Genomic DNA, 115,343 nt, shown 5'->3' with positions numbered 1-115,343 from the left:
TTGACGGAAGCGTAGTTTTTGGATCTCCCAAGATAAAACAGGCTGTTCGGACATGGTCGGCTATAATTCTGATAGAGGTATCGGTTTTTTCGTTATCGCCGTATTTTACGCCGCTTATGTCTTCGATAGATTTAATAATTGAAGTAAAGGCTTCCGTATTATAAACGGAAGACTTTCCTTGAAGCATGGCGACTGTTCGCTCGACACCCATTCCCGTATCTACGCATTTTCTTTCCAATGGAGAGTATGATCCGTCCATGTTTTTATGATATTGCATAAAAACATTGTTCCATATTTCTACATATTTACCGCAGTTACAGCCGGGGCGGCAATTTGAACCGCAGGCAGGTTTCCCCGTATCTATAAAAATTTCGGTATCGGGACCGCATGGGCCTGTTTCACCGGCAGGGCCCCACCAGTTATCTTCTTTCGGTAAAAAGAAAATTCTATCTTTAGAGACACCCAGACTTTCCCAAATAGAAGCCGATTCTTCATCACGGGGAGCATCTTCATTTCCTTCAAAGACCGTAAAGGAAAGTTTATCTATAGGAATCCCTAAATATTTTTCGTCGGTTAAAAATTCGAAGCTATAGGCAATTGATTCTTTTTTAAAATAATCTCCCAAAGACCAGTTTCCCAGCATTTCAAAAAAAGTCAGGTGAGAAGCATCCCCTACATCATCTATATCGCCCGTACGCACACATTTTTGCACATCGGTTAAACGGGTTCCCGCAGGATGAGGCTCCCCCATTAAATAAGGGACCAGCGGGTGCATACCGGCAGTTGTAAATAAAACCGTGGGGTCATTTTCAGGGATAAGAGACCTCCCCGAAATTTCCACATGTCCCTTGCTTTTAAAAAAGTCTATATATTTTGAACGCAGTTCATCAATCGTAATATTTTTATTCATAGGGAAACTATTTTAAGGAATAAAAAAGAAATTGTCAATTACCCTGCATTGGCTTATTAACGTCCACATAAAGGCCTTAATACCTCTCAATTCTTGTTTCAGTATACCCGGAACTTTTTACCCTATCCTTCAAACTATTACCGTCAGCCCCTCTGGGAATACGTACTTTTTTACAGTATAAACCATTTGAATTTCCAAAGGCGGCTGTACCAACTGAATTTACCTTACCCGGCAAGGTTATGACAGCTTCCGTACAAGATTTAAATGCCTGCACCCCGATAGTAGTTAAGTCGGCACATGACGATAGATCAACTGCAGCAATTTTTTTACAGTTTTCAAATGCAGATGATTTAATTTCACTGATAGTTTTCGGCAACTCTAAACCGCTTATTAAACCGCACCCTTGAAACAGTTTTTCATCAATAATTTTAAGGTCTAAACATGAGGATAAATCTACCATCCCTTCAAGTTCAACACACTGACAAAAAGCAGAGCTTCCGATTGATTTAAGGCTGTTCGGGAATTTTACTCCGGTAATTTTTTTACAGTTATAAAATGCAGATTTCCCTATAGATTGCATTGAAGTACACTGAGATAAATCTATCATTGTGTTTATGCCATTACAACCGTTAAATGCCGACTCTCCGAGTGTTTGTAAGCTTGCAGGGAATTGCACGCCGGTTATTCCATAGCATGAATTAAAGGCTTGATTACCGATAGCGGTCAATTCCCTACAGTTGCCTAAATTTAAAGTGCCTTCAATGCCGATACAACCCGAAAACGCAGAAGCCCCGATTCCTGTAACACCTTCACCTAAAATAAGCGTTTTAATTTTTTGACGCGAAGCCGGGAAGGCATCTGAACACTTAAAATTTATATTACCTTTTAAAACAGTTAATTTAGTTATATCTTTGTCATTATAAAACGAAGCATCGTTTCCGGTTGCTATTAAAATATCGCTGTTTCCAAATTCGACTGAAGCTAAGGCAGTACATTCTCCAAATGCTTTATTCCCAATTTTTGTAAGACTTTCCGGAAGTTTAATTTCCGTCAAACCGGAACATTTTAAAAATGCCGAGTCAGCTATTTCGGTAATATTGGGTGGGAATTTTACTGTTTGTATTTTTTTATCGGAAGAAAATATCGAATTTTCGATTTTTTGCAATTCCGTACAACCTGACATATCAATCGAGCCTTTTATATTGTAACAATTTGCAAAACAAGATGATCCGATAGTTTTAATGTTTTTTGGAAATCTAATGCCGCTTATATTAGAGCAGCCGTAAAAGGCGGAAGAGCCGAGCGACACTAACTTGTTACAAGCGGACATATCTAAAACACCTGATAAACCTATACAGCTTGAAAATGCTGAACTGTCGATTTTGGTAAGGTTTTTCGGTAACCGGACTCCAAGTAGTTTTGAGCAGCCGTAAAATGCCAAATAACCTATTGATGTTAATTTATCGCATTGCGACAAATCCAAAACGCCTTTTATACCGAGACACTCAGTAAAAGCTGTAGAACCAATTTCGGTAACATCCTCCCCGAAAACAACAGAGGAAATCGTTTTATATGAATCGGCAAGCATATCTTTTACCTTAAAAGTTACTTTGCCTGAAAGAATTGTCAGCTCCTTAATACTTTTGCACTTAAGAAAAGAATCGCTAGTACCAGTTGTATGGGTGATTGCACCGTTTCCAAGAACAACTTTTTTTAAAGCTATGCAGTTTGCAAAACTCTTATCCTTGAGCGTTTGCAACGAAGCGGGCAGTTTGATTTCCGTAATCGCCGAACAGTCTAAAAAGGCTGAACCTCCAATTTCGGTAAGATTTGTACATGCCAGCATGTCAAGTGCACCTCTTATACCGCGGCATTTTTCAAATGCATTATCTTGTATTGTTCTCAATTTTTGACCGAAAGTAATGCCGGTAATTGCCGAACAATTATAAAAAGCACTCCTACCTATTTCTAAAAGGTTATTCGGCAACTGCACAGCCGTCAGTGCACTACAGTCACTAAATGAATAGTTTCCGATTCGCTTAAGATTATTCGGCAACTGCACAGCCGTCAATGCATAACAGTTACTAAATGCATAGTTCCCGATTTGCTCAAGATTTTTCGGAAACTGTACTGCCATCAAAGCATAACAGTTATTAAATGCAGAGTTTCCAATTCGCTCAAGATTATCCGGGAAGGTAATGCTCCGCAGTGCTGAACATCCGGAGAACACACTGTTTTCAATTTTGGTAAGTTTTGAATATGGCGATAAATCTACTTGTTCTATCTGATAACAACCATAAAAAGCTCTATTTTCAATAGTTTCTATTGACTTAGGTAACTGAACCGTTTTTAAGTTTGAACAATTTTCAAAACATGACGACTTTATGCTTTTCAAGTTTTCACAATGGGCAATATTCAACTCGGCAATACCGCTGCAAGATAAAAACGCAGAATTATCGATAAATTCAAGCGAAGCTGGTAATTTAAGGACTTCCAAACTTGTACAATTACTAAAAGCAGAAGCATGTACTGACGTCAGTTTTTTACAGTGTGAAATATCCAAACCTGTAAGTTGTGTACAGCCGGAAAAGGCATTAGGACATATTGAAGTAACTTCTTCACCTAAATATAGCTGCGAAATTTTGTTTCCAAGTATGGATGAACACGGAAATGTTATATCGCCGCTCAATATACGCAACTCCGTAATTTGGTTACAGTCGTAAAATGCATTATCGCCGATAGTAACAGAACCTTTTTTGAATTCTACCGTCTTAATGCTTTTACAATTTGCAAAAGCATTTGTACCGATATCAGTAACAGTAGCCGATATGGTAATTTTAGTTATATCTGCAAGGTTATAAAATGCATAACCTTCGATTTTTGTAACACCTTCACATAATACAATTTCAGAAATATGCAGCTGAGACGTACTTTGAAACGCATAGCGGAAGTTGTACTTTACCACACCGCCCAAGATTGTAACTTTTGCCAATTTTTTGCATTGATCAAAAGTATTATAGACACATTGTGTTCCCCCATCTGCAAATTCAACTGCTTGAAGTTCCGCACAATTTTTAAAAGCATTTTGTTGTACGCTAATTAGCGTCTTTGGGAAAGAAACGCTTTTTATTGCATTACAGTCGGCAAATACATTCTGGCTTATTGTTGTAATGGTTTTTCCGCCGATTTGCTCTGGTATAACAAGATGTGCCGGTAAGTTTTTAGGCAGACAAGTATATCCGATAATCGCCCCGCTGCTATCCAGCTTAAAAATTCCTGTGTCAAATGCTTTAACAAAGACGGTACTATCAGAGGCAAAACAATAGTTATCCGTTATACTCGTACCATTTTCATCACCAAGCAGCCAGCTGATACTCAAATCGTTTTTAACGCTTATGCAATCTTTAATTTTAGGTTTTACTTCAGACAAAAGCGACCCACAGTGAATAGTAAGACTTGCTGTGTTTACCGTAACTTTGTCATTTCCTGCAATACGGACGGTGACAGTTTTTCGCTTGGACACGGCAAAAACAGTTACATCTTCCGTGAATGAGGTTTCGTTTGTTATTTCGATTCCTGTCGCACCGGTCAGTTTCCATTGCACAAATTCGTAATACTGTTTACATACCGCACACGATGCAACAGCGGTTTTTATACCGGTCCAGACGGAATTCTTTTTTACCTTTATACTATCTTTTTTTACTTCGATACCGTCATCACCTTGAACGGTTATGGTAATCATTTCGGCCGGAGGAACAGGAATTTTTTTTTCTTCAGCAAACAGTTTTGTGTCTGCTGTAAACTCATGGTCGTCGGTTAAAACCGCACCGCTTTGATTGTCGATTTTCCAAGCTATACACTCATAGCCATCAGCACATTCTATACTATCAGTTGCTGCCTGTTTAACCTCAGACCACTTTGTGCCTTTTTCAACCGTCAGCGTTTGCCGCTTTACTGTTATATTACTATCGCCGAATATACTCAAAGTAAACTTTTCTAATTGCGGTGAGCCTTGCTGTCTAACAACCGGAAAAATATCCGTATTGCTTTCAAAGGTATATGAATCATTGATAAAAACACTGTCCTCTGTGCGAAGTTTCCAACCGATAAGCTCATACCCTGGGTCAACAGTAAGACGCTTGATTGCTGTTTCTTTGATGCTGAGCCAAGATGACCTTGACCCAACGGGAAACTCAGGCTCCGATACTGTTGTATGCTCAATCTGCTTGATTCTAATCGTAATATTGGTATTTTGCGGCTCGTCTATTTTTTTTGCAACCGCAAAGAGAACTGAATCGTCGGTAAATTTTTCCTTATCGCTTATATCCGCACCGTTTTGTTGATTCAATTTCCATGAAGCAAGTTCATAGCCAAAAGTAAAAGTAATCAGTTTTTCAGCTTCTTTTTTTACCTCAGAACCTACAGCTCCTTTTTCAACCCAAAACGAAACTTTTTCTTTTTTTAAATGCTCACCAATTACCAGTATTTTAATCCGATTTGCATTGGTATTTACCTCATACGGTTCTTTAACAACTGTTACTGTTTGCTTACAGCTCATACAAAAACTGCTCAGCAAAACAGCAAAAATCACAGTTCTAATAACAACAAAAGTAAAAAGCTTCTTCATAAATGACACATCCTTTTTTATTCTATGAATGCAGTATAGGCCTTCATCCATTTTTTGTCAATTATCCGCCACAGAAATCATTTTTTTATATAAAAATACCTGAGTAAAGATTTTTTACGGCAATGCCGAAAACTTTTTAAAATTTAAGTTTTCTTTAGGCTAGATTTTAATCTTACTATCTGTTAAAATGCCCTCGCTTGAGAGGGCTTTTTTAATGGATAGTGTAAAAAATTTAAAAAACAAGCTTCCGCCTCACAATATGGAAGCAGAAAAGGCTGTTTTGGGAGCTATTTTAATAGATCCTGATGTCTTTACCTTTGTAAGACCGATTTTAGATGCAGCAGCTTTTTATTCTCCTCAGCACCAAAAGATATATAAGGCTATTTCGGAATTAGACACCCAGTCTCAAAAGGCGGATATTTTAATATTAACAGACTATCTTCGCTCGGCAAATGAATTGGATTCAGTCGGAGGAGCAAGCTACATAGCATCGCTTACGGATGAGGTTCCAAGCTCTGCAAACTACGAATTTTATGCAAAAATCGTGTTGGAAGCCGCTATAAGAAGAAATTTGCTAAAAGTTTCCAATAAAATTTCTGCAGATGTATTTGATGACAGCATATCGAGCCGAACAGTCTTGGAAGAAGCTCAAAAAAGCATCTTTGACCTTACGGAAGCCGGTAATTCGGCGACTTTTAAGTCTTTGGCTGAGGTCATAATGCCTACTTTGGAGGTTCTCCAAAAACTACACGAACGCAAAGGAGCATACACCGGTGTCCCCTCAGGTTTCGGTAATTTGGATAATATGACCTATGGATTTCAGGACTCGGAATTTATAATAATAGGAGCCCGTCCCTCCGTAGGAAAAACAGCCCTAGCCATGACCATGGCAGCCCACATCGCTATTGACGAAAAAATTCCGACAGCCTTTTTTTCTCTTGAAATGTCCGATATGCAGTTGGTACAGCGTTTGATAGCTTCGAGAGCAAAAATAAATTCAAACAGAATAAGGTCTGCAAACCTAACGGCCAGAGATTTCGGCAAGGTCTCAGAAACCTGCGGTACCCTCTATGAAGCCCCTTTTTACCTTGTGGATATGCCTAATATGAAGCTTTTGGACTTAAGAGCCATAGCCCGCCAGCTTTGTAGTCCGCCCTATAACGTAAAAATCATTTTTATAGACTATATAACCCTTATTACAGGCGAAAATGCAAGCATACCGCGTCATGAACAGATTGCAGAAATTTCAAGGTCTCTAAAAAGCCTGGCAAGAGAACTGAATATTCCCGTAGTTGCCCTATCTCAGCTGACAAGGGATGCCGAAGGAAAAAAACCGGGGCTTGCCGATATAAGGGAATCGGGTTCTCTTGAACAGGATGCCGATGTGGTCATGTTTTTACACCGTGAAAGAGCCGACACAAGCGAAGATGAAGCAAAACCTATTCCTACCGAACTCATTTTAGCAAAACAAAGAAACGGCCCCATAGGTACGGTCCCGCTTTTGTTTTTATCCCAATATACAACCTTTGTTACCGAAGCTAAAGAAAAATAAGAAAATCTTCTTGACTATTGGCAGAAAAAGAAGGATAATATACTTAAGATTATTATTTTAAGGAGGTTTCTTTGAAAAAAGTAAGAGTATTACTTTTGCTATTGTCTGTTCTTTTTATTTTTTCATGTAAGTCTGCTCCCAAACAGAAAGAAGAAAAGCCGGCTGAACCTGAAAAAACTCAAGAACAAGAAGTAGTAAAGGAAGAAACAGATAAGAAAGCGGAAGAAAAAAATATGCCCGATGATTATTACACGGTATATTTTGCACCGCAATCTTATCAAATCGATCAGTTTACCGCACAAATACTAAAAGAAATAGGCGAAGATCTAAAGGCAAAAAATGTAGAGAAAATCGTCATTTACGGTCACAGTGCAAAACTGGATTCACAAAAAGATGAAGATCGTATTGCATTACAACGGGCAATTGCTGTTGCAAGCTATTTTCAAAAAATGAAGCTGTTTGATGCTAACAATATAATCGTCGAAGGTAAAGGAGCACGTGAACCTGCCCGAAACCATTCAGAGATTACTGACCGCTTCAAAAACCGAAGAGTCGAAATTCACAGTGTTAAATAAACACTATGAAATTTTAAAAAATCATTTTGGAGGTAACTAATGATTAAAAAAATTTTTTTTGCAGCCTTATGTTCACTTTTAGTTGTTTCAGCTTGGGCACAGGCTCCCTCTATTGTAGGAACAGACTATGTCCGCCCCGCAATTCACTATGTTGAAGAAGGCACCAACTATGTAAACAGTGATGTCTTTTTTAAACTAAGATCAGCCGATAAAGAAACCGGTCTTGACTTTGTAGAATTTGCCTTAAATGGTGCAGCCTTTATGAGATACAAGAACCCCTTCCAACTTCTCGAAGAAGGGAAATATGATATTTCATACAGAGGATTTGATAACAGCGGAAATCTGGAATTGCCCAAAACTTTGTCGGTAATCGTAGACAATACGGCTCCTGATACAATGATCAAGACAACAGCACCTTTGTACAATGACGGTGTAGTAGTTTATTGCTCAGCCGATACAAAGTGGTATGTTTCTGCAGCCGACATAGTCGGAGGATCAGGTGTAGCAGCCGGTTATATGGGAACGGATCTTAACTCTCTTAAAATGTCCGGAAACGGAAAAGAATCGGAGCAGACCTATGTTTCTTTAGATGGTGAAGGACCTGTAAACCTTTATTACACAGCTATTGACAATGTAGGAAACCTTGCTCCTATTAAGTTACTCGCAGTTACTATCGACAGAACAGCACCCGTTGTAAGCATTGCAAATTCAAACCGTCTTATCAACAAGGACGAGAAGTACATGGTATTCCCCAGCGATACTGTTGTAGATGAAGAAGGCAGAGTTATAGTTTCTACAAGTGAAACCGTTTCATTTGCAGCAAAAGATAACCTTTCAGGCGTTGACGCAATTTATGTAAAAGTAAATGACGGAGAATATACCAAGTATGTAGAACCGATCAGATTTACACAAAATGCAGTTTACAACATCGAAGTTAAGGCTATCGATAATGTAGGCAATGTTTCTGAGCCTGTTATGTACACATTCTATGTTGATCAGATTACACCTAATTCGGATGTTGATATAATCGACAGGTCCGGGAATCTTATTCCGGCCACAACCCCCGCAAATGCCCAGTAAAAAAATTGAGGCATCACCGATCAATCGGCTTCCGATATAACGATTAATCGGTTTCCGATATAATCGGTAATATAAAAAAGCCGAAGTAAACGGGATATCCCTGCTTCGGCTTTTTTGTTTTGTAAAAATATAAAGTATGAAGTTAAAAAAAATATGTTTTTGTATTTTAATTCTCATAAATTTTTCATATGTTTTTGGAAATACCGATCTAAACAAAGCAAAAACGGAAATTGAAACAGAGTTAAGCTATCCTTTAAATTTTAATATTTCTATATCGCATTTTTTAAGGTCTTACAAGGAAAATTCTAATTCAAAATATACGGAACTGGAGTTTAAAGCCTCATTGAAGCCTGCAAATATTTTGGGGTGTTTAAATGTAAAAATAGTTTATCTGCCTTTTATCAACTTCTTCTCCGGAACTACAATAAGTACAGGCTGGGCCTATCCTAGCCTAAATTTTTATGGACTTGCCGAAAATAAAAATGTCAATAACTTACAGGTTATCAAACCGCTATATTTTTCAAAATTCTTTATTGATCTCAATGCAGGCCTAGAACTTTATTTTGATTTAAACTCAAAAATAAAAAATGAATGGTCAGGTCTAATTTTAAAAACAAGGCATATTATAAGTTACAAAGACATTGTTCCTCAAACAACTGAGGATTTTTTCTTTTTCGACAATGATGATGGTGAAAACAGAAACGGAGCCCGTTATACCGGAACATACTCGATAGAATACAATATGCCTCTTTACTTAAACACAATAAGAGTAGAGCTTATAAGCCATAAAAACCTATATAAGCCTCTCCCTTTTACTAAAAATAAAGCCGAACGATTATGGACTTTTGAATTAAAGAATGAACTATTTTTTAAAGCCTCCGAAAAAACACGCATAAAACTTCAAGCTGTATGGAAGACAGCTCCAATCTATTATAATTACAAAGATGAAGCTCATTTTACACAAAAAATAATCAATTCAAAAAAGAATATCGGTATGTTTTTTGAGTCCGTTGCAATCAGTCTTATATTTAAACTATAGGGCATCTCTAAAAACTCGGTTAGTTTTTAGAGATGCCCGACGAGTATTTTTTATAAATTGTTATACTATAATAATTTATAAAAAATACGTCGCAAATAAATCTAAGGAAAACCTCTAAAAACGGAAGTTTTTAGAGGTTCCCTATAGCTTTAGCTCCCGGGTTGAAAAAAGCCTTTATCCGTAATTATGCCTGCGCAAAGTTCATAAGGCGTTATATCAAAGGCAGGATAAAGCCCTGAGATTAAACCGTTCTTATGTTCAGGGCTAAAATCATCCGGTAAAATTGCAGTTCTTTTTCCCATAGCATAAAGAGCTTCTTCGGGATTTCTATATTCAATTTTTACTTCTTTTGCAGAAACATAATTTTTATCGGGAAAGCCTATTGCATAATAAGGAATACCAAAGTAACTTGCAGCTATAGCAATTTGAAGGGTTCCTATCTTGTTTATGATAGAACCATCAAGGCTTATAACATCGGAAGCTGAAACACAAAAGTTAATCTTTTTTTCGCTCATTAAAAGGGCTATCATATTGTCGGTAATGACGGTAGTGTCAAAGCCCATGTCATAGGCCAAAGAAGCGGTCAATCGGGCTCCTTGAAAATATGGACGGGTTTCGGCACAAAAAACCTTGATATTTTTATCGGTTTCTTTAAACCTGCGTAAATATCCTCCGACTGTAGTCTCTCCGAAACATTGGGTTAAAATTGAAGAGCCGTCAGGAACCAAATCGGCAAAAAAAGAGCCGGCTGCCGCATTTTTTTTATACCTGACATTGTTTTGTTCCACCGCATTTTGTTTTAAGGAGGTAATAATTTCATTTGAAGATGCTCCGCTTTGGATGAGTCTTTCAAAGAGGCTCAATGATTCGGCTGTAAGAAGCTCCATCGCCTTGCTTGTGGTAGGGCGGGCATGGGATAGAGCATAGGCTGCCTCTTTCATAAACTCAAGGTATGCCGTTTTTGAAAGATTTTTTCCTTGATAGGCAGCAAGAGCCATACCCATAGCAGCCGCTGAAAATGGCCCGCCGCTTTGGGTTACCATGTCGGCAATAGCCTTTGCAACTTCCTCATATATTTTACATATACAAAATTCTTTTTTTTCGGGATAAATACGCCTGTCTAAAATACGCACTTCTCCACATTCTTCATCAAACCAAGCAACATTTTCATATTGCAAAATAAAGCCTAAGTTATAATCTTCTCTCGGCTGTTTTTTAATATCGCTCATAATAATACTATAATCATTTTGGGCATTTTTGTCATCTTTTTTAGCTCAAACTATTGACAAAAATATAAAAAAAGAATATACTCCTCCGTGTGAACAAGACTTTTAGATGACTTGCTCATAAAATTTCAATACTTGACATTTTTTGGGTTTATGTATATTATACACACGCTCACTGTTAAGCGAGAGTGGTGGAATTGGCAGACACGCTAGACTTAGGATCTAGTGCTTCGGCGTGAGGGTTCAAGTCCCTCCTCTCGCACAATTCCACAAAACAAAAAGTGGAGTAGAATTGCGGGAATAGCTCAGTGGTAGAGCGCCACCTTGCCAAGGTGGATGTCGCGAGTTCAATCCTCGTTTCCCGCTTCTAAAGCGATTCGGTGAACGGATCGCTTTTTTTTATACCCTTTTATATAAAGGGCAGTCTTAAAATCAACTCTAAGGAAGGAAAAATGGACTACGAAAAGAACGTAACTCTTAAAGAAAAATCACATGCGGAACTTTCAGTAAAAATCAAAAAAGCTGATGTTCAAGAAAGCTATAAAAAATTGCTCAACAAATATTCAAAAGAGCTTCAAATACCGGGATTTAGAAAAGGAAAGGTTCCCGTATCCGTACTTGAAACAAAATACGGCGATGCTATCAAGGGAGACCTTGCAGGAGACCTAATCGAAGAGTCCTTAAAAGAAATCTTTGAATCTCTTGATGAATATGAAAGACCTCTCCCCTACTCTTATCCCGAACTGAACGAAAAGCCCGAATTAAAAGTTGAAGAAGACTTTTCCTTTACAGTCCATTATGATGTCTTCCCCAAGGTAGAAATTAAAAAAACGGAAGGCTTTACTATCGAAGTGCCGGAAGCAAGCGTTTCTGAAAAAGACATCAAAAAAGAACTTGAAAGACTTCAAGAGCGGAATGCCCTTGTTACAGCCTGCAAAGAAGGAGCTTCAGCAGAAAAAGATCACATTGCAACAATCGATTATTGCGAACTTGACGATAAAGGAAAAACAATCGAAGGCACTGAAAGAAAAGACTTTGTATTTACAATGGGTTCAGGATTAAATATCTATAAGATTGATGATGATATAGTCGGCATGAAAAAAGGTGAATCTAAGGAAATCACAAAGACCTTCCCCGAGGACGATTCAAACGAAGAACTTGCCGGAAAAACAAAGAAAATAAAGGTAACTCTTACAGCTCTTAAATACAAGGATTTACCGGCACTTGATGATGACTTTGCTCAAGACATAAATGAAAAGTATAAGAACTTGGACGAACTAAAGGCCGATATCAAGAAAAAGTTTGAAATAAGTGTAGAAGAAAAAATCAAATCTTTACAAAAAAATGCTTTAACCGAACAAATGGTAAAAGAACATACAATAGACCTTCCTGAATCTATGGTAAGAGCAGAGCTTGAATCCAGATGGATGATGATGGCTAATCAATTTAGAACTACACCTGAAGAACTTGAAAAAATGTTCGGTAAAGGCCCGCAATCAAAAGCAGCTCTTTTAGAAGGCTGGAGAGAAGATTCCGAGAAGACCTTAAAAGAAAGAGTTTTAATTGAAACCCTTCTTAAAGAAAAAAATATTGAAGTAAGCGATGACGAGATTGAAGCCGAATATGTCCGCTTATCCGAAAGAATGGATATCACTCTCGATGAGCTGAAAAAATATTATTCCAACCCTCGCGAAAAAGAATATTTAAGCGAAGGCTTAAAAGAAGAAAAACTTTTTAAAGCTCTTTATGAAAAATCGACAATCAAAAAAGGCAAGAAAATTACCTTTGAAGAACTTTTAAAAGATTAAATTTTGCTGTTTTAAGGAAAAAAAATGAGTACACTTGTACCTTATGTAATTGAACAAACCGGAAACGGAGAACGCAGCTATGATATTTTCTCGCGTCTTTTAAAGGATAGGATTATCTTTGTAGACGGAGAAATAACCGATATGTCTGCCGATTTGGTTGTAGCCCAGCTTTTATTTTTAGAGGCCCAAAATCCCGACAAGGATATCAGCCTCTATATAAACAGTCCCGGAGGCTCTGTAACGGCAGGTCTTGCGATTTACGATACTATGCAGCACATTCGTCCCGATGTACAAACAATTTGTTTGGGTCAATGTGCCAGTATGGGCGCAGTCCTTTTAGCCGGAGGAGCAAAAAACAAACGCTATGCCCTCCCCTCATCCCGTGTTATGATTCACCAACCATGGGGCGGAGTTCAAGGACAGGCGGTAGATATCAATATCCAAGCTAAAGAAATTGTAAGATTAAAAAAACTTACCATTAAATACTTTGCGGAAAATACCGGCAAGACGGAAAAACAGGTAGCCGCCGATATGGAAAGAGATTTCTTTATGTCGGCCGAAGAAGCCTTAGCCTACGGTATTATCGATACCGTTATGAATAGGAGAAAAGATGGCTAGAAATAGAATGGGCGGGGCTTTAATATGCTCTTTTTGTAATAAACCTGAAAGTTCTGAACGCTTTGTAGTTCCGGGGCCCGGAGGTATTGCCATCTGCGATAGATGTGTAGATCTTTGCGGAAGCTATATAAAATCGTATAAGACTGTCAGACCTGTAGACCGTTCAGGCCCTATTCCCACACCTCAAGAGCTCAAAGACTATCTTGATGAATATGTAATAGGCCAAGAACAGGCAAAGAGAGTTCTATCTGTAGCTGTTTATAACCACTATAAGCGGATAATGAATCCTCCTTTAAAAGATGATGTAGTCATAGAAAAGTCAAATGTACTTTTACTAGGTCCTACAGGATCCGGTAAAACTCTTTTAGCAAAAACCCTTGCACAAAAAATGCAGGTTCCCTTTGCCATAGCCGATGCAACAACCTTGACTGAAGCAGGTTATGTAGGCGAAGATGTCGAAAATATCCTCCTTAAGCTTATTCAAAATGCAAACGGAGATATAAAAGAAGCCGAAAGAGGTATCATTTTTATCGATGAAATCGATAAGATTTCCAGAAAAAGCGAAAATGTTTCCATTACCCGCGATGTATCGGGCGAAGGTGTTCAACAAGCTCTTTTAAAAATAATCGAAGGAACTTCAGCCTCCGTTCCACCTCAGGGCGGAAGAAAGCATCCTAATCAGGATATGCTTAAAATAGATACAACAAATATCCTCTTTATCTGCGGAGGAGCATTTGTAGGCTTGGATAAAATAGTGGAAGCCCGTATCTCTACAAAACCTATAGGCTTCGGTGCCGAGGTTAAAAAACTGAGTGAAAAAAATCTTACCGAGTTGTATGATCAGGTTTCACCCGATGATTTGGTAAAATTCGGTCTTATCCCGGAACTGATAGGACGAATCCCGATAAAGGTTGCCTTAAATGAGCTTACAAAGGAAGACCTAACACGCATATTGGTTGAACCCAAAAATGCCATAATAAAGCAGTTTCAGGCAACCTTTAAACTTGATAATGTCGATCTTCACTTTGACAAAGATGCTATTACGGCCATTGCTCAGCAGGCTATAGACCAAAATACGGGAGCCAGAGGTTTACGTTCCATTGTAGAAAAACTTATGCTGGATGCAATGTTTGAAGCCCCATCCTTAAAGGGTAGAAAAGAGCTTATAATAAATAAAAAAATGATAGGAAGCAACTCGTCAAAACCTAAGATAAAACTTCTTGGCGAAAAAACGGCTTAAAACTTATCGATAAAAACACCGATTTAAACTAAAAAAGACTGTTCCAATAAGGAGATTATGGGCAGTCTTTTTTTTAAACATTTCCTTTTGCAACTACTACAAGGAAAGAAAAAAGAACAGCCGATATTATCGATAAAAACAATAAAAGTATATCCGTAAGGAATTTTATAATATCAATTTCTTTATAACGTATCATAAAAAAAATTCTAACGGCAATTGCTGCAAACGTAAAAATTATAAGTAAGACACAAAGACTCATCAATACATTTAATATTATAAATAAGCTGGAGTCTAAAAAATCTTGGGAACTGCTTAAAACATAAAAAATAATAAAAGCAATGATAGAAGCACTCAAAAATCTTATTGAGCGGTCTAAAAAGCGAATAGTAAAACGTTTATATTTGGGCTGGGGGTTTATATCTTTACTATCCATATGGGTTTAAATTTAAATATGCGGATAAAATATCCGCATATTTTTAAAGTCTTAGTTTTCCGATTCCGAATTTTGAACTTCTTCAGTAGCGGAATTTTCTTCTGCTGAAACTTGTTCCTCAGAAGCTTCTTCGTCCCTGCGAGGTCTTCGTCCTTTTTTCTCGGAAGGCTTAACAGGCTTTTCTTCAGCAATCTGAGCCTCAACGGTAAAAGAAATCTCTGCAGAGGTATTTTCATAAAGCTTTACAAGGGCCTTATGCACACCTGTGCTCTTAACGGTTTGACCGGGGATTTCAATACGTTTTCTTTCAATATCGAAATCAAGTTTTTGCAGCTCATCAAAAAGAGTTTGAGTTGTAACGGCACCGTATAGTTTTCCGTTAGGTCCTGCAGGCATAAGAATCTTAATTGAAAGAGCCTCAAGTCTTTCTTTAAGACTTGCAGCATCTTGGCGTTTTGCAGCCTTTTTAGCCTCAATTTCTTCTTTGCGTGATTCAAAATGAGCCAGAGTAAACTCATTACAAGGAACAGCTAAGTTTCTGGGGAAGAGGTAGTTTCGGGCATATCCCTTGGCTACGTTCTTAATATCTCCTTCTTCTCCGAGATACTTAACATCTTCATTTAAAATAACCTTCATATACAAGCTCCTAAAAAAAAATATCCGCCCAATTCCGGGAGTCGGAAAGGGCTTAATAGTGTTATTTTAATGTAAGCAACATACCCTAAAGTAAAGAGGCTTGAGGCAGCTTGCTTACACTAAAAATTCTACTCGTTCATAACGAAAGGAAGCAAAGCAACAGCTCTTGCACGCTTAATTTCAACGGCAAGTTTTCGCTGATGTTTTGCACAAGTGCCGGTAATTCTTCTGGGAAGAATCTTACCGCGTTCGGTTATAAAGCGGCGTAAAGCATCCGGTTCTTTATAATCGATCTTTAACTTTTGTGCACAAAAGCGGCAAACCTTTTTGCGGTAAAAAGATCTACCCTTTCTTTTGTCTTCGCCTTCGCGAATATTTTCCTGCATGTTAGCTTCCATGTCTACATCATTCATTGTTTCGTCTGACATTTAAATCTCCTTAAAATGGAATATTATCCAAATCTGAATTTCCCATATCCGGCTGGTAATCGTCATAAGAAGGCTCCTGTCTTCTTTGATAAGCAGAAGGTGCCTGATTTCCATCATTATACTGATTATTTCCGCTGCCCTGATATGATCCTTGGCGTTGAGGTGCGGCCTGTGATTGTCCGCCCTGACCTGCCGAGCCGCCGACAAGCTGAATATTGTTAGCAACAATTTCCACCTTGCTGCGGGTTTGCCCGTCTTGCTCCCAGCGGTTTTGCCTAAGCTCACCGTCAATAGCAACCTGTTTACCTTTTACAAGGTATTGGTTTAGGGCTTCACCCTGCCGGCCCCAAAGAACCACGTCAAAAAAACTTGCTTCCTCGCTCCAGTCATCGCCTGTTTTCCGTCTTCTGTTGACCGCTATAGCAAAATTACAAACCGCAATACCGGAAGACGTATATTTAAGCTCAGCATCTCTAGTTAAGCGGCCTACCAATACTACATGGTTTATATCTGCCATAAAGTCTCCTTTTTAGTCCTCTAAACGAACAAAAAGATAGGTCAACATCTGAGTGATCAGCTTAAAACGCTTGTCCAATTCAATCATTTTTGCAGGATCTGCTTCAATGTTGAAAAGCACATAACGTCCCTTTGTCTTCTTTTTGATTTCATAAGCTAAATCCCGATCGCCGAAAGGCTCTTCAGACTTGATCTGAACACCGAAATCCGCCAGAATTGAATGTAGAGCATCTATTCCCGGTTTATAGAGATCCTCTTCAACCGGAAAAACCGTCATAAGTTCATAGTTTCTCATGTTCCCTCCTATGGACACATTTCTGAGGCCCGCATTTTCTGCGAGCCGGAGTTTTCATAGAATATCAAAAAATACTATCTTAGTCAATACCCGGCATAAAACCGATTAATGCCTAGCATTTCATCATGCCGCATACTGTAGGCTTTAGCATTTCATCATCCCGGCATACCGTATGCTTTAGCACTTCATCATCCCAAAGACCATTACGAAAAGAGCAACGGTTTCGCAAAGACCTACGATAGTAATGTACTGTACAAAGCCCTTTCCTGTTTCGGCCATAGCATCGGAACCTGAAGCAGAAGCTTTACCTTGAGCAATAGCAGATGCTGCGATAGAAACACCGCAAACAAGGCCTAAGCCCAATAAAAACCAATCGCTCTGAGATGATGTAAGCATCCTGTTCATAAGCAAGAAACCGTAAAGAGTCTGCGTAAGAGGAGCACCTGCAAAGGCGACCAAACTAAAGGGAGCAGGCTTGTTATTTAAATAACAGCGCTTCCATGCACCGATTGTTGACTGACCTGCAATTGCAAGACCGATTGCAGAACCGATAGCTGAAATACCTAACGCAGCAGCAGCACCAAAAAAACCAAAAGTCATATCCTTCCTCCAAATTTATTCGTTAAAGGGTTCATATTTAAAGCCCGACCAAGTCAAGCCTACATGATTAGAGAATTCCAAGGTATTCAACCGAACACCGTGGACTATAACGGAAAGCACGTTCATAATATAGTTAAGACCGTGTCCGAACAATAAAAGTAAGACTCCTGCAAAGATTATAAAACCTCCTAAGGCAGGGCCTGCCATCTCGTTTACGGTTGCACTTATAGCGCCTCCTGCAAGACCTACAGCCCAAAGTCTTATGTAGCTCATAATATCTGCAAATACGTTTACTACGCCCAAAAGCATATTGATAATGTTTTTTAAGCTTTCAACAATAGCCTGCCCTATCCCTGTAGAATAGTTTACAAAGATAAAGTTTAAAGCAAAACCTGCACCTATCGCAAGGAGCACGGTATTATTTATTGCATACTTTTGGGAATCTACAACAAGGTTTAAAACCACAAAATACATTCCGCCAAGCATCGAAAGAGAGCCTACATCGGCAAGGAATTTGGGAGACTTAATGTTCCTAAATAAACTTACTACATGGGCTATCATCAGCTGGGTTAAGCCTAGGGTAAAGCAAAGCAAAATCTGGTTTTGATTGCGTACATCCTCAGGGGTAAAGTTTGCAATAGCCGGAACCGCCAATTTTTTAAGAAAAGGCGGTACAATCTCGGTAGACATACCGAACCAGTTACAGACCAAGGTACCCCAGATAACGGTCATAAGTCCTAAATAGCCGAACATATAAAAAGCCGTAGGCACTTTTTGTTTTTTTGCCTTTGTTTTTAATATCAAAATAATTGAAATTACAAACAAAACAGCACCGTAACCGGCATCCCCGAATATCATTGCAAAGAAAATTCCGAAAAAGAGCAGAAACCAAAGAGATATATCCGGCTCAGTATAACCGGGAACAGTACCTAAAAAGTCGATTAAGGGAGAAATCAGATTTACAATCTTATTTCGCTTTATCTTTGTAGGTACAGGATCTTCTTCTTCGGGATCTTGAGAAATATAGGCCCAAGACTTTTCTTTTGCTAGGGAAGAAAGTTTAGTTTCATCTTCGCATGGAATATAACCTGTAAGCCAAACAAGCTGAACTCTCTCTGCATCATCTTGATCGCCGAAATCTATCGTCTGCATACCCTCATGCACAATCTCAAATTGAAGCTTCTTGGTAACAATCTCGTCCAAGGCACGGAGGGAGTTTAAGTAGGCAGACATCTTTGTCATTTCCTGCTTGTAAGAAGAAATCTTAGCCGTTAAACTCTTAAGTTTTTCTTTTAAGGCCTTAACGGAAGTTTCAGGCAATTTTAAAGGAATAATATCCTGAGGTAAATCAGCCGGAAGAGCATTTGTTTTACTCCAGATTAAAAACCTTACTCCCGTTTTCCCCTGCCCCACTAAAATAGTCCTAATATCTTCGGAAAGGGAAGAATAAGTTTTTAATGAGGTAGTTGCAGGAAAAAGATAGATACCTTTTTCTTCCAAGAAATTAAAATCGGCAGTATTTATTTCTCCCCACTCTGCATAAGATGCTATTTCACCTGAAAGCCTTGCAGATTCTTCCATATTGCTCTTATAAGAAGCTGTTAAGGACAAGACGGAATCTACAAAGGTAAGGGTATCTTCTTCACTTAAAAGAGAGGGCGGCGTTACTCCTTTTTTCTCTTTTTTGGGAAGATATTCCGTTAAAAGGCTCATAGCAAGAGTTATATCGTTTTTTTCGGATCTTAGCTCGTTTATCAAGGTACCGTTTGCAGGACGGTCTTCAATATGTAAGAGCCCTAATTTTCTTAAATCTTTTAAGGCATGACGCTGCTCATTTTTTAAGACTAAAAGAGTTACTTTTTTCATAGGTACAATCATAGAGCTTCATCCTTATGATGAACCTTTTCAAGGTTCTTTTTTGAAATCTTACCGCGAACAACAGCTGCAACCTGCTGATCGCCCAAATAAACCGTAATCTTCTTTATGTTTGCCCTAGTTTCGGGTATTTTAACCTTTTCAAAGAGGTTTACGCGCTGAGTGGTCGTTCTAAGCTCCGTATTCAATAGGCGGACTTGTTCGTCAAGTACCTTTGCCTCAAGGTCTAAGCTCAAAACTTCCTGTAATTTCTCAGCTGCCGTATCAACCCAAAGAGGAGTCTTATAAAGATCATACTTAGAGCGTTCAAATTCAGCACCGGAAAAAACAGGGATACTCACTCCGGCAATATTTCCGGTTGAAGTTAAAAGCTCTTTTATCTTAACCATCGAGGGCTGAAAAACATTTTGCTCGCCGAATACCGCTACCCAGTCTTCGAATTCCCGATTAAGGGCATCCCTGTGAAGCCTTACTTCTTTAGCCCGGGCCTCGATGGTGCGGATTTCGGTTTGAAGCTGCTGTTTTTTGAGCTGAAGAGTCGGCAAGTATCTTCTGTACATTTTTAAAGATTCTTTTTGATTCTTTAGCTCATTTTTTGTCAGTTTTATCGCCATAGCCTACCCTTTAGTTTGCCGGCCAGTACTTATTTACCAACTCGGATTTAATACCTGTTTCTTCACGGGTAAAACATTCGGCAAGAATTTTCCAGCCTAGGTTGAGAGCATCTTCAAGCGGAATGTTTACGGACAAGTCCATCATTCCCGATTCGAATTTTGCACCGTATTTTAGGAGCTTTTCGTCCCATTCGCTCATCATAAAGCCCATGGACTTCTTTTCCAAGGTATCTTTATATGAGGCGTAAAGCTTAATCATATTGTCCATCAATGCACGGTGGTCATCCCTTGTTTTACCATTTACGTTTTGCTTTAATCGTGAAAGACTTCCGAAGGGCTCAATTCGTCCGTTTTTAAGGTAGAACTGACCTTCGGTAATATAACCGGTGTTATCGGGAACCGGATGAGTTACGTCATCGCCCGGCATTGTGGTAACGGCCAAGACCGTAACGGAACCTGCGTCAGCAAAGTCTACAGCCTTTTCATAGCGGGCTGCAAGCTGACTGTAAAGGTCTCCGGGATAACCTCGGTTTGAAGGAACCTGTTCCTGAATAATGGCTATTTCTTTCATTGCATCTGCAAAGTTTGTCATATCGGTTAAAAGAACCAAAACGTTCTTACCTGCAATGGCAAATTTCTCTGCAACTGCAAGACACATATCCGGAATCATAAGGCACTCAACCGTCGGATCTGCTGCCGTATGAACGAACATAGCTGTTCGGCTCAAAGCACCGGCTTCTTCAAGAGTGTCCTTAAAATAAAGATAATCGTCATATTTTAAGCCCATTCCGCCCAAGATAATTACATCAACCTCGGCCTGCATAGCTATTCGGGCTAAAAGCTCGTTATAAGGCTCACCTGAGATTGAAAATATGGGCAGCTTTTGAGAAACAACAAGGGTGTTAAATACGTCAATCATCGGAATACCGGTTCTAATCATTCTGTTTGCAAGAATACGCTTTGAGGGGTTTACCGAAGGGCCTCCTATAGGAATCATGTTATCCTTTAAGGCAGGGCCTGAATCCCTCGGATCGCCTGAACCGTTAAAAATGCGGCCGAGCAAGTCCTCGGAATAACTTACCTGCATTTCCTTGCCTAAAAAGCGTACCTCATCTCCGGTTGAAACACCTCGGCCGCCTGCAAAAACCTGCAAGGAAACCAAATCGCCATCAAGCTTATTGACTTCGGCAAGAGAGGCTCCGAAACGGGTTTGAACTTCAGCCAATTCTCCGTATGATACGCCGTCGGCCTTAACCGTAATAACCGAACCGTTAATCGATTCTATTTTACTATATACCTTTTTCATCTTACACCGCCTGCTTCAATAATTTTTTTGCACTCTCATCTAAGCTATCCGCTTTTTCGGCGATGTGCTTTTTAATTCCGTCTTCATGGGATTTAAATGCATCCGAGCCCCAAGGCGAGTAGTTATAGTCGATGAACATAAGTTTAAGTTTGCTGAAATAAGAGCGGGCTTCATCCTTTGAAACAAATTTAAATGAAGTGCCTAAAATTTCAATCAAAATATGATATATGTGCTGCTGGCGCTCAACCGAAACTGCATCATCTACCTTATCAAAGGAGTTTTGCTGCAAGTAAACGGCATCGAGTAAGTCGCCTTTTAAGTAAACGATAAAGTCCTCGATACTTGTTCCTTCTTCACCTACAACCTTCATCATCTGTTCAACCTCGGTACCTCGGCGTAAAAAGCTTCTTCCGTATTTAACTTGTTCTAAAGGAAGAACGCTGGGATATTTTGACCAAGAATCGAGGGGATGAATTGCCGGATACTTTCGGGCATCGGATCTTTCTCGTGAAAGGCCGTGGAAGGCTCCTACTACCTTTAGCGTGGCCTGAGTTACGGGCTCTTCAAAGTTACCGCCCGCAGGAGATACTGTTCCTCCGATTGTAACGGAACCCTTTGAACCGTCGCTTAGGCGGACAATACCTGCCCTTTCGTAGAAGGCTGCGATGTAGGATTCAAGATAGGCAGGGAAGGCTTCTTCACCGGGGATTTCTTCCAAGCGGCCCGACATTTCTCGAAGAGCCTGAGCCCATCGGCTGGTAGAGTCTGCAAGAAGAAGAACGTCCAAGCCCATTTGGCGGTAGTATTCTGCAAGAGTTACGCCTGTATAAACCGAAGCTTCACGGGCAGCAACCGGCATCGAAGATGTATTACAGATAATTATTGTACGCTCCATGAGGGTTCGGCCCGTTTTGGGGTCTTTAAGTTCAGGGAATTCGGTAAGAGTTTCTACAACTTCACCGGCACGCTCACCGCAGGCTGCAATAATAACGATGTCGACATCGGCATTTCGGCTGGTTGCATGCTGCAAAACGGTTTTTCCTGCACCGAAGGGACCGGGAATACAATAGGTTCCGCCCTTTGCAACGGGGAAAAATGTATCCATTGTTCTCATCTTTGTAACCAAGGTTTCCGTCGGCTTTAAGCGTTCTGCATAACAGTCGATTGCACGTTTTACAGGCCACTTAAAACTCATGGTAAGAGGTATTACGTTTCCTCTTTCGTCCGTAACCTCAGCTATTGTATCGTCTACGGTATAATCGCCTTCAGATTTTATAGATTTTAATTTATAAGTTCCATACATGTTAAAAGGAATCATGATGCGATGGGTAAAGCTGCCTTCAGGTACGGTTCCCAGCAAGTCTGCACGCTTAAGGGTATCTCCTTCTTTGGCAGAGGGAGTAAAGTGCCATTTTGCCGTTCGGGAAAGGGCGTTTAAGTAGATACCTCTTTCCAAAAAATAACCGGCTTGTTCAGCGAGCTCAGGCAAGGGATTTTGAAGTCCGTCATAAACTTGACCTAAAAGACCGGGGCCTAACTCTACCGAAAGAAGATCTTCGGTAAACTCGACAGGGTCACCGACCTTTATTCCCTTTGTAATTTCAAATACTTGAAGCTGAGCTACTTCTCCCCGAATACGGATTACCTCGCTTTTTAGTTTTTTTGAACCAACCTCAACATAGCCTACCTCGTTAAGGGTAACCAAGCCTTCAAAAGCAACGCTTATCATGTTACCGTTAATACCGACTACTTTTCCTTTTGTTTTAGTCATATCATAACTCCAAATACGTATAATAAAGCATAAATCCTAAGTTTAAACGTTACTTTGTAAAAATTTACGAAGTAACTTTTAGATTTTATCATATAAATGAAAAATATGCAATAAAAAAATCAAAAATCTTAAAAATAGAGTTAAATTTTTTCGCTGTCATATTCTATAAGAGTTTTTACAGGCAAATTCCCCAGAACCTTGCTATAATTTAAAAAGGGTAAGCCCACAACTCCGCAAAAACCTACAACCTTTGCCCCTCCCTCTTCTAAGATACTTCGGGCGGCATTTAAAGTTCCTCCTGTGGCAATCAGGTCATCTAAAAGAAGGACATTTTGACCTTTTACTACATCTGTTTTGTGAACCTCAACAGAGGCTTGTCCGTACTCAAGGTCATACGAAGCAGAGTAAGTTTCTCCCGGGAGTTTTCCTTTCTTTCTGATTAAAATAAGAGGTATTCCCATTTTATAGGCAAATGGGGCAGCAAAGATAAAGCCTCTGGCTTCAATGGCAGCAACAGCATCTATCTTTTTATCCTTGTACATTTCCGTCATCTTATCAAGGCAATAACTAAAAACTTCCGGATTGACCAAAATACCGGTAATATCATAAAAAAGGATTCCCTTTTTAGGGAAGTCCGGAACGCGCCTAATCGCAGCATCTATTATTTTATCTTTCATAAGAAACAGTCTACACCTTATTTTTGCAATGGTCAATAGGAAGATAATATTTTATCAGTCTTACTCCGTATACATTTTGCAGATATCTCTTCCGCTTTCTTTAGCCTTATAAAGAGCAGAATCTGCAAAGGAAAGCATAGTTTCATATGAAAGCTCATTAGTAGGAACGGAAGTATAGGCACCTAAGCTAATAGTTAAGATCTTATCCTTTGCAGCCGAATGCTCAATGTTTAAATTTTTAATTTCAATACGGAGTTTTTCGGATATCTTCATTGTTTCGGAAACAGAGCTATTATAAAGCAGAACCAAGAATTCTTCTCCTCCATATCTTCCTACAAAATCATGTTTTGCTCTCAGATTTTTTTGTAAGGTTTGAGCAACAGTTCTAAGAACATTATCTCCGGCCTGATGTCCATACAGGTCATTGTATTGTTTAAATAAATCTATATCTATCATTATTAACGATATCGGCTGTTTATTATCCAATCCCCTGCGCCAAAGATCTTTACCCACCATGTCCAACTGTCTTCTGTTTCCTACACCTGTTAATTCGTCAACTGTAGATAAAACCGTAAGCTGTTCATTTGCAGATATAAGGTCTTTTTGTTCTTGTTGAAGTTTTTTATTTGCAACCTTATATTGAAAAAGCTGACGAAGCCTGCAAATTAAAAAAGTCATGCCTGCAAAAATTAAAATATATGCGGCTATCATCGGCAACGAGAGCCAAAAAGGTTTTTCTATAATAAAGGTAAAAGATGCAGGTTCAGGATATGGATTTGAAATATCTTTTACTTTAAACGTATATTGTCCCGATTTAAGGTTAGTATATTGCACATAGTTTTTCATATTGGCATTAATCCAATTTTTATCAAAACCCTCAAGCATAAAAACATAAGAAGGTCTTGAAAGAGGAGATAAATCCATCGATGAAAACTCAAAACTTATATTATTTTCGGAATACTTATATTTATAAGTTTTTTGAAGATCTATTTTAAATGCCGGAGTCTGATTTCCGTTTATGCCTATTGTTCTTATTTTTACGGGAACCTCTTGTTTTTTAAACGATAAAAGATAGTTAATATCCACGCCTAAAACACCTTCTTGTGTTCCCACAAAGCATTGATTTCCAATTGTAACAGGAACTGTTGTAAACCGTCTTTCATGATTATAAAAAGTATAGCTGTATATAATTTCAGCATTTTGATTAAATATTGTCATACCCTTTATTGCAGCAACACATATGGAGTTATTATCCATATCGGTCATACCGGTAATAAAGTTTGCGGGGAGTCCCTCATTTGCAGTATAATTCAAAGCCTCTTTTTTTTCGATATCGAATATATTAACGCCTCCGTCACCGGTTCCTATCCACAATTTACCGGAAACATCCTGAAATAATGAGGTTATTCTGTCTGAAGAAATACCTTTTCTGTTATTTACATTATATCTGTATATCGTGAATTCATCGGTTGAAGGCTTATACTCGGCAAGACCTTTATTGGTGCCTACCCAAAGTCTTTTACAGGAATCTATAAGCAGACTAAAAATAAGATTACTGCATAAACTATTGGGATTTTTAGGATCATTTTTATATCTGTTAAGAATTCCGGATGAAGGTGAAAATTTAATGAGTCCTCCATCATATGTACCTATCCATAAAAATCCGTTATCATCGCTTATAATGCTGTATATGACTCTTTCACCGTCTTCAATTATATTCTCATTGTATAGGCTAACTCCAACAAAGGCATCCTTTTTTTTATCATATTTACATAATCCAATATCCGTACCAACCCATATATCCTCATTTTTATCTATGTGAAATTGAAATACGGAATTGGAAATAATTTTCGATTCGGAACAAAGATAATATTTCTTTTTCCCTGTGCTTAAATCATAATAGGTTATACCGTTATTTAAAAGGCTTATCCACAAGTTTCCTTTGTTATCCTTAGTCAAACCTGAAACCGAATTTTCTCTGCTGCTGATTTTATTTTCATGTAACAATATAAGTTTTGACCACATACGTTTAGTGTCATATATGTTTACTCCGCCTCCGTTTGTGCCGACCCATAATGAACCGTAAGTATCTACGTATATCGAAAAAATAAAATCGTTTGAAAGATTATATGAACGCTGTTTTGAAGTATATTCGGTATAAGAATATGTATTTTTATCAAAACTTATTAAGCCGCCGCCCCCGGTTCCTATCAATAGCACATTATCAGAAAATTCGTTTGATAGGCATGTTATTTTATTGTTTGAAAATGTAAACAGATTTCTTTTTCCGTTTTTTGGATCAATTCGAAATAGGCCTGTATTCCAAACGGATACCCAATATATTCCGTCTTCTTCAAAAATATTATTAACAATTGATTCCGTAACCGTCCTATCTTTTTCAAAAAGCCTTGAGCGTCGAAATCTTTTATTGGGCTCATCATACTCCCATAATCCCCCATGTGTACAGGCATATATCCGCCCTTCTGAGTCTTCATAAATATTGGATATTTCGTTGTTCCCTATGTAAAATTCGGAAGTTTGAGAAAATTCAATAACGGAACCGTCATCTTCATTTAATATATACAAGCCGTCCAGGGTTCCGACCCATAAGCGGTCATGAGAATCCCTTAAAAAACCGAAAACGATCGAATTCGTCATATCAAAGTGGGTAAATGTTTCGGTATCGATATTAAACCTTTCAACTCCGTAAAAGGTACCTATCCAAAACACATCGCTTCCGTTTTCAGCCTTTATCGGGTCCTTATACAAACATTGAATTTGTGAAGACTGAATGGAATCTTTTGAAAAAGGAATATATTCATAGTTTTTATATTTAATACCGTCATAATATGCCAAACCTTCTTTAGTACCGAACCAAATCCGGCCATATGAATCCTGCAAAATACCTGTAACAAATTTGGACACAATGGATGAAGGCTGAGAATAAAAAACAAAAACATCCTCATCAGCGAATAAATTAAATGCATACAAAATAAGAAAGAAAAGAATTAGTTTTTTATGTACATTACACATTTTAAATCCTTTATATCAAACGTCAGCTGTCTTAAAAATTTTAAAACATTAAATAGAAAAAGTCAACCGTATCTTTTTTATATCTTCTAAAAAAGACGGATAACTTATATCGAAATACTCGGCGTTTTTTAGGGTAAATACAGCCTCGGCTTTATCATCGATACCAAAACCTATAACGGTAAGCATCATAGCTATGCGGTGATCTTTATGAGAATCAACCGAGGCAGGTCTTAGGTTTTTACCTGCGTTTCCTATTATACGTAAAAAATCCCTTCCCTCCGTAATATCGGCTCCAATTTTTTTTAACTCTGAGGCAATTACTGAAAGTCTGTCACATTCTTTGTAACGGCAGATTTCTATATTTTTTAAAAGGGTTTCGCCTTTTGCAAAACAAGCTATTGCGGAAAGAGCCGGAACAGCATCGGGAATATCGGAACAGTCAAAGGTTCCGCCCTTTAAACTTGAAGGAAAAATTTTAAGAGTTTGCGATTCCTCCTCAAAACGGATATCCGCATTCATCTCTTTTAAGACTTTTACAATCCTCGCATCTCCTTGAACATCATTTATATCCATATTCTTTATGCTGATACTTGAAGCCGTAATCAGGGCTAAGGCAATGGGAAAGCCGGCACTCGACCAGTCGGCCGGAATACTTGCCGAAAAGCCGGGTTTAAAATTAGCGTCTAAAATATCGCCGTTAATTTTAAAAGTTTTAAAATCGTCCGAAACATCAAATTTAATGCCGCAAGTTTTAAGCCAATGAAGGGTTATTTTTAAATAGGGAAGCTCCCCTGCTCTTTTTAAATTTATTTGTAAAGGAAAATCGAGTAAACCGGCTCCAAGCAGGAGACCGCTTACAACCTGTGAAAAATCCCCCTCAAGACAGAGTGTTTTTTCTTTAAGGACTTTAGTTGAAGAAGCTTTTCCAAAAACACGTATGGGAGCTTTTTCATAGCTGCCAAGAAATTCGTATTTTAAGCCGAGCTCCTCATAAATTTCGATTAAAGGCTTTACCGGACGCTTTAAAATCGATGAATCTCCGGTTAAAATAAAATCGGAAGACATTAAAGAAAGAATGGAACCTAAAAAGTAAAAAAGAGTGCCGGAATTTCCTGCATCGATTTTTATCGATTTTTGGTTTTCGATTCTTTTTTTTAAGCCTTCTTTCGGGGGAAAAACAATTATATCGGCAGAAGATATTGCTTTTTGTTCTATTTTAAATTTTACACCTAAGGATTCAAATACCGATATGGCCGTTTTAGTGTCTCCGCTCACAAGAAGGTTTTTTATTTGGGAAGAACCTTCTGCAAAGGAAGCCAAAACAAGAGCCCTCATCGAATGGCTCTTTGAAGGCGGAACCTCTATTGATGAGGGAGATACAGGTTTTGATTTTTTTATCTTTAAAATCATTTTTTTAAAAGAGCTTTAAGTTCCTTTAGGCGTTCTTGATCTTCACAACCTGTTAAGAGCTTTATCGTTTCCTTAGCTTTTTCTTTACGGTTTGTTTGAATATAAAGGTTTGTAAGATCGAATAAAAGCTCCTCGCTTTCGCCGAATTCTTCGATTGCCTGTCTTAAACTGACTTCTGCACGGGCGTGGTCGCCTTTTTTTACTGCAAGAAGAGCAATAAGCCTGTATATTCTTTCCGTAGGCTCTATATCCATTGCCTTAACCAAAAGGCCGTCGGCATCATTTAGGTAACCTATCTGTATTGAGTTTTCAGCCTTATCCGTTAAAAGAACGGGATCAACGGGTTTAAGCTTTAATGCCTTTTGATACCAAATATCGGCTTCATCATATTGCTCGTCAAAGAACAAGGCATTTGCATAAATATGGAATGCCTCTACCCTATTTCTTTCAGCTGCCAAATCGGCGGTTCCTGCCTCGATGTCAAAAAGAGGTGCACATTCTTTTAAACGGCCTTGAAGACGCATAACTTCTACATAGTTTTCCAAAATAACTATCTCATCGGGGAGCATCTTTCGGGCTTTTTCAATTTCGATTTGTGCATCAAAAAAGGCATCTTCATCAATTGCACAAAGAGCTTTTAAATTAAAAACCCAACCATTGTCAGGTTCAAGGGCTTCAGCCTCTAAAAGAGGAACAGAACAGTCCTCTCCTATTAAATACAAGGACTCCGCCAAGCGGAAATGATAAAGGCCGTGTTCGGGGCCTAGCTTACAAGCCTTTTTAAAGAATTTAATAGCTTCTTCAGGATTTTCATCATGAATAAGAAGGCCGTACAAATACCATATTGTAGAGTCACTTGTCTTTGCATCACATAGTTTTTTAAAATTAAGCTTAGCTTCCCATTTATTATCTACAGCATAATAGAATTTACCGCTTAAAGCCCAGGTACGCTCATCCTCAGGAGCAATACGTTCAAGGGCATTTATTACATCGGCCATTTCGTTATATTCTTCGGAAGCCAAAAAGAGTTTTCCGGCTTCTACATAAGAGTCGACGGCCTCAGCTTTTTTTCCGGCAAGATTCAGCTCGTTTGCTTCATTGTATTTTAATAAGCCCTGATCCGGTTTTAGCTCAAAGGCCCTTGCATAAAAGGCGGCCGATTTTTCATGTTTTCCTTGTGAATTTAAAAAATGCCCCTTTAAAGAGCAAAGCAAGACCGACTTTTCAATTTCGTCATCCGGAATACTTTTTAGAATATCTCCCAATTTTTTCATATTGCCGGATTGATAGTAAAGGCCGGCAAGTTCGGCCATTATTTCATAATTATCGTGTTCAATATCAAGAGCCGATAAAAATTCTTTTTCAGCCTCCTCATTTAAACGCTGGGCAAAATATATTCTTCCGGCTAAAATATGATCTTGAATAGTGGGTTCACGGAGTTTCCATGCCTGTTTTATTTGGTAGACGGCTGCAACATATTGCCCCATAGCATAATAGGTTGAAGCAAGGTTAATATAGGCTTCAGGAGAAATTGCATCCGGATTATTTGCGGCAGAATCGGTATTTTCTACAAGAAGCGACTGAGAAATAATTTTAAACTCGTTTAAATAAAATTTTACCTTAGGATAGGATTCCCAGTTTTGCCCTGCAAAGCCGATTTTTCCGGCAGCCTGAACAATATCGGAATCGAATTTACCTAACCAAGTATTGTTTACAAGAACCGTTATATTTGTTCCCGCACAGATTAATTTTATTTTAAATTTTGAACTATCGGCATCGGTTAAGGGCTTTGTCCAGCCTAGGATGGGCATAGGAGTAGAATTAACAACAGCCTCAAGTCTTATCCATCCCTTGTCGGAAATAAGAAGCGAATAAAAGGCCTTATCGCTTATGTGCCTAAAGACAAAGCCTGCAGCACAATAGCCCGCACTTGTATTTTCTTCAGGAAAGAAATTATCGGTAAAAACAGGAAGCTCAATTTCGGCATCAAGCACAAAGTCCTTATATCTAAACAATGGGTTTAGTGCCCAAGCATAAAGATGTTTACGCTTTAGCTCCAAAGAATAGGAATGTTTACCGTCAAGGTTTTCTTCAAACAAGGATTGATACCCGTCTCCTGTTTCTTCGATAAAACGAGCTTTTTCCTTTTTAGAAAAATCGGCTTCCCATATTTCTTCTTTGATTTCTTCCGTGTCTATTACCGACTGAGTTTTTTTACTCTCATACTTTTTTAGAATCTTGTTCTTAAAATAAGAAAAATATAATTTAAGTCTTTCCATAATATTTTAAAAGATTACAAAAAAAACGCATTTTAGTCTAGCAGGTAATTACAATTCAATACTTGCAATTTTATTTTCTGCATATATTCCATAGGGCTTAATCAAAACCGCAAAGACAGCGGCAGGTATACCGCAAAAATATATTAAAATAAGCCAAAGATAGGAATTCATGCTGAAAAATACTACAACAGCAGAGAGAGCCAAAATAATCATATTAAAAAACATAATAAAAAGCACATTTGTATTTTGCTTCATAGCTGCAACAGGATTATCCCAATGAAGTTTAGGATGGGCCGTATCCAAAAATAAAGAAACAAGGTTTACAAGGGCCGAAAAGCAAAGAGCTACCAAAGACGATAAAACTATATGAAGAAGGCCGAATTTAAATATAAAGCCTGCAAAACCCACACCTATTACTATGGCAAAAAGAGCAAAAATCATAGCATGGGCTAATTTAGCATACATATAAACTGCAATATCAACCGGTAAACTCTTTATAAACGGAATAAATTTAGCATCTCTTGAAAGAGCCGTATCTGCGATATTGGTCATTGAACCTAAAAAGCCTGCTGCAAGGCCTGTAATTACAAAGCCTGCATTTCCCTGCATAAAATCGATTATATTGGGAGGAATATTATTTAAGTTTAATCCCTTTGCAATACTTATAACAATCAACAAGATAGGCATAAAGATAATGGAAAATGGACCGTTTAAAAGATACACAGGAGTACGGTTCATCATTTTAAATTCTCTTTTTACATAGGCCATAAAGGGAGAAGATTTTTTTATGTTTTTATGTAAAAAACTTGAAACCTGTTTTGCTTCCAGCTTTTTTATGCTTTTTTCGTTAAAACCTATTAAGCTGTCAGTATAAAGTTTTGACATAAATCCTATAATCAAGGCCGGAATAACTGCACAAAAAGCCGCCAACAATAGGATATATAAAAAACTTAAAATTGAAACGGGATTACTTAAAATATAACCCACAAGTTTTACCGGCGGATAATATGAACCGTAAGTTTGAAAGGCGGAAGCATTTGATTCAACCATTTTATAAAGAGCCTCAGGATCGGAACCCGAAGACGATTGAATTATATAATTAAAACCTAAGGCAAGAGCCATACCTAAAATTCCGTTTACGGCCATTATAACGTTTTTATTTTTAAAAACTCGAGTAAAACGCATAATAAGGATATTAAAAAAATAACATACGGAAATCATAGGCAGAGGAATTACAAGGGCACAGATGAGGGCAGATATATAAAACATAAAGGGCGGAGATTCCATATACCCGTAAATTCCCATTAAAACTGCAAAAAAGGCAACAGACGTAATGAGTGAATTAAGGCTGTTTGCAAAAAACTTTGATGCAAACAAGGTACGAGGTTTAATTGGCATAGACAAAAACTGTTCTTCAATTTCGCCTATGTAGTAGGTAGAAATAGTAAGCATGAACCCGAATAAAAGACTCATAAACGAGATCAGGGCTGCCGTTACTTCAAAAAGAATGCTTATATTGTTTACGGCCTTTGCCGTTCCGTATAGACCGAAAATCAAAAAGCCGAAAATAAATAAAAATTCCGCAAAAACCAATAAAAAGAGGATTGCCATTCCAAATATTTTCACCTTGGAATTTTTTGTTACGGTTTGATCCCCCCTCTTTTTTCTTTTTTTAATTTGGGCCTTAAAATTTTTAAAGTTAAAAACGGAAGCCAAATAAATTTTAACCAATCTAAAAAAAACTTTCATAATTTTTTAACTCTCTTTAAGCTTCCCCGTTTCCCAAATTAAAAGAAGGCTTATCGTCAACAAGTTCCAAAAAGAGTTTTTCAAGAGAAGCATTTTCTCCTCTTTTTTCACGTAATTCCTGTAAAGAACCTTCAAACATAATTTTACCGGCATTTATAATTGCAAGCCTATCGCAAAGTTTTTCGGCGACCTCCATAACATGGGTAGAAAAGAAAACAACCTTTCCAGCATCGGCTCTTTCTCTCATAATTTCTTTTAAGGAAAAGGCGGATTTAGGATCCAAGCCGACCATGGGCTCATCCAAAATCCAAACAGGAGGGTCTGATAAGAGGCTTCCGGTAACCAAGAGTTTTTGCTTCATTCCGTGAGAAAAACTTCCTATGCTCCCGTTCAAGGCTTCATTTATTCCGAAAACTTTAGTGTACCTCTCTATTCTTTCTTGTCTTACATCGGCAGGAACGCCATAAACGTCCCCTATAAAATTTAAATATTCAGCGGCCTTTAACTGAGAAAAAAGCTCGGGATTATCTGTAACATAGCCTATTCTGCGCTTTGCTTCCATAGGATCTTCGGCTATATTTACTCCGTCAACGATTATTGCTCCTGAATCCGGATTAAGGACTCCGGTTATCATCTTAATTGTAGTTGTTTTTCCGGCTCCGTTCGGCCCCAAAAAACCGAAGATTTCGCCGTTTTTTACGTTTACCGAAATACCGTCTACAGCCTTTGTTTTAGAAGAGCCGTAGGCCTTTGAAACATTTGAAATTTCAATCATAAATTCTCCAAACCCCATTATCTTGCATTGCGCATTTTCTTTACGCTTTCTTCGAGATAACCGCACTCAACCAAATATTGCCTGCGGGAAACTACCAAGGCCATAAGTTCCTTGTACATTTCAAAATTAACATCCAAAGCTATAGGAAAAATATAAAGCTCGGTTTCATTGCAATAGCGTTCGATAAATTCGGAATCAGTTACAAAGCCTAAACTTATCATATTGCTTATTCTGTCGGCACATTTTAAAATTTTAGCCTTTTCCGATCCATTTTTTATTATATTTTTTAAGTACTCAGTTTTTTCTTGACCTTTTTTCTTTGTAACTTCCAAAACAAGTTCATAAACCTGTCCAGATTCGGAATCAATACTTAAAATTTCGTTTACATTAAAATCTTCGATATCTTCGATAACATCATGGATTAAAGAAGCCTTTAAAAGAACACTGTCGATGTATCCGTAGTCTATGAGAATAGCCATAGTATCTACCTGATGCCGGAACATATTGCCTCCTGCATGACGGGCCTTTCCGATTAAGGCGGTAGCAACCTGCATGTAAGGAGCAAGATAAATTCCTTTTAATACTCCTAAATCTCTTGTCAAAGCAAACTCCTTATCGCTATCATTTTGATAGCACGCTATCCTTTTGATAGCACTTACCATGATGGCTTTGGATTATACTAAAATAAAAAGTTTAGTGTCAAGAAGGGGGAAAAGTATTTGAAGTTAATAGTAAAATCTAAAAAAAAAGTAAATTTTATTTATTATTTAATCGCAGCGGATGCAAAGCGTTGAGCTCACGCTAAACTTTGCAAAGGAAATTTTTAAAACTGCATAAATTATAAAAATCTTTTTATAATTTACTATTTTTTTCAAATATTTTCTATAAGTATAATGGGCAGGGGGAATAGTAAATTAATGGGAGAAAAAAATGGTAAAAAGATTTGAAGATTTAACACTACAAGATGACTTTATGTTCTGTAAAGTTATGCAAAATCCTGACTTATGCAAGGGACTGATTGAAATGATACTATCAGCTACAATAGGTAAGATTGCTTATATTTCGGTACAGCACAATATTAACGCCTACGAACAAGCTAAATCCGTAAGATTTGATGTTCTGGTACAGACAGAAAACGGTAAATTCTACGACGTTGAAATGCAGGTGAGCAACGAGAAGAATATACCTAAAAGAATGAGGTTTTACCAAGCAGCTATTGATATTTCCTTCTTGGATAAGGGGAATTTCTATAACAATTTAAATAACAGTTTTATAATTTTTATTTGCACTTTTGATGCTATCGGTAAAAACAAACCTATTTACACCTTTGAAAATATCTGTCTTGAAAATAAAAACATATCTTTACAAGATGGAGTAAAAAAGGTTATAATAAACGCAGAGGCATTTAAGAACACTAAAGACAAAGAATTAAAGGAATTTTTAGAATACCTTAAAACAGGTAAGGCAAAAAGTGACTTTACAAGGAGGATAGAAGAAATGATACAAACAGTAAAACAAAATGAACAAGCAAGACAAGAATATAGATTAATGTCAACCTTTGAGATGGACGCTAGGTATAAAGGTTTTTCGGAAGGGGCTTATAGTACTAAGAAAGAAACGGCTAAACTTATGAAAAACAGAGGTTATCCAATGTCCGAGATTTTGTTAATGACAGGACTTCCCGAATCCGAAATTGAAAAACTGTAATTTTATAGACATCCGACATTTGTATTTCACACTTTCTCATTCTCACTTTGTTTCATCGGGGTGGAGGCCGGGTTTTGCGTTGGCGAGAAGGAGTTTTAAACGGTTGAGTTGGTTTACTTCGCTGGCTCCCGGGTCAAAGTCGATGGCCGAGATATTTGCCTCGGGGTAACGGCGGCGCAATTCCTTTATCATACCCTTTCCGGTTACGTGATTGGGAAGACAGGCAAAGGGTTGTACGCAAGCAATGTTTGAAACACCCGAATGAATCAGCTCTATCATTTCGGCAGTTAAAAACCAGCCCTCTCCGGTAACATTTCCAAGCTGTAAAATTCCGTCAACCGAATCGGCCAATCTGTATATGCTCTCAGGAGAAGTAAAACGCTTACTCTTATTTAAAGCTTTTTTTATAGGTTTTCTATATCTTTCCATTACCCAGATACCAAGCTTTGCAATGAGACGTTTTTTAAACGAGTAATCGAGATAGGTATTTTGATAGATACCCGAAATTGAAGAATAAAGGAAAAAATCCAATAAGTCGGGAACAACGCATTCCGCCCCTTCCCTTTCAATGGTGCTGAAAATATCGTTATTTGCGGCAGGATGGAATTTAACCAATATTTCCCCTACTACACCTACACGCGGTTTTCTGATATTTTTTAAGGGTAGATTATCGAATTCTTTTACAATCCCCTTGACTATTTCCCTATATTTTCCGGCCGACATTTTTTTTAGAGCATCCTTGATAAGAACGGCATATTTTTTATATATTTCGTTTGCAGAACCGGGAACTTTTTCGTAGGGACGTGTACGGTAAAGCACCCTCATTAAAAGGTCGCCGAGACACATAGCTTGAGCAACCCTGTGCAAAACAGGAAGCTTTAATTTAAAGCCGGGGTTTTTTTCGATGGACTGGGCACTGATACCTATTACCGGAACAAAGCCCAAACCTGCATCTATGAGGGCACGCCTTATAAAGCCTATGTAGTTTGTGGCTCGGCAGCCTCCCCCTGTTTGGGTAATAGCCAGAGCTGTGGTGCGCAAATCATAACGGCCCGATTTTAAAGCAGCTATCATTTGACCTGCAACTATGATTGCAGGATAGCAAGCATCATTGTTTATATATTTTAAGCCGTATTCAACGGCAGTCTGATCTATATCGGTAAGGATCTCAAGGTTATAGCCGGAATGAGAAATAGCGGCCCCTATAAGGTCAAAATGAATGGGAGACATTTGAGGGGCTAAAATCGTATACCGCTTTTCCATCTCTTTTGAAAAAACTATCCTGTCATAGGCTGCCGATTTTTTGCTTAAAATAAGCCGGCTTCTTTTTCTTTCCTTTACGGCAGCCAAGAGGCTTCTTACCCTTATTCTTACTGCACCCAGATTAGAACCCTCATCTATTTTTATAAGGGTGTACATTTTTCCCTTGGATTCTATTATCTCCTGCACTTGATCGGCTGTTACCGCATCCAAGCCGCAGCCGAAACTGGTAAGCTGTATAAATTCCAAATCATCTTGAGTTGAGGCAAAATTCCCCGCCCTGTATAAGCGGTTGTGATAACTCCACTGGTCTACAACACGCAAGGGGCGTTCTATTTTTCCCAAGTGAGCCACAGAGTCCTCAGTCAAAACCGCAAGGCCTAGGCCGTTTAACATCTCAGGAATACCGTGGTTAATTTCAGGGTCAATATGATAGGGGCGGCCTGCAAGCACAATACCCTTAATATTTTTTTCCTTCATTAAACGCAAGGCTTCTTCGCCCTTCTCTTCCGTTTCTTTTTTAAAATTATTTTCTTCAGTCCAAGCAGCATTAACGGCATTCCTTATCTCTTCTAAACTTATCGAAAACTTTGTACCTAATTCTTCATAAAGGCGGTCAATTAAACGGTGTTTATCGTAATAGGGCAAAAAGGGATTTAGATAAATTATATTCGCATCCTGCCTGAGAACATCAATATTGTTTTTTAAAACTTCGGGATAGCTTGTAACAATGGGACAGTTATAATGATTTCCGGCACCCTCATCTTCTTTTTTTTCATAAGGGATACAGGGGTAGAAAATATTTTTTACTCCTAATCTTAAGAGGGCTTCGATATGCCCGTGGGCAATCTTCGCAGGATAACAAACCGATTCTGAAGGAATGGACTCAAGTCCCATCTCATAAGTTCCCCGTGTAGAGCGAGGAGAAATTCTAACCGAAAAACCAAGGTCCGTAAAAAAGGTAAACCAGAATGGATAGTTTTCGTACACGTTTAAAACCCTTGGAATTCCTATCTCGCCTCTGGGGGCATCATTTTTAGGAATGGGCTTATAGTTAAAAAGCCTCTTATACTTCCAGTCAAAGAGGTTGGGTATATCTTTTTTGTTTACTGTTTCGTGATCCTTAGCAGAAACTTGAGATGAACATTCTTCAAGTCCGCTGTCTTTTTCAAGCTCAGCCCCCCTTTCACACCTATTACCTGTGATAAAGCGGCGTTTTACTCCGGAGATGTCGAAGGTATTTACCGTCAAAAGACAGTTATTGGGGCATTTAGAGCAACGTAATAAGTCAAGCTTTACCTTAAAATTTTCCAAGCCTTCCATATCGGCAATATTCGATCTTATTTTTCCTTCGGAAAGATTTTCTTCTTGAAGGTCATGCCATTGGTCTTTTGCAATTAAGGCGGCTCCATAGGCCCCCATAAGCCCTGCAACATCCGGGCGGACAGCCTGCCTTCCAGAAACAAGTTCAAAGGCACGCAAAACCGCATCATTATTAAAGGTTCCGCCCTGCACTATTACCTTGCTTCCTACCTCGGAGGCATCGCGCAATTTAATAACCTTAAAGAGGGCATTTTTTATAACGGAATAAGAAAGGCCCGAAGAAATATCTCCTACAGAAGCACCTTCTTTTTGAGCCTGCTTAACACGGCTATTCATAAAGACAGTACACCTTGTACCTAGGTCTACGGGTTTTTCGGCAAGAAGGGCTTTGGTTGCAAACTCGCTTATGCTCATTCCGAGGGAGCGGGCAAAATTATCCAAAAAGCTTCCGCAGCCTGAGGAACAGGCCTCATTTAATTGAATAGAACTTATCGCTCCGTTTTTCATGCGGAGGCATTTCATATCCTGTCCGCCTATATCCAAAAGAAAATCCACTCCGGGCAAAAAGAATTCGGCGGCACGGTAGTGTGCTATCGTTTCAACTTCTCCGGCATCTACACCCAAAGCTGCCTGAAAAAGGCTTTCTCCATATCCGGTAGAAACAGATCGGGCTATAAAGGCCTTTGGAGGGAGGATTTTGTACAGGTCTTTTAAAACTCTTACAGCAAGCTCGACAGGGTTTCCTGCATTTACATCATAAAAACGCCATAGAATTTTTCCGTCCTCATCGATTAAAACGGCCTTGGTTGTAGTTGAGCCTGCATCAAGCCCTAAAAAAACAGGACCCGAAGCAGTAGAAATATCGGCTGAGGGAGCCATTTCCTTTGCGTGCCTTATTCTAAAACTTTCAAGTTCTTCTTCGTTTTTAAAAAGAGGAGGAAGGCGCTGAACCTCAGTCATCTCGGAAGATGCTATCTTATAAATATCTTTTTTAAATTGAGAAAGCTTTATAAAATGAGGTTTAGCCGCAGTCTCTTCTTCAAAAATAAGAGGTGCTTTGTTTTCTTCTTTTTTTAAGGATGTTTTAAATTGAGCCTTTTTTAGATCCAATGGAACTGCCTGCTTAAAGGGAGAGCTTGATACTGTAGACATATTAAGGCCTCCTGCAGCACTTAGGGCAGCCCCCATGGCTACAAAGAGCTCGGAATTTTCAGGCGTGATAATTTCGTCATCTTTAAGTTTTAAGGTTTCGATAAACCTGTGCCTTAGCTGATCTAAAAAGTGTAAGGGGCCTCCTAAAAAAGCCACTTTTCCGCGGATGGGTTTACCGCAGGCAAGACCCGAAATAGTCTGACTTACAACAGCTTGAAAGATACTCGCTGCTATATCCTCTCTTTTTGCGCCCTCGTTTATAAGGGGCTGAACATCGGTTTTAGCAAAGACCCCGCAGCGGGCGGCTATCGGATAGATGGTTTGAGCTTTTTTTGCAAGTTCGTTTAAACCAAGAGCATCGGTTTCCAAGAGAGCTGCCATCTGGTCTATAAAGGAGCCGGTACCGCCTGCACAGGTACCGTTCATTCTTTGCTCGATATTGGCGTGCTCAAAATATGTAATCTTAGCATCCTCGCCGCCGAGTTCTATTATAACATCGGTTTGAGGAATTATATTACGGACAGCGGCAGTTGAGGCTACGACCTCTTGAATAAATGGAATTTTGAGCCAGTGCGATACGGCAAGGCCTCCGGAACCTGTTACAATGAGAGAAAGCTCTACATCTTCACCGTATTTTTTTTCTACAGCTTCAACAGCAAGCTCACACACGGATATAATAGTCGTTCTTATATCGGCCCTGTGTCTTTGATATTTACTGAACAAAACCGTCCCGTCAGTTTCCAAAACAACTACCTTTACTGTAGTCGAGCCGACATCTATTCCGAATCGCAGCACACTCTCTCTATTCATAATACCAACCGATTTTAAATTATAATTTTATATCCATATCCTTATCCAATGGATATATGGGGCGCGGAGTTTGAGGATAGTCTAAAGTTTCCAAAACCTCGTTTGAACAGCCCTTAGATTCCGCCAATATTGCCCTCTTTGCTATTTTTTGAAAACAAGGCTCCAAATAGCCCAGCTTTACAATAACTATACAATAATCCTCTGCTTTTACATCTAGGGCAGGCAAAAGCTCTTCGTCCCCGAAGCCTATGTGATTTGAGGTTAAAACTATTCTTATATCTCCCATTTCGACAAAGGCTAAACGGGAATTATATACGCCGTAATTTTTTACAAGTTTTAAGACTTTCACGGCGCAAGGAATCTTTTTACCGTTAATTTTATCCCATGTTCCGCCTATAGTTATTTCCAGAGAAGCCCCCTCCCCTGCCTCAAAGCATTTTTCTACGGCAGCCTTATCGAAAAATCCCGAATAGAGCACCTTGGTGGGAAGAGCTTTTAAAGCTTCTTTTTGTTTTAAAAGAGCTTCGAAGCACTCTGTAGAATCTCCGGTAGAACCGGCTGTAGGATTATCCCCCGAATCCGAAACAAAAACAGGACCTTCTTTATTTTGCATTACCGATTCTATAGCGGTTTTTATTGAAGTAAAAGAATCGTAATGCTCTACCTTAAATTTAAAATTATGACGCTCGGCCCAAAATTCCTTAGCTATTTTTAAGGCAGCCCTATCTGCAAGGCATTGATCGTTTAAGGCCGTCGTTACTATGGTTACGCCATTATCCTTGCTGTCTGCCCATGGGAAGCCCAAAAGAACGGAGGCTGCAAGTAAGTCTTTTTCTTTTTCGGCCTCTACGCATGAAGCGATTAAGCTTTTCATAGGCTCTGCAGCGGTTTCGCTTTTTTCGCCTGCTACCAGCATTGGGATTTTTACCCTTCCTATACAAAGTTTATTGGACGGCTCCAAAGCCTTTTTTAAAAGCTCCGCTGCATGAACTCCCGTTTCATAACAGTCAATATGGGGGGCGGTTTTATAGCCTACAATGCCGTCACAATACCTAATCATCTCGTCGGTTACCGTAGCATGCATGTCGAGAGCTGTCGTTAAAGGAATATCGGGAAGCTTTTCACGGATCGCCTTTAAAAGATCGCCTTCTGCAGGCCCTATGTTTTGAACTTTTAATGAACCGTGAAGGCCCAGACAGATGCCGTCAATCGGAGCATCCAAAAGAGCCTTATCTATATAAGCTAAAAAATCTTTTTTAAGTTCGGTATATAGATTATAATCAACCAAGCCGTTAGGCACAGCCCTTGCAACTACGGCAGGTACTACCTCCCATCCCCATTTTTGAATGGTCTCAATAATTCCCGTAGAAGAATAATAGGGCTTTAAGCCCTCGGTTAAAACCTCTTCTCCTCTAAAAATAACAAAGTCTTCAATCCCCGTTATAATGGGGTTAAAGCTGTTCGACTCGTGATTTATGCATCCTACTAAAATTCGCTTCATTTTATACTCTTACCTTATTTCTTTTTTCCTTGATTTGCAACTGCATTTATTTTTGCATTGATTTTTTCTTGATCTCCAAGATAGCGTTTACTAAGAACCTTAAAATTCTTATCGAATTCGTAAACCAAGGGAACGCCTGTCGGAATATTTACCGAGATTATTTCTTCATCGCTTAAATTTTCAAAATATTTAACCAAAGCTCTGAGGGAATTACCGTGGGCAGTAATAAGAATCCTTTTTCCTTCAAGCATTTGAGGTTTTATAGTCTTTTCAAAAAAAGGAACGGCTCTGGCTATGGTATCTTTTAAGCTTTCGGTTAAGGGAAGCTCTGATTTTTCGATACCTCTGTATTGTTCCTGCAAATAGGGACATCGCTTATCTCCTTCTTCCAAAACGGGAGGGGCAATATCAAAGGAGCGGCGCCAAATTTTTACCTGATCTTCTCCGTATTTTTCGGCTGTTTCCGCCTTGTTTAGGCCCTGCAAGCCCCCGTAATGCCTTTCGTTCAGCTTCCAAGTTTTTATAACGGGAAGCCATTCCCTATCCATCTCGTTTAAAATATAATTGAGGGTATGAATTGCCCGTTTTAGATAGGAAGTATAGCAAATATCGAAGTCAAAACCTTCTTTTTTTAAATAGGCTCCGCCTTCTTTTGCTTCTTCTACACCTTTTTCGCTTAAATCGACATCCGTCCATCCGGTAAATAAATTAAGTTTATTCCATTCACTTTCACCATGCCTGACCAAAACCAATTTCATATAGTCCTCCAATTAAAGTTAATATTATACGATAGGTGTTATAGTGTCAAGAGAGGAAAAAATAAGCTTGGATAAAAAATAAAAAAAATATTTTCAAAAAGTACTATTGTTTTTAACTAAAAGCTATAATATAATGGAGGCAGGAGGAAAAATAAGTGATTTCCAATCGCTTCCATATTTTCTATGCATGGAAAAAATATTTTTTACAAGGAGAAATTTATGGTAAATTGGAAAAATTCAAATCACTTAATGGAAAGTGATGATTCTGTTTTCGGTCTCGGAACCGGAACAGTAGTAAAGTCTGCAAGAGGTTTAGGATTCAATTCGAATCACGATGATCCTCATGTTGTGCCCGAAGAAGGAAACGATGATTCCGGCACAGGACCAGCACCGTCCACACCTGATCCGGGAAACACAACTCAGGATCCGGTTAATTCGGGTACGAGTCCGGCTCCGTCTGAACCGGCACCTGTAGATGAAGGAACAAATCAGACTGATCTTTCAAATACAGAAGACGAAGCTGCGCCTCCTTCAAATAGCGGAAGCGGCGGCAGTGATGGCGGAAACGGAAATCAGGATCATGATGGTCAGGATTTGGAGCACAACAATTATTATTATGATGATGATGATGATCATTCAAGTAGCGGAAATTTGGATACCGAAACCGGCAATACGGCTTTAAACGGGACATCGCCCAGCTCAAGCTCTAATGGCGGCAATACAGGAGCAGACCAATCGCCTACATCAGACAGCAATAATGCGGGTAGTGTAAATGAAGCACCTGCTGCTGTTGTTTCGCCAAGAGAAAAGGCAAAAAAAGCTTTATCAAATCTTTCACAATGGGAGCTTGATAATCTGAAGGCGACAAATAAAAACGATATATTGGCTGTTTATAATGATGATAAAGTCACAAAGAAAAAGTTGAGCTTTGAAGAGTTGATTAAAGAAAGGGGAAAAAATCTGCCGATGCAAAAAGATAAAGATGGGAATGTTGTATATCCTTATGCTTGTCACTATGATTCAGCTATAGGAGCAATTAATCTCATCGGATATGAATACAAAGACGGCCGTACAAAAGAAGATGTGGAAAAAATTGCAAGTGATGCTATTTCCGAGGAAGGCAATAGACCATACACTGATGTTATCAAAGAAGTCTTTGGAGTAGATGCTATTTATCACGAAATACCGGCAGGCCTAAGCGAAAAAGAATTAAAAGATTTAGTTGGAAATAATCCGGCAGTGGTAAGATTTCCGCAAAAAGCTTTTTGGGGTAACAAGTTTCCAACGGACCAGTACCATGCTATCGGATACTCAGGCGGAGGATTTATTGAGCCGTATATGGGGCGCAATGGAGAAACATGGGAAGATGTTCGAGGCCGCAACAGTCAATCCGACTTTACATCAAATTTAGGAGGTTTTTATTTTGAAATAAAGAAATAGAATATTTTATTTACAAATATTCATCGGACAGGTCTTAAAGGCCTGTCCGGCTTAAAAACTTTTATAAGGAGAAAGAAAAATGTTTTTAAAAAGTAAAATTGGTTTATTTAAAAAAAGCTTATTTTTATGTCTTTTTTTAATTATGGGTAGTTTTGCCATAGGTCAAAACTTTGATTTGGCAGGCTTCGGATATACGGATACGGTACCATGCCCCTATTTTATTGAATTCCAAAAAGGAAACGAGATTGAAATAAGCTGGTATAATGCAAATCAGAAAAGAGTAAAAAAAATCTATACTTACAAAAAAAAGTATATAGGCCGCTTTCCCTTATTTGAATTGAATGCCGATATGCCTGAAGACCTATATGCAGGACTTAATCCCGAATCAAAAAACTATTACGGAAATAAATTTATGCTTTTAACGGGCTTGGCAAAAAAAGCTTTGGGAGAAAATAAAGACGGTATTGTAGGCCTCGGCATGCTGCCTTCACGTAAGGGTAAAAAAGCAGCAGACTTTTTTTCTGATTTTCCCATGGGAGGAACAGGAGAATATCCTTGTTTTAATTATGAAAATGTAAGTTCGTATTTTGTCGAAGAATCAAAAGAAGGAAAAAGAGAGTATAAAATAGAAAATTTATCAATTATGGAACAGGATACCCCTTGGGTAGAAGGCGTAGACGGCTGGGGTATAGGAGAGTCCTTTGTTATACAAACACAGAGGAACAATGACGATAAATACATACTCTTGATGAACGGCTATATTTCAGCTTCGAATCCTAAACTTTATGATGAAAACGGAAGAATTAAAAAGATAATGGTTGAGGGTGTTACAAGCGGTAAGAAAAAAGAGTTCACCGTAAAGGATACACCCCACCCGCAAACTATAGACATAAGTTTTTTACCCAAACAAGAAGATGTTAAGGTAACAATATTGGATGTATATAAGGGTACAAAATACCAAGACACAGCCATTCATTTTATGATTTTGTGGAGAACAGAAGTTATCCCATACGAATAAAACTTTTATAAGGAGAAAAGAAAATGTTTTTAAAAAATAAAATCGATTTATTTAAAAAAAGCTTATTTTTATGTCTTTTTTTAATTATGGGTAGTTTTGCAGCAACTATTAATGCTGCAGAAAAAGCGGAATTCGTAATAAATGATGAGCCATTTATCTTTAGAAATAAAAAGTTAAGTCCAACCGAAAAATATACGCCGCAAGAATTACAAAAAAAGTTAGGCAAAGCTGACGGCAGTTCAAATAAGGAAAACTTTCTTGAGATTTTATATAAAGATGAAGGAGTCACATTTTTATTTGACAATAAAAATTATTTTTGCGGATTTAGCTTTTTTTTAATGAAAGAAGATATAAATCCGGTTAAAATATATGATTTGGCAATAACAAAGGATGATACATATCAAAGTATTCAAAAGAAAATAAAAGCTCTCAATATTACATACAATCTTTATGAACAAGAAGGTAATAATCATGTCATAGATATGGAGTTTGTGAGCAAAAAATTCGGAAAAGTAAACACAACGATTATGTGTTCCCGATATGAAAAGCAAAATGTCCTACTTGTTGCAGTAGTATATATGGATATTGCTAATAAGTAACGCCTAATTGATTATAAGGAGAAAAAGAAAATGTTTTTAAAAAGAAAAAAGAATATTTTTATTTGTGTTTTGTTTTGTATTTTTTTAATACAAATATATTCCAATGATGTTAGTGAAGTTAAAATCAATGACGGCCCCATCATATTGCGTGGAAAAAAGTTTGAATTTTATAAAGCACACACCAAGGAAGATATTGAAAAGAACATCGGTAAGCCGACCTTTTATAGGCATAAGCAGGGAAGATACGATGTTGTGTATGAGGATGATGGATTTATAATTAGTCTTACCAATGACGGTATTTTTGAATATATAGGTATTAATTTCGAGATTGTTCATAGAGCTGATGTAAAGGGCCTTATTATAGAAAGAGGTAATACATACTCACAAATTATTAAAAAGCTCGAAAAAAAGAAAGTTGACTTTACCGTTACAGAGGATTCAAATAAGAGTATTTATATAACAGTCAAATTTTTTACTAAAAATATCGGAAATACACAACTTGAAATTTGGTTTCCAGATAAGAAAAATAGTGAAGTTATAGGACTTATCTATGCACGAGCAGACCAGTAAGGAGAGAAAAAAATGTTTTTAAAAAGTAAAATCGGTTTATTTAAAAAAAACTTATTTTTATGTCTTTTTTTAATTATGGGTAGTTTTGCCATAGGGCAAAACTTTGATTTGGCAGGCTTCGGATATACGGGAGGACCTCCGCTTGCTTATTTTATCAAATTCCAAAAAGGAAACAAGATCGAAATAAGCTGGTATAATGCAAAAGAAGAAGAGGTAAAAAAGCTCTATACTTACAAAAAAAAGTACATAGGTAGGTTTCCCTTATTTGAATTGAATGCCGATATGCCTGAAGACCTATATGCAAACCTTGATCCTAAATCAAAAGAATATTTAGGCAATAAATTTATGCTTTTAACAGGATTGGCAAAAAAAGCTTGGGGAGAAAACGAGGATGCCGTTATAGGCCTCGGCATGCTGCCCGCACACAAGGGGAAAAAAGCTTCAGGATTTTTTACAAGATTTCCCACAGGGGGAACAGGAGAAGTACCTTATTTCAAGTATACAAATGAAAGTTCACATTTCATCGAAGAAACAAAAGAAGGAAAAAGAGAGTACGGAATAGAAAATTTATCAATTATGGAACAGGATACCCCTTGGGTAGAAGGCGTAGACGGCTGGGGTATAGGAGAGTCCTTTGTTATACAAACACAGAGGAACAATGACGATAAATACATACTCTTGATGAACGGCTATATTTCAGCTTCGAATCCTAAACTTTATGATGAAAACGGAAGAATTAAAAAGATAATGGTTGAGGGTGTTACAAGCGGTAAGAAAAAAGAGTTCACCGTAAAGGATACACCCCACCCGCAAACTATAGACATAAGTTTTTTACCCAAACAAGAAGATGTTAAGGTAACAATATTGGATGTATATAAGGGTACAAAATACCAAGACACAGCCATTCATTTTATGATTTTGTGGAGAACAGAAGTTATTCCATACGAATAAAATCACGGCAGTTCCTTAATCGGAGCTGCCGTTCTTTCCGTTAAAGATAAAACATGCAAAAAAGCTTTATTTAAAGTTTGCTCCCTTATCTCATCCCTTGAACCTGAAAATCGATAGGTATGAGTTTTAAAAACAAGAGCCTCTTTTTTTAAAATTTTAAAATCATGTAATTTTTTAAACTCAAAAGATGCCGGATAAAAAAAAGCCGAAGAAACACATACTGTTCCGGGCGGATTTCCTTCAAGGCTTGAAGGGCCGGCAACTCCGCTTACCGCAATAGAAACAGCAGGTTCAGGAGCACAAGAAGCATCAAAGAAATGTTTAACTGCACCGAAAGCCATAGCTTCTACTGTTTGCGGGCTCACCACTCCGAAATTTTTTATAATTTCATGCTTTACATTTAAAAGAGAAATTTTAGCTTCGGCTGTATATACAACATAACCGCCCCAAAGCACTTCCGAAGCACCGGGTATTTTTGTAAACTCGGAAGCTATCAAGCCTCCGGTCAAGGATTCGGCAGTTATAAGCTTAATGCCTCTTTCTTTTAGACGAAAAAAAACTTTTTTTATAAGCTCAAAATCAATCACTAAAATTCCTATAAAAAGCATTACTCACGGCTAAGCTGTTCTTTAAGCTGATCGGACTTTATAGAAAAAAAGTTTTTTTCGGGGAAACCGGTATTTTTAACCATTCTCACAGAGCCTTCAAAAGAAACCTTATCGGCTATTCTAAGACGGCCGGCAGTAATATCCCCCTTAACTGAAGATCCGGACTTTAGATCGACCTTATCGGCAGCCGATAGGGAACCCACGACAACACCTTCAACAACTATTGAAGCAGCCTTAACATACTGCACTCTGCAGTCTGCATTTTTTGAAATATACAAGGAGCCTTGAGAATCTATCGCTCCAATAAATTTTCCCTCAATCTGTAAGGTTTCGGAGAATTTCATCACTCCGTCAAAGACGGTTTCCTTACCTAAAACCGTAACATTCTTTTCTTTATATTTATTATTCCGTTTCATTTAACCTCCGATTTTTTTATAAATTTATTAAATATGATAAAACACAAAAGCCCTGCTAAAAATACTGAACAAGTCAAAGCAAAAAAATCTCCTAAGTAAGAATAAACCGTTTGGCGGCCGTCTGTCAATACAGGCACATCTACAATTAAAACATCTTTTACAAAAGGAGCCAACATATTTTGAATTTTTCCGTTTTGGTCAATAAAAACAGTCTGACCGGAACTTGCAGCCCGTAAAACCGGAAGGCGGTTTTCGACAGCTCTAAAAACCGCCATACTCAAATGCTGATACTGACTTACAACACTATTTGCCCAAGCATCATTTGTAAGATTTATGATTATATTCGCTCCCCTTCTTGAAAAGGCCTTTGAAATATAACCGAAAGAATCTTCAAAACATATGGGGGGGCCGATTCTTAAATTCTTAAATTCAAGAAGATTTGCTTCTTTTCCTTTTTCCCAAAAATGCGTATCGTTTTCTTTTAAAAATTCGTAAAAACGCGGGGAAAATTTTTGATAAGGAAAATGCTCCGTAAAGGGAACCAAATGCATTTTTCGGTATACTTGAGGTTCAGGAGGTAAAACATTTTTCTTAGGAATAAAGAGCAAGGCTGCATTATAGTCAAGCCTCTTTTCCTCAAGATTATCAAAGTTGTTATCTGAAAATTTTTCATTCAAAACACCGTCATCATTTCCTATTAAAAACGGAACTTTTTGATTATCCAAGAAATGCAGCAATTCCCGCACCAAAAGAGAATTAGGATTAGAGGTTGAAGTATATTTATAATGCCATCTTATCATAGGAATAAAAGCTGTTTCCGGCCAAACTACTAATTCGATATCCGGAAAATTTTTAAGAGCTTTTTCAGATAAGTTTTTAAGTTCTTCATAATTATTTCTATACACTTCCAAATTTCCAAGCCAAGGATCTCTATTAGGCTGCACAAGAGCTATCTTTGTTCTTTGGGCTTCTGAAAGATCTATCTTTGTAAAAGCTCCATATAAAATAAATGCAAAAAACGTACCTATCCAAATCATCATAGGTAGTCTATACTTTTGATAAGCAACTTTAAATTTTTTTTCTTTAAAAAAATCAAAAAATATTGAAGAGGTACAAGCTGAAAAGAAAATAAGCAAAAACGAAATTCCCCAAACTCCAAAAATGGAGGTAGGCCTTATAAGTAGAGTAAAACGCCATTGAGTATAGCCTATAATTCCATAAGGGTATCCCAAAAAGCCTAGAGTACTTAAATATTCAAAAGCAACCCAAGCTATCGCTTGAAAAATAAAAGAGTATCGGGAAAAATACGAGTCTATTATTTTTAAAACAAAAAACAAAACAGAATAAAAAATACAATACTTTGCAATTATTATATAAATTGCAAGGGGATGAAAAAATATTATCCAAAAATTAAATATAAAATATGAAAGGCTTCCTGAAAAAGCTCCCCACAAAAATGAAAACTTTAGCTTAGTCCTTTTAAGTAATAAAAAAAATGGAATAAGAGCTATATATGCAAGAATAGGGAACCCGTTTAAATTCAAATAATTAGGATGGGATAAAGCAAAAAAAACAGCCCCCAAAACAGCAAGCAAAAGGTTTAAAGAAAAAAATATAAATTTATTTTTCATGATTCAATAAGCTCTTGAGTATCAATTTTGTGTAGAGCATCTTTAAGCTCTTTTCCCGGTTTAAATCTTACCTTACACCTATCGGCAGTTAAAACTGTTTCTCCTGTTTTAGGATTACGGGCATTTTTTCGGCCATGTAAAACAGCAAAATCAAAAGAACCGAGTCCCCGTATCTCCACAGGAATTCCTTGCTGCAAAAGTACAGAAAGCTCATCTAAAAACAGATTAGATATAGCATTAATATGCTTAAGCTGGTATTGAGGATTGTTTCGATAAACGGAATCTATTATGTCTATTTTTGACCGTTTTTTTTTCATCTTAAATAAACTACAAAATTGAGTAAAATATAAAAAAATACCGCAATCCCAAAAAAGGTTTTGCGGTCTTCCTTCATTCTTATTTTGCTGCAAATGAAGCGTTGTACAAAAGCTGCATTCTTGACTTTTTGCGGGCTGCAGAATTTTTGGTTAAAATTCCTTTTCGGGCAGCAGAATCAAGCTGACTGGAAAGCTCGCGAAGTAAGGCTGCGGCACTTTCCGCATTAGCTGCATGAACAGCCTCAGTATACTTTCTAGCTGTTGTACGTACTTCACTCTTTGCAGAGCGGTTTCGCATTCGGCGGACTTCACTCTGGTTATGTCTTTTAATCGCAGATCGATTTTTCATTTAAGGTACCTCCGTAATTAATTTAAAACTATAGTTATTGTATATGACATAATACAGCCGCTTAGATTACACCATATCAATTTTTTTTGCAATAGCTATACGCAATTTTTTTGCATCTTCTTCGGCTAAACCAAGATCCGAGGCAGAATCCAAGTCCTTGGCAGCTTCAGGATATAAGGCCAGTTTAAAATAGGACAAGGCACGCCTAAAATAAACATGGGCTTGAAATTTATTTATTTCAAGCGATTTTGTAAAATATTCAATGGCTTCATCATCTCTGTTTAAGAGAGTCAAAGCTATTCCCACATAGTAATGAGAACGAAAATTTGCAGAATTATATTTACAGCTCTGCAAAAAATCGGCATAGGCGCCCTCATAATTAGCTTGGGCAAAATAGGCCATACCTCTGTGTTTATATACAACCGACAAAACTATATCATTAGGATTTTGCTCAATTATTTTTGTATAAATCTTTTCGGCCTTATCAAAAAGATTTTGATTATGAGCTTCAATTGCAGATAAAATCAAATCATCTATAGTTTCGGCAAGCTTCAACTCCTCTCCATGTCCGACATTATCATGTTGAACAATATTGGTTTCAGGTAAAACTTGAGCCGTATATTCATCAGCCATCGAATAAAATTCAAAGCGTCTTTTTTCAAGTTCGGCATTAAGCTTGTTTTGATAATCGCGAATTTCCTGAAAAATAATATCAGCCAAACTCAAACTTGCGTTTATCGAAGCAAGCTTTCTTTTTAGGGGTTGATCAAATGGAGAAAACTCCGATTTATATACCAACTCATGTTCAACCTCAGCCCAAGCATCTTGAAGAATAGTCCTAAGTTGGATCTCAAAAATTAAATTTTTAGGTAAAACAAGACCTACCTTAAATTCTTCAGGTATTTCAAGTAAAAAATGAACCGATTCATACCCGAATTCTCTAAAAGTTCTTTCAGACCCCTTACGTTCAACTTCTATTATCTTAAAATTCTTAAGTAGAATTCTTTCAACTTCATTTATATCCTGTAAAAATGGACATATTATCCTTACTCCCAGAATATCGGTAAGAACGGGAAGGTCTGATGTATCTTTTTTGGGAGGGAATTTTAAAAGTTTCAAATAATAACTATTAAAACTCTTCACCCTTGTTTTATATGTAGGAGCAGAAGTTATTTTTACTATAGAACGTAGAAACTCTTCTATGCGCACTATCAAAACATTTAAGTGAGGCACATAAGAAGCATAAACCTCCCTTAATTTTTCTTTTTTAGGGAGCCAAGGTACGTCTTCAGACAACATATTTTGTTAAAAGCATTAATTTTTACAGGGTCATATAAAAGCGGCCGAGCAGTCTCGACCGCTTTATAATTTTTTTAGAACTTATTGTTGATTCTTTTCGGAACCTTCTGAAGGTGTGAAGCCTTCTTCTGTAGCCATCTTTTCCTGTTCAAGGAATCTCAAAACTTGAGTTTGACCGAATTTTTCAACCTCAATCTTCTTTCTCTTTGTTTCTCTTTCTGTCTGAATACCCCAGATATCTTCATCTGCAAAGTCTCGTACTGTTGTCAAAACAGCTTTATCATAGATGATCTTAACATCTTTGAAGTATGCAATAGCATCTCCGCCGTCATGAGCAGCATCACGAGTAACTAAGAAACCTTCAAAAGCTACATGAGGAAGAGCTGTAGGGTAAACAGGATAAAGTCTTAATTCTCTAGATTTTACGTTTGCAATGTATGAAGGATTGTTCCATATCATTTCTCTCCAGCCGTCAAACAAGAGATAACCCATGAAGTATCGTTTAACTACATTGTTCTGATCTCTAAGAAGAACATAAAGACCGTGTGGGAAGTTCATACCATAGGTATTTACAGCAATTGATTTGATAACGCCGGTATTTCGAACAACACCATAGCCTTCTTCAAATCTTGATTTACCGGAAGCCTTATCTTCTGCAGTGGGTTCCTGCAAGTTACCCTGATCATCAACCTGAGCCATTTTTTCATAAGCAGGAATTAAAAATCCGGGTTTAATTTTTGCATTCGCATTGTTTGTCCACTCGGGGAACAAGATGCGGACACCCATCAACCTTTGACCGGCAAATTTCTCTCCTTCAGCTCTTACTTCAGCTTCCTTAATTGTTGAAGTAGCAACCGAAAGGGGATTCTGAGCGGAAGAATTCAATTCAACATCCCACTGCTCAAGAGCCAAAGATGTCCTCATCAAAGCTTTTTGCTCATTTGTATAAGATGCACCGGCTACTTGACCGTAATCCATAACGGTTCTTCTGTTTTGTGTCATCTTACCATTGGGATCTGCGATAATATCTGCATTCAACAGTGCGAAGTCAATAATAATCGCTTCCTCAGCAACCGCAACAGCACCCATTAAAAGGAATGCCATAGCAACAAGTATAAATGTTTTTTTCATTCAAAAACTCCTTTTATGCACTTAATTTATGCCCTGTATACTATAAGTATACGTAATAATTCAATTTTGTCAACACTTTTTTTGCTTTTTAGTGTTATTTTTTTAATAATTCGTAAATCTCTATACCCTCAACGAAGATATAAGCCGCTTTTAAGTCCTTACAGTTGGTAAATATATTTTTTTGCAAAAGAGCCATAATTTCATCAGAATCAAGCTCTTGTTTTATATCTTCAACAAAAGCGACAGGTAGATCGGCATATAAAACACCTTCTTTTACAAAGCAGGAGAGCAATTTGGATCCGGTTTTTATAAAAGAATAACAATGATGATTAACCGGTCCAAGCATCAATTCTTCAAAAAAAGCAGCCTCAGGTTCCATTATATTTTGAAGTGGAACATAACGGATTTCCGTATCGATCTTTCCTGTTATGGAATTTTTAAAAAACAGAACATACCTATCGTGCTTTTTATTAAGAACCGATGTAAAAAGCACAACTATTATTATAACAATCAATAAAAAAGCTGCAATAATCTTTGTTTTTATGTAATTCATTACATACCCCGAAATCAATTATTTTCAAAATTGCTTATAAAAGCAGAAAGTCCATTATATATACCCAAGGAGCATTTTTTCAAGTAGTCAGGAGAATTTAAAAGCTTAATTTCGGTTTTATTGCTGATAAAGCCTAATTCAATTAAAACGCTGGGCATTTTAACATTACGCACCACAAACCACTGATTTTCGCGTATTCCCCTATTGGGGCTTTTTTTCCCAATTTGAGCATCCAAGCCGTCCAAAATATTTTGCGCCATTAAAATACTTTCCATCGTAAATTCTTCTTCCATCATCGAATTTAATATAGAATGAATTTCTTTCGGCACGGTTTTTTTATCGACTACTTCACGCCTGTATTCCGGAGGCAGATACCAAACCTCAAAACCGGCAGCCTTGGAATTAAGAGATGCATTAACATGAACTGAAACATAGAGAATGCTTTCATTTTTTTTTAATTTTACCGAATTTGCCATGTTTACCCTGTCTTCAAGGGTTGGATAAACATCCTTATCTCTGGTTAAAAGAATTTTTTTATCGGGATAAGCTTTTTTTAGCATATTGTAGAGGTCCAAACTTACATTTAAGGCTATCGTTTTTTCATTTAGTATTATAGTTTTTTTATTTTCGGTATAGGAGCCGATACAGCCGGGATCTTTTCCGCCATGTCCCGGATCTATCAAGATAACCCCAACCCTATACTTTGTTTCTTTTTGAGGTACGGCAAAAAATGTTTCAAGCTTTTTATACATTTCACCGCTTATAAATGTAAGCCCGTCTTTTTGATAGGGAGGCGGAATAAAATCAGGCCTTTGATTATCATAAATTATAAGGCTTTCCCCTATCTTGCAGCTTACCTGTGAGTTATTTTTTATAAAAATAAGTTCTTGAGAAAGCGGATCCCATGAAATATCAAGATCCAGCCTTCCTGCGGCATCGGTAACCGAAACGCCCGCAGAAAAAGCTTTTAAACAAAGAAAAATCAAGAGAAAAACAGAAAAAAAAGTCTTATTTGCCCTATTTTTCATTAAAAATTAAATAGTATCAAGACACGCAATGCCCGGGAGAACTTTTCCTTCAAGGAATTCGAGGGAAGCTCCGCCACCGGTAGAAACATGGCTCATTTTATCGGCAAGATTGAACTTATTTACGGCAGCAACCGAATCACCGCCGCCTACAATTGTAAGAGCTCCTTTTTCCGTTGCAGCTGCTACAAGGCGGGCGGTTTCTTCCGTTCCTTTTGAAAAGGCCTCAAACTCAAAAACGCCTACGGGGCCGTTCCAGACAATGGACTTTGACGACAAAATAATCTCTTTATAAAGAGCCAATGTCTTAGGCCCTACATCCATTCCCATAAGATTATCGGGAATATCGGTGCTTTCAACCAAAACAGCTTCGGCATTGGGAGAAAAGGTTTCGGAACAGATATGATCAACAGGAAGAATTATCTTTACACCCTGTTTTTCCGCCTTATCCAAAAGATTTTTAGCAGTATCCATAAAATCTTCTTCAAATAAGGATTTACCGATCTTTTTTCCTTGAACCTTTAAGAATGTGTAGGCCATTCCTCCTCCGATTATTAAAGAAGATGCATTTTTTAAAAGGCTTTCCAAGACTGCAATTTTGGAAGAAACCTTTGCTCCTCCTATAATTGCCGTCATGGGCTTTGCAGGGTTATTTAACATGGGCTCAAGATATTTAATTTCCTTTTCCATAAGAAAACCTGCTACCCTTGTATTGACAAAGTTTGAAATTTCGGCTGTAGAAGCATGAGAGCGGTGAGCCGTTCCAAAAGCGTCATTTACATAGATATCGCCGTACAAGCTTAGCTCTTTTGCCAAGATTTGCTGTTCGGCCTTTTCCTTTGAAGTTTCTTCTTTGTGGAAGCGGGTGTTTTCAAGCATGAGAATTCCGCCCTGAGGAAGAGCTTTTACCCTTTCAAGCTGCCCCATGCAGGAGGGGGCAAAATCAACAGGAAGTTTAAGAAGGCCGGATAAGTATTCTGCAACAGGCTTAATTCTGTGCTTTCCGTTGATGTAAGCTTCTTCATCAAAGGTTTTTCCGTCTTTTTCGGCCTTTTCCTTGGCTTTTTTTGCATCTTTTGAAGGATCACCCAAATGGCTCATCAAAACAAGGCTTCTAGCTCCTTGTTCCAGTATATATTTTATTGTGGGAAGTGCAGCCCTAATCCGCGTATCATCCTGCACTACTCCGTCCTTCATAGGAACATTAAAATCTACACGCATTATTATGCGCTTATCCTTTAAATTTACATCTTTTACAGTCTTAATCATATTACCTCCAACAATTTTTTATTTTAGGCGCCCTTAAATTTAACTTTAGTCGTTTTCTTTTTTGAATTCGATGAAGTCTATTTCAACCCCGTTAGGATCTACGGCCGTTAAAATCTTTTTACCGTCTTTTACGGTTCTTGGAGGAGCCGTTATGCGGACATTTTTAGCTTTTAGGTACTTTTCGGCTTCACTTATCTGGTCTACCTGAACGGTAAGAGAAAGGCGGCTGCCGTTTTGGGCTTTTGGAACATCATGACTGATGAGCTCAAGATTCATTCCGCTGTCAGGTTCCGTTAAAAAAGCAATTCTTTTTCCCGGAGCTGCCGACATCATATAATTAAAAGTAAACCCAAGTACTTTTTCATAAAATTCAAGTGATTTTTCCATTTCATCCGTGCGGATGGCGACACTGTTTAAAAACATTTTTATACCTCTTAAAAAAAGTATAACACAATCATTATCATAAGTCAATTAAGAATATTGACATTTTAGCCTTCTATAATTTTAATAAAAAAATATCGACAGCTGTACTTTTTTTTGTTAAACAGATATACTATATACGACGGAGAAAAGTTATGGCTGTATCGATTTGTTTACACAACGGGACACTCCTTACGGGCTTTTCCAAAATGGAAAATTGTGCCGTTTTGATTGAAGACGGAAAAATTGCCGATGTTTTTTCGGAACGCCGTTTTTTACAAAAAAAATTCGATACTTCCATAAGAATATTTGATGTCGAAGAATCTTATATTGCCCCCGGATTTATCGATACGCACATCCACGGGTTTAAAGGGCACGGCACCGACAACTGTTCCGTCGAAGCTATGGTTGAAATGTCCAAAGATTTGGCAGAGTACGGGGTAACCGCTTTTAATCCGACTCTCTATCCCGCCCCGGAAAAGGACATGACACATAGCATTAAAGAAATCGTCAAAGCAATGGGAAAAGAAAACGGAGCTCATATAATGGGTATCCATATGGAGGGTCCCTTTATTTCGCCAGATAAGCTCGGTGTACAAAGACCTGAAACCGTATGTGCGGTTGACATGGACCTTATGGAGCGCTTGTGGCAGGCTTCTGAAGGGCATATCGTCAATATGACAGTCGCGCCAGAACTAAAAGGTATGCGTTATCTCGCCCTTTACGGTTTAAAGTGCGGTATCGTTATGCAGGCAGGACATACGAATGCCGAATATCAAAATATGGTTGAAGGTATGCAGGCCGGCATTTTACACTCCACCCACCTGTTTAATGCGATGAGCCAGCTGCATCACCGCAACCCCGGAGCAGTCGGAGCCGTACTCATTCACCCTGAAATGTCCTGTGAGATAATTGCGGACGAGGTTCATGTCCACCCGGATTTGTTCAAACTGCTTGCCCGCGATAAGCCGCTGGAAAAGATTGTTCTTGTTACCGACAGCCTTACTCCCACGGAGCAGGAAAAAGGGCCGCTTATCGCAAACGGAGAAGAAGTAGTCTACGAAGGCGGCTGTTTTCACCGCGCTATAGACGGCGTTATTGCAGGTTCTTCTTTAACGATGATAAAGGGGGTAAAAAATCTAGTTAAATTCGGCTTTTCGGTTTCCGATGCGGTACGGGCGGCATCTTCAACACCCGCATCAGTTATGCGGTATACTAAAAAGGGTATGCTTATCCCCGGCTATGATGCGGACATTGTCGTATTCGATAAACAATTCAATATCCTCGCCTCGATTATAGGCGGCGCTTTTAAAAAGAATTTACTGTAATTAGGAATCAGACTTGAATATTTCAGCTAAGAATGATGGTAAGGATATGAAAAAAAGCCTGCTTTAAGATGGAGTTTTTTTATGCCTCTATGAAAAAACTTGGTTTACTTGAAAAAAAAGCTCTTATCGGCTAAAATACTTTTTATGAATATTACGGAAAAGATTTTAATTGTGGATTTCGGCGGTCAGTATAATCAGCTCATAGCAAGGCGTGTGCGCGACCTAAATGTTTATTCGGATATTGTTCCGGCCTCAAAGGCCCTTGATTACATAAGGGAAAATAAGCCCATAGGTATCATTTTTACCGGAGGGCCTAACAGCGTTTATGAAGAAAAGGCTCCCCTGCCCCCAAAAGAAATTTTTAACTTAAATATTCCGATTTTAGGCATTTGTTACGGTATGCAGGCCATGGCTCATTGCCTGGGCGGCAAGGTCGAAAAAAGCTTAAAAAGAGAATTCGGCAAAACATTAACAAAATTCGACACAGGTATTCCGCTCTTTAAAAATATAAAAGATAAATCTTCTGTTTGGATGAGTCATGTAGACTGCGTTTCCCGCCTGCCTGAAGGCTTTGTTTCGGCAGCTCAAACGGCAAATACAAAGAATGCGGCCATGGCAAATAAAGAAAAAAAACTTTACGGCATTCAATTCCATGCCGAAGTTGAACATTCTGAAGAAGGGCAAAATATAATCAAAAACTTTTTATACAATGTTTGCGGTGCTAAGGGCGATTGGAATATGAAAAGCTTTTTAGCCGAGGCAATAAAAGATGTACAAAATACGGTAAAAGACGGCAAGGTGCTTTTAGCCCTATCGGGAGGAGTAGATTCTTCCGTGCTTGCAGCTCTTTTAAATAGGGCTGTCGGTAAAAATCTGACCTGTATTTTTGTAGATCACGGCCTTATGCGCAAAAATGAGGGAGATGAGGTAGAGGCAGCCTTTAGGGATGCTCCAATGAATTTTATCCGCGTAAATGCGGAAAGCCGTTTTTTAGGCAAGCTAAAAGGCGTTTCCGATCCTGAAAAAAAACGGAAAATAATCGGCGAAGAATTTATCCGCGTTTTTGAAGAAGAAGCCGAAAAAATCGGAACTGTGGACTTCCTTGCCCAAGGCACAATTTATGCCGATGTAGTCGAAAGCGGTACCAAGGGTTCCGCCGTAATCAAAAGCCATCACAATGTCGGAGGCCTTCCCGATCACATAAGTTTTAAGTCCCTAATCGAGCCCTTAAAAACACTTTTTAAGGACGAAATAAGAAAATTAGGCACGGAGCTAGGTCTTCCCGATTATTTGGTACACCGCCAGCCCTTCCCCGGCCCCGGCCTTGCCATAAGAATCATGGGCGAGATAACCGAAGAAAAGCTCGATATCTTAAGGGAAGCTGATGCAATCTGGCGGAGCGAACTTGAGCGGGCAGACATAAAAAAGGATTTAAGCCAATATTTTGCCGTTCTTACATCAACAAAGACGGTGGGTGTTATGGGAGACTTTAGAACATACGACTACACCCTCGCCCTGCGTGCAGTAAAAACCTCTGACTTTATGACAGCCGACTGGGTACGCATTCCCTATGAGGTTTTGGACAAGGTTTCTTCCCGTATTATAAACGAAGTAAAGGGCATCAATCGAATCGTATACGACATAACCTCAAAACCGCCGGCTACTATTGAGTGGGAGTAGAGTAACAAAAATGTTTCTTCCGTAAAATCGTTGAAAATACAATATTACAACGGTTTACGGAAGCAAAAAGCTCCTTAGTGATACTGTTTTGATACTAAAAATGAGAAAAAGTAGGTTTAAAAGGAAGTTGTTGAATTTAGATAAATTGTTTAGAAAGCCTTCCATCATTTTGGTGGGAGGCTTTTGTGGAAATAGTGGTTGATAAATTTGAATTTACCTCTATTTAGACATACAAACTGTTGACAACAAAGCTCCTATATAGTATGATTTGATAAACTACTATATAGGAGCTTTTGTATGGAAATGAATGGAGGATTTCTTGTCACCAAAATAAAACAGCTTGGAGACCGGATCTTTGAGAAGATTCTCAGTGAAAAGAATATTGATGCGTTCAATGGAGCCCAGGGGCGTATTCTTTATGTGCTGTGGCAGGAGGATGGAATCCCGATTGGGTCACTCTCGATCAAATGTGGATTAGCGATAACTTCTCTTACGACGATGCTGGAAAGAATGGAAAATCAAGGGCTGATAAGCCGCGTTCAGTCTGAAACGGACAAAAGGAAAATACTCCTGTTTCTGACTGAGAAAGCACATGCCTTAAAGGACGAGTACAATTCTGTATCTGATGAGATGGGCAGTATTTACTACAAAGGTTTTTCAGAGGAAGAAATTACCCGGTTTGAGGAATGCCTCGACCGTATCAGAAAGAATCTTGAGGAGTGGCAGAAGTCATGAGTATTTGTATCAAAGATCAGATTCAAAACATGAATATCGTCATCGGCTGCACAGTGGGGTGTGCATATTGCTATGCCCGCAACAATGTGAGGCGCTGGCATATGATTGATGACTTCGCTGACCCTGAATTCTTTCCGGGTAAGCTCAAGATGATGGAAAAGAAACGTCCGCAGAACTTTCTTCTTACCGGCATGAGCGATCTCTCCGGATGGAAGCCGGAATGGAGAGACGAGGTATTTGCAAAGATCCGTGAAAATCCACAGCATCAGTTCCTATTCCTTACCAAGCGACCCGATCTTCTGGATTTTGATACAGATCTGGAAAACGCATGGTTTGGCGTTACGGTGACGAGGAAAGCAGAACTGTGGCGTATTGACGCGCTTCGGAGAAACATCAGAGCAAAACACTACCATGTTACCTTTGAGCCGTTATTCGACGATCCCGGTACAGTTGGCCTTTCCGGAATCAACTGGATCGTTGTCGGCACCATGACTGGAGCTCAGAGCAGGAAGGTTCATACGGAGCCGGAGTGGGCATGGTCTCTGACGGACCAGGCACACACGCTCGGCATTCCGGTGTTTATGAAGGAAGACCTTGTCTCTATCATAGGGGATGAAAATATGATTCAGGAAATGCCGGAAGAATTCAATAAAGTGTTGGAGGTACAGAGATCATGGCAGAAGTAATCGATGGAATCCTCATTGGTGAGGTGAAAACAAAGAACATCATGACCAAGTCCAGTCTACCGGTAGGCGGTTACTCGGTCAATCCCTATGTAGGCTGTACACATGCCTGCAAGTATTGCTATGCTTCTTTTATGAAGCGCTTTACCGGACACAAGGAGGAATGGGGCACTTTCCTTGATGTGAAGCATTGGCCGGAAATTAAAAATCCGAAGAAATATGCCGGACAGCGGGTGGTCATCGGTTCTGTGACGGATGGCTACAATCCACAGGAGGGGCAATTCGGGAATACCAGAAAACTTCTGGAGCAGCTGATCGGCAGTGACGCAGATATTCTAATCTGCACAAAGTCTGATCTTGTGGTACGGGATATCGATCTGCTGAAGAAGCTTGGACGAGTAACCGTTTCATGGTCGATCAACACACTGGATGAAAATTTTAAGAACGATATGGACTCTGCTTCGAGCATTGAGCGTCGTATCGCTTCTATGAAGCAGGTATATGACGCAGGGATCCGTACAGTCTGTTTCGTATCCCCGGTATTCCCCGGCATCACTGACTTTGAAGCGATCTTTGAGCTGGTAAAGGGTCAGTGCGATCTGTTCTGGCTCGAAAATCTCAATCTTCGGGGCGGTTTCAAGAAGACGATTATGGATTATATCGCTGGAAAATATCCTGACCTTGTACCGCTTTACGATGAGATCTATAACAAGCATAACCGCAGCTACTTTGAAGCGCTTGAAGTAAAAGCTGAGGAAATGGCTAAGAAGTATGATTGTCCCTTTGTGGATAATGAAATGCCTTATGGCAGAGTCCCGCAGGGACATCCGGTTATCGTGGATTATTTCTATCATGAGGAAATCCGAGGGACAGAAAATACCGGAAAAAGGAATCGTTAAACAGAAATTGACCGAGCTCTTTGAACGAGGGAGACTCCTTGTCCGAAGGGCAAGAAGGTGCAACCGAGAAGACTTAGAACAACTCCAGTTTGTCTAAAGCATCAAACAGCATAAAAAGCACATGACTTTAAGATTGTAAAATCTTTCAGCTATGTGCATTTAATGAGCAAAGAATAAAAGACTATCAAACAGGAGCATATGAAAGGGCTGGTGGAGTAGTCGATCCACTTCCTAAAGATGCACCTCAGTTTGTAAAAGATTATTATGCTTATTATAAGACAGAGCGTGGTTATCATAGCAGGTCGCTTAATTCCAATGAGGGATGGAATACTATAGGGATGATATCTTTTCTAAACCAACCAATTCTACAGTATAGTAATGAAATCCGTAGTGCTGTACTTATCGTTCATGGGGATAAGGCACATAGCTATTACTTTGGAAAAGATGCCTATGAAAATATGATAAAAGACATGCAAATAGATGGCACTGTACTTGATGTTGAATGGGAAAACAATAATACTGTAAAGGAACTAAAGGAAGAATTAAAACAAGGAGAGGTAACCATCCGGTTATCTAAATATAGCGATTTCGAGCAGGTAGGAGAATTGGGTAAAACTTACTCCTCATCTGATAAAAGAATTACAGCAGAAGCCAGAGATATAATGCTGTACTCTGGAAACAAAATAGTTGTATTTTATGGAGCAAACACATGGGAATATACTCGAATTGGGAAGATTAAAAATTTAAGCAAGGAAGAAATAAAGCGATTATTAAGCAATAGTGATGTGGTATTAAAGATAAAAATGGAATGATTATGATAGTAATATTTTTAGTATCATTATTGATACTGTTTTGATACTAAAAACCTCTAAAACCACAAAAAATAGGTATAAAATGTTTGGTTTTAGAAACTTAATAGATACTGACAATACATAAAAGAAACAAATATGCTATGGTAATTATTGAGTGGGAGTGATGAAGGCGGTATACTAAATGAGGAGGTTCACTATGAGAACAAAAACTCTCAAAGAAAAAGCTATGGTACTCGTACCCTTCTTTCTTTTTTTATTTTTACAGCCGGCTGTTTATGCTCAAACAAACGGCACCATGCCTAAACGCGAATTCGTCATTGCTTTTCACGCAATTGTAAATACCGACAAAACGGGCAAAAATCTGATAAAAGAACTGCCCGATTTACAAAAACGGGGAATCAATACGCTTTTTCTTCAAATAGGCTACAACTATCAATGGAAAAGCGATCCAAAACTCTATAACAAATATGTGCTTTCCGAAACCGTTGCACGCGAAATTGCTGCAGAATGCCGCAGGCTTTCCATCGACCTTATCCCCGAAATAAACTGTCTCGGCCATCAATCGTGGAAAACCAAAACCTTCGCCCTGCTTAAAGCCTATCCTGAACTGGACGAAACACCCGGCCTCTACCCCGGCAATAAAGGCATTTATTGCAGAAGTCTCTGCTCTTCCAATGAAAAAGTCTACACGATTTTATTCGGTTTAATCGACGAAATTACCGAAGTCTTTTCGGTAAAAAAAATACATGTCGGCTTGGACGAGGTGTTTTTGATCGGCGAAGACGCCTGCCCCCTTTGCCGCGGAAAAGACAAGGCCGAACTTTTTGCCGGTGCAGTGAACAGACTCTACGATCACTGTGTCAAAAAACGGGGACTTACAATGTACATGTGGGGCGACCGCCTCATCAACAGCGAGGATGAAGAGAGCGGTTATAAGGGTGAATACGAAAGCTCGTGTAACGGCACCGATCCCGCCGTCGACCTTATTCCCAAGGACATCATCATCTGCGACTGGCACTATGACGAGCTGGAACGCTACGGCTCCATTCCGTTTTTTTTAAACAAGGGCTTCCGCGTCCTGCCGACAAGTTTTAAAGATATTAAAGCGGTAAACGCTCTTATCGACTATTCGCTTTTATACAAGGATAACCCTGCTATGCTAGGGCACATGTACACGGCATGGGACAATGTTACAAACAAAAACCTCGCCCGGTATAAACCGATGGTCAAAACGATAGACAAATTAAAGTAAATAAATTTTGTCTTTTTCTCCCCATTCTCGTCAGTTCTCCCCATTCTAGTCAGTTCTCCCCAAAAATACTTGACGAGAACCAAGAAACAGGTTATAATTCAGTTAAGTATAACTTTATGTACAAGGGGGGGAATAAATTGATTTTTCAAGAAAGTGAAACCGTAGAATTAAAAGAAAAAATCGATGAAAACATCAAAAAAGTAATTGTCTCATTTGCAAATTGTAAGGGCGGAACAGTTTATGTCGGCATCAAAGATGACGGTAAAGTTGTAGGGATAAAAGATATTGATAATTCAATACTCCAACTCAGTAATATGATAAGAGATTCAATCAAACCCGATATAACAATGTTTGTCAATTATAAAATAACAAAAACACAGGGCAAGCAAATAATCCAAATTAGTGTTCAAAGAGGCAGTAACCGCCCCTATTATCTTGCTAAAAAAGGTTTAAGACCGGAAGGTGTCTATGTTCGGCAGGGTTCATCTTCCGCCCCTGCAAGCGATACGGCAATAAGAAACATGATAAAGGAAACGGATGGAGATAATTTTGAAGAGATGCGCTCCACAGAACAAAATTTAACCTTTAATGCTTTATCAAAGGAATTTAAAGCTAGAAATTTGGATTTTGGAACTAAGCAAAAGCAAACCTTAAAAATACTTAATCAAGACGGAATGTACACAAATACCGGATTATTGTTATCGGAGCAATGTGTGCACTCTGTAAAAGCCGCCGTGTTTGAAGGAAGGGATCAAAGCATTTTTAAAGACAGAAAAGAATTTTCAGGCTCTCTTATTCAACAATTAAATGACATTTATAATTACATAGACATGCACAATCAAACGCGATCAACCTTTGATAAGCTACTGCGTATAGACACAAGGGATTACCCTCCCTCAGCAATACGGGAGGCACTTTTAAATTTACTGGTACATAGAGACTATTCTTTTAGTGCAAGTTCTTTGATAAGCATATATACGGATAGAATCGAATTTGTTTCAATAGGCGGACTTTTACCCGGAATCTTGCTTGAAGATATTATGCTTGGGCTTTCCGTATGCAGAAACAAAAATTTAGCAGGTGTGTTTTACCGTCTTCACCTTATTGAAGCTTATGGAACAGGCATGAGTAAAATTATAGGTGCCTACGAAAATCTTACACAAAAACCGATAATCGAAAATACTGCAAATGCTTTTAAAATCGTACTTCCCAATATCAATACAAAATACCTTCCTCAAAATAATGATAAACTAAAGGATACGGAAATAAAAATAATTGAATTTATAAAAAAGAAGAAAAAAGTATCACGCACCGATATAGAACAAAAATTTGATATGAGTTCATCAAGTGTATCAAGGCTTTTAAAGAGTCTTACTGAAAACGGAATTATACTAAAGGACGGCAAGGGAAAAAACACACAATATATATCAAGTTAAATCTCCCTATTTTCCAGTCTCGGTCTTCCCGTCTTTTAGCTCCAGACCTTTTTCAAATAAAAAGCTGATATAGTAGTCTTCAATCGTGTTTTTAGGGCCGGCGGCATTGAGTCGCTTGCGGGCATCGGCATTGTTTCGGCGCTGCACATAGGAAGAGTAAAAATGACGAGGATCGGAATTATCAAAATCCAGTTTTTTATTTAAGAGCTTGGCAACATCTTCTCTGCCCATTGCAGGGATCTTACAGCTTACCAGCTGATTGCGTACATAGAGGATATCTTCATATGAGATGCCGAATAAAAACTCTTCCAAAGACTGCCCTACGATTTTATTCGAAAGTTTTGCAAGCATAAAGCTTTGCCATGAGTCATCCAATTTGGAAGAAAGCAAAAAAAGTTCGCTGGTGCCCATCATCGTACCGAATACGGGAGCTATTGTATCACGGGCTGTCCAAACTCTTGTTAGAACGGGAGCAAAGGAAGTTGTATTTTGATCCAAACGGTGTTCCCAAAGATAGGTTAAGGCATTTGCAACCTTTTCTTGTTTTTGTTTATCCAAGATATTGCTGTCCAAAATAGAAATATAAACATCTTCGGACATAATCGTAAACATAATATTCATAGTAGCCGCTCTAAGTTCTTCAATTTTTTCTTCCGAAAATGATGAATTTGAAGCGACCTTAGTTAGAGCCGAAAAAATATGGAATTTTGCGACAAGAAAACCGCGGCCCAATACAGCCTTTGTGGGCATTGAAAGAGTACGGGCATCGGAAGGGGTTTTACATAAAGTTTCTATAAGGGTTTCTTGACTGCGTTTTTCACCTGCAAGAACGCTTGTCTCATGGATTGAAGGAAAGCGTGAAATTGCAGCCGACATTCTTTCCAAATCCATGAGTTTCTTTCCTATTTCCAATACAGTGGATTTGTATTCTTCATTCAATTGTTCAAAAGCATATTTGACCAAGGTTCTTTCATGATCATTTAGAACAACTATGTCTGTAGAGATTATAGTTCCGAGTCCTGCATTATCTATTGTCATTTTTTTTCGCAACTTCTCCAATATGCAATTACCTAACGTGTAGAAGGAACATTATATCATATTGTAACGAATTTTAAAAGGGCTTTTTTATCTAAAACCATAGAAATTTGGCAAAAATAAGCGGTACTCATTGACATAAAACCTTTTTACATGCAATATATTCATTCAAAAATGTTAGTTCGATACGGTCAAAATGCCGAAGGAAAACAGGTTCGGCAGGCTTTGGTCTATACTAAGGATGAGCACAAGATTGCCCTCGAAAAAATAGACATTGAAGCCGTAAAAATTATACAGCGTTTAAATTCTCAAGGTTTTGAAGCCTATATAGTAGGAGGAGCAGTAAGAGATCTTTTAATAGGCCATGTTCCGAAGGATTTCGATATTGCGACCTCGGCCGAACCTTCAAAAATACGAAAAATGTTCCGTAATTCAAGAGTAATAGGCCGGCGTTTTCGGTTGGTTCATATTTTTTTCGGAGAAAAAATATATGAGGTAAGCACCTTTCGATCAACCGAAGACGGAAGTATCGGAAATAAATTCGGCACAATAGATGAAGACGTTCACCGAAGGGATTTTACTTTAAATGCTCTTTATTACGACCCCATACATGAGCTTGTAATAGACTATGTAGACGGCGTTAAGGATATAAGAGCGAAAAAAGTAAGACCTATTATTCCACTCCAGCTTATCTTTTCGGAAGATCCTGTAAGAATGATTCGGGCTATAAAGTATGCGGCAATGACGGATTCCGCTATTCCGTTTTTTCTTCAGCTTCAAATACGAAAAAATGCCCATCTTTTGGAATTTGTGTCTCCTTCAAGGATAACCGAAGAAATAAATAAGATTATTTTTAGCGGACATGCAAGCGATATTGTAAAAAAACTTTTGGATTTTAAGCTCTATGTTTACCTGCAGCCCGGGGCATGCGCCTTTATAGATTCGTCTTCAAAATTTAAAAAAATGTATATAGAAAATCTTGCTCTTTTGGATAAAGAAGTTAACTTAAAACCTCAAATAAAACAGGGAGAATGTTTAAAATCATTACTCAAAGATTACATAAAGCTGATTGCAAACCCTGAGGGACTTCCGCAAGAAGTTTATACCTATGTTTACAAGGAATGCAGGCATTTTATTCTTCCTATGAATCCTCAAAGAAAGGAATTGGAATTTGCGGTAAAAAGCGTTTTAACCGATTTGGGAATTAAGGTATCAATGGAGAGAGCCCAAGCACGCTCTGCAAAACTCGGCAAACAGGTTAAGCATAGGCGCAAGAAAAAAACTAAAAAACAAGAAGTCCAAAAAGATACGGAATAAATCCGTATCTTTAAGACTCAAGAAAATTGTAGATATTAAACCCTAACCAGTTTATGAGCTATCGGGGCCGGATTTTTGATTGTGGCATGTACCGGACAGCTTTCATCAACCGAAGCCATAAATTTTTCAAGCTCTTCATCGGAAGCATCGGACTTAATATGATATATTGTTTCAATATCTGAAAGTCCCGGTGTACCCGGTCTAAAAAAACCGATACATTCAACGGCCAAATAATCCAGTTTAAGACCGTTTTTCTTTGCAATGACCTTTGAAGTAACACACTTGCAAGCTCCCAGACCGCTTAGAAGAAGTTCAATCGGGTTCATACCTAAATCGGTTCCCCCGAAACTCAAGGGCTCATCTGCAATAATTTTCTTGCCTGATGCCTCACATTCAACTTTAAAACCTTCGCCTAAATCTATTTCGGCTTTTGTTCTAAATTCTTTTGCCATAATAACCTCCAAATTTATTTATTTTTAACGGATATTTTAAGATTCTTTTTTATTTCGGCAGCTAATTTTTGAATTTCATCAAATCTATCCTGTTGTTTTAACTCTAAACTTATACAATACAATTGATTGATTTTTTCTTTGCCGGATTTTTTTATATTATCCATAAAAAGAATTTCATCATAAAATGTATACTGATTCTGATTATATGGTTTCGCATTATAAGGAACAGCTTGATTTATTTTTTGCTGCCATGCTTCAAGTAAATCTTGAGGAGCATCCTCAGGCGGTCTTAAGGTTTTTGAAAAACGTATATATGTATAATCATCGCTTCGAGAGTTTGAATACATATTAACTGCACTTATATCAAAGACCGCCTTTTTATCGTTTACAAAAAAGCCCAAGGAGAGATCAAGATTTGCATCTTTATCTGCGGCAAAATCTTTTTGCGAAATTACAAAATTATAGTCGCCGGCTTTTAGAGCAATATTCTTGGAATCAAAGTTAAATTTCATCGAAGACAATATAGGATCGATGGGATAATCTTTTGGAGATAGATTTAAAAATTCTTTCCATTCGGCGAAAGTTCCGGAATAAGAAGGAAGAACATAATCCGACAAAAATGCATAGTCATGATTATGCCCGTTTCTTATTGAAGAAATGGAATCGACTCTCGTTATAACAAAGATGCCTCCCGGAATAGGCAGGGCAAAGGATATTACCTCAGAATCGGCAAAGGGAAGTTCCCAATAATTTACCAGCCATTTTCTTCCGTAAGTATCAATATGACTTTCACTGCGTGAAGGCTCCCCATAAGAAGATATTGCAATTTTTTCTCCCACAATATATCTATACATTCTGGATGCCGTTAAAATATAATCCATATATAGTTTTGGAGAAGTAATAAGTTTTTTTTGATCAATGTCATTAGGCTTTTTTACAATAGCCATAATAGAGCCAAGCATTTTACCGTAAATCACATTTCCATTTTGAGGCAGCTTATATTCTTTTATATCATTAGGTAAAAACATATCCCATTTTTTATTTTCTTCTCTGGCTAAAATAAGAGGAAATCTAGGATTCCAAAAACTATACAAAAGCTCAACAGCACCTTCTCCATTCATAAAATTCTCGGTACCCGAAAAATCATATTTTTTCTTTAAGTCCTTAATTATATCTAAGGTAAAATTTTTATAATCAGCAATAATAGATTTACGGAGTTCAATCAGTTTTTTGGGAAGTTTTTGTTCATTCCGGTATTCATAAAAACTACTTTCTTCAAGAATATGAGGCAGCCTATAAAAAATAGGAAGATAGACCGTACCTACATTTTTTGCAATATTTTTTGTTTCTGCAAAGGGAAGAGCATAGTTTAAATTTTCATTTTCGCTTTTCATGGTAATAATTCCCAAAACCATTCCGTCAGGTGAAATAAGCGGTCCTCCTGAATTGCCGGGACTTGCTGCAGCCGAAAACCTCAGCCACTTCCACTCCCCTTTTCTGTCCTCAAAGGTTTGACTTGTAAGAAGACCGTTACGGATTATAATGCCTTCTCCCAAAGCATTGCCGACGGAAAAGATCGGAGTATTTAAGTTAAAATCATTTAAAACTGAAAGACCTTCGCCTTTTACATGCTTGTAATTTTCTGCCTCAAAAATTATAAAATCTCTTTCAACAGAGTAACTTAAAACCGATCCTACTTTATAGACCTCCCCCGATACCGAACGGAGGTTGTAGTCGTTATAAAAACTTTCTTCATAAAGGTTAAAGACGTGAGCGGCTGAATAGAATTTTCCGTCATCCATTAAAAAAGCGGTTCCGATAGGAATGTATTTGTCGTTTCGTATTGAAAACGGAATTCTATCCATGGGAAGTTTTTTTTCATATTCCAGCTTCCCTTCTTCCGGTTTTAAAACAACGACTTCAAATACGGCTCCGTTTATTTTTTTCAGAACTTCAGGGCTTAAAACAGCCTCCTGAGCTTCCAAAATCTGAAAAACTACCGCAAAAAATAAAATCATAAAAATGTGCTTAAATTTCATCATAACAAACATACCTCATACAATAATCTACGTACTAAACAATATCATATTATCTTTTAATTAGCAAGAGTATAAGAATTATAAAAAACGGCCGTACTTGGTACGGCCGTTAGTAATGTTAGTTCAATTTATTTTCTGCAAGAATTGCCTTGTATGATTTTAAATCGGTAAAAACCTCTTCTTTAAGCGGATTACGCTTTGTTTTGCTTATAATGTATAGTTCGTAAGCAAATACGGCAAGGTTTACAATCAAAGCAGCAACAGCAAATACTGTTTTCGGAGCGGCAGCCTGAGTTGAGGTAATGCCGAACCAATCCGTATATGAGGCATAATTAGCGGTAAGCGAGAACATTGCAAAGATAGCAAGGGTTTGAGCTCTATGCTGAAGCCATGCACCTTTTCTGAACAAGAATTCCGCAACCGTGCATGAAACTATCAATGTAAATCCAGCATAAAAAGATCGGTTTGAGATACAGTTATAGCAATAAGAAATATTCCATAAATCGTATGCAATAATCCAAAACCATAATTGATCAGCCCAAATCATATCCCTTGATTTCGTATTGCTTATCTTTATTTTTAACCAGCCTGAAAGAGAAAGGCAAAGAAATATACCAGCAATTGCATTTATAATATTCCAAGGGCCTCCTTCCATCAAAAGGCCGCCGCGTACTACCCCATGCATCGAATAGCACTCAATATCCGCATAAACAGCTTCCAAAATATTGATAACCAAAATCAGCATGGGAAAGGTAAGCATAAATTTGTTTGTTTCAAGTTTCTTTACATAGCGTAAAAGCATAAAACCTATTACACCTGCCAAGGCCGAATAAGTTTTTACCCATGCAAACCATGTTGCACCTGAGCTTCCGTTCGCAGTCGTGATAGGCCAAACAAAGATAGAAAAAACAATCGGTAAAGCGACATAAAAGATAATCGAAATCCATTTGCTCCTTCTTGTCAATTCATTAAGCCCTATGAGCATGACCAGTAAAAAGACAAATCCAATTACAGTTTTTAATGTATAACCTGTAAAGAAAAACATTTTAATACCTCCATAAATAAAATTACAAAATAACTTCCAAGTCGCTTATAGGATAAACTTTACACGAATGGATATAATTAAAAAGTTCATCCGCATATCGGCTTAAAACTCCGCGAGCCGTAAAAACGGTTCCGGAAACCAAACGGATTCTGCATAAACTGCATTCACCGCTTCGGCAGCATACATTCATTCTTATACCGGATCTTTCCAGAGCAGTCAGAACGCTTTCACCGGATAAGGCAGGGATTTTCCTATCGCCGACTTTTATCGTAAAAGTTTCTTTTCCGCTTAAGTTTTCAGGCCAGCCCGGTTCGTTTTGAATATCCTGCCGTGCACCGAACATTTCACGCCTTATATGTTTAGGCAAAATACCTATTTCGGTTAAAGCCTTGCTGCAAAACTGATTCATAATTTCAGGGCCGCAAATATAATAGGTAGCATTTTTATAATCCGGAACAAGGGCCTTTATACATTCGGCATCGATAAAACCCGTTCGGTATTTTTTACATTCGGGATCATTCGACACAACCAAAGAATAATGGAAATTCTTAAATTCGGCAGAAAGACGAGTTAACTCTTCATGATTTATAGCAAGCTCTTCATTCCGCGTTCCGTAGATAAGGTAAACTTCTCTATCCAAACCGGCATGAAGTATTTCCCTGCTCATCGAAAGAAAGGGGGTTATACCGCTTCCGCCGGCCAAAAACACCTGTCTTTTATGATGAAAAACCGGATTAAAATGAAATACACCTGCGGGGCCGTTAGCTTCAAACCTATCCCCTGCTTTTACATTATTAATCAGATAATCGGAAACAAAACCTTTTTCCTGCCTTGCAACAATAATTTCAAAATAGCTTTTCTCTTTCGGAGAAGAAGAAAGGCTGTAAGGCCTTGAAGTTCTTACTCCTTCAATTTGAACAAAGAGGTTAATATACTGCCCTGCTTCAAAAATCGGTAAAAAACCTGTTTCGCTTACAAAGCAGATTTTTTTTGCATAATTGCCGATATTTTCCGTTTCAGAAACTATGAGTTTCATAATATTTGGATGATATTGATTGATTTTTTTCTCGACAGCCGATGCGTCAACCGTAATATCCTTCCCTATTCTTTTTGAAACAGCCAATTCATTTAATATATTTGCTCCGTTTTCCATACGGCTTATAATAAGAGTTTTAAGATCACTCATTGTCCATCTCCTTTAATAATGACGAGGCAAGTTTATCGGCAAACATATAATTAGGTCCGAAACCGCAGGTATTTACCCATCCGCTTGCAAAAACCAAGTTAGGAATAACATTATCCGTTGCAGGAAAGAAAAATACCGAAGAGCGTAAATCCTGTTCATATCCGTAAATAGCGCCGGAAGGATGTCCCAGATACCGCATATGAGTTAAGGGAGTTGCAACTTCTATTTCTTCAATATGACTGCGTAAACCGGGGAAACGTTTTTCGAGCCTGTCAATTATTGTTGAAGCAAGCTCATATTTTTTTTGGTGGTATTCTTCAGGCGAAAGTTTTTCCCACGCTTCCGAATATTTAAGAGTTCCGGCCGTAATTATACTTGTACCCGGAGGCGAAACTTTAGGATCGTCTACGGTATAGCAGGTAGAAATAATCGGATCGATTGAGGTATCCAGTTTATAGGCATTTTTAAAATCTTCATTTGCATCCAAACTTGAATAGGTCAAATTAAAAGAGTCGGTAAAGCCGATTGTTTCAGGCGGACAGTCCAGCCCGATAAAACAAGTTAAAGCGGAAATACCGGGTTTATAGCTTTTAAAATACGATCGGATTGAATCCGGAATTTCTTCTTTTTGTAAAAGTTTTGCATAAGTTTGAGTAGGCGAAATATTGGATATTATCTTCTTTGCTCTAAACTCTTCTCCTTCATCATCGATAACACCGCAGGCTTTTCTGTTTTCGATAATAATGCGTTCAACCTTTTTATTAAATAAAATAGTTCCGCCGTTTTCCCGAATCATCTCGGTAAGGGCCTGACTTATAACTTGAGAACCTCCCCGCACATAAAAGGGCTTATCTTCGGTATAAATATAAGTACACATCGCAAGAATCGTAAAAGGAAAGTTTTCCGGAGCAACACCCATAAAGCACCAATAGGCAGAAAGACATAATTGCAGAGCCTTATCCTTAAAAAACTCATCAAGAACATCCTGTGTACTTCGTACGGCATACTTTGTCAAAGTAGGATATACGGAAGGGAATAATGTTTTGGTAAGCCATTTTTTTAATCCCGAAGGTTCTCCTGTAGAGCCTGCACTTTTTGCCCTAAAAGAATTTATCTCTTCATTAAACTTATAAACGGTTTGATAATATCTTTTGATGTTTTCCGCTTCTGCAGGAAATTCTTTAATCAGTTTTTTTTGAACTTCTTCTTTATCTGCAGGAAGAGTAATTCCCCGGCCATCAGGCAGATTGATTTTATACAAAGACTCGATAGGAATCCATTCGATTTTATCTTCGATTCCGTATCTTCTAAATTGCTTGCGAAGCGGGCCGGGGTTTTCCTTTGTTCCCATGGAGCTTAGCTGATGTAAAGCAACCTCAAATTCAAAACGGCCTCGGCAAAAACTTGTACCGCAGCCGCCGGGGATATTGTGTTTTTCCAACACGCATACCTTTTTTCCGGCCTGAGAAAGACTTGCAGCAGATGCAAGCCCTCCGTTTCCGGCTCCTATAATAACGACATCATAATTTTTCATAAAGCATTAAAATCCCTTACCGGTAAAAAACATAATAATCGGAACAGTCATTAATATTAAGTTCACAATCATTAAGATATAACAGATTATATACCAAAGTAAAAAAAACGCAATAAATTAATTAAAAAATTATCTATAATGATTTATATATTTAAAACCTAATTCAATAGTTTTTCAATATCTTTTTTTAGGTCTTCAGGTGCAACAGTCGGAGCATAGGCGGTAACCTTTTCTCCCGTTTTATCGACTAAAAATTTGGCAAAATTCCATTTTATGTCTTCACCGTTTGAAGCTTTTTTTAAAAAAGAAAAAAGAGGTTCGGTATTTTCTCCGTTTACTTCAATCTTTGCCATTATGGGGAAAGAAACCCCATACTTGCTTTGAGCAAAATTTCTGATTTCTTCGTTTGTGCCCGGATCTTGACCGCCGAATTGATTACATGGAAAAGCTGCAACAAGAAACTTTTTATCCTTGTATTCTTTGTATAATGCTTCCAAACCTTGGAAGTGAGGAGTAAGACCTCACTCACAAGCCGTGTTCACGATTAAAATAACATAATCTTTGTAATCCTTAAAAGAAAAGTCATTTCCCAAGCTGTCTTTAACTGTGTAATTATAAATTCCCATTAAATTTCTCCTTAAAAAAATTATATAAAAAAGTTATTTTCATACCCGAAATTATACGAAAGACTGTAAATAAATTCAATAGTTCCGGTTTTTCTTTATTTTTAATTTACACTAGACAAAGCGCTTAGATAAATGCTATCATCACTGGTTCTATGAAAAAAAAAGACGATAACTATGCTCTTTTAGGTATCTCCTCTGAGGCTTCGATTGCCGAGATAAAGACGGCTTTTAGAAAAAAAGCAAAACTCCATCATCCCGATTTGATTCAATATAAAACAGGAGAAGAAAAAGAAAAATCCGAGTCGGCGATGAGGCTTCTTTTAAATGCCTATCAAAACATCTTAAAAGAAAAAACTAACAGTGAAAACCCCTTTGATTATTTCGATTTTTTTTCAAAGAAAAATCCGGCCGAAAGTTTTGATTATCGGCTATGGCTTTTAAAAAAAACGGACTACGAAAGCCGTGCTAAGCTCATCTTCTTCGATCTTTTTCACGGATTGGAGCAATCTGCCGTAGAAGAATACAATAAAAGAAGAAGCGAGGCGGGAGGCTTCTACCTTTCAAAGTATTTTAATAGGGAAGATTTTATGGACTGCGGCTTTGTCCTTGCAGAAGAGCTTTATTTCCGCGGAGAGTATTATGAATCTTTTTTACTTTTAGAAGAAATCTTTTATTTGGAAAAACAAAAGCCGTACTTTAAACACTTTTTTCCCGAAGTTACCGACTTGATAAAATCCATCATAAGCGATAAACTGCATAGATACGTTGAAGACGAGCTTGCCCTAGACTGTTATGAAGCGGCTTTGGAATTGGATTTTAAAAAGATAGATAGGGCTAACATTTTTAAGCGTATGTCCGAAATATATTATAGGTTTGGCGACACATATAAAGCTTCACAATATGTCAATGAGGCAATGAAGCTTAGTCCAAAATTAAGAGGAATTAAAATTATTCAAAATCAACTGGAGAATCATTATGATTATAATTAAAACGGAAGAACAAATTAACGGTATCAGAAAATCATGCAAGGCCCTTGCTCAACTCTTTGAAGAATTAAAACCCGTAATCAAGCCCGGAATTAGTACAAAAGAGCTGGATGATTTTTGTGTCAGTTACATAAAAAAAATCGGCGGCGTTCCCGCATGGTATTCCGAAGGCTTTCCGGGGGCTGCCTGTATTTCGATAAACGAAGAGGTTATTCACGGCGTTCCCGGCAAAAGGATAGTAAAAGACGGAGACCTTGTTTCGATGGATATAGGGATAGACTTAGGCGGCTACATCAGCGATTCTTGTGTAACCTACCCTGTCGGCAATGTTTCAAAAGAAAACCTCAAACTTTTAGAGGTTACCACTAAGTGCCTCTATGCAGGGATTGAAGCATGTAAGGCAGGCAAAAGAGTTTCCGATATTTCAAAGGCGGTCTTTAATTTGGCCAGTGCCCACAATTACGGGGTCGTTTATGATTATTGCGGACACGGCGTAGGTCTCGGAGTCCACGAAGACCCGAGTATTCCGAATGTACCCGAAAGAATGAGACCGAATCCCCGTCTAAGAGCCGGAATGGTAGTCGCAATAGAGCCTATGATTAACATGGGAACAGCCGATGTCGAGGTAAAAAATGACGGCTGGACTGTCGTAACGGCCGACAGGTCGGTTTCTTGCCACATGGAACACACGGTAGCCATCTTTGAAGACCACACCGAAATCTTATCGCAGTTATAGGAAGGCCGCTTTGATGAATTCGATTATTTCATGGAATGTAAACGGCATCAGGGCCGTAGAAAAAAAAGGCTTTTTGGATTGGCTTAATACCGAAAATCCCGATGTGCTTTGCGTGCAGGAAACAAAGGCAGCAAAAGCTCAGCTTAGCAAGGAGCTTACCGAACCCGACCTGCCTAACGGAAAATATTTTGCCTATTGGGCTTCTGCAAAAAAAACAGGTTATTCGGGAACGGCTATATTTACAAAAAAAGAACCCCTCCAAATAAGAACAATGGGCTTAAAGGAATTCGATGATGAAGGAAGGGTTTTGGTTGCAGACTTTGACAAGGTTTCGATTATTTCGGCTTATTTTCCCAACTCGCAAGACGGAGGAGCCCGACTGGACTACAAGCTGGACTTTTGTGCCGCAATCCTCGAATTCTGCGATTCTATCCAAGAAGAAGGAAACAATGTAATTCTTTGCGGGGACTACAACATAGCCCACAAACCCATAGACCTTGCAAACCCTAAGAGTAACGAAAAAAATCCCGGCTACCTCCCTGAAGAAAGGGCATGGATGGACGAGTTTACCTCATCGGGTTATACCGACACTTTTAGGCATTTTTGCAAAGAGCCTGCAAAATACACATGGTGGAGCTACCGCTTTAGAGCCAGAGAAAAAAATATCGGTTGGAGGCTGGATTATCACTGTGTAAACGATTCCTTTTTACCTAAGATAAAAGAATCGCTTATTTTAGACGGAGTAATGGGATCGGATCATTGCCCCGTCAAGTTAATCTATTAGTTAAGGCAATTTATTGGAAAAAGATTTGAAAAATCTATTGACATAATTTGGAAAAACTGATAATATCGCCTCTGTTACGCCGTTGTAGCTCAGTCGGTAGAGCAAAGGACTGAAAATCCTTGTGTCGACAGTTCGATTCTGTCCGACGGCACTTAAAGGGATATAAGAATGTCTTATATCCCTTTTTTTATTAAAAATTATCATAAATTTTGTCTTTTTTTACATATTTTACACAAAAAATTTAAGTTTTTTTTATATAAACCCGATACTATAAATACGGTCGGGGTTACAGACGGCATTATTTTGACATCCGGATGCCGTTTTTCTTAACCGATAATGATACGTTTTGAATCTTATTTCAAGAACGTTTAATTTAGAGATTGGCAAAAGTGCCAATCTCTTTTTTTTATACCTCTTTTATATTGCCTTTTTTATATGTAAATGTTATAATAAAGATATGGAAATTTATGATAAGGAGTATGCAAATGGCTTATAAAATTTCTAATGAGTGCACGAACTGTGCCGCGTGCGAAAGTGAATGCCCCGTAAACGCTATCAGCGAAGCCGGCGGCAAACACGTAATTGATGCTGATACCTGTATCAGCTGTGGTGCTTGTGCAGGCGTTTGCCCTGTTGAAGCAATCTCAGAGGAATAATCCGGCTCAAATTTTTAAGCGGGTTAAACCTTAATCACGAGTCCGGAGGGTTTTATGAGTTTTGGAAAAATTATTAAGGGATACGGGTCCGTTTTTTTCGGCCTGTTGACCTTTTCGGCTATCGCCGGAGTGTGTGTACTTGCAGGTATTGCAGTAGCCTATCCCTTGTGGCTTTTGGCTGCTACGAATGTGAGTTTGTACACAATAATTTCCATAAGCATCTTTGTATGCGGGATTCTTTACCTATTGGTAAAAAAAGCAATCAAGGCATATAAAAAAAGCCCTCGCGGACTCATCATTTCCATCTTAAAAAAAATAACCGTAATAGGCGGTCTTATCTTATGTGTCAAACTGGTTTTGACATTTAATAAAATACCGGCACTAATTGTACTTATTTTAATTTTTGTTATCTACGGTTTTTTAGCCTTCGGCATAGACCAATCAAAAAATAACGGTAATGAAGGCTTTTAAATTTCTATTTTTGTTATTCTTTTTCTCGGCCTCAGTACTAAAGGCCCAAATCTCCTACCCTCAAATAGAAAAATTAAATATTGACGATTATATCTTTGTTCAATATTGTGATGATGTGGCAGAAGCCCGTAAAGCCTTGGCTTCAGCTAAAACAGGAAATGAACTGCCTATCAGATTTTATACGTACAAGGCGAACAGTGAAGACACCATAATAAAAATCGCAGCCCGCTGTTCTATTCCCTATGATGCAATCGTTACATTAAATAGAATTGAGTCTGTTCAAACAGATATTGCAGGACGGGTTCTGATTCTTCCGACATTACCGGCGGTTTATCTTCCTGAAAATGCCCTTTCAAGTATCGAAAAACTCATTGAGGCTCTTTTTAGAAAGAATAAAACGGAACCGTTAAAAATAAAAATATACGGCCCGGAAGAAAAACGGGAGATATTTTGTTTTCCGGGAGAAATTTTTGACGGAACGGTAAGAGCCTTTTTCTTTATGCCTTTTTACCGTTTTCCTCTTAAAGATGCCGTTCTAACTTCGGGCTTCGGAAAAAGGCAGGATCCCTTTACCGGCAAGGCAAGTTATCATCCGGGAATAGACCTTGCGGCTCCCACCGGAAGTCCTGTCATGGCCTGTGCCGCAGGCAGGGTAAAGGAAATATCTTATAACAAAATTTACGGCAACTATATTATTTTAACCCACACCGACGGAAGAGCCAGCCTATACGGCCATTTGAGCAAGGTTTATGCAAGCTTGAATGAAACCGTAAAATCGGGTACAATCATCGGTGCTGTGGGCTCTACCGGAATGTCTACGGGGCCTCATCTTCATTTTGAAATACATGAGCAAGGTATACCGAAAAATCCTGCCGATTTTGTAAACACACAAAAATAGGAGTTATACATGAAAGAAGCAAAACTCTTGACAATCGAATATAAAGACGAATTCGACAAGGTTGTATCTCATCCCATTCAATCATGGGCATGGGGTGATTTTAAAGAAAGCATGGGAGCTGTTCCTGAAAGGATAGGCTTTTTTGAAAACGGAAAATTAGTAGGCGGCTTGCAAATAATTTTTTCAAAACTATCTAAAACAAAATATACGGTAGGCTATTCGGCAAAGGGTATAATCCCTGATAATGCAAAATTAGAAATTATAAAAGAAACAGCAAAAAAACATAATGCAATTTTTATAAAAATAGAACCCGATGTATACGAACCCGTATCAAGTGAAAATGAAGTTACCAAATCGTTTATCGAAACAGAAAAATATATTTTATCCAATGGAGGAGTCAGAGGAAAACCTTTATTTACAAAATATGACTTTCATCTGGATATAAACAAAGATTGTGACGAGCTTTTAGCTTCTTTTCATTCCAAAACAAGATATAATATCCGCCTTGCCGAAAAAAAAAGAGTAAAAATAGTAGACAATACAACCGAAAAAGGTATGGAAGACTATATAAGGCTGATGGAAGAAACCACAAAAAGACAAGGCTTTTTTAATCATAATGCTAAATATTTTCAAAACTTATTTAAAATATTTCCCAAAAATAGCTTAAAAATACTTGAGGCGGTTTACAATGAAGAAGTTTTAACCGCATGGATTCTATTTAATTTTAACGGTAAACTTTATTACCCTTATGGAGCCTCCGGTAATAATCATCGCGAATTAATGCCCAATAATCTTATAATGTGGGAAGCAATCAAATACGGAAAAAATTTAAATTGTTCAGTTTTTGACCTTTGGGGCTGCTTAGGTCCTAATCCGAATACGGCGGATTCATGGTACGGTTTTCATAAATTTAAATCGGGATATAATCCGCAGTTGGTAGAATACATAGGAACTTTCGACTTTGTGTATAAGCCTTTTATGTACAAACTTTTTAATATTGCAAATAAAATCAGATGGATTATTTTAAAAAATAAACGCAGATAGCTTTAAGTTTTTTTATCCTTAGCCGATAAATAAATATCGGCGGATGGTTCCCCTCCCACCCACCATCCGCCGATAGCCTGATGGGCGGGCCGGTTTTTTAACCGGCTCTTTTTTTGCCCGGCCTTTTATCCTGAGGTATACCGCAGCCGGTCTTCTCTAATCTTCAGACAAAACTAACCTACCCTACTTGTAAAAAACTTAAAATTGTGTTCTTATATAAAGATATGAATAAGCTGAGCAAGATAATATATCTATATCTTATTTTGATTTTCTTAATCCTAGCCGGAGGAGCCTTTGCCCTGGGAAAAATGATGGCAATGACGAAAAACATAAAACAAAGCGAATTATTTGTCGACTTTAATCCGGCCCTGCCCTCAAGAATATTGGACATAAGAGGCGATCTCATCACCGAATTCTCCTTGGACGAAAAGCGGGAACTTATCAATTACGGAGACATTTCGCCCAACCTTATTGCAGCTCTTTTAGCCCGTGAAGACCGTCTGTTTTACGAGCACAAGGGGTTTAGAATAAAATCGATTATCAGGGCTGTCATAGGACAACTTACAAGAAGGTCATTAGGAGGCGGAAGTACAATTACTCAGCAAATCGCAGGTATTCTCTATTGCGACAGAACCGATAAAAGTGTAAAAAGAAAGATAAAAGAACTTTGGTGGGCTATCCAGATGGAAAGGCGGCACTCAAAAGACGAGATAATGATGCTCTACCTAAATGAAGCCTATTTTGGCGGCGGAACAAACGGTGTAAGTGCAGCCTCACGCTTTTATTTCGGACACTCAGCCTCCGAACTGACGCCGGCAGAAGCGGCTATCTTAATTATTCAGCTTTCAAACCCTACAAAATACAATCCCTTTAATTACCCGAACAGGGCAAAGGAAAGACAGGAAAATGTACTTGAAGGAATGATAGGTCTTGGCTTTATATCAAAGGAAGAGGCTGCAGAATCTTTTGAAGACTACTGGGCTAACTTTGACTATACCCGAATTGCCCTATCGGCATGGCTTACCCGCGAAGATAAGGCCAGATGGTTTTCGGAATATGTAAGGCGCGAAGTGGCCGACAATATGCTATACGGCACTATGAACCTTTATAAGGACGGCTATACCGTACATACAACCTGTGATTTACGGCATCAAGAAATAGCCGATAAAGAATTTCAAAAATACATTGCGATAGCTAATGACAAGGTTTCGGCCTCGACCTCCACATCATTCAGTCAGGCAGAACAATACAGCAACCTGACTGCCCTTTTGAGCCTTTGTTTTGGAATAGAATCCCTTAGCATGGGAGAAAAACAGCTCAAGGTAAAAACAAATTCCTATTATCGAAACAAACTGAACAATACCATCGATGTACTCGCCCTAATGTGCGGTATCGACAACCTAAAAACTCTTACAAAACAGTCAACAGCTAAAATGCAGGAAGTATTGATGGAAAGGGTGGTAGAAGGTACCTTTATCTCTATCGAAAATGAAACAGGATATATAACGTCCCTTATCGGCGGAAGCCAATACAGTGAGAGCAACCAGCTTATAAGAGCAACTCAATCAAAGCTTCAGGTAGGAAGTACAATAAAGCCCTTGATATATTCTGCAGCTATTGATGAAAAGGTAATTACAGCCGCTACAAGAATGGACGATAGTCCTCAGGTTTTTGAGTCTGCTGACGGAGTACAATATATTCCTAATAACTACGGAGGAAAGTGGAACGGCACTGTTCTGGTATATAAAGCTCTTCCGCTCTCTTTAAATATTCCCGCTATAAAAACTCTTGAATTAGTAGGCTTTGATAGAGCCATAGACCGTATTTCAAGTCTTATGGGAATCACAGACCCTGTCGAAATAAATAAAACCTTTGAAAAGGTCTATCCTCTGGCTCTCGGAATAAGCGCCGTAACGCCTATCCAGCTTTTAAGAGCCTTTGCTATCTTCGGAAATCAGGGGCGTGCCGTAGATCCTATAGCCGTAAGAGCTATAGAAAATAGGGACGGAGTTACAATCATGGATCCGGAGCTTGACCTTAGAATTGAGCAAAGAAAACGCGGAGCAGCTATGCAGGTTATAAGCCCAAGCAATGCCTTTATAATGACTGAGATTTTAAAAAAGACACTCACTCTAGGCACTCTTTATGGAGCAACATCAGGCGGAAAGAAATTTGATTATAAGGATGAAAAAACCGGAAAGGTATTTAGAATGCCTATGGCAGCAAAATCAGGAACAACGCAAAACTGGTCGGACTCATGGACTTCAATATACTCTCCATACTATTCGGCCATTGTTTGGTATGGGTTTGATAGAGGCAGCCATTCACTAGGAACAGACAATACCGGTTCAATGCTTTCAGGATATGTAGCGGCAAACTTTATGCGTGAGGTTCATAAAAATAAGCCCTTTAAAGACTTTGTAAGACCGGAAAAAGGCATAATAATGGTTGATGTATGTAAAAAATCGGGAATGATTCCTTCAGAAAACTGCACGGATGAAACCATTACCCTTCCCTTTTTATATGGAACGGAACCGACAGAGATTTGTACGGAACATACAGCCGGTATAAAATTACGGGATATCGGTATAGACAGAATTAAGGACTCAGGAATGGCTCAGGGAGAAGAAGAAATAAAAATAGACACCACTCCTATTGAAATAGATCCTTCAATTTTTATGGATCCTCCGGCAGGCGGTGAGGGCGTAACCGAAACTAAAAATACTAATGAAGAGTCAGCAGAATCGGGAAATCCATGGATATAAAATAAAATTAAGTTTTATCTTGCTATTGACTTTTTTTTGATTATCTGATAAAATCCGTTTCAGTTGCGGCGGTGGTGGAATGGTAGACACGTCAGCTTGAGGTGCTGATGCCTTAACGGGTGTGCTGGTTCAAGTCCAGTTCGCCGCAAAAAAAAGAACCTAATATTTGGGTTCTTTTTTTTGCATAATTGGTTTCTAAACATAAAAAAGCCCTTATAAGAAAATCATCTTATAAGGTTTTTTTACTAAAACTTTATACAGTTTTTTAACGGCTTATTTAAAGAGCTCATATATTTCTTTTCGGTAAAGCTGATTTATCTTATGACGCATCATCTCGCCCTTTGCAGACAGTTCCCTTCCTGCTTGAAACTCTTCAGGAAGCAGAACAATCTTGTTTATCCTTTCAAAGAGTTTAAAACCGGTTTTGGAGTTAACCAGCTCCGCAACTTCAGCCTCATACATTTTTTGTACATTAGAGTCGTGTACAAGCTCAGAAACAGGAACATTCCGTAAACCGTTATTTGCAGCCCATGCTTGGAGGTTTTCTTTATGAACAACTATCAAAGCTCCCAAAGACCTTTGGTCCTGACCCAAGACAACCGCTATTGAAATTAGGGGAGACTCTTGCAATTTTACCTCGATCGGAACAGGCTCGATGTTTTCACCGCCCCTTAAAACTATTGTATTTTTCCTGCGGCCCTTAAGAATTAGCTCGCCGTCGATTGTCTTTATTGCAAGATCGCCCGTATCAAACCAACCGTCCTTATCGATAACTTCCGCAGTTCTTTCAGGTTCCTTGTAATAGCCCTTTGTTACGGCATCGCCTTTAACAAGAAGCAAGCCTTTTCGGTTATGAGGCAATTCGTTTCCGTTTTTATCGATGATTTTTGACTCAAAACATGCAAGCGGCTTACCCAGTGTTCCGAACACAGGTCTCGGCATCGGACGCACCGAAATAACAGGTGCCGTTTCGGTAATACCATAGCCTTCCATTACATTTATACGAACTGCCCAGAAAAATTCGTCAACATTGGGAGGCAAAGCTCCTCCGCCTGAAACACCGGCTTTAAAACATTTACCGAATTTCTTGCGGATTGTGCGGTAAATAAGCAAATCACCGATATAATACATAGGAGCTATACACAAAAGAGGGAGTATGGCCAAGATTGGGTATATAAACTTACTTCTTTTTTGAAAATGCGGGCACTGTCCCGTAACCCTGCGTTTTAGACGCATTGTCTTTATTCCCACATCAACAAAGAACAAGAAAAGGTAATAAAGAGGACGGCCTCTTTTTTTCATCACCTTAAAAATACCGTCATAAACAGCCTCCCAAATTCGAGGAACAGATGGGAAAAGCGTCGGATTTATCTTGAGCATATCTGCTAAAAGAATGCTTCCTATCGGCTTTGAATAAGCGATAGTACCGCCTGAAATGATTATAACGTACTCGCAAGCCCTTTCAAATGAATGCCATACGGGAAGAACAGAAATAGCCTTTTGGCCGGGTTTAAGGATAATCCTATCGGGAAGCTCAAGAAGCTGAGTCATAAAGTTTCTATGGCTCATCGTAACACCCTTAGGATTGCCAGTAGTACCGGATGTAAAGATTATCGAAGCCAAATCATCGGTATCTACATTTTCAGCATATTCTTCAGGTTTAAATTTACCTTCAATCCTAGCCGATTTACCCAAGTCGATAATATCGGCATAGGTATGGAATTCGATTTTTCTTTCTTTTAGATTAAATTCTTCTTCAAGCTTTTTAAAATCTACATTATCAATACTGATTATAGACTCCAGCAGAGGGATTTCTGCCATATGGACAAGGACCTTTCGAATTTGAGCTTCATTTTCTAAAACGGCAAATTTACATTCCGAAAAAGAAAGGATGTGGGTAATTTCCTGCTCGGTAGCATCACAGCCTCGCGGAACATCGGCAGCCCCGATATTCATAATACCGAAACTTGCATGAAGCCATTCTTTGCGGTTGTCGGCTATAAGACCTATATGGTCTTTTGGTTTTGCACCTATAGAAAGCAAGCCTGCTGCAAAATCAAGAGAAATTTCATACAGCTCTTTATAAGAAAGACTCTTAAATTCCTTATCTTCGCCCTTAAACATTTGGGCTCTTATGTTGGGATATTTTTCCGAAATCCGTTTTAATAATAACGGTAGTGATTTGTCTAGAGTTCTCATACCGTAAATGCTATCATAAATATAAGAATATATCAATATATAAAGAAAAAATGTCAATACTTTATGTAAATAAATATGTTCATATCTGCTTGATTTATATAGAGAAAATTGATATTATCTTAATATAATCACAATGGGGAGAAACGGTTATGAAACAGAAGAAAATTATTTTTTTAAGTATTTTAACCCTGCTTATTTTAACATCATGTAAGCAAGGGTTTGTAAAAAAAGTTAAGATAAAGGCCTCCCCTCAAGTAAAGGTTAATCTGGGAAGTAAGGAAGTAAAGGTCGAGGATTTTATCGATAAAAAATCCGTAGAAGACAAAATCAAGACTATGGGAACAGGTCTTGATAATGTTAAAGTCTATGAATACGGCGGTGCGGATAATACTTTGCACTATCTGATACATTATCCTGTAGATGCAAAACCAATTGATATGACCGACCATATAACTAAAATTAAAACTTTCACAGAAAATAAAACGAATCAAACTATTGATGAGCAAAAGATTAAAATTCCTGAAATTAAAATTGAAAAAAGCCATGTATTAAGCGGGACAGGAATTCAGGCTAACCATACCGGAGGCGATACTACATTAGAACTGCCTATTGAAAATTTTACCCCAATAAATGCAAGCGGAGGGAATTTTATATCTGCGAAAATTGCAGCAGGCACTCTGAATATTTCAATATCGGGAGCTAATGGTTTACCGAATACAATACACATTGATTATAGCGCGATAAAAGCAAAAAAGAATAATATTGTTTTTAAAAATTTTAAAAACAAAACCGATTCAAATGTGAAAGGAGAACTGGATTTAAGCGATCTAACATTAACACCGAGCGATTCTATCGCTATTGAAGGAAGTATAAAAATAACAGGATCAATACCGGCAAACTATGCAGGAAGCGGAGCCCTGACTCTAAATATTACAAGCGATATTAAAGAATTTAAAGAAATTAAGATCGAAAAAACTTTAGATGTTGATTACACAGTCAGTCAAGCTATAAATCAAGATTTAAAAGAGCTTGTAGACTGGATAGAATTTAAAACCATTTCTGCAAATATTGAGCTTACAAATAATTTACCAAAAGGAAATGATATAACTATTAATATTGATTCAACCATAGGTAATGACACTCACACTTTTAAAACTAAAGGTGAAAATAATACCGAAAAACATAAAATGCTTGAAAAAAGTAATTATCGATTAAATCTCACCGAATTGAGCGGATTAAACTTTACGGCAAAGCTCGGTCTTTCAGGATATGATAGTTCGGCAAATCCAAAAACTTTAACATTAAAAAATATAACAAATAATACAGAATATTCCTTAAGAGGAAAGATAAGCGTAAATTTTGACTGGAATAAGGCTTGTATAAAACCTAAAGCCCCTAACAATTCCATAGAAAATAATTTCCCTGCCAGTCCTATGACTTTGGATATTTTTCAAAACAATGATATTTTAAGTAAACTTGCACCAAAACCGGCGGCAGTTTATATTTATCTTAACTCGGATCTTATCAAAAAGGAATATAAGCCTGAAATCCAAACAAATGTAAAACTTAAATATAAGCCTGAAACAAGCACAAGTATGACCGATATCAATATAATTAATCAAGATACGGCACAAGAAGTTGCGTTTGTTGACACAAGACCCGATTTTTTGGCAGCTTCTTCATATGAAGACCTTCTTAAAAAAGCAAGTTTTTCCAATGACAATATTCCTATCAAAGATATTTTTGAAAATAAAGCAAAAGAAATCCAATTTACTGCGAAAGCCGATTTGAAAAAAATCATCGTTACAAAAGATGCATTGGATAAAATAGAAGCAGAGAATAGCAACAAAGCCGAATTTAACACCGACATTGTTCTTGACATTCAAGCTGACGCAAAAACAACCGGTGATATAACAAAAGAAGTTTTGTCTCTTCCTGATATACTTTCAAGGAAAGAAGCAAATAACAGCAATAATGATATTATCAATAAAATAAAAGATATAGAACTTGTAATAAACTATAACAATAAACTAGGAATCAATCTTACAGCTGAAATTTACAATCCTGATTGGAAAGAAAACGGTATTCCTCAATTTAAAAAAACAATAGAATTAAAGTCCGGAATAAATGAGGTCAAAATAAAAATATCTAAAAAAGAAATAGAAAAAATACAAAAGGAACTTTTTCCAATAAAGATAGAGTTTCGTTTAAAAAACGGCTCAAATCAAAAGCTAATCAAAGACGGCACCATAAATTTTTCGGCTTATACTGTAACAAATATGGATATAACTTATGAATTTTAGGAGGAAAGACAAATGAAAAAATATATTTTTATATTAACTATAATTTCACTTATTTTTGTAAATGCCCATTCTGAAGATGGTATCAATGAACAAACCGAAGATATGCTGAACGAAATTAGAAACAGAAATGGAATAGATTATTTTTCTCCTGCAGCTGAAGATGAAGAAATATATCAAAATGAAACTGAAAAAACTGAGCCTGAAATATCCGAAGCTGATACCATAAACGAAGATGAAGAAGCAAAAGCTGCAACACCTCCTAAAAACTCTTTTTTAGAAAACGGCAGACAAGCCTTTGCATTCGGTATTGATATTAAAGTTGGAGTATCAAATTCTTATTTTAAAATTACCGATTTATTTAAAAACACTCTTGAAATTGACTTATCTGATATGTCAAAAACGTTGCCTAAGGCCGGATTAAGTTTCTGCGGAGGTGCTGCCGCAAATATATACTTGGATATTTATATAAAGTCAAAAGCCGAATTCGGTTTTTTTATAAAAGCAGGAGGTTACGCTTTTTCAAATATTCCTAAAAATTTAATCGATTTTGCAGCAAAGGGAAACCTTTCTTCAAACAGTTTTAGCGGAAAAATAACGGAAACATCTCAAGGCTTTGCAGATACGGGTATTTTCTATGGTATGAAATTTAATTCATTTAAATTTAGAGTAAGCACTTCTTATTTTATACCAATACTCTATATGGAATCGGATATGGGGGATTATGAGTTTATCAATAATCCTGTAACAGGAAGTATAGTTGCAAGAGGTAAGCTAAAACTAAATATGTATTCTCATCTTCCCATATTTGGAAACCCCAATTCAAAATTCGATATAGGAGATATTTTATCAAGGGGCGGTGTCGATTTTAATTTTCACGGTACTTATACTTTTAATGAACTTGCTAATCTAAATTTTAATGTTATAAATATTCCTATTTTTCCGGCCAGACTAAATAAGGGACTTTCAAAAATATATGAAGGCGATTTTAGAATGGAATCTCTAATTCAATATATGAACAACTTTTTAACGCCTGATCAAGCATCTCAAATAAAGCCACCCAGCGGATCTTTTACTGAGACTTCAGCCTATGATTTACCTACAAAAAAGATATTCAGGCCATTAAAACTTGCAGTAAGCTCGGATATAAGGCCTTTTCTTAACAATTATTTGATTATCACACCAAGTTTAGGTTGTCATTGTTATAAGCCCTTTTATGTAGATGCCGGAGTAAAATTGGAAAGCCGATTTTTAAAAGTTCTGGGAGCCTACATCGGAATGAGTTATGAAGACAGGGTATGGAAAAATACGGCAGGGCTTTTCTTGGAAACAAGAGTATTTAGACTTGAAACAGCAGTTTCGGCAGCATCTCCTTCATTTACAGGAAGTTTTAAAGGAACCGGAGCCGAAGCAACACTAAAACTCGTATTCGGATACTAAAATATAAGGGGCGGTCTTAAAAGACTCCCCTTTTTTATGGGCAAAAAAAAACTTCGTTTTTTAAAAACGAAGTTTTTATCGGGCAACCCGGATTTGAACCGGGGACCCCAAGTCCCCCAGACTTGTACGCTAACCAACTGCGCTATTGCCCGTAACGACAGCTATAATATAGCAAAATACAAAAAATGTCAATAGGTTTTTATAAAAACAGAACACCGAATATTGCTCCGGCTGCAACCAAAACTATAGGATGAAGCTTTTTAAAGAAAATACTTACAAAAAATAAGAACCAAAAGAATACGAACTGTTTTATATGTACAATGTCCGTTATTTTACCGCTTGCTCTAAAAGCCGAAAGGTTTAAAATGGAAATATTTATTACCTGCCAACAGGCTACCGTAATCATGCCTACAGCACCGGCCCTTAAGCCGTAAAAACTTTTTTTTACCAAGGGTTTTTCTTGAAATGATGAAGCAAAGCGGGCTATCAAAACTATAACTACCAGTGACGGAAGAACAATGCCGGTAGTTAAAACTATACTTCCTAAAACACCGTAAAGTTCATAGCCGATATAGGTTGCCATATTAATCCCCATCGGTCCCGGTGTAGATTCCGAAATAGCAACCATCGCAAAAAAATCTTCGGAACTTATTAGCCCGCGGGGAATCAGTTCTTGCTGCATGAGGGTAATAGCAACAAGACCTCCGCCTATAGTACAAAGCCCTATGTACATAAACAAAAAAAACAAACCAATCAAGCTCATCAGAATTCTTCTCCATTATTTTCTTTTAAAAGCCGTCTTGATTTGATGGTTTGAAAAAGCCAGCCTGAAAAGGCCGAGCCGATTACTATCCATACCCCCTGCACTTTAAAAACAAAGATAAGAACAAATGAAAGGGCTGCTATTAAAAATGTACAAAGATCGAAAACCGTTTTTTTCCCAAACGAAAAAACCGCTTTTACCAATAACACGGAAACTGCAACATTTATTCCCTTTAAGGCTTTTTGAACCCAGACTAATTCGTTAAAATTTGAAACAAAGGCGGCTATGAGGCTAATGATTATAAGGGAAGGAAAAACAATTCCCGATGTAGAAAAAATAGAGCCTATCAAGCCACCCCTTTTATATCCGACAAAGGTGGCAACATTTACCGCTATAACACCGGGTGTACTCTGCCCTATTGCAAAATAATCTAAAATCTCATCCTCGGTAAGCCAGCCCTTAGAATCGACTAAATCTCTTTTTAAGATGGGCAGCATGGCAAGCCCCCCGCCAAATGTTACAAGCCCTATCTTAAAAAAACTTGCAAAAAGAGAGATATATGTTTTCAAACAATTTGCTTTGTTCATTTTTAAATCTTCTTATCGGAAAGATTAGTCTTCAAGAATATTTTTTGAATCAAACCAAATTTTTTCAAGGCTGTAAAAATTACGGGCAGTTTCGCTCATAAGATGCACAACAATACCGCCCAAGTCTATAAGCCTCCACTCATCACCGTCAGGAGATTTACGCTTGGTATGGTATTCTTCCAGATTGTGCTCAGGTAAAAATTCATACACTCTTTTTTCCAAACCGCCTGAATGAGCAGAGCTTGTTACGGTACAAACTACAAAAAAATCCGTCCAAATGTTTTTATCCCGCAAGTCCAAGACAACAACATTTTCACCCTTAAAATCGCGCAATAATTTTCCAAGCTCCAAGGCCGGAGTATAAAAGTCAAAATTTTCTATCATTAGTTTTTATCCTTATCATCATTATCTTTTTTATCGCTATCTTTTTTGTCCTCTTTTTTCTCGACGACAAAAAAGCCGTTAAAATCCGAACCCAAAATCAAGGTAAAGTCAACATTGGTTTCACTTCCGTATTCTCCTTCGGCCGGAAGCTGTGTAGTTTGAATATTTTTACATCTTATAACCTTTGCAACAATACCGGCTACTGAAGGGTTCCCGATTCTATCTATCAAAACCGTTTCAGCCACAGGATTTTCGGAGTTGCCTATACTGACAACATCATAAGCAAAGCTTTGATAAAGTTCGGAGGTGCTCTTTGCAAGACCTTGCACATTTGTTCCGTTTAAGATTTCTAAGGCATAGACCCGCTCAAGGGCGGAAGAATCATCGGAAGCCAATACTGCAATTGTCTGGCGGATAATTTCTTTTATCTGCTGCCCTTCCCGGAACGGAGTTAAAAGGCGTTTATCTTCGATAATTCGGACAGCTCCTGTAAGCCTCTGCGGAACCAAACGTTCGGAATCCATCTTGCTTATGGATTCAAGCAAATTTTTTAAATCGGAACCGGCAATATTCGATTTAAAATTACCGCTTAAAACCGCAAACCTTTCCTTAGAAAAAATCTCAGGAGAATTATCGCTTATAGCCCTAAAAAGAGCCAGAACAGCCTTTTGTTTTCTTGCAGCAGCTTCCCCTTCGGCATCCAATTCATCCTCATAAACAAGAAAATCCCTTATCTTATCTCCGTCAAGAGAAACGGAACCGGACGGCAAAAGAATATGCGTATTATCATTCTCTATGTCCACAGGAGAAGGAATAAATACGGAAAGGCCTCCGAGCATGTCGGTCAGCATAGAGAAGTTCTCAAGATTGCATGTAAGATAAAAGGGCACGGAAATACCTGCAAGTTTTTCTATTTCGGCCTTAAAACTCGATATACCTTTTTCGGTGTAAACGGCTCCTATGGCATCAGTGCGGCCTAAGGATTGAATAATCAAACCTATATTCGACGGTACATCGAACATAGCAGCTCTTTTCGTTTCAGGATAGTAGGCCAGTATACTTATCGAAATCGGAACACCCTTGTCTTCAACTACCAAAAGAACTTTTAAAATCTTATCGGAGGAAAGATAATCTTGAACGGTATCTCTTTGCATTTTTATAAGAACCAAAACAAAGGAGGTAATTAAAACGATAAGAATTACTAAGAGGAATAGAATATTTTTTCCGGTATCCATAAGTTTTATTTTCATTTTTTAAGCTCCTTTTGTATTTGCTCATACATTTTTTTTGTTTCAGGATGAACACTTGCTCCTTTTTTTTCGATATAGGCAAGGTTCCAATCCAAGACCGCAATCATCAACTCATTAAGAGAAGAAGATTTTACCATATTCCTAAAGTTTTCGGTATCGGGACGGCCCGGTTCTATCTTATCGGCTATGTAAATAATTTTTCCCAAGGCATCTATTCCTTCATAGCCGAAGGTGTGAAAGGCCGCAGCTTTTAAAACAGACTCATCATTGATGCCGAATTTTTTTTGTAAAACTATTGCAGCTGCCCTTCCGTGTAAAAGATTTAAGCGGGTATTTTCGACATTGTCAATTCCAAGCCCGTCAGCTTCTACAAGTTTTACCAGCTCCTCATTGGAACATTTTTTACATATATCATGAGCAAGGCCTGTAAAATATGCAAGAGCAGGCGATACGCCTTCTTCTTTATACTCTTTTGCAAGATGACGGGCATATTCCGCAACACGCACGGAATGAGCATAGCGGGATTCGGTTAAAACGCTTTTTGCAAAACGATCTATTTCTTGAGTTTTTAATTCAATATCGGAGGTATTCATTAAATCCGAAATACCGCTTTTAATCTCCGAAACCTGAATACCGTTTTCTTTATAAAGCCCGTGCTCTATAATATAATCGTAAACACCCTTGGGAACAAGGGAAGAAAAATCTTTATTTTGTAAAACCGCATCTCTGATTTGGGTTGACGAAATATTTAAGATTTCGTTTTTAAGCTCTTTGACGGAAGCCTTTGCCGATTTGGTATTTAAGAAATCAAAAGAGCCTTTAAGGCCTGTTCTTTTTCCGATAATTATGTCGGTCTTCTTTATAATTTCTTCCGCATCTTTCCAGCGGGAAAAATTCTCTTTTAAATCGTCCCCGATAATTAAGCCTATTTTTCCTTCGATATCGGGAAATTGTTGATAAAGATAATTTATCGTATCTATCGTATAAGAAACGCCCTGCTTTTCAATCTCGTAGAGTTCGCAGTACATGTAGGGCTTATCTGCAATAGCAAGGCCTATCATCTTGAGTCTGTCTTCAACTTCCGTATCCTTACAAAAAATTTTAAAAGGAGAGATATAGGCCGGAACAATAGCAATCTTATCATAGGCTAATTCTTTATAAGAGTGAAAAGCTAAATGCAAGTGCCCCAGATGTATGGGATTAAAAGAACCGCCTAAGATTGCCAGCCTCATTTTTTAGGTTTCCTTTTACGGCTTAAGCTGACCGTTGCCCCGAAGTGTTCGTCATCGTTTTTTTCTTCGTAAGAAACATCGTCAAGATCTGCCGTCATAAAATTTTTATTTTGGCTGTATGGGTCAAGACTTTCTTTTTGCGGTTTTGTTTTTTGCATTTCATCGGCCAAGCGGATAAAGGCTTTTTTTACCTCTTCCAAGCCCCATTCATTGTAAAGCGAAATACCTAAAATTTCCTGATCGGGGATTGCATTTTTAAGCTCAGTAAATCTTTCTTTTGTATCTGGTAAATCCAATTTTGTGGCAATTATAATTTTTTTCTTTTGAGCCAATTCTTTTGAATAGCTTTCCAGTTCTTTACAAAGAATATCGTATGCCCTTAAATAGTTATCGTCTGAAAGGTCTATTAAAAAGGCGAGACCTGCAGAACGGGCTATGTGCTTTAAAAATCTTATGCCGAGTCCTATACCCTCGGAAGCACCCTCAAGGATTCCCGGTATGTCGGCAATGATGACATCTCTTTCTTCGTCTACACGCAAAACTCCGAGGTTCGGAATTTTAGTGGTAAAGGGATAGGGAGCGATTTTAGGCCTTGCATTTGTAAAATAGTCGAGAAGAGAAGATTTTCCCGCATTGGGAAAACCTACCAAGCCTATATCGGCTATTATGTTAAGCTCGACGATTATTTCTCTTGTCTCCCCTTCTTGTCCGGGAAGGGCAGTTTTAGGAGCCTGATTTGTGGAGGTCTTAAAATGACAATTTCCCCAACCGCCGTTTCCGCCTTTGAGAAAAACAAAGCGGCCTTCTTCAGCATCTCCAAAATCCAAAATAGTTTTTCCCGTGTCAGGGTCCTTTATAACACAACCGGGAGGAAGAGGTATTATGCAGTCATCGCCTTTTTTACCGAAACGTTGAGAGCCTTCCCCTCCTCCGCCGTTTTTTGCCTTGTACACTCTTTTATGTCTCAAATGAACCAGAGTTCTCATGTTGCGGCGTATTTCAAAGATAAGGTCTCCGCCTCGGCCGCCGTCCCCTCCTGAGGGGCCTCCCATGGGAACATACTTTTCCCGCCTAAAGGCAATGCATCCGTTGCCGCCCTTTCCCGAGGAAACTCTTATTTTAGATTCATCTGCAAATTTTACCATAAATTAATCTTTTTTCCTACAAAAAAAGCCGGCAAAAACCGGCTTTCAGATTTATACATTTTAAGCTCGAAGCCAAATTACTTTGCTTCGATAGATGCGAGTTTTCTACCCTTTCTTTCATGGTAGGTAACTACACCGTCAGCTTTTGCAAATAATGTATAGTCTTTTCCGCAGCCTACATTGTTACCCGGATGGATTGAAGTACCTCTCTGGCGAACCAAAATTGAACCGGCCGATACCTCTGTTCCGCCGTAAACTTTAACACCCAAATATTTAGGATTGGAATCTCTTCCGTTTTTTGCACCGCTGCCGCCCTTTTTACGTGCCATAATAATCCTCCAAAAAAATTATCAAAATCTTACTCTATCTGTAAATCCAAACAATCGGGATATTCGGCCTCAATGGCCATTAAACCTATTGTTAAAAATTCCAGTAAATACTGCAATCTGGGCTTATCTTCCTCCGAAAAAGCTGTTATCTTTGCCGAAAGATATCCCGGATTATCAGCCCGTATCTCGGCCTTTAAGCTTGAACTCTCTTTTTGAGCCGAGCTTAAGCTTAAAACGGCCGTTTTAAGCAAAATGGTAACGGCGGCACAAACTATATTGCCGCCTTTTTCCGGCTTGCCGTCATTATCACCAAAATCAGCGTGGCTGCCGCCTGCATGACTGCCACTGGCGTGGCCTGACGACTCAAAGGCCGAAAAACAGTTTTCAGCATTTGAAAGAAGCCGAATTTTTACCACTTGTCTTATCCGACAATATTGTCAACAGTAATACAGGTATGAGCCTGTCTATGTCCTTGGGTTCTGTGGTAGTTCTTTTTAGCCTTATGCTTGTAAACAATAATCTTTCTTTCTCGGAAAGAATCGCCTACGGTTGCAGAAACCTTAGCTCCGCTTACGTAGGGAGTTCCTACAGTAACCTTATCTCCATCGCTGATCAAAAGAACGGTGTCGATGTCGATTTTGCTTCCGCTTTCTTCAGAAAGCTTATCAACTACGAGCTTTGCTCCTTTTTCAGCCTTATACTGTTTGCCTTTATACTCAATAAGTGCGTACATCTTTATACCTCATAAAAAAATCTTTTGCCGGCATATTAACGGGTTTATACCGGACAAATTTAAACACTAGGGACGAAGTATAGCAAAAAACCGCATAAAATGTCAATAGGCTTGATAAATAATTATAGCGGTGAATTTACACAAAGCCTTCGGGGTGTTTTTTATACCAAGCCCAGCCGTCTTTGCACATTTCTTCAAGGTTGTATTTTGCCTTCCAGTTAAGCTCTTTGTTGGCCTTGTCGGGATTTGCACAGGAACGCGGAACATCTCCTGCACGGCGTGCAGCCGGTTTAACGGGAAGATCGATACCGGAGGCTTTTTTAAAGGCGTTTACTATGTCTAAAACCGAATAGCCTATTCCTGTTCCGAGGTTATATACATCAAAGCCCTTAAAACCTGAGGCTATTTTTTCCAGGGCGGCAGTATGTCCCGATGCAAGATCCAAAATGTGGATATAGTCGCGGATACAGGTGCCGTCAGGGGTATCATAGTTGTTTCCGAAGACGTTTAGATGAGGCAGTTTCCCTAAGGCTACTTGAGCGATATATGGAAAAAGGTTATTGGGAATACCGGAAGGAAGTTCCCCTATATCGGCACTTTTATGAGCTCCTATGGGATTAAAATAACGCAAGGCAATTATGCTTAAATCCTTATCCGAAAAGGCAGTATCCTTTAAAATTTCTTCGGACATAAGCTTGGTTCTTCCATAAGGATTTGCAGCAGAAATAGGAGAATTTTCAGGAATGGGGACAACCTTTGCATCTCCGTAGACTGTGGCCGAAGAACTGAAAATAAAGTTTTTTACCTTGTATTCCTGCATGGCAAGCAAAAGATTGACAAGCCCGGAAATATTGTTTTCGTAGTATTTTAGGGGCCTTTCTACGGACTCCCCTACGGCCTTATATGCGGCAAGGTGAATTACCGCATCAATAGAGGCACTCTTAAAAAAGTTAAAGAGCTTTTCTTTGTCCTTTATATCTATTTGTACAAGCTCCAATTTTTTAGAGCATATTTTTTCCAATACGGGAATTATTTTAGGTGAAGAATTGGAAAAATTATCCAAAATAATAGGCTCATAGCCTTTTTCGCATAAGTCTGCAACGATGTGGGAGCCTATAAATCCGGCTCCTCCTGTAACCAATACTCTTTTAATCAAAATTAACCCCTAAAAATTAAACTTACACACTCCAACACAAATAAGGCCTCCTAAAAATAAATCTTTACTTTTAGAAGGCCGACAAAAACTTAAACCTTATTTGCCTGACCAAACGCCGTGAAGATTACAGAATTCGTAAGCTTCAATGACCTTGTCATCTGAAGTTAAGGAGAATTCAACTTCCGGAGCACCTGTAACAGGTAACTCCTTAAATTGGACACCTTTTTCCGTCTTGAGGCACACCCAAGCTATATGATGCTCCTCGGTCATAGGATGGGCAACGGAGCCTACTTTGACCTTTACGGTGTTTCCGTTTACTTCGATTACAGGCACGTGCTTTTCTTTTGCAGCATCAACACTTCCGATTTTAACGGCTGAAAGTTTTTCCCCGCAGCATGAAACCTCAGCATCAGGACAGCAGTCAAGGCCGATAATAGTTCCTTTTTTCTCTTTACATAAAAAAAAGCTTATTTCTTTGTTCATTAGTTATACTCCTAAAATTTATGAATTTACAGAATAAAATCTGCAATACACATAATATAACAAAAAAAGGGCTTGACGTAAAGTCAAAAATACGATATTATCTGACTATCTTTAAAGAATTTAAGGGCAATTAGCTCAGTTGGTTAGAGTACAAGCATGACACGCTTGGGGTCACTGGTTCGATTCCAGTATTGCCCAGTTTTGTAAGTCTATACTGAATATAGACTTACAGGTTTTCAATCCCCTTAAAAACTTCACTTTCTTTTCTCTTTTTGATGGACTGTCGCATAAAATGTCGTACAAATTCATTATAAACTTTATTAACTATTCTTTATTGCGCTCCCGACTATTACCGGAACTATTTGCAGAGCAAAGGCTATAAAAAGAGAAATCAATATTCTTGGTATAATGCGTGCTTTCCGAACAATTTTTTGTAATTTGATTAAGTCTTGTGATTCTCCCGTTAAATCCAAATTGGAAAATTCCAAAAAACCTTGTTGATATAAATATGTATCGGAGCCGTAAAAATCTCGTGGAGGCATACTTGTCCCAAATTTGATAAAGCCTTCCAACAAAGCATCACAAAAACCTTCGTGCCTTCCTGTCGAACTAAGATGCGCAATAATTTCTTGTACATTTGAATAGGTTTTATGCTCACACACTACAAGATAAATCAAAAAAAACGCACCGAAAACCCAAACAATAATAGGTATAAAAACAAAATCCAAATAATATGAATTTATGCCTGTCAATATCTCAATGAATAGAATCGTTGTTATTAATCCCATATTTAAAAAACAGGTATCAAGTGAAATCATATATTTTTTGACACCCCTAATCATTAAAAACAGAGAAAGAAAAAAATCAACACTTAAAAAAATAATTAAAAATATCAATTTGTTTGAACTCCTTTATATTAACTTTTAATCAAGCCTTTTAAACTATAATTTTAACATAACCATTTTTACTAAGGCTCACATATCTTTTAAATCCCATTCATTTAAAAATTCCAAAATAAAGTCTTTCATATACGATTCTCTTTTTTCTGCAATTTTTTTTGCCGTATCGGTATTCATCAAATCTTTAAGATAAAATAGCTTTTCATAAAAATGGTTAATTGTAGTCGATACATGATTTTGATACTCCTCTTTTCCCATACCCATACGGGGCCTGATCGACGGATCATAAATTGGTCTATTACGGCTTCCGCCATAAGCAAAAGCCCTTGCTATCCCTATCGCACCTAAAGCATCTAATCTATCTGCATCTTGGACACACATCCCTTCAATTGAAGACGGTTTATTCGAATCTTTACCGATGTACGAAATTTCTGCAATAATAGAAACAATAGCTTTACATAGAGCATCGCTTATTTTTTTAGATTTCATGAATGAAACAGCTCTATCTTTATTTGCAGTTGTGTGCGGCGAAAGTTTGCGGTCATCTACATCATGTAATAAGGCAGCCAATTGAACAATAAAAATATCGGCATTTTCTTTTTCTGCAATGTAAGTTGCCGCATGGAACACTCTCATTGTATGAAAAAAATCATGACCGCTAAAATCTTCTTTAAATATTTTTTCTACATATTTTTCCGCATCTTGAATGATTTTTACTTTAAATTTTTCTTCACCAGTCATAATAATATCTTTTAAATTATAATTTTATCGGTATTAACCCAATATTCTTTACAATCCGGTGTACGTTCCAATAAAAATTTATCAAAAAGCTCACGTCTTAATAGAGCATGGTCATTAAATGTGTGCCAAGTTTTTAAGACTGCATTTACTTCAATTTCAGAATATTTTTTATCAGACTCGAATTTTCCTTGCAAATATTTTAAGACATTTATTTTATCAGAAGTTTTCTTGGGCCACCTGACAATACGGCCTTCCTCATCAAGAAATTGTGAAATTTGTTCTTTTAAAACACTATCGCTTATCTTCAACAATAATTTTCCCAGTTCGATATTTTCTTCAAATTTTTCACTTTTAGCTTCTTTCATCCCTTCATCATATATTTTTTTCCAATTATTATCACTAGGATAAGTACATTTTTTCAATATACCAAGCACTATTTTATACAACCCCGACGACTTATCTTCATAATTACTGTTCTTTTCGATATTTTCCCATGCTTTATTATATTTTTTTAAAATAATTTCAATACAGAGTAAATGCGCTAAAAAGAATTTTATTTTTACATTATTAGCTTTTTTTGCAGCTTCTAATGCATTCATATACATAAATTCTGCCTTTGGATAATCTTTTTTTAAATAATTTATTTGCCCTAAATACCAGTAATTCCACAAATTTTCTTCATAATTATTTTCAGATAATTTTAATTTATTCATAAAGTATTTTTCTGCCTTTTTTATTTTATTTCCATACAAACAGCATAAGTATAAACAGTCTTCAACATCTTCTCTTTCATCAGCACTTATTTTATCTTCTTCCAAGATTTTAATAAATAGTTTTTCAGCATTTGTATAATCTTTTAAATAATATTTACAAGCAGCAATAGATCTTCTTAAATACAAGGCATCTGTATCGTTCAATTTTTCAATGATAATTTTTTCATAAGCATCCAAAGCTTCTTGATATTTCCCCATTGATTCTAATCTTGCAGCGATTATAATTTGTGAATCCATTGAGTATTTACCTCCGATGCATATTTGTCTTCATTATTACACTCCAATATTTTATATCCGATTTTCCATTTTATTGAGTACCCATAAGTTTTTTTTAATATAATAATCCATTTCAATATATCCGGTATCTTTTAATCTGAAAACGGCAGAATTATTAAGATTTCCTATAGGCATTTTTAAGATTTGTTTGATTATCGCATTGAGAATTTTCCCATGAGCAACAATTAAGTATTTTCCGGGTTTTTTCTTTAATATAGCATTTATACACAATAAGGCTCTGGAATTAAGCTGAATTTCATTTTCACCGCTTTCGCAAGGAAAGTTTCTATAAATACTTTGATTTTTAGGTTCAGGGTATTTTATTTCGGCTTCTTCAAATGTTAAACCGGCAAGAATACCATTATCGCGTTCCTTGAATAAGTCATTTACTTCAATTTCGATATTCAATGTTTTTGAAATAATTTCGGCAGTCTGCAAGGCGCGTTTTAATGGAGAAGATATAATCAAATCAAAATCATAACTTTTCAATATTTCGACGATATTTTTAGCCTGCCTTATTCCGATTTCAGTTAAAGGAGAATCATATAGACCTTCATGTTTTCCTTCATCATCTGCTAATGACCTTCCGTGTCTTAAAAATATGAACTTATAATCCATAACAAATTACCTCCAACGGCTTCCTATAAATATTTTATAAGTCAATAATTTCCATAAAATTATTAATATAAAAGTCGGCTTGGTGCTGTTTATATTTTTTATCTTTGTCATATAAACAGGTTTTTAATCCTACAGCTTTTGCACCTATAATATCTACTTTTTCATTATCGCCAACCATAAGCGTTTCTGAAATTTTTGCATTTAGAGACATAAGAGCTCGTAAAAAAATAGAAGAATGAGGCTTCATATAGGTATTTTCATAACTGAAAGTATAATTATCAATAAATAAATCAAGCCCTTCTTTCTTAAAAATTTCAAGATATATTTCTTTAGGATACATAATATTTGAGACAACACCGATTTTACACTTCTTTTCTTTTAAAAATTTAAGGCAATCAATCACTCCTTCATTCGGATGAGCATAATTATAAAAATCAAGATAATCTTTTTTCAATATCTCAATAATTTCATTATAAGAAATATGTATACCCAACTCTCCAAATTTTAAAAACAAGGCTTCACAAATACGGTATTCCAGTCTTTTAATTTTACGCTCTTTTTCAACATAGTCATACCAAGGTAAAATAACTTCTTTGTCTATTTTATCGGCAATAGACTGTCCATAGATACCAGAGATATGACTAGTCATGCGTTTATGGCCGGTTTTAAGTATTTCACTTTCATTCCATTTTGGATTATGGAATTCCAATAAGGTAGAACCCATATCAAAAAGATAAGATGTATATTGCTTCATATTTAACACCTAAATTAATTTAGTTTTCTTTTTTGCATATATATAATAAATGACTTGAAGAACCGAGCAGCTCTCGCTTTTCACATGTTGCTAAGTGATATTTAACAAATAACTCAAAGTCTGCATCCGACATTTTAAAATCAGTTCTTCTTTCTGCCGTTTCTAAAATATTATCTACAGCTGCCGTAGTTAAATATTTTGTATTGTGTGATTCAAAAAGCTCTTCAAATTCCACGATATCATAACCTGTAAATAACTGATCTTCAAAATGTTTCACTTTATAATTATCATCAAAGTTCATCTCGATACCTGCTGCAAGAGTTTCTTTCAGGTAATTATTATTCATAATGGCATATACTGAAAGAAAAGCTGTTAAAATTATTCCGCCTATTTTGGTAACTCGAATTGCTTCATCTAAGGCTTTATGAACTTCTTTTTTATCATATAAATGATACATAGGGCCGAACAACAATGTAATATCAAATTGATTACCTTCAAATCTATCAAGATTTAATGCATCTCCCTGATAAGAAATAATATTTTCAATGCCGACGCTGTTGTTTTTCAGCACTTCAAGATTGGTCTCTACTAATTCAACAGCTGTGACATTATATCCTTCTTTTGCCAAGGCAATGGAGTATCTACCCGTACCGGCACCAATCTCTAATATCTTCGCTCCGGTTTTTGCATACCGATGAATATAGCTCATTGTAGTGATATACTCCAACTGTCCCTGACGGCTTCTGTTTAGCCTGCTGTTCTCATCGATATCATCATAAAACGACCTTAGTATTTCTATTCTTTTACTCATAATTAGTTTCTCCCAATGTTTAATTTTATCTTACAGCCTTTAAATTGCCCTACTTCTCTTGAATTTTACACACCTGTTTTACTATTCAATTTGTATTTCAGCAATAAAAGTATCGAAATAACCGCTTCCATATAAGTTGTATATAGTTTACTGTAACTGACCAGGTAAAATCAACTTTTCTTTATAAGGGAAAATCGATTCATACGCTTCAAAATCGCAGGGATTTTCATCAGCCGCAAAATATCCTTTCGGAGGACAATAAGTTGCTTCTACAATTCCATGCATTTTAAAGTATCCGGGAATAAGTTCCAGCACAAGAAAATACGGTACTTCGGCATCTTTCGGCTCACAATAATAGTGAATATGAAATTTGCTCGCAAGATCAAACCCCGCATGACGATAAAACTCAATATTACCTTCAATACAAACAAAACCAATTCCCATTGTTCTAGCTTTTTCAAGCGAATATTTTAACAACTTCAAGCCGTATCCCTTCTGCCTGTAATTCGGATGTATGCTTATCGGTCCAAAAGTCCATGCAGAAACTTTTTCACCATTGTCAAGCGTCAGCTTTGCTTTTGAATACATCACATGCCCGATGATTTTTTCGTTTATCTCTATAACCAATGAAAGCTCCGAAATAAAATCGGGATTATCTCTGTAACAGTGCAGGATATAATGTTCCATACAGCCGGGTCTGTACACATTCCAGAAAGAATCTCTAGTTAAATTTTCAACAACAGTATAATCTTGAATCTCTTCCATACGGATTACATAATTTGATTCCACTTATTTATCTCCAAATATTATATATTCATTAATTGCTATATCATCAACACCAAGGCTATACCCGTTACTATATGTCTTTGCATTAACTAAAAATTGGTGTGTATAAGCTTGAGCTCTTTACAAAAATTACAGAACATTATTACTTTACTACCTTTCGAATTTTTATAAGTTTCAACCATTTTCTTTGACGATGTTTATAAAAGCAATTAGCCCAAAGCCAAACAATAAATGTTTTCCAACCGGCTCCAATTTCAACTTCATCACTATAATCCGTTGTTCCATTTCCGTTATCAATCAATTTAATTCTATGATTCCATATAGGTACATGTGTATTGCTTTCGTTTGTATAAATTTCGTCTTTATTAAAATTAATTACCTTAATTGTATGAGTTCCATAAGGAATAAAGCAAAACATTTTAAACAAAAAAGAAAATGTTTGTCCTTCTTTCCAAACAATTTCCTTGTCTTCTCCAATTATTTTAAATGAAGCATATGGAGACGCAATATATTGCAAAGTTTTTACATCGGTTAATAGTTTAAATACAGAATCAATATCTGACGGAAAAGTACTTTTTACATACACTTCTTTTGTTTTCATTATTTCTCCTATTAAAAGTATACAATCTCATCTATAAAAAATGCGGATAGTTATATTTGGTACCATTTATTTACAAGCAACAAAATCACTTACACATTTTCTGAATCGGTCAATTGGCTGTGAGCATAACAGCCGCTTAATCTGCAATTGGACATAACTCCATTTGTCGGCTTTGAAAACGGTAGTATATGTTATTCATTTATACGCTTAGAAATTTCATTAACTTTTTCTTCTATAAGTCTTTTATTTCCAATTTCTATATTATACTTAATTGGATTTATTGTAGCTAGTATTAATTTTATAAATTCTTCATTACTTAAACAATTATAATCTTTATCAAAATAACATTTTGATGCATCAGCAAGCCCTATTATTCCATTTCCAAAATAGGCATTTGAAATCACATGATTATAGCAATCTTTATAGTCAATATTTTTTTCAATATTTCTCATAGTTCCAAAAATTATAATTCTCCGATCCATTGTTATAATTTTTTTATTTCCTTCATCATTCTTTGCAAAATAAAATGTTGCCATTATATATGCCATTTTATTTTTTGAAGAAACAAAATCCATAATTAAGGGAAGTTTTTTAAATTTCGGATTTTTATTATTCGTGTAAATATAACTCATAATTTCTATTTGTTTTTCAGTTAGTTCAACTGTAGTTTCATTCTTTATATTTTCATACTTTATTTTTATGCCTTTCTTATTAATATATATTCAAAAAAATATATAAGAATAAACAACAGAATAGCATAAATAAAAGTAAAGAAAGAAATATTTTTATAACTAAAGATCTTATATTTTTTTTACTTAGTGCTAATTCCATTTTTTCTCCAGATCCTACCTGTACTGTACACATACATTATTTTAAACCAAAAATGAGCTTGATCCACTTATCAGCGCTAAAGCAGATGTTAGACGCTAATCTCAAAATTCATAAAAATCATATAAATATAAATCTTCACAATCTTTCATTATTTCTTTCTTATAGTTTTCTTCAATGTTATCCTCAAAATTATTTTTTATGGAATTCCAATATTCATTATACTTTGCAGAACCATAAAATCTTTCAAATGCTTGTTGTCTTTTATTTTTATAATTTTCTAAATTATATTTTCCTTGTTCAATTATCTTTCCATTATTTACTTTTATTAAAATGTATTCCTCAAATTCTGAAAGATACCCACCATGAATATAATTTATCATATTACCTTGAGGTATAGTAAGAACCCCAGTAAAAAAATCACATACAACTGGTATATCTGTTTCAAATAGTTCTGAAAAAATTGAAATTTTTTCCGTATCAAATACTTCAGATTTATCTTTAGGAAATACATAAATCGTTATATAAATATCAATAACATATAAATAATCATTTTTTATCGCGAATTTTGCTATATATCCACGCCAACAAGCAGTAGAAATCAACGCTTTGTAATTAGAAAAAATTTTATCAAATTTATTTCTTACTTCTTCTTTTTGTAAAAACAACTGATTCAATGGATTTGTAAATAATTCTTTTATTTCATTTTCAAAAAGTAATATGTCAGAAGCCTGTGCTGTTGCAAATAATTTTGAATTTAGAGAAAACAAACTGAATAATAAAAAAATATATACCCTTACACTTTTATTCATAAATTTTCCATTCAAATATAATAGTACATCTCACAGAGCGGGTTTTGTCAGTCTTGAACTGCCTGTTATACGCTATTTGCTATTCTCGTCAAATAAAATACGAACAAAATCTCTTCTTGAATACAAAATCCTTACGATTCTTATAACTTTGTCTTCAATTCTATAAAATATTGAATAATTATTTGCAAGCACGAACTTATAATCTGTAGGAAATGAAACATATTTTTCCACAGGAATCCCTACATTTGGAAAAACTGTCAAATTTTCATAAGTTTCTATAATTTTTGAAATGGTATTATGTGCTGCTATCGGATTTTGAAGTTCATTCTCTATATAATTTTTGATTTCAAGTAAATCTGCTGCCGCTTGAGGAGCAATCTTTATCTCAAACATCAAAGTCCCGCCATTTTTCTGACTTGAGTTGTGTCCAGCCATCCATTTTGCAAAGCAGATTCTTCGCCTTTCTTCAATTCTGAAAAAAGAGTTTGCGTAGCCGTCAATTTCTCGTAATCTCTTATGGAAATCACAGCATAACACCCCCTGCCATTTTTAGTAAGAAAAACCGGCGATTCATCAGCAACATCCTGCAAAACTTCATTATAATTACGCAAATCCGAAACAGGTTTTATAGTAATCATACACACCTCTAATATTCTTAATATTTTACTAAATAATTATTTTAAAATCACACTCAATTGTCAAGAGGTATAAAGTTGATTTCAGCCTCTTCTTCATTAAATCTCTAAAGTTTTATTTTCTTCTATTGTTTTTATAATCGAATCATAATCTTCTTTATTTTTAAATGTTTCTTTTTTTAAGAAAATATACCTTCCATTTGAGAATTCGATAATATAAAATTTCTTTGATTCAGAGTTTGCAATATAGTCTTGTAAGTTATATCTAAAAATTGTACCAAGACTTGAAAAAGTCAATAACAGTGCAGACCCTAAATTCCCTAAAATGTAGTTTAAGCTGCCGGTTTTAATAAACCTGTTTCAAATAGCTCCCGATAAATCGCAGGAGGATAACCTTTCGGATTCATTGTTGTAATCCTTCGTCGGTTGTAGTACACAATAAACCTCCAGACGATTTTCTTTACTTCTTCCCTTTTCAATTTTGTTGTATCTATGCGGTATAACTTCTCCTTCTTGAGCGTCGCAAAAAAGGATTCCATCCTCGCATTATCATAACATTTTCCCACACCGCTCATGCTCATGCATTGCATGTCGGCGAGCCAACTCAAGTTTGTACGCCTCACTCGTGTATTGAGAGCCGGCATCACTGTGATGTATGAGCCCATCAGGACTTCTTCGGCTCTTGTGAAAGAATCTTGTGTATTTCGACCAGAAGAAGTTGCCAGTGTTTCATCTTTGTGCGGTTCCGTTTCCACTTGTAAAAGCCAGTTTCGTTTACCTTTAGGGTTCTGCACAGCTTTACAATTGACCACATTTTCTCTTTTGCATTTTCCAAAATGTAGCTGAATAACCCTTGCATACTTACTTCTTCCGGTCTACGACGAAAAAACCGAGAGCGTCCTTAAGTATTTCGTTTGCTTTTTTCAGCTCCTGTATTTCTCGCTGCATGGCAAGCTCTCTCTCGTTAAACGGTGTTTTATCCGATGCAATTCTCTCTTCCTTCGCCTTTCGGCTTCGCACCTTCCTCCACTCTGTAATCGTGTAATAACTGAGTCCCAGCTGTTCGGCTGCTTTTTTCACTCCTATCTCATCTGACAATAGCAGTGCCTGTTCCTTAAATTCTTTATTGTACTTGACCATATCTCCCCTTTCTTTATTTTTCGGGTTTTTAGGTCTGCACTTTTATGATAACGGTTCATGCAAGATGTCGAGCTGTATTAACATTTCGTACTGTCATATCTTTATATACTTTATGCGATATTATTTTATTCAAATGGCTTTTATTATAATCTCCCCGTCGAACATTCCAGATTAGCGCACCCTCAACATATATTAATTGTATGTATTCCTTTTTTATCGATAATTCATTTATTATGTTTTCAGTATCTATTGATTCAAATAAATACGCTACATCGGTCTTTTGCTCATCATTATTTTGCCAATTATCGGGGATGCTGCTTGCTATTTTTACCATTTCAATTTTTATCTTTACCAATACTTTTACTTCATTCCCCATCGTTATATGTAATGCCTTTTCAATATTCTCCGTAATACTGTTTTTTTTGTCATTTGATTTAAAAAGGACATTTCCGGAATTGATATATGTTGAAACGCTTGAAAAACCGTATTGTTCAAATAATATTTTCAATTCTTTCATGTTAATTTTTACCGAGTTTCCGACATTAATACCTCTGAGCAATGCTATATAATCCATAATATTCCTTATTAATTATACTTACTAAATACTATAGTCATATTTTTTATTGATATTTTATCTACTAAAAATCCATATTTAAGAAGTTATTTTTATAATTGAGAAATGAATATTCAATCTCATAACTATTTATTGTTTTTATCTCTTCAAATGACAAAACCACTGTATTTTATTGTCATATACAACATAATTCCATAAATCATCGTACTTACTCATAACATCAATCACTTTCAATATTTTTTCTCATAGACCGCCGAAGGCATGTACCTAACATTCGCTTAACCTGCACTTGCGGCTTGTCCGCAATGTCAGGTTGAAGCGGGTGTTAGGTTTATGGCCGCGGTCTAAATCCAATATCATCACTTTCACTTGATATTATTCCATCCATATATCTAATATCAAATTTACCGTCTCCATAATCACTTAGACTTGGCTTATTTTTATACTTGCTTATATACTCATCATTTTCAAAATTAGGTAATTCTCCATTCTCTTCTAAATATTTAATTACATATGCTTTTAATTTATAAAGTTCTTCTTTTATTTTATTTGTTCTATGTATGTCAAAATAAAATCCAAGTAATGTAAACATTAAAGTTACAATAGCTCCGAATGATAATAGATTAACTTTTTTATTTTCCATTGATTTCTTTATAAATAATATGGAAATAATAAGACCTATAAGGCATCCCTCTGCAACAAAAATAATTCCAAGAGGTAGTATTAACCCTCCCAAAAATGATATTACTGAAGCAAGTAATAATAATATTCCATACACAAAATTAAGCATTACCTACCTCTTTTTTAATAATATTTATTTTTTCGATAACACATTTTTATATAATCTAATTCACACTTTATATCCGAATCAATTCATCAAGTTGATGTTATTCTGAAGAGCACAATTCAATGCTAGGAAAAGCTTGATTCCTTTAATTTAAAGATAAAACAAGCGCACAGCGTCAACCTAACGTGCAGTTAAGCTGCAAAACATACCGGCGTTTAGCCGGTCGCTCTTCAGAGCGGGTTTTGTCAGTCTTGAACTGCGTGTTAGACGCATTAAATTATTTATCTTTCTATCAGCTTTCCAGTTAAATATTTATGTAAAATACTTCCTGCAAAAACTTCATATTCCATACCTTCTTCAAAAGCTTTGGCCTTTAGATTATTCATATCTTGCTTGACAAGCATTATATCTATCTTCTCTCTTTTCATAAGCATACTTTCAGCAGCCTTTTTTAAATCATTACTAAGATCATAAAAATTTTTTACCGATTTCCATTCATCATTTTCTATAGATTCATACAACTCTTTTTCACTATTCATTTTCTTCTCCTTTCCAGTCAAGATATTTCGACGTATATTTTCTACTTGGAAAAATAGTTTTCAAAAAACAAACATCATTTTCAAGTACACAAGGAACTACATATACATATCTATCAATTTCTACAAGAAGCAAAAGTTGATTTGGATATTTTTCTTTGTTTGGATGCTCTAAAATATCCAATAAACCATCTTGCTCAATTGCCACAATAATCCGCTCAAACGATATATTTCTATCTCTTTTAAGCATCATATTTTTTCATTATTCCAATCGAATATCATACTATAAATAATATATCACTTTTTCAATTTTTTAACAATAAATCTTAATACTACAAATAATTATTATAATTACCATAACCGTCCGAAGGACTTATAACTTGTTGATTTCCTTAATAAGTTTTAAAATCCACAGATAAAAGTTTATTTTTTATTACTCAAGTAGTCATTATGATAAAACATAACTTTATTCAAAAAACTAAGCTATTAATTCAGGTTTTAAGCTTTAATTTATAAAAAATACACCCTCTTTTTCAAAGTTACAGTTTATCGTGCCGTAAGGCACCTATCTAACATTCGCTTAACCTGCATTTGCGGCTTGTCCGCAATGTCAGGTTGAAGCGGGTGTTATGTGATTTTCTTTATTTTCTTAACTTTATAGTTAATTAATTCCAAACCAAAAATTTCATCATTTTCATTATAAATACGAATCGTATCATTATCAATCAATTCTGTTTCTTTAATAAAAATCCATTGAACATCTTTTTCTAAAAACGGATTATACCAGATTGAATAAATTGATATTGTTTTCTTTATTTTTGAGTCTTTAATAGATTTAATAATCATCTGACCGGTTCCCTTAAAAATTCCATCTGAATAATTTGCAATATACTCGTATCCATTATGAATTATCGATGGAACTTCTGGAGGCGGAGTCCTTTTTGCATATAAAACCAAGAGTGAAAATATAAATATACTTAATAATATGATACTTTTTTTCATTAAACATACCTATTGTAAAACGCTTCTTCTTCCTTGCTATAAAGTTCAATTCATTTTTTTGATTACTTTTTTGCGGCGAATATTTTTCTTTTTTTTCACCATGCGCCCCAGTGGGGCGTCCACATAACTTCCGCTTAACCTGCATTTGCGGCTCGTCCGCAATGTCAGGTTGAAGCAGGTGTTAGGTGATTACTCAATTAACAACTTTATATTATCTACAACAGCATTTATTTCTTCTTCTGTTGTTTTTTCTATAAAATCACAACTTCTTTTTTTATAATCAAGGTTATTTACTTGGTCGCTAAGAATACAGCCATTTATCGAATGATTATCCAATACAATTTCAAAAGGATAGCCTTTTATATGGCTTGTAATAGGACAAAATAAAGCAAGTCCGACTTTTTGATTGTATCTTTTTTGAGAAATACAAATTGCAGGACGACGACCTTTCTGCTCATGTCCTGCTTGCGGATTAAAATCAAGCCAAACTAAATCGCCTCTATCGGGAACATAATTTGAATTCACCATTCTTCGTTACCTACTGAATAATCTGTAGAGATTTCCGAATGAATATTTTCAGAAGTAACCATTGCCAGCATATCATCAAGAGTTTTTTCCTGAGGAAGAATTACGATTTTTCCTTTTTCTGCGATTACTTCTATTTTGCTTCCATGCTTTACATTATTATCTTTTGCCCAAAGAGAGGGTATTCTAAATCCGAGACTATTACCCCATTTCTGAACTACAACCTGCATAATAAACCTCTATTATTTTTAGTATATACATTGTATAGTTTTTTGTCAAGGATTTTTTCAAAAAAGCGGGCTTGCTCCACTGCCTAAATCGTTCATATTTGAAAACTATGACTTTCATGCTATATTCTTCAGCTGCTATATAATACATATTAACCAATTATCCATCCCCTCCGAATGCAGATTTTCATAAGATTATTATTCCATCAGCACCAATTATCTTATGTATTATTACAAGTAATCTAAGTCAATTCAATATATTGTTCAGAAGGGCAGTCCAGATAACGGGGTGGCGGATAAACTGCAAGAAGCGAGACTTTCATGACAAAACAATTGTTAGGTTAAAGCGAGTGTTAGACGAAATCAATTATTTAATAAGCATTCCAAAATATAATAAAAATAAATACACAGTCAATTAAAAAATATTTCCTATTTTATCTCAAAGGAAAAACATACATTTCATCCAATTCTAAACCTAAACTGATAAGACTTGATGTAATTCGTTCCAAATTAATTTTATTATAAAATACAATTGTTCCTTGTGCTAGAACTACACCATTTTCACCTGTAACAAAACCTATTATAATCGGATAAGAATTTTCATATTCTAAAATACAGATTGCCGGTTGTTTATGCAATTCATTATCTACAAAAAGATTATAAGTTGAAAGAACATAACTGGCTGGAGTAAAATCTATTTGTAAGTTATAGAAACAATCCAATACAGAAAAAGCGGCATCTTTATAGTTCTCTTCTTTTAATACATTAGATAAACTATTTTCAAATCCATGAGATAGTAAATCCTTCTTGACATACTTGTAGATAAGGATTGTTTCCTTCGTTGGGGATTTGTAATCACATTTTTTGAGTTCCTTTTTCAGATCATTGTTTATAAAACATGAGTATATATCAAGATTATCTAAATTTTTTACCTTTTCATTTATGATATCCGCGATTTTTTGAGAATATAATACATAATAATATTTGGGATTACCATTATTTATTGTTTTACAGCTAAAAAATAAAAGACTTAGTGTTATTAGTGCTAAAATTTTTTTCATAATCCTCAACTTAGCGCCCCAAGGTAGGCGTCCATATAACATTCGCTTAACCTGCATTTGCGGCTCGTCCGCAATATCAGGTTGAAGCGGGTGTTAGCACTTTTAAATTCTTTCTATGTTTACCCTGTAGCCAAGAGAATTTACAACAGATAAAAAAGTTTGATAATTTATTTTATCTGCTGTTTTATTATTTCGTAATTTTTGAATGATTGTCGGTGATACTTCAGCCTTTCTTGCAAGTTCTCTAACAGATATATTTTCCTCTTCCATTTTTTCAAGTATAAATTCCGATAGTAGAAAGTTATTATACTCTTTATCAAACTTCTTTTTTTGTTTTATATCATTTTTTATGTACTTATCAAAGGTCGACTCTTCCATAATCACATCACTCCTCATATAAATGTTCATATATTTTTTTATTTTCTAAAGCGATTGTCTTTTCTGCCAACGGCAGTTTATTCCTTCTTTTACAAAATCCATTTGTTACAATTATTTTCTGTCCTTTCTTAAAAAAACATAAATATCTATCAGGCTGAGGTTTAAATGCATAAATTTCATCTCCTTCATATCTGAATTTTGTTTTATCAAATATTTTACCGAAATCACCTATTTTCTTTACCAACATAAGAAATTTTCGTTTTTGAGAAGGTGATGCTTTTCTAAAGTATTCAAATGCTTGACTATATCCTGCTTTATCATAAAACCATTCAATTCTAAAAAAGACACCTTCATATATCAAGCAATTTTCTTTATCCATATTATATTGTACCATTTTTATGATACAATATCAATACCTACTACAATAAAATTTGAAAAAATTATTCTTTTTTTGCACCGCGAAAGCGGTGTCATGCTAACATTCGCTTAACCTGTATTTGCGGCTTGTCCGCAATGTCAGGTTGAAGCGGGTGTTAGGTTTTATTATTATTTCGAGTAACTCTGTACTCTTCATCTAGCAAATACATCATTATAAAATCCGAATATTTGCCATTATTGAAGAATCCATCCTTTTGCTTACCCTCTTCTTTAAATCCTATACTTTTCCAGAACCTTAATCCTCTTTCGTTACTTCCCACAACTCCAATTGCTATTCTGTGGAAATTTAAACTATTAAAACCGTATTCAAGCATTAAGTTTGCAGTTTCTTTTCCATAACCTTTATTCCAATAATTTCTATTCCAAATCATTAGCGAATAATCTGTTGTTCTCCATGGCATAAAAATTCTTAGAAAACCGGTTTCTCCAATTATTGAATTTGTTCCCTTATCAATAATTACAAACCATATCCTGTCATCTATTTTTTGACATCGATCATAAAAGTTATCCATTTCTCTTTCAGTTACCGGATACACCTCACCGCTTAATACTCCTATTTCTCTATCGGACATTAACTCAGCCAATTTTTTAAGATCATCTTTTTGTACCGGGCGAAGTTTTATTCTCTCACTCTCCATAAAATAACTCATATCATTCCTCGCATGCATTTTGAATAAATATTTTCAGCATTGAAGCGGTTGTTAGATTTTATAGTTATCAAATTGTGTACCTATATCTTTCAGCGTACTTGCTTAATATTTCATTTATCATTGTTTGATATTTTACATTATTTTTCTTTGCTGAAGCTTTAAAAAATGCAACACTTTCACAGTCAAGCGTTATCGTAATTTTTACTTTTTCAGATTTTCTTATTAATCTGTCAGGTGGTGGTAAAAAATCTTCTATCCTTTCAGATAATGATATTGACTCAGCTACTTGTTTAGGAGCATCACTATATTCTGTTTTCTTCTTCATATCTTCTTTTTCCTTCTCTCCAATATCCGGCACCTATTATTCTAATATTCTCATCACGCAAGGTAAAACGTACAGTCAATATTTTATCTTCAACTTTACCAAGACAAAAATATCTTTTCTCTTTATCCGAATGTCTTTCATCATATAATATAACTCTATTTTTATCAAAAAAAGCTTCCTGAGCTTCTTCAAATGAAACATTATGTTTTGTTATATTTATTTCATTTTTGTTCTTATCCCATTCAAATGTCATAATATATTATACATACTTTTTGCAATATTTTCAATACATATATTTTTATTTTAGAGAAAAAAAATATTTTATACAAAAAATACTGCCACTTTATAATTTTAATATATCTCAAAATCAAAAAAGTGGCAGAAATAATTCAATTTTAGAAAATATTATATCTTCTAAAATTTATCACGAAGTTTAAAATAACTACTCAAATCTCTCCCATATTTCTCTCTAGTTGCTTTAGAAATATCAAAAACTGTAGGTCGTTGATTGCCTCGGGTTGTAAATTCAAACTTTTCACCCTTATTCCGCCATTTTTTCCCATCATGAAAATCACGATCTGCAAACATTTCCCAAAATGCCATACTTGGCCTCCTATAAATTTATTTTTAGATCGAATAAATGTTATAGGTCGGTTCCGCACAAGTCTTTCCGCAAGCGGTTAGCTTGTCAACCTAACTTCCGCTTAACCTGCATTTGTGCCTTTGCTAACACGCTTATCGGCGACAAAGTTGGCGTAAAACTTGCAGTGCCGTATAGGCACATTAAGCAAGTTTTACGCCAAAACAAATGTCAGCGTTGAAGCGGGTGTTAGACTTTAATTATTTAACTGTTTATCAATTTCCTCTTTAATTAGGTTTTTTAGTAACGTACGAGCTTCTGAAATATTTTCTTTTTTATTTTGCACTATAATATTTTCAAGAATTTCTATTGATTCTTCAATCGTTTTTGAATAATTTTTAGAGATGTAAATGACATAAAATGATTTTAAATCATAAAATTTCTTTTTTTGTTTTTTATAAATATCTTCTATATTGTAATATAGCTTGCATAAATTGGGAATATCCTCTAAATATAGATCTTTCTTAAAAATACAATCATAATATTCGCCAAATAATTTACGTTTTTGATTTCCAACTCTATTAGGGAAGCCTTTGGTTGAATAAATGATTTGAGCTAAACGTTCTTTTGAAATTATATAATCATATTCCCTATTAATAATTCCTAAATCCCCGTTTTTTCTTCTATATAAAATATTATGCTCTTTTAAATATTCTTCGATTTGCAACTGTATTTCATCTACAGACTTTAGATCCGAGTCTTGAATTTTATTTTGACTATTTGTATATTCTGCAATTTGATTCTTAAGTCTTATATTTTCCTTAGTAATCTTAAAAATTCTAACTAATATATTTGCCGCACGTAATTTTTCAATTTTTTTTTCATCTACATGTTTTTGTAAATACTCAAATATTGATCGTATAGTCTGTCCGCCATTAACTATTTGATAATTTTCTAATTTTATTAAATATTTTTTTCCACTATTCATGCTATCAGAATCAATTATTTCTGATGTCATTGTGATACCATTATTAAACATAAAAAACTCAGTTGGATTTGTTTGAATTGTTTTCTGAATATTTTTATTATAACTAGATCTTTCTAAATACCCTCTAACATTATCAAATAAAAGCGAAAAATCTAAATTACAATTTTTTATTTCATCATCATCTTCAAGATTATATTTTTTATTTAAAGTTTCGTTCTTGGATGATATTCTTATCAAATCTATTAACGAAATTTTTACAATTAATGAATTTTGTGTTGATAACCCATCTCTTGAAAATGATAAAAAATCCTCTGGAGTTAACATAAACTCACATTTTTTATTAAATGTCGTTGGAATGCAGTAATTTGAAATCTTATCAAGATCAATATCAAAGACTTCCATTCCATATTTATTTTTTAAAATCTCGATATAATCATTTGATGATGATGCAAATCCTTTATTTTCATTTGAAACCATGTACAATTTAAGATTACAAATTTTATTACCTTCCAACTTTTCACGTATTTCCAAAATATTTTTTCTCACTTTATTGTCTTGCAAGCCTAATATTAGTCTCTCATCTTCGGCTTGAATATATTCTAAAAACTTCGTACTTCTAGATAAAGAATTTTCTTCCTTATTATTATCATTAAATTTTTCCCTATATTTAAAGTTGAATAAATTTATATTTATTTCTTCTAATTCCTCATCAATATAAACTGCATCAATTCCCAAATCATCAACAGAAATATTGTTTACTATTTTATTATATTCTGTATCAATAATTAATTCTTTATAATTATCAGTATCTTTTTGCCCAGTAATACTTTCTAAAACTAAATAATAAAAACCACATCTTTCTTTTTTGATATCATCAACTTCTATATCCTTATGAGTAAGTTCAAATAGTATTTTACTCTTATTTTTGATAATTTTAAAATCATTTAAATTAGCCATATCTTTCTCCTTTTTTTGCGGCTTTAGCCGTCAGCCTAACTGCCGCTTAACCTGCATTTGCGGCTTGTCCGCAATGTCAGGTTGAAGCGGGTGTTAGATGTTTTTTTTGTTATAATTTAATACCCAAATTGTTACCTTTAGCAGTAATTAAACCCATTGTTTTAATGAAAAATACTCTTTTAGAAAATTGATAGTTATTTCTTCACTCATACTTCTATCTACATCTACTATTGAATTTCCATGCTGCTTTAATGCTTTTAATACAATAATTTTATAATTTTCTTACAATATTCATAATAACTAATTATTTTATCAAATAGTTCCATTATGCTCTAATTTTCACATATTACATTACTATTAAGATAAACTATTATATACGCCTTTATTTCTCATATCCGAAGGCGTTCGTCTATCACTCGTTTTACTGTTGCCTCTTTATCGCTTAAACATTCAATTACTGCATTTTGTGTACATTCTCCCTTCCAGTATCTTCTTGCTATGTTTTTTATTATTTCAATATCTTCAAGATTTTCCATCTTTTCATATGCTATATCATACATTTCCATATCATATCGTTGATAGTTTTCATCATCAACATCTATTTCATAAATAAATATTGTTCCATCATCATCTCCAGGCTCTTCATAATCTCTTTTAAATAGATCTTTACACATATCTATACTTTCATAAAAGAAATTGCTGAAAATACGGCTGTAACACTTTTTAAATTCAGTCATTCTTATATATTCAAATACAGCTTCAGTACCCCATTTTGAACAATCTGACCATTCCCTCATATTTGATTTTCTCATTACTTCTCTAAAATATCTTGCATTTAGCATCGTTGCATTAAATACATCAGACCTTATTTCTAAAGTTTTAACCAGTGGAATGACAAGATTCTTAGTTGATTTATAGTCTGGTATGAGCTTCATATCTATATTTAAACCTTTACCAAGATGATACAATACCATCTATACCTCCCAATTAATTGCAGTACTACTTTCATAATATTATAACCATACCTAGCGCGCTATAGCGCGTCCATCTAACATGCAGTTA

Annotated in this window: 113 protein-coding genes, 6 tRNA genes and 2 pseudogenes (1 of these 121 cut by a window edge); 37 read left to right on the top strand and 84 right to left on the bottom strand. The window is 36.8% G+C overall.

The features are described from left to right. Positions 1–910, bottom strand: the 5' portion of a protein-coding gene (locus HO345_RS05195) for an alanine--tRNA ligase (RefSeq protein ID WP_253684354.1). It extends 893 nt beyond the left edge of the window; only the first 910 of its 1,803 coding nucleotides appear in the window; the start codon lies at positions 908–910; its stop codon lies beyond the left edge, outside the window. Positions 911–986: 76 nt separating this feature from the next. After that, positions 987–5,537 (bottom strand): leucine-rich repeat domain-containing protein, encoded by a 4,551-nt coding sequence (locus HO345_RS05190; protein ID WP_253684353.1) that lies wholly within the window; start codon positions 5,535–5,537, stop codon positions 987–989. 214 nt (positions 5,538–5,751) lie between these two features. On the opposite strand from HO345_RS05190, the gene dnaB reads away from it, so the two are divergent. From dnaB to HO345_RS05170, 4 genes are all read left to right on the top strand, one after another. Then, positions 5,752–7,089 carry a replicative DNA helicase gene (gene dnaB, locus HO345_RS05185; protein WP_253684352.1) on the top strand — a complete coding sequence of 446 codons (1,338 nt, stop codon included), beginning with the start codon at positions 5,752–5,754 and terminating at the stop codon, positions 7,087–7,089. Between the two features lie 71 nt (positions 7,090–7,160). Next, positions 7,161–7,664, top strand: coding sequence for an OmpA family protein (locus HO345_RS05180; protein WP_253684351.1), 504 nt, complete (start codon positions 7,161–7,163; stop codon positions 7,662–7,664). A 39-nt stretch (positions 7,665–7,703) separates the two neighbouring features. Then, a complete protein-coding gene (locus HO345_RS05175) occupies positions 7,704–8,744 on the top strand; it encodes an OmpL47-type beta-barrel domain-containing protein (RefSeq protein WP_253684350.1) in 1,041 nt (346 codons plus the stop codon). 136 nt (positions 8,745–8,880) lie between these two features. Then, positions 8,881–9,783 carry a hypothetical protein gene (locus HO345_RS05170; protein WP_253684349.1) on the top strand — a complete coding sequence of 301 codons (903 nt, stop codon included), beginning with the start codon at positions 8,881–8,883 and terminating at the stop codon, positions 9,781–9,783. Positions 9,784–9,932: 149 nt separating this feature from the next. Here HO345_RS05170 and HO345_RS05165 read toward each other — a convergent pair whose 3' ends face one another. Then, positions 9,933–11,012, bottom strand: a complete 1,080-nt coding sequence (locus tag HO345_RS05165; protein ID WP_253684348.1) for a s-methyl-5-thioribose-1-phosphate isomerase — start codon at positions 11,010–11,012, stop codon at positions 9,933–9,935. 179 nt (positions 11,013–11,191) lie between these two features. Between HO345_RS05165 and HO345_RS05160 the strand changes: the two genes are divergently transcribed. From HO345_RS05160 to clpX, 5 genes are all read left to right on the top strand, one after another. Further along, positions 11,192–11,271, top strand: a tRNA-Leu gene (locus tag HO345_RS05160). Between the two features lie 32 nt (positions 11,272–11,303). Continuing rightward, positions 11,304–11,375 (top strand) — tRNA-Gly (locus HO345_RS05155). 86 nt (positions 11,376–11,461) lie between these two features. Further along, positions 11,462–12,817: a trigger factor gene (gene tig / locus HO345_RS05150; protein ID WP_253684347.1), complete on the top strand. Its 1,356-nt coding sequence runs from the start codon at positions 11,462–11,464 to the stop codon at positions 12,815–12,817. Positions 12,818–12,841: 24 nt separating this feature from the next. Continuing rightward, the gene (clpP, locus tag HO345_RS05145; protein ID WP_253684346.1) at positions 12,842–13,435 is read left to right on the top strand and encodes an ATP-dependent Clp endopeptidase proteolytic subunit ClpP; all 594 of its coding nucleotides are present in this window, start codon (positions 12,842–12,844) and stop codon (positions 13,433–13,435) included. After that, positions 13,428–14,675 carry an ATP-dependent Clp protease ATP-binding subunit ClpX gene (gene clpX / locus HO345_RS05140; protein WP_253684345.1) on the top strand — a complete coding sequence of 416 codons (1,248 nt, stop codon included), beginning with the start codon at positions 13,428–13,430 and terminating at the stop codon, positions 14,673–14,675. The genes clpP and clpX overlap by 8 nt, the downstream gene beginning before the upstream one ends. A 484-nt stretch (positions 14,676–15,159) precedes the next feature. Here the strand turns inward: clpX and rplI are convergent, their stop codons facing one another. From rplI to HO345_RS05060, 16 genes are all read right to left on the bottom strand, one after another. Further along, positions 15,160–15,744, bottom strand: a complete 585-nt coding sequence (gene rplI, locus HO345_RS05135; protein ID WP_253684344.1) for a 50S ribosomal protein L9 — start codon at positions 15,742–15,744, stop codon at positions 15,160–15,162. A 128-nt stretch (positions 15,745–15,872) separates the two neighbouring features. Then, the gene (gene rpsR / locus HO345_RS05130; RefSeq protein WP_080641254.1) at positions 15,873–16,142 is read right to left on the bottom strand and encodes a 30S ribosomal protein S18; all 270 of its coding nucleotides are present in this window, start codon (positions 16,140–16,142) and stop codon (positions 15,873–15,875) included. A gap of 40 nt (positions 16,143–16,182) precedes the next feature. After that, positions 16,183–16,689, bottom strand: coding sequence for a single-stranded DNA-binding protein (ssb, locus tag HO345_RS05125; protein ID WP_002689198.1), 507 nt, complete (start codon positions 16,687–16,689; stop codon positions 16,183–16,185). 12 nt (positions 16,690–16,701) lie between these two features. Beyond that, the gene (gene rpsF, locus HO345_RS05120; RefSeq protein WP_002669351.1) at positions 16,702–16,983 is read right to left on the bottom strand and encodes a 30S ribosomal protein S6; all 282 of its coding nucleotides are present in this window, start codon (positions 16,981–16,983) and stop codon (positions 16,702–16,704) included. 177 nt (positions 16,984–17,160) lie between these two features. Then, entirely contained in the window at positions 17,161–17,583 is a 423-nt protein-coding gene (locus HO345_RS05115) for an ATP synthase subunit C-like protein (RefSeq protein WP_002669353.1), read from the bottom strand. A 15-nt stretch (positions 17,584–17,598) separates the two neighbouring features. Continuing rightward, a complete protein-coding gene (locus tag HO345_RS05110) occupies positions 17,599–19,461 on the bottom strand; it encodes a V-type ATPase 116kDa subunit family protein (RefSeq protein WP_253684343.1) in 1,863 nt (620 codons plus the stop codon). Continuing rightward, positions 19,458–20,072: a V-type ATP synthase subunit D gene (locus HO345_RS05105; protein ID WP_010697438.1), complete on the bottom strand. Its 615-nt coding sequence runs from the start codon at positions 20,070–20,072 to the stop codon at positions 19,458–19,460. Before HO345_RS05105 ends, HO345_RS05110 begins: the two co-directional genes overlap by 4 nt. Positions 20,073–20,082: 10 nt before the next feature. Further along, positions 20,083–21,378, bottom strand: coding sequence for a V-type ATP synthase subunit B (locus HO345_RS05100; RefSeq protein ID WP_010697439.1), 1,296 nt, complete (start codon positions 21,376–21,378; stop codon positions 20,083–20,085). A 1-nt stretch (position 21,379) separates the two neighbouring features. Next, entirely contained in the window at positions 21,380–23,149 is a 1,770-nt protein-coding gene (locus tag HO345_RS05095) for a V-type ATP synthase subunit A (protein ID WP_253684342.1), read from the bottom strand. A gap of 140 nt (positions 23,150–23,289) precedes the next feature. Continuing rightward, on the bottom strand, positions 23,290–23,826 hold the full coding sequence (locus tag HO345_RS05090; protein ID WP_253684341.1) for an adenine phosphoribosyltransferase: 537 nt from the start codon (positions 23,824–23,826) through the stop codon (positions 23,290–23,292). Positions 23,827–23,886: 60 nt separating this feature from the next. Next, on the bottom strand, positions 23,887–26,859 hold the full coding sequence (locus tag HO345_RS05085; RefSeq protein ID WP_253684340.1) for a ligand-binding sensor domain-containing protein: 2,973 nt from the start codon (positions 26,857–26,859) through the stop codon (positions 23,887–23,889). A gap of 48 nt (positions 26,860–26,907) precedes the next feature. Further along, the gene (gene aroA / locus HO345_RS05080) at positions 26,908–28,269 is read right to left on the bottom strand and encodes a 3-phosphoshikimate 1-carboxyvinyltransferase (RefSeq protein WP_253684339.1); all 1,362 of its coding nucleotides are present in this window, start codon (positions 28,267–28,269) and stop codon (positions 26,908–26,910) included. Then, entirely contained in the window at positions 28,266–30,548 is a 2,283-nt protein-coding gene (locus HO345_RS05075) for a tetratricopeptide repeat protein (protein WP_253684338.1), read from the bottom strand. Before HO345_RS05075 ends, aroA begins: the two co-directional genes overlap by 4 nt. A 48-nt stretch (positions 30,549–30,596) precedes the next feature. Next, entirely contained in the window at positions 30,597–32,297 is a 1,701-nt protein-coding gene (locus tag HO345_RS05070) for a hypothetical protein (RefSeq protein WP_253684337.1), read from the bottom strand. 16 nt (positions 32,298–32,313) lie between these two features. Next, positions 32,314–33,072, bottom strand: a complete 759-nt coding sequence (locus tag HO345_RS05065) for an ABC transporter ATP-binding protein (RefSeq protein WP_010697446.1) — start codon at positions 33,070–33,072, stop codon at positions 32,314–32,316. 17 nt (positions 33,073–33,089) lie between these two features. After that, positions 33,090–33,734 carry a nucleotidyltransferase family protein gene (locus HO345_RS05060; protein ID WP_253684336.1) on the bottom strand — a complete coding sequence of 215 codons (645 nt, stop codon included), beginning with the start codon at positions 33,732–33,734 and terminating at the stop codon, positions 33,090–33,092. A gap of 268 nt (positions 33,735–34,002) precedes the next feature. Here HO345_RS05060 and HO345_RS05055 point away from each other — a divergent pair, with 268 nt between their 5' ends. After that, positions 34,003–34,779 (top strand): Rpn family recombination-promoting nuclease/putative transposase, encoded by a 777-nt coding sequence (locus tag HO345_RS05055; protein ID WP_253684335.1) that lies wholly within the window; start codon positions 34,003–34,005, stop codon positions 34,777–34,779. 42 nt (positions 34,780–34,821) lie between these two features. Here the strand turns inward: HO345_RS05055 and HO345_RS05050 are convergent, their stop codons facing one another. The 3 genes from HO345_RS05050 to gpmA are packed head-to-tail and all read right to left on the bottom strand — an operon-like array spanning position 34,822 to position 41,583. After that, positions 34,822–39,324, bottom strand: coding sequence for a 2-hydroxyacyl-CoA dehydratase (locus HO345_RS05050; RefSeq protein WP_253684334.1), 4,503 nt, complete (start codon positions 39,322–39,324; stop codon positions 34,822–34,824). A gap of 19 nt (positions 39,325–39,343) precedes the next feature. Then, positions 39,344–40,825: a M81 family metallopeptidase gene (locus HO345_RS05045; RefSeq protein WP_253684333.1), complete on the bottom strand. Its 1,482-nt coding sequence runs from the start codon at positions 40,823–40,825 to the stop codon at positions 39,344–39,346. Positions 40,826–40,839: 14 nt separating this feature from the next. Next, the gene (gene gpmA / locus HO345_RS05040) at positions 40,840–41,583 is read right to left on the bottom strand and encodes a 2,3-diphosphoglycerate-dependent phosphoglycerate mutase (RefSeq protein ID WP_253684332.1); all 744 of its coding nucleotides are present in this window, start codon (positions 41,581–41,583) and stop codon (positions 40,840–40,842) included. Between the two features lie 219 nt (positions 41,584–41,802). On the opposite strand from gpmA, the gene HO345_RS05035 reads away from it, so the two are divergent. The 5 genes from HO345_RS05035 (at position 41,803) to HO345_RS05015 (ending at position 46,161) form a co-directional block, all read left to right on the top strand. Continuing rightward, positions 41,803–43,023 carry a hypothetical protein gene (locus tag HO345_RS05035; protein ID WP_253684331.1) on the top strand — a complete coding sequence of 407 codons (1,221 nt, stop codon included), beginning with the start codon at positions 41,803–41,805 and terminating at the stop codon, positions 43,021–43,023. 79 nt (positions 43,024–43,102) lie between these two features. After that, the gene (locus HO345_RS05030; RefSeq protein WP_253684330.1) at positions 43,103–44,041 is read left to right on the top strand and encodes an NADase-type glycan-binding domain-containing protein; all 939 of its coding nucleotides are present in this window, start codon (positions 43,103–43,105) and stop codon (positions 44,039–44,041) included. Between the two features lie 23 nt (positions 44,042–44,064). Then, positions 44,065–44,640, top strand: coding sequence for a hypothetical protein (locus HO345_RS05025; RefSeq protein ID WP_253684329.1), 576 nt, complete (start codon positions 44,065–44,067; stop codon positions 44,638–44,640). A gap of 30 nt (positions 44,641–44,670) precedes the next feature. Beyond that, positions 44,671–45,210: a hypothetical protein gene (locus HO345_RS05020; protein ID WP_253684328.1), complete on the top strand. Its 540-nt coding sequence runs from the start codon at positions 44,671–44,673 to the stop codon at positions 45,208–45,210. Positions 45,211–45,222: 12 nt separating this feature from the next. Then, the gene (locus HO345_RS05015; protein WP_253684327.1) at positions 45,223–46,161 is read left to right on the top strand and encodes an NADase-type glycan-binding domain-containing protein; all 939 of its coding nucleotides are present in this window, start codon (positions 45,223–45,225) and stop codon (positions 46,159–46,161) included. A 2-nt stretch (positions 46,162–46,163) separates the two neighbouring features. On the opposite strand, the gene HO345_RS05010 is transcribed toward HO345_RS05015, so the two are convergent. The 11 genes from HO345_RS05010 to HO345_RS04960 form a co-directional block, all read right to left on the bottom strand. Beyond that, positions 46,164–46,769 (bottom strand): CinA family protein, encoded by a 606-nt coding sequence (locus HO345_RS05010; RefSeq protein WP_253684326.1) that lies wholly within the window; start codon positions 46,767–46,769, stop codon positions 46,164–46,166. Continuing rightward, the gene (locus HO345_RS05005; protein ID WP_010697458.1) at positions 46,769–47,185 is read right to left on the bottom strand and encodes a bactofilin family protein; all 417 of its coding nucleotides are present in this window, start codon (positions 47,183–47,185) and stop codon (positions 46,769–46,771) included. The genes HO345_RS05010 and HO345_RS05005 overlap by 1 nt, the downstream gene beginning before the upstream one ends. Next, entirely contained in the window at positions 47,182–48,816 is a 1,635-nt protein-coding gene (gene lnt, locus HO345_RS05000) for an apolipoprotein N-acyltransferase (RefSeq protein ID WP_253684325.1), read from the bottom strand. Before lnt ends, HO345_RS05005 begins: the two co-directional genes overlap by 4 nt. Then, on the bottom strand, positions 48,813–49,133 hold the full coding sequence (locus HO345_RS04995) for an HU family DNA-binding protein (RefSeq protein ID WP_253684324.1): 321 nt from the start codon (positions 49,131–49,133) through the stop codon (positions 48,813–48,815). Before HO345_RS04995 ends, lnt begins: the two co-directional genes overlap by 4 nt. A gap of 79 nt (positions 49,134–49,212) precedes the next feature. Then, positions 49,213–49,482: a 30S ribosomal protein S20 gene (gene rpsT / locus HO345_RS04990; protein ID WP_010697461.1), complete on the bottom strand. Its 270-nt coding sequence runs from the start codon at positions 49,480–49,482 to the stop codon at positions 49,213–49,215. 66 nt (positions 49,483–49,548) lie between these two features. Further along, the gene (locus HO345_RS04985; protein WP_253684323.1) at positions 49,549–50,781 is read right to left on the bottom strand and encodes a RelA/SpoT-related domain-containing protein; all 1,233 of its coding nucleotides are present in this window, start codon (positions 50,779–50,781) and stop codon (positions 49,549–49,551) included. A gap of 81 nt (positions 50,782–50,862) precedes the next feature. After that, positions 50,863–51,912 carry a flagellar filament outer layer protein FlaA gene (locus tag HO345_RS04980; protein ID WP_010697463.1) on the bottom strand — a complete coding sequence of 350 codons (1,050 nt, stop codon included), beginning with the start codon at positions 51,910–51,912 and terminating at the stop codon, positions 50,863–50,865. A gap of 94 nt (positions 51,913–52,006) precedes the next feature. After that, complete coding sequence (locus HO345_RS04975; protein ID WP_253684322.1) at positions 52,007–52,465, bottom strand: GerMN domain-containing protein; 459 nt, start codon at positions 52,463–52,465, stop codon at positions 52,007–52,009. A gap of 14 nt (positions 52,466–52,479) precedes the next feature. After that, on the bottom strand, positions 52,480–53,493 hold the full coding sequence (locus HO345_RS04970; RefSeq protein WP_253684321.1) for an N-acetylmuramoyl-L-alanine amidase: 1,014 nt from the start codon (positions 53,491–53,493) through the stop codon (positions 52,480–52,482). A gap of 6 nt (positions 53,494–53,499) precedes the next feature. Next, a complete protein-coding gene (locus HO345_RS04965) occupies positions 53,500–54,759 on the bottom strand; it encodes a phosphoglycerate kinase (protein ID WP_253684320.1) in 1,260 nt (419 codons plus the stop codon). Positions 54,760–54,804: 45 nt separating this feature from the next. After that, a complete protein-coding gene (locus HO345_RS04960) occupies positions 54,805–55,182 on the bottom strand; it encodes a VOC family protein (RefSeq protein WP_253684319.1) in 378 nt (125 codons plus the stop codon). A gap of 152 nt (positions 55,183–55,334) precedes the next feature. On the opposite strand from HO345_RS04960, the gene nagA reads away from it, so the two are divergent. From nagA to HO345_RS04920, 8 genes are all read left to right on the top strand, one after another. Then, positions 55,335–56,507, top strand: a complete 1,173-nt coding sequence (nagA, locus tag HO345_RS04955) for an N-acetylglucosamine-6-phosphate deacetylase (protein WP_253684318.1) — start codon at positions 55,335–55,337, stop codon at positions 56,505–56,507. Positions 56,508–56,651: 144 nt separating this feature from the next. After that, on the top strand, positions 56,652–58,187 hold the full coding sequence (guaA, locus tag HO345_RS04950; RefSeq protein ID WP_253684317.1) for a glutamine-hydrolyzing GMP synthase: 1,536 nt from the start codon (positions 56,652–56,654) through the stop codon (positions 58,185–58,187). A gap of 297 nt (positions 58,188–58,484) precedes the next feature. Continuing rightward, positions 58,485–58,922, top strand: a complete 438-nt coding sequence (locus tag HO345_RS04945) for a radical SAM mobile pair system MarR family transcriptional regulator (RefSeq protein WP_002679434.1) — start codon at positions 58,485–58,487, stop codon at positions 58,920–58,922. Further along, positions 58,919–59,608, top strand: coding sequence for a radical SAM mobile pair protein A (locus HO345_RS04940; protein WP_010697470.1), 690 nt, complete (start codon positions 58,919–58,921; stop codon positions 59,606–59,608). Before HO345_RS04945 ends, HO345_RS04940 begins: the two co-directional genes overlap by 4 nt. After that, positions 59,596–60,504, top strand: a complete 909-nt coding sequence (locus tag HO345_RS04935; RefSeq protein ID WP_010697471.1) for a radical SAM mobile pair protein B — start codon at positions 59,596–59,598, stop codon at positions 60,502–60,504. The genes HO345_RS04940 and HO345_RS04935 overlap by 13 nt, the downstream gene beginning before the upstream one ends. Positions 60,505–60,842: 338 nt before the next feature. Beyond that, positions 60,843–61,316, top strand: coding sequence for a cyclophilin-like fold protein (locus HO345_RS04930; protein WP_253684316.1), 474 nt, complete (start codon positions 60,843–60,845; stop codon positions 61,314–61,316). Between the two features lie 196 nt (positions 61,317–61,512). After that, a complete protein-coding gene (locus HO345_RS04925; RefSeq protein ID WP_253684315.1) occupies positions 61,513–62,568 on the top strand; it encodes a family 20 glycosylhydrolase in 1,056 nt (351 codons plus the stop codon). Between the two features lie 137 nt (positions 62,569–62,705). Continuing rightward, on the top strand, positions 62,706–64,004 hold the full coding sequence (locus HO345_RS04920; protein WP_253684314.1) for an RNA-binding domain-containing protein: 1,299 nt from the start codon (positions 62,706–62,708) through the stop codon (positions 64,002–64,004). Positions 64,005–64,010: 6 nt separating this feature from the next. Here HO345_RS04920 and HO345_RS04915 read toward each other — a convergent pair whose 3' ends face one another. Beyond that, positions 64,011–65,042, bottom strand: a complete 1,032-nt coding sequence (locus HO345_RS04915; protein WP_253684313.1) for a hypothetical protein — start codon at positions 65,040–65,042, stop codon at positions 64,011–64,013. A 171-nt stretch (positions 65,043–65,213) separates the two neighbouring features. Here HO345_RS04915 and pcnB point away from each other — a divergent pair, with 171 nt between their 5' ends. Next, positions 65,214–66,356 (top strand): polynucleotide adenylyltransferase PcnB, encoded by a 1,143-nt coding sequence (gene pcnB, locus HO345_RS04910; RefSeq protein WP_253684312.1) that lies wholly within the window; start codon positions 65,214–65,216, stop codon positions 66,354–66,356. 35 nt (positions 66,357–66,391) lie between these two features. On the opposite strand, the gene HO345_RS04905 is transcribed toward pcnB, so the two are convergent. The 6 genes from HO345_RS04905 to HO345_RS04880 form a co-directional block, all read right to left on the bottom strand. Then, positions 66,392–66,808, bottom strand: a complete 417-nt coding sequence (locus HO345_RS04905; RefSeq protein ID WP_253684311.1) for an OsmC family protein — start codon at positions 66,806–66,808, stop codon at positions 66,392–66,394. 14 nt (positions 66,809–66,822) lie between these two features. Then, positions 66,823–68,850: a S1 family peptidase gene (locus HO345_RS04900; RefSeq protein WP_253684310.1), complete on the bottom strand. Its 2,028-nt coding sequence runs from the start codon at positions 68,848–68,850 to the stop codon at positions 66,823–66,825. 115 nt (positions 68,851–68,965) lie between these two features. After that, positions 68,966–69,892, bottom strand: a complete 927-nt coding sequence (locus HO345_RS04895; RefSeq protein WP_010697479.1) for a DUF5692 family protein — start codon at positions 69,890–69,892, stop codon at positions 68,966–68,968. 22 nt (positions 69,893–69,914) lie between these two features. Beyond that, the gene (locus tag HO345_RS04890) at positions 69,915–71,078 is read right to left on the bottom strand and encodes an iron-sulfur cluster-binding domain-containing protein (protein WP_253684309.1); all 1,164 of its coding nucleotides are present in this window, start codon (positions 71,076–71,078) and stop codon (positions 69,915–69,917) included. Beyond that, positions 71,071–72,612 carry a phytoene desaturase family protein gene (locus HO345_RS04885; RefSeq protein ID WP_253684308.1) on the bottom strand — a complete coding sequence of 514 codons (1,542 nt, stop codon included), beginning with the start codon at positions 72,610–72,612 and terminating at the stop codon, positions 71,071–71,073. The genes HO345_RS04890 and HO345_RS04885 overlap by 8 nt, the downstream gene beginning before the upstream one ends. 158 nt (positions 72,613–72,770) lie before the next feature. Then, entirely contained in the window at positions 72,771–73,238 is a 468-nt protein-coding gene (locus tag HO345_RS04880) for a glutathione peroxidase (protein WP_253684307.1), read from the bottom strand. A 152-nt stretch (positions 73,239–73,390) separates the two neighbouring features. Between HO345_RS04880 and HO345_RS04875 the strand changes: the two genes are divergently transcribed. The 10 genes from HO345_RS04875 (at position 73,391) to HO345_RS04830 (ending at position 81,726) form a co-directional block, all read left to right on the top strand. Beyond that, positions 73,391–74,227 carry a DnaJ domain-containing protein gene (locus HO345_RS04875; protein WP_253684306.1) on the top strand — a complete coding sequence of 279 codons (837 nt, stop codon included), beginning with the start codon at positions 73,391–73,393 and terminating at the stop codon, positions 74,225–74,227. Further along, a complete protein-coding gene (gene map, locus HO345_RS04870; protein WP_253684305.1) occupies positions 74,214–74,960 on the top strand; it encodes a type I methionyl aminopeptidase in 747 nt (248 codons plus the stop codon). The genes HO345_RS04875 and map overlap by 14 nt, the downstream gene beginning before the upstream one ends. A 13-nt stretch (positions 74,961–74,973) precedes the next feature. Further along, on the top strand, positions 74,974–75,744 hold the full coding sequence (locus HO345_RS04865) for an exodeoxyribonuclease III (RefSeq protein WP_253684588.1): 771 nt from the start codon (positions 74,974–74,976) through the stop codon (positions 75,742–75,744). Between the two features lie 78 nt (positions 75,745–75,822). Then, positions 75,823–75,895, top strand: a tRNA-Phe gene (locus HO345_RS04860). Between the two features lie 334 nt (positions 75,896–76,229). Continuing rightward, entirely contained in the window at positions 76,230–76,400 is a 171-nt protein-coding gene (fdxA, locus tag HO345_RS04855; protein WP_002670897.1) for a 4Fe-4S ferredoxin, read from the top strand. A gap of 54 nt (positions 76,401–76,454) precedes the next feature. Further along, positions 76,455–76,871, top strand: a complete 417-nt coding sequence (locus HO345_RS04850; RefSeq protein ID WP_010697486.1) for a hypothetical protein — start codon at positions 76,455–76,457, stop codon at positions 76,869–76,871. Further along, positions 76,858–77,769: a LysM peptidoglycan-binding domain-containing M23 family metallopeptidase gene (locus HO345_RS04845; protein WP_002690209.1), complete on the top strand. Its 912-nt coding sequence runs from the start codon at positions 76,858–76,860 to the stop codon at positions 77,767–77,769. The genes HO345_RS04850 and HO345_RS04845 overlap by 14 nt, the downstream gene beginning before the upstream one ends. A 9-nt stretch (positions 77,770–77,778) precedes the next feature. Next, a complete protein-coding gene (locus HO345_RS04840) occupies positions 77,779–78,813 on the top strand; it encodes a lipid II:glycine glycyltransferase FemX (RefSeq protein ID WP_253684304.1) in 1,035 nt (344 codons plus the stop codon). Positions 78,814–79,037: 224 nt separating this feature from the next. After that, positions 79,038–81,578 (top strand): penicillin-binding protein 1A, encoded by a 2,541-nt coding sequence (locus HO345_RS04835; protein ID WP_253684303.1) that lies wholly within the window; start codon positions 79,038–79,040, stop codon positions 81,576–81,578. A gap of 65 nt (positions 81,579–81,643) precedes the next feature. After that, a tRNA-Leu gene (locus HO345_RS04830) sits at positions 81,644–81,726 on the top strand. A gap of 125 nt (positions 81,727–81,851) precedes the next feature. Here the strand turns inward: HO345_RS04830 and HO345_RS04825 are convergent. Next, positions 81,852–83,777, bottom strand: a complete 1,926-nt coding sequence (locus HO345_RS04825; protein WP_301338713.1) for an AMP-dependent synthetase/ligase — start codon at positions 83,775–83,777, stop codon at positions 81,852–81,854. A 149-nt stretch (positions 83,778–83,926) separates the two neighbouring features. On the opposite strand from HO345_RS04825, the gene HO345_RS04820 reads away from it, so the two are divergent. After that, the gene (locus HO345_RS04820) at positions 83,927–86,080 is read left to right on the top strand and encodes a hypothetical protein (protein WP_253684301.1); all 2,154 of its coding nucleotides are present in this window, start codon (positions 83,927–83,929) and stop codon (positions 86,078–86,080) included. Between the two features lie 12 nt (positions 86,081–86,092). Beyond that, on the top strand, positions 86,093–87,517 hold the full coding sequence (locus HO345_RS04815) for a hypothetical protein (protein ID WP_253684300.1): 1,425 nt from the start codon (positions 86,093–86,095) through the stop codon (positions 87,515–87,517). 78 nt (positions 87,518–87,595) lie between these two features. Here the strand turns inward: HO345_RS04815 and HO345_RS04810 are convergent. The 12 genes from HO345_RS04810 to HO345_RS04755 form a co-directional block, all read right to left on the bottom strand. Then, positions 87,596–87,669: transfer RNA gene (locus HO345_RS04810), tRNA-Pro, on the bottom strand. A gap of 47 nt (positions 87,670–87,716) precedes the next feature. Further along, the gene (locus tag HO345_RS04805) at positions 87,717–88,280 is read right to left on the bottom strand and encodes a chromate transporter (RefSeq protein WP_010697493.1); all 564 of its coding nucleotides are present in this window, start codon (positions 88,278–88,280) and stop codon (positions 87,717–87,719) included. Then, complete coding sequence (locus HO345_RS04800) at positions 88,280–88,867, bottom strand: chromate transporter (RefSeq protein ID WP_010697494.1); 588 nt, start codon at positions 88,865–88,867, stop codon at positions 88,280–88,282. The genes HO345_RS04805 and HO345_RS04800 overlap by 1 nt, the downstream gene beginning before the upstream one ends. A gap of 24 nt (positions 88,868–88,891) precedes the next feature. Further along, on the bottom strand, positions 88,892–89,251 hold the full coding sequence (rsfS, locus tag HO345_RS04795) for a ribosome silencing factor (RefSeq protein WP_253684299.1): 360 nt from the start codon (positions 89,249–89,251) through the stop codon (positions 88,892–88,894). After that, a complete protein-coding gene (locus HO345_RS04790; protein ID WP_253684298.1) occupies positions 89,251–90,501 on the bottom strand; it encodes an LCP family protein in 1,251 nt (416 codons plus the stop codon). Before HO345_RS04790 ends, rsfS begins: the two co-directional genes overlap by 1 nt. Continuing rightward, positions 90,498–91,733, bottom strand: coding sequence for a nicotinate-nucleotide adenylyltransferase (locus tag HO345_RS04785; protein WP_253684297.1), 1,236 nt, complete (start codon positions 91,731–91,733; stop codon positions 90,498–90,500). Before HO345_RS04785 ends, HO345_RS04790 begins: the two co-directional genes overlap by 4 nt. After that, complete coding sequence (gene obgE / locus HO345_RS04780) at positions 91,730–92,878, bottom strand: GTPase ObgE (protein WP_253684296.1); 1,149 nt, start codon at positions 92,876–92,878, stop codon at positions 91,730–91,732. Before obgE ends, HO345_RS04785 begins: the two co-directional genes overlap by 4 nt. Before the next feature lie 77 nt (positions 92,879–92,955). Then, on the bottom strand, positions 92,956–93,207 hold the full coding sequence (rpmA, locus tag HO345_RS04775; RefSeq protein WP_002669471.1) for a 50S ribosomal protein L27: 252 nt from the start codon (positions 93,205–93,207) through the stop codon (positions 92,956–92,958). A 29-nt stretch (positions 93,208–93,236) separates the two neighbouring features. Next, positions 93,237–93,623, bottom strand: a complete 387-nt coding sequence (locus tag HO345_RS04770) for a ribosomal-processing cysteine protease Prp (protein ID WP_253684295.1) — start codon at positions 93,621–93,623, stop codon at positions 93,237–93,239. A gap of 5 nt (positions 93,624–93,628) precedes the next feature. Then, positions 93,629–93,940 (bottom strand): 50S ribosomal protein L21, encoded by a 312-nt coding sequence (gene rplU / locus HO345_RS04765; RefSeq protein ID WP_253684294.1) that lies wholly within the window; start codon positions 93,938–93,940, stop codon positions 93,629–93,631. Positions 93,941–94,076: 136 nt separating this feature from the next. Beyond that, positions 94,077–95,096, bottom strand: coding sequence for a UDP-glucose 4-epimerase GalE (gene galE / locus HO345_RS04760; protein ID WP_253684293.1), 1,020 nt, complete (start codon positions 95,094–95,096; stop codon positions 94,077–94,079). Between the two features lie 96 nt (positions 95,097–95,192). Further along, the gene (locus tag HO345_RS04755) at positions 95,193–95,579 is read right to left on the bottom strand and encodes a desulfoferrodoxin family protein (RefSeq protein WP_253684292.1); all 387 of its coding nucleotides are present in this window, start codon (positions 95,577–95,579) and stop codon (positions 95,193–95,195) included. A gap of 124 nt (positions 95,580–95,703) precedes the next feature. Between HO345_RS04755 and HO345_RS04750 the strand changes: the two genes are divergently transcribed. After that, positions 95,704–95,777: transfer RNA gene (locus HO345_RS04750), tRNA-Val, on the top strand. Between the two features lie 122 nt (positions 95,778–95,899). On the opposite strand, the gene HO345_RS04745 is transcribed toward HO345_RS04750, so the two are convergent. From HO345_RS04745 to HO345_RS04595, 31 genes and pseudogenes are all read right to left on the bottom strand, one after another. Beyond that, a complete protein-coding gene (locus HO345_RS04745) occupies positions 95,900–96,421 on the bottom strand; it encodes a hypothetical protein (RefSeq protein WP_366796660.1) in 522 nt (173 codons plus the stop codon). 132 nt (positions 96,422–96,553) lie between these two features. Beyond that, a complete protein-coding gene (locus tag HO345_RS04740) occupies positions 96,554–97,219 on the bottom strand; it encodes an HD domain-containing protein (protein WP_253684290.1) in 666 nt (221 codons plus the stop codon). Between the two features lie 11 nt (positions 97,220–97,230). Next, the gene (locus tag HO345_RS04735) at positions 97,231–98,229 is read right to left on the bottom strand and encodes a DUF2087 domain-containing protein (protein WP_253684288.1); all 999 of its coding nucleotides are present in this window, start codon (positions 98,227–98,229) and stop codon (positions 97,231–97,233) included. Between the two features lie 51 nt (positions 98,230–98,280). Then, on the bottom strand, positions 98,281–98,886 hold the full coding sequence (locus tag HO345_RS04730; protein WP_253684286.1) for a histidine phosphatase family protein: 606 nt from the start codon (positions 98,884–98,886) through the stop codon (positions 98,281–98,283). A gap of 34 nt (positions 98,887–98,920) precedes the next feature. Beyond that, positions 98,921–99,640 carry an HAD family hydrolase gene (locus HO345_RS04725; RefSeq protein ID WP_253684284.1) on the bottom strand — a complete coding sequence of 240 codons (720 nt, stop codon included), beginning with the start codon at positions 99,638–99,640 and terminating at the stop codon, positions 98,921–98,923. A 19-nt stretch (positions 99,641–99,659) separates the two neighbouring features. After that, positions 99,660–100,451, bottom strand: a complete 792-nt coding sequence (locus tag HO345_RS04720; RefSeq protein ID WP_253684282.1) for a class I SAM-dependent methyltransferase — start codon at positions 100,449–100,451, stop codon at positions 99,660–99,662. A 147-nt stretch (positions 100,452–100,598) separates the two neighbouring features. Continuing rightward, a complete protein-coding gene (locus HO345_RS04715; RefSeq protein WP_253684280.1) occupies positions 100,599–101,240 on the bottom strand; it encodes a GNAT family N-acetyltransferase in 642 nt (213 codons plus the stop codon). A gap of 139 nt (positions 101,241–101,379) precedes the next feature. Then, positions 101,380–101,838 carry an Rv1443c family protein gene (locus tag HO345_RS04710; RefSeq protein WP_253684278.1) on the bottom strand — a complete coding sequence of 153 codons (459 nt, stop codon included), beginning with the start codon at positions 101,836–101,838 and terminating at the stop codon, positions 101,380–101,382. A 191-nt stretch (positions 101,839–102,029) separates the two neighbouring features. After that, a pseudogene (locus HO345_RS04705) lies at positions 102,030–102,669 on the bottom strand (transglycosylase domain-containing protein). Between the two features lie 101 nt (positions 102,670–102,770). Continuing rightward, a complete protein-coding gene (locus HO345_RS04700; RefSeq protein ID WP_253684274.1) occupies positions 102,771–103,478 on the bottom strand; it encodes a hypothetical protein in 708 nt (235 codons plus the stop codon). A gap of 72 nt (positions 103,479–103,550) precedes the next feature. After that, positions 103,551–103,871 (bottom strand): type II toxin-antitoxin system RelE/ParE family toxin, encoded by a 321-nt coding sequence (locus HO345_RS04695; RefSeq protein ID WP_253684272.1) that lies wholly within the window; start codon positions 103,869–103,871, stop codon positions 103,551–103,553. Then, complete coding sequence (locus HO345_RS04690; protein WP_253684270.1) at positions 103,871–104,116, bottom strand: type II toxin-antitoxin system prevent-host-death family antitoxin; 246 nt, start codon at positions 104,114–104,116, stop codon at positions 103,871–103,873. Before HO345_RS04690 ends, HO345_RS04695 begins: the two co-directional genes overlap by 1 nt. A gap of 96 nt (positions 104,117–104,212) precedes the next feature. Continuing rightward, on the bottom strand, positions 104,213–104,410 hold the full coding sequence (locus HO345_RS04685) for a YcxB family protein (protein ID WP_253684268.1): 198 nt from the start codon (positions 104,408–104,410) through the stop codon (positions 104,213–104,215). A gap of 35 nt (positions 104,411–104,445) precedes the next feature. Further along, positions 104,446–104,925 (bottom strand): integrase core domain-containing protein, encoded by a 480-nt coding sequence (locus HO345_RS04680; RefSeq protein WP_253684266.1) that lies wholly within the window; start codon positions 104,923–104,925, stop codon positions 104,446–104,448. A 49-nt stretch (positions 104,926–104,974) separates the two neighbouring features. After that, positions 104,975–105,253 (bottom strand): transposase, encoded by a 279-nt coding sequence (locus tag HO345_RS04675; RefSeq protein WP_253684264.1) that lies wholly within the window; start codon positions 105,251–105,253, stop codon positions 104,975–104,977. Positions 105,254–105,308: 55 nt separating this feature from the next. Beyond that, entirely contained in the window at positions 105,309–105,827 is a 519-nt protein-coding gene (locus HO345_RS04670; RefSeq protein WP_253684262.1) for a DUF1697 domain-containing protein, read from the bottom strand. 331 nt (positions 105,828–106,158) lie between these two features. Beyond that, positions 106,159–106,617, bottom strand: coding sequence for a hypothetical protein (locus HO345_RS04665; protein WP_253684260.1), 459 nt, complete (start codon positions 106,615–106,617; stop codon positions 106,159–106,161). 278 nt (positions 106,618–106,895) lie between these two features. Further along, the gene (locus tag HO345_RS04660) at positions 106,896–107,153 is read right to left on the bottom strand and encodes a hypothetical protein (RefSeq protein WP_253684258.1); all 258 of its coding nucleotides are present in this window, start codon (positions 107,151–107,153) and stop codon (positions 106,896–106,898) included. Beyond that, positions 107,146–107,432 (bottom strand): annotated as a pseudogene (locus tag HO345_RS04655) (toxin). The gene HO345_RS04660 and the pseudogene HO345_RS04655 overlap by 8 nt, the downstream one beginning before the upstream one ends. Positions 107,433–107,777: 345 nt before the next feature. After that, positions 107,778–108,152, bottom strand: a complete 375-nt coding sequence (locus HO345_RS04650) for a hypothetical protein (RefSeq protein WP_253684254.1) — start codon at positions 108,150–108,152, stop codon at positions 107,778–107,780. A 189-nt stretch (positions 108,153–108,341) separates the two neighbouring features. Continuing rightward, positions 108,342–108,680, bottom strand: a complete 339-nt coding sequence (gene mazF / locus HO345_RS04645; protein ID WP_253684252.1) for an endoribonuclease MazF — start codon at positions 108,678–108,680, stop codon at positions 108,342–108,344. After that, a complete protein-coding gene (locus HO345_RS04640; RefSeq protein WP_253684250.1) occupies positions 108,674–108,907 on the bottom strand; it encodes an AbrB/MazE/SpoVT family DNA-binding domain-containing protein in 234 nt (77 codons plus the stop codon). Before HO345_RS04640 ends, mazF begins: the two co-directional genes overlap by 7 nt. 431 nt (positions 108,908–109,338) lie before the next feature. Beyond that, positions 109,339–109,965 (bottom strand): hypothetical protein, encoded by a 627-nt coding sequence (locus HO345_RS04635; RefSeq protein WP_253684248.1) that lies wholly within the window; start codon positions 109,963–109,965, stop codon positions 109,339–109,341. A 102-nt stretch (positions 109,966–110,067) separates the two neighbouring features. Further along, entirely contained in the window at positions 110,068–110,343 is a 276-nt protein-coding gene (locus tag HO345_RS04630; RefSeq protein WP_002689021.1) for a helix-turn-helix domain-containing protein, read from the bottom strand. 7 nt (positions 110,344–110,350) lie between these two features. Then, complete coding sequence (locus tag HO345_RS04625; protein WP_002689013.1) at positions 110,351–110,737, bottom strand: type II toxin-antitoxin system RelE/ParE family toxin; 387 nt, start codon at positions 110,735–110,737, stop codon at positions 110,351–110,353. A gap of 139 nt (positions 110,738–110,876) precedes the next feature. Then, positions 110,877–111,431: a GNAT family N-acetyltransferase gene (locus HO345_RS04620; RefSeq protein WP_253684246.1), complete on the bottom strand. Its 555-nt coding sequence runs from the start codon at positions 111,429–111,431 to the stop codon at positions 110,877–110,879. Between the two features lie 67 nt (positions 111,432–111,498). Further along, a complete protein-coding gene (locus tag HO345_RS04615; protein ID WP_366796572.1) occupies positions 111,499–111,789 on the bottom strand; it encodes a BrnA antitoxin family protein in 291 nt (96 codons plus the stop codon). Next, positions 111,734–112,009, bottom strand: coding sequence for a BrnT family toxin (locus HO345_RS04610; RefSeq protein WP_253684242.1), 276 nt, complete (start codon positions 112,007–112,009; stop codon positions 111,734–111,736). Before HO345_RS04610 ends, HO345_RS04615 begins: the two co-directional genes overlap by 56 nt. A 161-nt stretch (positions 112,010–112,170) precedes the next feature. Continuing rightward, the gene (locus HO345_RS04605; protein ID WP_253684241.1) at positions 112,171–112,359 is read right to left on the bottom strand and encodes a hypothetical protein; all 189 of its coding nucleotides are present in this window, start codon (positions 112,357–112,359) and stop codon (positions 112,171–112,173) included. A gap of 233 nt (positions 112,360–112,592) precedes the next feature. Next, positions 112,593–114,281, bottom strand: a complete 1,689-nt coding sequence (locus HO345_RS04600; protein ID WP_253684239.1) for an AIPR family protein — start codon at positions 114,279–114,281, stop codon at positions 112,593–112,595. Positions 114,282–114,670: 389 nt separating this feature from the next. After that, positions 114,671–115,255 (bottom strand): DUF2441 domain-containing protein, encoded by a 585-nt coding sequence (locus HO345_RS04595; RefSeq protein WP_253684237.1) that lies wholly within the window; start codon positions 115,253–115,255, stop codon positions 114,671–114,673. Between the last annotated feature and the right edge of the window lie 88 nt (positions 115,256–115,343).

Origin of the sequence: Treponema denticola (assembly GCF_024181645.1) — a bacterium.
GTDB classification, from domain to species: domain Bacteria; phylum Spirochaetota; class Spirochaetia; order Treponematales; family Treponemataceae; genus Treponema_B; species Treponema_B denticola_A.
The sequence above is the reverse complement of the archived record's forward strand: the minus strand, read 5'-3'. Positions and strand labels throughout refer to the sequence as shown.

Coding starts and splice junctions, on each gene's coding strand:
- HO345_RS05190 (WP_253684353.1), bottom strand. CDS start 5,537: ATGAAGAAGCTTTTTACTTTTGTTGTTATTAGAACTGTGATTTTTGCT.
- dnaB (WP_253684352.1), top strand. CDS start 5,752: ATGGATAGTGTAAAAAATTTAAAAAACAAGCTTCCGCCTCACAATATG.
- HO345_RS05175 (WP_253684350.1), top strand. CDS start 7,704: ATGATTAAAAAAATTTTTTTTGCAGCCTTATGTTCACTTTTAGTTGTT.
- HO345_RS05170 (WP_253684349.1), top strand. CDS start 8,881: ATGAAGTTAAAAAAAATATGTTTTTGTATTTTAATTCTCATAAATTTT.
- HO345_RS05165 (WP_253684348.1), bottom strand. CDS start 11,012: ATGAGCGATATTAAAAAACAGCCGAGAGAAGATTATAACTTAGGCTTT.
- tig (WP_253684347.1), top strand. CDS start 11,462: ATGGACTACGAAAAGAACGTAACTCTTAAAGAAAAATCACATGCGGAA.
- clpP (WP_253684346.1), top strand. CDS start 12,842: ATGAGTACACTTGTACCTTATGTAATTGAACAAACCGGAAACGGAGAA.
- clpX (WP_253684345.1), top strand. CDS start 13,428: ATGGCTAGAAATAGAATGGGCGGGGCTTTAATATGCTCTTTTTGTAAT.
- rplI (WP_253684344.1), bottom strand. CDS start 15,744: ATGAAGGTTATTTTAAATGAAGATGTTAAGTATCTCGGAGAAGAAGGA.
- rpsR (WP_080641254.1), bottom strand. CDS start 16,142: ATGGAAGCTAACATGCAGGAAAATATTCGCGAAGGCGAAGACAAAAGA.
- ssb (WP_002689198.1), bottom strand. CDS start 16,689: ATGGCAGATATAAACCATGTAGTATTGGTAGGCCGCTTAACTAGAGAT.
- rpsF (WP_002669351.1), bottom strand. CDS start 16,983: ATGAGAAACTATGAACTTATGACGGTTTTTCCGGTTGAAGAGGATCTC.
- HO345_RS05115 (WP_002669353.1), bottom strand. CDS start 17,583: ATGACTTTTGGTTTTTTTGGTGCTGCTGCTGCGTTAGGTATTTCAGCT.
- HO345_RS05110 (WP_253684343.1), bottom strand. CDS start 19,461: ATGATTGTACCTATGAAAAAAGTAACTCTTTTAGTCTTAAAAAATGAG.
- HO345_RS05105 (WP_010697438.1), bottom strand. CDS start 20,072: ATGGCGATAAAACTGACAAAAAATGAGCTAAAGAATCAAAAAGAATCT.
- HO345_RS05100 (WP_010697439.1), bottom strand. CDS start 21,378: ATGAAAAAGGTATATAGTAAAATAGAATCGATTAACGGTTCGGTTATT.
- HO345_RS05095 (WP_253684342.1), bottom strand. CDS start 23,149: ATGACTAAAACAAAAGGAAAAGTAGTCGGTATTAACGGTAACATGATA.
- HO345_RS05090 (WP_253684341.1), bottom strand. CDS start 23,826: ATGAAAGATAAAATAATAGATGCTGCGATTAGGCGCGTTCCGGACTTC.
- HO345_RS05085 (WP_253684340.1), bottom strand. CDS start 26,859: ATGTGTAATGTACATAAAAAACTAATTCTTTTCTTTCTTATTTTGTAT.
- aroA (WP_253684339.1), bottom strand. CDS start 28,269: ATGATTTTAAAGATAAAAAAATCAAAACCTGTATCTCCCTCATCAATA.
- HO345_RS05075 (WP_253684338.1), bottom strand. CDS start 30,548: ATGGAAAGACTTAAATTATATTTTTCTTATTTTAAGAACAAGATTCTA.
- HO345_RS05070 (WP_253684337.1), bottom strand. CDS start 32,297: ATGAAAGTTTTTTTTAGATTGGTTAAAATTTATTTGGCTTCCGTTTTT.
- HO345_RS05065 (WP_010697446.1), bottom strand. CDS start 33,072: ATGATTGAAATTTCAAATGTTTCAAAGGCCTACGGCTCTTCTAAAACA.
- HO345_RS05060 (WP_253684336.1), bottom strand. CDS start 33,734: ATGGTAAGTGCTATCAAAAGGATAGCGTGCTATCAAAATGATAGCGAT.
- HO345_RS05055 (WP_253684335.1), top strand. CDS start 34,003: ATGGTAAAAAGATTTGAAGATTTAACACTACAAGATGACTTTATGTTC.
- HO345_RS05050 (WP_253684334.1), bottom strand. CDS start 39,324: ATGAATAGAGAGAGTGTGCTGCGATTCGGAATAGATGTCGGCTCGACT.
- HO345_RS05045 (WP_253684333.1), bottom strand. CDS start 40,825: ATGAAGCGAATTTTAGTAGGATGCATAAATCACGAGTCGAACAGCTTT.
- gpmA (WP_253684332.1), bottom strand. CDS start 41,583: ATGAAATTGGTTTTGGTCAGGCATGGTGAAAGTGAATGGAATAAACTT.
- HO345_RS05035 (WP_253684331.1), top strand. CDS start 41,803: ATGGTAAATTGGAAAAATTCAAATCACTTAATGGAAAGTGATGATTCT.
- HO345_RS05030 (WP_253684330.1), top strand. CDS start 43,103: ATGTTTTTAAAAAGTAAAATTGGTTTATTTAAAAAAAGCTTATTTTTA.
- HO345_RS05025 (WP_253684329.1), top strand. CDS start 44,065: ATGTTTTTAAAAAATAAAATCGATTTATTTAAAAAAAGCTTATTTTTA.
- HO345_RS05020 (WP_253684328.1), top strand. CDS start 44,671: ATGTTTTTAAAAAGAAAAAAGAATATTTTTATTTGTGTTTTGTTTTGT.
- HO345_RS05015 (WP_253684327.1), top strand. CDS start 45,223: ATGTTTTTAAAAAGTAAAATCGGTTTATTTAAAAAAAACTTATTTTTA.
- HO345_RS05010 (WP_253684326.1), bottom strand. CDS start 46,769: ATGCTTTTTATAGGAATTTTAGTGATTGATTTTGAGCTTATAAAAAAA.
- HO345_RS05005 (WP_010697458.1), bottom strand. CDS start 47,185: ATGAAACGGAATAATAAATATAAAGAAAAGAATGTTACGGTTTTAGGT.
- lnt (WP_253684325.1), bottom strand. CDS start 48,816: ATGAAAAATAAATTTATATTTTTTTCTTTAAACCTTTTGCTTGCTGTT.
- HO345_RS04995 (WP_253684324.1), bottom strand. CDS start 49,133: ATGAAAAAAAAACGGTCAAAAATAGACATAATAGATTCCGTTTATCGA.
- rpsT (WP_010697461.1), bottom strand. CDS start 49,482: ATGAAAAATCGATCTGCGATTAAAAGACATAACCAGAGTGAAGTCCGC.
- HO345_RS04985 (WP_253684323.1), bottom strand. CDS start 50,781: ATGTTGTCTGAAGACGTACCTTGGCTCCCTAAAAAAGAAAAATTAAGG.
- HO345_RS04980 (WP_010697463.1), bottom strand. CDS start 51,912: ATGAAAAAAACATTTATACTTGTTGCTATGGCATTCCTTTTAATGGGT.
- HO345_RS04975 (WP_253684322.1), bottom strand. CDS start 52,465: ATGAATTACATAAAAACAAAGATTATTGCAGCTTTTTTATTGATTGTT.
- HO345_RS04970 (WP_253684321.1), bottom strand. CDS start 53,493: ATGAAAAATAGGGCAAATAAGACTTTTTTTTCTGTTTTTCTCTTGATT.
- HO345_RS04965 (WP_253684320.1), bottom strand. CDS start 54,759: ATGATTAAGACTGTAAAAGATGTAAATTTAAAGGATAAGCGCATAATA.
- HO345_RS04960 (WP_253684319.1), bottom strand. CDS start 55,182: ATGTTTTTAAACAGTGTCGCCATCCGCACGGATGAAATGGAAAAATCA.
- nagA (WP_253684318.1), top strand. CDS start 55,335: ATGGCTGTATCGATTTGTTTACACAACGGGACACTCCTTACGGGCTTT.
- guaA (WP_253684317.1), top strand. CDS start 56,652: ATGAATATTACGGAAAAGATTTTAATTGTGGATTTCGGCGGTCAGTAT.
- HO345_RS04945 (WP_002679434.1), top strand. CDS start 58,485: ATGGAAATGAATGGAGGATTTCTTGTCACCAAAATAAAACAGCTTGGA.
- HO345_RS04940 (WP_010697470.1), top strand. CDS start 58,919: ATGAGTATTTGTATCAAAGATCAGATTCAAAACATGAATATCGTCATC.
- HO345_RS04935 (WP_010697471.1), top strand. CDS start 59,596: ATGGCAGAAGTAATCGATGGAATCCTCATTGGTGAGGTGAAAACAAAG.
- HO345_RS04930 (WP_253684316.1), top strand. CDS start 60,843: ATGATATCTTTTCTAAACCAACCAATTCTACAGTATAGTAATGAAATC.
- HO345_RS04925 (WP_253684315.1), top strand. CDS start 61,513: ATGAGAACAAAAACTCTCAAAGAAAAAGCTATGGTACTCGTACCCTTC.
- HO345_RS04915 (WP_253684313.1), bottom strand. CDS start 65,042: ATGACAATAGATAATGCAGGACTCGGAACTATAATCTCTACAGACATA.
- pcnB (WP_253684312.1), top strand. CDS start 65,214: ATGTTAGTTCGATACGGTCAAAATGCCGAAGGAAAACAGGTTCGGCAG.
- HO345_RS04905 (WP_253684311.1), bottom strand. CDS start 66,808: ATGGCAAAAGAATTTAGAACAAAAGCCGAAATAGATTTAGGCGAAGGT.
- HO345_RS04900 (WP_253684310.1), bottom strand. CDS start 68,850: ATGATGAAATTTAAGCACATTTTTATGATTTTATTTTTTGCGGTAGTT.
- HO345_RS04895 (WP_010697479.1), bottom strand. CDS start 69,892: ATGTTTTTCTTTACAGGTTATACATTAAAAACTGTAATTGGATTTGTC.
- HO345_RS04890 (WP_253684309.1), bottom strand. CDS start 71,078: ATGAGTGATCTTAAAACTCTTATTATAAGCCGTATGGAAAACGGAGCA.
- HO345_RS04885 (WP_253684308.1), bottom strand. CDS start 72,612: ATGAAAAATTATGATGTCGTTATTATAGGAGCCGGAAACGGAGGGCTT.
- HO345_RS04875 (WP_253684306.1), top strand. CDS start 73,391: ATGAAAAAAAAAGACGATAACTATGCTCTTTTAGGTATCTCCTCTGAG.
- map (WP_253684305.1), top strand. CDS start 74,214: ATGATTATAATTAAAACGGAAGAACAAATTAACGGTATCAGAAAATCA.
- HO345_RS04865 (WP_253684588.1), top strand. CDS start 74,974: ATGAATTCGATTATTTCATGGAATGTAAACGGCATCAGGGCCGTAGAA.
- fdxA (WP_002670897.1), top strand. CDS start 76,230: ATGGCTTATAAAATTTCTAATGAGTGCACGAACTGTGCCGCGTGCGAA.
- HO345_RS04850 (WP_010697486.1), top strand. CDS start 76,455: ATGAGTTTTGGAAAAATTATTAAGGGATACGGGTCCGTTTTTTTCGGC.
- HO345_RS04845 (WP_002690209.1), top strand. CDS start 76,858: ATGAAGGCTTTTAAATTTCTATTTTTGTTATTCTTTTTCTCGGCCTCA.
- HO345_RS04840 (WP_253684304.1), top strand. CDS start 77,779: ATGAAAGAAGCAAAACTCTTGACAATCGAATATAAAGACGAATTCGAC.
- HO345_RS04835 (WP_253684303.1), top strand. CDS start 79,038: ATGAATAAGCTGAGCAAGATAATATATCTATATCTTATTTTGATTTTC.
- HO345_RS04825 (WP_301338713.1), bottom strand. CDS start 83,777: ATGAGAACTCTAGACAAATCACTACCGTTATTATTAAAACGGATTTCG.
- HO345_RS04820 (WP_253684301.1), top strand. CDS start 83,927: ATGAAACAGAAGAAAATTATTTTTTTAAGTATTTTAACCCTGCTTATT.
- HO345_RS04815 (WP_253684300.1), top strand. CDS start 86,093: ATGAAAAAATATATTTTTATATTAACTATAATTTCACTTATTTTTGTA.
- HO345_RS04805 (WP_010697493.1), bottom strand. CDS start 88,280: ATGAGCTTGATTGGTTTGTTTTTTTTGTTTATGTACATAGGGCTTTGT.
- HO345_RS04800 (WP_010697494.1), bottom strand. CDS start 88,867: ATGAACAAAGCAAATTGTTTGAAAACATATATCTCTCTTTTTGCAAGT.
- rsfS (WP_253684299.1), bottom strand. CDS start 89,251: ATGATAGAAAATTTTGACTTTTATACTCCGGCCTTGGAGCTTGGAAAA.
- HO345_RS04790 (WP_253684298.1), bottom strand. CDS start 90,501: ATGAAAATAAAACTTATGGATACCGGAAAAAATATTCTATTCCTCTTA.
- HO345_RS04785 (WP_253684297.1), bottom strand. CDS start 91,733: ATGAGGCTGGCAATCTTAGGCGGTTCTTTTAATCCCATACATCTGGGG.
- obgE (WP_253684296.1), bottom strand. CDS start 92,878: ATGGTAAAATTTGCAGATGAATCTAAAATAAGAGTTTCCTCGGGAAAG.
- rpmA (WP_002669471.1), bottom strand. CDS start 93,207: ATGGCACGTAAAAAGGGCGGCAGCGGTGCAAAAAACGGAAGAGATTCC.
- rplU (WP_253684294.1), bottom strand. CDS start 93,940: ATGTACGCACTTATTGAGTATAAAGGCAAACAGTATAAGGCTGAAAAA.
- HO345_RS04755 (WP_253684292.1), bottom strand. CDS start 95,579: ATGAACAAAGAAATAAGCTTTTTTTTATGTAAAGAGAAAAAAGGAACT.
- HO345_RS04745 (WP_366796660.1), bottom strand. CDS start 96,421: ATGATTAGGGGTGTCAAAAAATATATGATTTCACTTGATACCTGTTTT.
- HO345_RS04740 (WP_253684290.1), bottom strand. CDS start 97,219: ATGACTGGTGAAGAAAAATTTAAAGTAAAAATCATTCAAGATGCGGAA.
- HO345_RS04735 (WP_253684288.1), bottom strand. CDS start 98,229: ATGGATTCACAAATTATAATCGCTGCAAGATTAGAATCAATGGGGAAA.
- HO345_RS04730 (WP_253684286.1), bottom strand. CDS start 98,886: ATGGATTATAAGTTCATATTTTTAAGACACGGAAGGTCATTAGCAGAT.
- HO345_RS04725 (WP_253684284.1), bottom strand. CDS start 99,640: ATGAAGCAATATACATCTTATCTTTTTGATATGGGTTCTACCTTATTG.
- HO345_RS04720 (WP_253684282.1), bottom strand. CDS start 100,451: ATGAGTAAAAGAATAGAAATACTAAGGTCGTTTTATGATGATATCGAT.
- HO345_RS04710 (WP_253684278.1), bottom strand. CDS start 101,838: ATGAAAACAAAAGAAGTGTATGTAAAAAGTACTTTTCCGTCAGATATT.
- HO345_RS04700 (WP_253684274.1), bottom strand. CDS start 103,478: ATGAATAAAAGTGTAAGGGTATATATTTTTTTATTATTCAGTTTGTTT.
- HO345_RS04695 (WP_253684272.1), bottom strand. CDS start 103,871: ATGTTTGAGATAAAGATTGCTCCTCAAGCGGCAGCAGATTTACTTGAA.
- HO345_RS04690 (WP_253684270.1), bottom strand. CDS start 104,116: ATGATTACTATAAAACCTGTTTCGGATTTGCGTAATTATAATGAAGTT.
- HO345_RS04675 (WP_253684264.1), bottom strand. CDS start 105,253: ATGGTCAAGTACAATAAAGAATTTAAGGAACAGGCACTGCTATTGTCA.
- HO345_RS04670 (WP_253684262.1), bottom strand. CDS start 105,827: ATGGATTATATAGCATTGCTCAGAGGTATTAATGTCGGAAACTCGGTA.
- HO345_RS04665 (WP_253684260.1), bottom strand. CDS start 106,617: ATGCTTAATTTTGTGTATGGAATATTATTATTACTTGCTTCAGTAATA.
- HO345_RS04660 (WP_253684258.1), bottom strand. CDS start 107,153: ATGAATAGTGAAAAAGAGTTGTATGAATCTATAGAAAATGATGAATGG.
- HO345_RS04650 (WP_253684254.1), bottom strand. CDS start 108,152: ATGAAAAAAAGTATCATATTATTAAGTATATTTATATTTTCACTCTTG.
- mazF (WP_253684252.1), bottom strand. CDS start 108,680: ATGGTGAATTCAAATTATGTTCCCGATAGAGGCGATTTAGTTTGGCTT.
- HO345_RS04640 (WP_253684250.1), bottom strand. CDS start 108,907: ATGCAGGTTGTAGTTCAGAAATGGGGTAATAGTCTCGGATTTAGAATA.
- HO345_RS04635 (WP_253684248.1), bottom strand. CDS start 109,965: ATGAAAAAAATTTTAGCACTAATAACACTAAGTCTTTTATTTTTTAGC.
- HO345_RS04630 (WP_002689021.1), bottom strand. CDS start 110,343: ATGGAAGAGTCGACCTTTGATAAGTACATAAAAAATGATATAAAACAA.
- HO345_RS04625 (WP_002689013.1), bottom strand. CDS start 110,737: ATGGTACAATATAATATGGATAAAGAAAATTGCTTGATATATGAAGGT.
- HO345_RS04620 (WP_253684246.1), bottom strand. CDS start 111,431: ATGAGTTATTTTATGGAGAGTGAGAGAATAAAACTTCGCCCGGTACAA.
- HO345_RS04610 (WP_253684242.1), bottom strand. CDS start 112,009: ATGACATTTGAATGGGATAAGAACAAAAATGAAATAAATATAACAAAA.
- HO345_RS04605 (WP_253684241.1), bottom strand. CDS start 112,359: ATGGCATTTTGGGAAATGTTTGCAGATCGTGATTTTCATGATGGGAAA.
- HO345_RS04600 (WP_253684239.1), bottom strand. CDS start 114,281: ATGGCTAATTTAAATGATTTTAAAATTATCAAAAATAAGAGTAAAATA.
- HO345_RS04595 (WP_253684237.1), bottom strand. CDS start 115,255: ATGGTATTGTATCATCTTGGTAAAGGTTTAAATATAGATATGAAGCTC.